Raw genomic sequence first — 110634 nt, 5'->3', positions numbered from 1 at the left:
CCGGCGAACCCGAGCCGGTGAATTCCCCCGCCATCATTCAGGAGCTGACTCACCATGTCTGATATTCAGAACGTTATTAATGTCTCCCGCTCTTTTGAATCCATCCTGCTGGAAAAGGAAGAGCGTTCCCGAAAAACCGCCTGGCGGGTGGCCGCTGCCGGACTGATTCTGGCCGCAATGGCAGTTGCGGCCATTATTATTCTGCTGCCGCTGAAAACTACCGACACTGAATTATGGTCAGTGGATAAACAGACCGGGCGCTATGAATATATGACCCGCGTGAAGGAGCGGGATATTTCGTCTGAAAAGGCACTGGCGCATTCACTGGCAGCACACTATGTCAGACTCCGCGAGGGATATAATTATTTCTCCCTCCAGCGTGATTATGACGACGTGCAGTTATTTAACAGCGACAGCGTGAACCGGGACTATCTGGACGGGTTTAACGGCGACCAGGCACCGGACGTGATTTTTAATAAGGCGGAATATGTTGTTGATATCGCCATTATATCCAATGTGCATGCGCCTGCCACCGGGCCGGATAATCTGGCAACCCTGCGTATCAAGCGCACTATCCGCCGTATTGCTGATAATTCCGTGAAAACGGATGTATGGAATATCCGCCTCACATACCGCTACGTCCCGCACCGGCAACTGACCGACAGCCAGCGCGAAGTAAACCCGCTGGGCTTTATCGTCACCAGCTACCAGCGCGACAAAGAGCTGAGGGGGGAATGATGCTGAAACATACCCTGCTCTTCACGGGTTTACTGGCGTCATGCGTGGCATGGAGCGCGGCGACACCACGCGGCAGCGCGTATGACAGCCGGATGCAGAACGTCACGTACAACAGCCAGAACGCCACGGTCGTCAGTACCCGCCCCGGCTACGTCACCATGCTGGTGTTTGATGACAATGAAACCGTTATCGATGCGCAGGCGGGCTTTCCCAAAGGCTGGACCGTGACGAAAAGCGATAACCGGGTGGGTGTCAGCCCGAATCCCATCGCCCAGCCGGTCACGGATGCCAGCGGCAACACCGTCAGCCAGGTCTTTCTGCCGACGGCAAAAGACTGGAAAACCAACCTGTTCGTGGTGACATCAAAGCGCGATTACAGCCTGGAACTGAACGTGCTGGATAAAGACTCGCCCGCCCAGGCCTTTGTTATCCGCTACCGCTATCCCGACGAACTGCGGAAAAAGTCAGCCGCCGCCAGTGCCACCCGCCAGCAACAACAGCAGGAAGCGCTGGACCGGCAGCGGATAGCGGCGGCATTCTGGCAGGCCACCACGCCGCGCAACTGGCGCTATACAAAACGGGTGGCAGCCGGTTCCGCCGCCATCGCCCCGGACTTTACCTGGGATGATGGTCGTTTTGTATATATCGGTTTTTCCCCCACGAAAACCCTGCCTTCCGTTTTCCGGGTGGTGAACGGCCAGGAGCAGGCAGTCACGCCCGGAACGGTTAAACGGGGCAACTACACCATTATGGCGGTTCCGGCATCGCCGCAACTGGTTCTGCGCTACGGGAGCTCGGTGGTGGGGATCGAAAACGACGGATTCGGGCGCATCCCGCTGACCAACAGTGACACCGTTTCACCCTCCGTTATGCTGGAGGAAAAATGACCGACAAACATTTCCCGGATGAACCGGAAAAAACCACCGCAGAACGGGAAGCGGAAGCCCGTGAACGCGCCCGCGCGGCAATGGCATATCAGGAGCCGGAGCAGAAAACGCCGCCCGGCCAGCCGGAAGTGACCCGTTTCCGTAAGGCTTCCGGTCGCCGCACGCTGATCGTCAGCCTGCTGAGTCTGGTCCTGGTCATCGCGCTGGCATCCGGTGGCGATCGTTTTCTCAGCGCCCTGAAAAGGGGCGATGAGAAGGAAACTGACACAGCACCGCCGCCCTCCATCGGCGCGGTGCGGCAGGAGCGTAAAAATCTGGGTATGGACAGTAACCCGTTTGGCCTGTTCGGGCAGCGCAAACAGCAAAGCGCAGACCCGGCCAGTCAGACCGTCACTACTGGACCAGCCCTGCCAGCGGAACCGCCCGCCCTGAACAAGGCGGCAGCGCTGGCAGGCGGGCAGAACAGCGGCAGTACAACGGCTGGCGGCAATGCCCACACGTCCCGTAGCGAACCGCGCAACAGCGCGGGAACGTCGGACAGCCCGCCAGCCTCCACGGCGTACACATCCTGTCAGTCGGTACTGATCAGAGGGGCGGATGGCCGCCTGCGCTGCCCGGATCCCGCCGCACCGGAAACCGCGTCGGATAAGCCTGACAGCGACTATCCGGGCGTCGCCCGTGTCACCGGTGTCAGACGGCTGGGCCTTGATCCCGATCTCTATATCCCGGTAGACCGCTATATTCCGTGTTCGATGATGCGGCGCTTCGTGTCCGATGTCGGTGGCCATATATCCTGCCTGATTGGGGAGGATGTCTGGAGCGCCAGTAATCATGTGAAGCTGATCCCGACCGGAACAGTCGCCCGTGGCGTCTACCGTACCGGGGCACTGCAACACGGGCGCAGCCGGATGTTTGTGCTGTGGACGGAGCTGCGCACGCCGGAGCCCGGCAGCCTGCAAATCCCGCTCACCGATACGCAGACCACCGGCCCGCTCGGTGAGGCGGGGATCGCAGGCTGGATCGACAGCCATTTCTGGGAGCGTTTCGGCAACGCCCTGATGCTGAGTACCGTGCAGGACGTGGCGGCAGCGGCATCAGATGCCGCGCCGGGTAAAGACCGCAATACCGACTATACCGAAAACACCCGCGCCGCCACGGCGGAAATGGCGAAAACGACGCTGGAAAACAGCATCAGTATCCCGCCCACGATGTACCTGAACCAGGGCGATGTGATCGGCATCATGACCGGCACGGATATTGATTTTTCCTCTGTTTATAAACTAAGGCTGAAAAAGAAATGGTATGAGCGCTGAAAACCTGTCACTGGATTTTATGAAAAGCCGGCTGTTTGGTGATTTTCTTGCTCAGGATGGCCTGACAGAAATTGCTGTTAACCGACCGGGTGAGCTGCATACAAAAATTCGGGGAAAATGGCAAAAACAGGCCTCCCCCATCACGTTGCGTCAGTGTCATGCCTTTGCCAGAGCGCTGGCGTCCTGGCATGACGATAATATTGACGATACATCACCCATCCTTTCTGCAACATTAGGGTCCGGCGAACGTATTCAGGCGATTATTCCCCCGGCCTGTGAACGTAATACGGTGTCCATTACGCTGCGCAAACCCTCGTTTGAGCAGAAAGCACATCAGTCATGGATTGATGCTGGATTTTATCAGCGCGTGGCCGGTCAGGAAAAAACGGAAAGCCAGGATAATGCACTGGTCCGGTTATATCACAGCGGGGATATTCCCCGCTTTATGGAAAAGGCGGTGGAATACGGCAAAACGATTTTTATTGTGGGTGAAACCGGCACAGGTAAAACCACCTATATGAAAACGCTACTGCATTATATTCCGCTGCATCTCCGGCTGGTAACGATTGAGGATAATCCCGAAATCCGTTTTTATCACCACGGCAATTATGTTCATCTTTTTTACCCGGCGGATGCCGGGGATAACGCCATTGTCACGCCAGGCAGGCTGATCCGTGCTAATTATCGTATGAACCCTGACCGGATATTACTGGCGGAAATTCGTGGACGGGAAGCGTGGGACGCGCTGAAAATTATCGGCTCCGGGCATGAGGGGTTAATCACCTCCCTGCATGCGGGCAGCCCGGAAGAATGTATTGAAGGGATTATTGACCGCTGCTATGAAAACCCCGACTGCCGGAACATTCCTTTCGATGTGCTGTTACGCAAGGTACTTAAAAGCATTGATGTCATCATCAGTATTGATATACACGGCGATGTGCGCCGGATGTGTGATATTTACTTTAAGCCAGTTCATTTAAATAGCATGAAAGAGACATTCAGAAAATAACTCCGGCAAATAACGTTATCCAGAATACGTAATCTTTCATTAATCATAACGGTGACTGAAATGAAAAAAGCAATATCCTCCGTATTATTTCTCTGCGTTATGGCGTTATGTTCAACATCTGTACTGGCTGCTGATGCCTGCGAAGTGGTGTTATGTATGTATGGTAAAGCAACCGGAAATGGCGGTGGCAGTGAATGTCAATCCGCTGAACGGGTATTCTTTAATATCGTAAAAAAGAATAAACATGGTTTTCTTCCTGACCATACGGCCAATGCCAGACAATCATTTTTAAGTGAATGTGATTCGGCAGACCCGGCGGCTATCGGTCAAATCATCAGTAAATATGGCCGCGTTCGTGATTAATACTGGCGAGACGGCACAGAGCATGACGGTTTTCAGGTTTTTACGGCTTCTGTTTTTCGCGGATTAAGGAGCGAAGAAACAGGGGCCGTAAAAATGAGGCAGCGGACAGAAATATTTTCGCGGGTTAAGGAGCGAAAATAATTCAGGCACCGCGCCTCACCTGCAAACAGCCGCGCCCACGCGGATTTTGCAGGCCGGGGGGAGCCGGATAAATTTCGCCGCCCCAGCGAGCGAAAAGCTGTCGCCCACGACAGCGGTTTATCTGGGGGGCATAGCCCCGCACACCGTCGCGGCTAAGTCTCCGGCCTGAAGCCGGTAGCGTGGCGCGACCACCCCCTTTAAAGGTCAGCTTCCCTTTTATTCCCGCTGCGAGGAACGAGCAAAGGGAAGAAAAAGGCGAAAGCGACCGTCTTAAAGGGGGTGGTCGCGCGTAGCGGGCGACGGTGTGCCGCCTTTGCCCCTGGGGGTTTTGACGCGGCGTCCAGCCACGACATTACCCCCATGCGACAGGCAATAAGGGCGTCCAGCCCGCATGTACTGGCGCACACCGTTTCGTGCAGGGAAGCATGCTTTCCTGCATATGGCCGCGCAGCGGCCACCTTCTTTGCCCCATACGCTCGCCCCACGTTTTCGCCCGACACCGTGGGGCGAACTGATGGGGCGATGTCATGGGGCGAATCGCTGACGAAGGAGGCATCATGATTTTAAATAAGCTTGCCGCTTCACTGTCGCCGATAGTGAACGGGATGCTGGCACTGCTCGCTTTTGTGCAACAGCAACAACTGATGCTGGCGTTATTAGCGGGGCTGACGATGCCGTTTTTTGTATCAATGAAAAGCGATGAACGGCAGAAAGCTCCACTCTGGAAAAAGCTGATTATTGCTTTTTCCCTGCTGTGTTTTCTCTCCGGTACACTGGCTCCGATAGTTATCGGATCCTTTCAGTGGCTGTATAACATCAGACTCACCAGTGATAATTCAGCACTGGCGTGGTCAGTACGGATTGCTTTCACTGTAACCGGGATTATTTTTCATATTATGCTTCGCCGGGTATTAACGCCGGAGCTGGACAGGATAAAGAAACGCCTTGTTAAAAAGACTACCCTTGAACGGGAATTACGTACTGATGTCCGCACCGTAAAATCCCTTTTGCCGGAAACACTGCATTATGACCCGCTGCATTATATCGACCTGAGTAAAGGGCTATTTATCGGCATGGACAGGGAGAACGAACCAATGTATCTCCCGTTAAAAGACTGGCAGAAACAGCACGCGGATATTATCGGCACCACCGGAGCCGGTAAAGGGGTTGCCACCGGGATATTGCTTTATCAAAGTATTTTGGCCGGTGAAGGTGTGTTTGTTATGGACCCCAAGGATGATGAATGGGCACCCCACCTTTACCGCAAAGCCTGCGAGGATGCAGGCAAACCTTTTGCCCTGATTGACCTGCGTAAAACCCAATACCAGTTAAACCTCATTGAAGAGATCACCGCCGATGAACTGGAAGAGCTTTTTGTTGCCGGTTTCAGCCTGGCAGAGAAAGGTCAGGAGTCGGACTTTTATCGCATTGATGACCGAAAAGCCGCCCGTATGGCCGCACAATTTGTCAGTGATAACACATCTGCAACAATCCGTGATGTTTATAACGGTGACTACGTTCAGAGCATCGCCGAAAAAATCAAAGCCTTTTTCGGTAAGATTGAGGAACTGGCCTTACTCAATGCCATTAATTCACCGGAGGGTTTTTCACTCAAAAAAATATTTGATGAAGGTGGCTGCTGTTATGTTATCGGGTCCATGCGAAACAGCAAAATTATTACCGCCCAGCGCATGCTGCTGGTTCGCCTTTACCAGCTGGCAGAAAGGCGCGATCGAGTAACAGACGTCCCCCGCCCCATTGCTATTTATCTTTCCGAACTGAAATACCATTTATCCAGGCCAGCGCTGGAAGGTTTAGGCGCGGCGCGGGATAAAGGCGTACACATTATTATGGACCACCAGTCCATCGCCGATTTAAAAGACTGCCCGGCAGATTTGAAAGGTGACGCCGTTGTCGGTGCGGTCGTTGAAAATGCCAAATTCAAACTGGTTTACCGGGTTATGGACCCGGATACAGCGGACTGGGTAGCGAGAATGTCAGGCACGATCCTGGTGGATGACGAACTCCGTAAGGCCAAGACGGATAATATGCTGACGGAAACCATCGACAGTGAGCGCACAATCCGCCAGGCCGAACGTTTCTTTATTGACAGCAATATGATCCTGAACCTCCCCGATTTTGTCAGCTTTATCTTTACGACAAAAACGCAACCTTCTGCATCATTAATTTCACCGATAAAGGTCAAAAAGCGCCGGTTAAAAACCTTTTCTGTTTCCCCTGATATTGCCGCAGCGGCGGCACCTGTGAAGATCGCACTGGATTTTGGCGACGATGATAAACCAACCGCGCTGGATGAGATGACATCGCATCCGGCTCTTTTCTTCGACGAAAACGAAGTCAAACCGGCAAAGCCCCAACCTGATGAGGAAGAACACCTGTCCCCGCTGGATTTTTAAGGAGCGCTTATGCTGATTTCGACATATAAAGAGCGCCAGACACGCAACAGAGAAAAAATAAAACAACTGCTGAACTTCCTGAAAGAAGAAACCTACAGCGATTTTAAAACGCTGATGCTGCTATTTGGTTTCCGGGATCATAAGTCGCTTTATTCGCTGCTGGCAAAAACAGAGCGAATGGGGTTAATACAGAAGCATGCGCTTGAATCACGAACAATGAAGATTTCATTATGGGGGATCACCAGCGACGGGCTGGCCATGGTGCTAACCCCGAATGATAAAATCTTTCCTGCTCGATTTGAACCATCAAAAATCACCGGCTGGACGCTGGAGCACCACCTTGATAATCAGGCCGCCAGGATTATTCTGGAGAAAAAAGGCGCTTCGGGATGGATTAACGGCGACCGGGCCACCTTTGTCAGCCAGTATCAGGTAAAACATCGCCCGGACGGGTTACTGACGCTGCCCGACGGTAACGTTATTGCCATTGAAACCGAGCGCAGACTGAAAACCCGAGCCCGCTACCAGTCGATAATTGCCAGCCACTTACTGGCCCGTACCTGCAAGCAGTGGATTTACGTTTTTTATGTTGTGCCCGATCTACATAAGAAGCGTGCGCTTGAACTGCTGTTTGACAGCATCAGGCATGTCATCATCAACCATCAGCACGTCCCACTTGAAGAACGCCACCGTCGGGTGTTTCGCATTTATACCTTTGATGAACTGAAACACCTGTCATTAGGCAGCTATACGTAAGCTTTTACTCAGGCCATCGTGATGGCCTCATCGGCCTGGCGGCTTACCGCCAGGCGGACGATTTTTATTCCACTGCGAGGCGCAGACTGTTCGGTACTCGCTGTGCTGCGTTCCGCCTCAGTCAGCGCCTTGCAGCGTTGCCCGTTAAAACTCATGTAACCGCATTCCATTGCGGTTGCCTAATCCCGGTCTCAGAGTTTATCCATCAGGTAACGATGTGCTTTAGAGGCTGCGCTGGCCGCTTTGAAAATATAGCGCTTGTCGTTTTTCAGCGCTTTCAGCCAGGAAGCAATATAGCTTTCATGTTGTACCTCTCCCTCAATTCCCAAATCCGCCATCAGAAAGGCACTTCCCAGTTCCGCGACAAGTTCTTCCTCTGCATAATCCGCACAGCCAAACTTCCCTTTCATTTTACGGTTCAGATGTTTTTTGCCCCCACTCCAGTGAACCAGCTCATGCAGGCCTGTAGCGTAGAAGTTAGCAGCATCCGAAAACAGATGGCGCTCCGGTAGCCAGACTTCATCAGTTGAAGGGCTGAAAAAGGCGTTTTGTCCTTTCTCGATGATGTTTGCGCCACTCTTCCGTAACAGGTTCTCAGCCTGCGGCACCGGGCCAAAGGTTGCTTCCGGACTGCCCGTTTCAGTTGTCAGAGGCAAACCGTCGATTTGCTGAACGTTAAACACGGTAAAGGTTTTCAGCATCGGGATATGTTCAACGTCTCCGGCATCGTTTTCCTTTTCGAGGGTCGTATAGAAAATGGCTGTAGTGCCATGTTCCCCCTTGCGAACCTGCCCACTTGCAGCCTGTGCCTGTTTGTAAGTCATCCAGCGTGAATCGCTAAAACCCTGTTTTGATGCGCTGCACCACAACAGCATAATATTAATGCCGCTGTAAGCCGTGCCAGTGGCGTAATTAGATGGCAGTCCAGACATGCCGGATACACGCTTCCACGGACAGGACCACGGTTTTACACCGGCTTCAAGTGCTACAATGATGTTCTCAGTAACGGTCTGATAAATGTCGGTTCTGGTTTTAGAAAATTTCGTTTTTGAGGAGCCTGACTGCTCCAGCGGGGATACGCTGGTCGCCGCTGCGGTGTTAGGGGCGCTTGTCCGGGTGGTATGCAGGGATATCGTCATGGTTTTTCTCCGTCAGTGTGTGATTTTCGTCTTCGTATCGCCTGACGGTTCGCTTTCCCGACATCGTTCCGGCACGCAAGGACGCAGCATGCGTGCCATTTATCCTTGCGGGACGGGTTGTGTTGGGAAACGATTAACCGGAAGCCGATAGAGGAACGAAAAGCGCACAGGAGAAAAAACTGCCCCTGCATAGCCGGGCCTAGCGCCCCTTACTCCGCAGTGGTGAAAAGTAGATTTGTGGTGTTGAGTCTGAGACCGGCACTGACAGGAACTTCATGTAGGTGTTAGCATGCTTTTCTGCCGGGCGAGACGATCCTGCTAACCGGGGGCGGTTTGTTCTTAAATTGTCTCGTTCCGGCATTCATCACTACCGGGTCCGGGCAGTCTCCTCATTGAAGGCAGCGTACAGTCTGTCCACCACCGCCCGGATCCGGGGTGAGAGATTTCTTGAAACAGGCCACAGCGCCGTAACCGGGGCATCATACTCGGGGGTCGTAACAGGTATAATCCTCAGTTGCCCTTTAGCGATTTCGTCTCCGGCCAGCCATGTTGACAGGAAGGCAATCCCCATACCACTGACAGCCGCATCCCGCAGAGCTTCACCGTGGCTGACAATGTGGCGAATAGTGGGTTCAATCAGGGTTAGACGGCCATTTTCATCCAGCACTTTCCAGGGTAATACTCTGCCATCCCTGGAAAAGCCCAGGCAGGCATGTAAAAGCAGTTCTTCTGCGCTGCCAGGCAGGCCGTGACGACTAATGTATGCAGGAGAAGCGCAAATGACAGAACGCTGAGTGGCGATTTTTCGCCCGGAAAGACTGGCAGAGTTTCCTGTATCACCGAGCCGTACAGCAAGATCGATATTTTCCTCGATAAGATCTACCCGGCGATCGGTGAAAGTGATATCCAGTCTGAGCTCCGGATACTCAGTACACAGCGTTGCAAGGACAGGCATGACGCAAATCCTGCCATATGATACGGGGAGGCTGATGCGCAGCGTACCTGAAACCACCTTTTTGCGGGACGCCAGAAGAGATTCTGCTTCATCAAGCTCATCCAAAACGTTGAGGCAGCTCCGGTAATACAGTTCTCCCTCTTCGGTCAGGTTGATGCTTCGGGTGGTACGGTTCAGCAGTTTAACACCGAGCCGTTGTTCAAGGCGGGCGACATGTTTGCCGGTAGCCGATTTTGATACGCCCATCCGGACGGCGGCGGCTGTAAAGCTGCCTGTCTCCACGGTATGCACAAAAGCGGCCATGCTGAGTAACTGAGAATGCAGGATAAATGCCATTCAATTGTCTCCATCAGGGAGGAAATGTATTTCCTTTATATCGCGATACACGCCGTATTGTTGTCAATAAGATGATTTTTCCGACTTACAGGAGAAATCACTATGGCTCAAATGATGAAACGCTGGCAGTTGTCGTCTTTCGGCACTGAAAACCTCCACCTGGCAGAAGTACCTTTGCCGGAACCAGGACATAACGAGTTGCTGGTTAAAGTCTCTGCGGTCTCCCTTAACTACAGAGATAAACTGGTGCTGGAGGGGAAACTGCTGCCTGACCTCCCGGAAATGCCTTTCACGCCCGTTTCGGATATGGCGGGTGTTATTGTCGCAACGGGGCCGGGTGTGTCCCGTTTCACTACAGGAAACCGGGTCACTGGAAATTTCTGGACGCAGTGGCTGGATGGCGATGCGCCGGAAGATATGGTCCATCATGGCCGCTCACTGGGCGGTCCGCTGCCCGGAATGCTGGCTGAATATGTCATACTCCACGAAGATGTGGCTGTCGCCTCTCCTGACTCGCTGAGTGACGAGGAGGTTTCCACTCTGCCGGTTGCGGCCCTGACAGCCTGGTTCGCGCTGGTGGAAACAGGAAATCTCAGAAAGGGGCAGCGGGTGCTGGTCCAGGGAACCGGCGGTGTGGCACTGGCAGGGCTCCAGCTGGCGCGGGCTCTGGGCGCGGAAGTGACCGTTCTCTCCCGGAGTGAAGAAAAGCTACAGCGTGCAAAGGCGCTTGGGGCATCAGGTTTAATCAACACCAGTCTGACACCGGAATGGTCATTGCGGGTTGCTGAACTAACCGGGGGATGTGGATTTGACCATATTCTGGAGCTTATCGGCGGGGATAATTTGCGCCAGTCTGCGGATGCCCTTGCGCCGGGAGGCAGGATTGCTCAGATTGGTTTCCTTAAAGGCAATGAGATGATTCTTCCTGCCTTCCCCCTGATGCTTAAAAGAGCAGTTATTCAGGGGATTACCGTGGGCCACCGTCGGGCTCTTGAAGATTTATGTCAGACTGTTGACCGCCATCAGATTAAACCCGTGATTGATAAAATATACAATTTCGCTGACGCGCAGGCAGCCTTCACACATCTGGAAGAAGGACCATTCGGGAAAATCGTCATCCGAATCGGTTAGCATTTGGGGCGTAAACAGAAAAAGTCTACTATCACGTATGGCATGCAGGGGGACATTGTCCTCCTCATTTTCTTATGGTCTTTTTACCCGTTCGCTTTCAATAAGAGACATACTGATGAGCACTTACATTACTCTGTCTTCGATTATCACCGCTGCTGAAAGGATTAAAAAATCGGTCATTCGGACCCCCACGGTTTTGTCTCCGGGATTGTCGGATATGCTGGGAAGAAAGGTGTTTCTCAAACTGGAGAATTTGCAGACGGGTGGCTCTTTTAAAGCCAGGGGAGTACTGAACCTGCTTTCCGCTTTTTCCGGTAATCTGAGAGATTACCGTTTCGCTGCCGTCAGTGGCGGTAACTTTGGTATCGCAGTGGCAGAAGCGGCCAAAGCGTTTGATATAAACGTGACCGTGATTATGCCAGAAAACGCCCCGGCCTCATCCATTGAAAAAATACGCCATTCCGGCAGCACTGTTATTCTTGAAAAAGATGTCAGCTCCGCGTTTGAACAGGCAAGGACGCTTGCAGAGCAGGGATACCACATAATTGATGACTGTATCGATACACTGGTTGCGGAAGGATACGGAACCCTTGCACTCGAACTGATGGAAGATTGCCCTACACTGACCGATTTATTTGTTGCGGTGGGTGGCGGTGCAATGCTGGCAGGCATTGCGACGGTACTCAAATCCCGTAACCCAGACATCCGGATATGGGGAGTGGAAACGGAGGGAGCCAGTTCGATGTACCAGGCATTGAGGGCAGGAAACCCCGTCAACGTGGATATCACTTCTTCCATTTCAACCCTTGGCGTCCCTGTGATTGACCGCCTTATGCTTGAACACGCGCAGCGCTACATTGAAAAGGTCATCACCGTATCGGATAGCGACGCCATACAAGGCATGATTTCATTCGGCGAGCAAGCCAGGCAGTGGGTTGAGCCAGCAGCCGGGACGCTTATTCCCGCAGCTGTCGCTGTAATCCCCAACCTCCCCAAAGATGCGATCATTGGGCTCATAGTATGTGGGGGCAACGTTACGCAACGAGAAATGAATATATGGGCAAATTGTTGAGGTATTTGTTAAGTAGTCTAAGACTATTGCGCATAATGTTACCCAACTCAAGGGTATTTTGAAAAAATTAGATAGCGATAATGGGAGGTGAATCCCTCCCAATACGTTACGTTAAAGAGTGTTGGGGGTTTTTAAGTCCAAAAGTAAGGATACATCCTGTTTAAATTTATCATGAAAGTCTTTGGGTAAACCGGCAGATGAGTATAAATATCCTGACGCTGCTATCATAAATTGAACAATCCTATTTGATCTTCTCAATAAGATGGATAGCTGAAAATCTTTATATCCGTCACTCTCAGACACATATCTTAATGAAAGCTCTCGGCATGGTATTAGTGCCTCTTTTATGTCTACAGGTGCCTCTAACAAGCTTCTGGAAACATCAACAAATCTTTCCCAACCTGGTAACTCAAGCTCCCCTTTTTTTCCTCCAGAAACTTCCTGAACTGCATTTTTAAGGTCTCTGCGCTGAATATAACTATCACGGCCGCCCCAAACATAATAGCGCAAAACTTTCTCATACTCAGACTGATTCATTTGAACATCAAAAACATCAGCTAATTGAGAGGTAATTGGAATCATAACTAATAAAAAACTTAGAACGATAGAGCTGTAAACCGACATGTGTTCATCTTTCTCAGGATTCAGCTCTCCTTTATTTAGCCTAACAATACCCAATAACTCTCTAAGAGATTTTGCAAAATCAACTTCGAGTGGAATGCGAGTATTAACGTACTCTCCTAAACTTTTAAGATGATCATTTTTTTCAAAAATCAAATAATAGGAATGCCAAGATGAAATATGTGTGGAGTAATTTTTCCTATCCAAATAATTTATATTTGCAGATTCAGCATATTTTTCAAAATCACTTTCCTGAAAAAGATGGACATTTAATGTCTTTGCACTAACACGATGCGCTTCAGTTGCTTTCTTTGCTAAAATGACATACGACTCGTTGCAACCAATATATGCCATTACACCAGCGGCCCAGAACGCTCTGTTAATTGCACTCATCTTACCAACGGTTTTACAATCAAACAGGGTTTTTTGGATTCCCCCCCGCCTAGAAACCTCCAATCCTAAAACGTCAAGATCAGTAATTACTGTACGAATGTCTGAAATCTCTCTGACGTTATTAACAACAACCTCAAGATAAGGAAGAATTCCGTTCGATATGCAATAACGTATAGCTTTCTCTTTTTGAGATGTATCTTTATCCAAAGCAGCCATAAATAACCCTTAAATATTCAAATTTAGTAGCAACTGATCCATTTCATGTTTAGCTTCAGCCACTATTTGAACTTGCTTTCTTTTTCTCATGTCTGAAGATGAGATAATAGACTGAATGTAAGATTCATCTCTAGAAAAAGATAGTCTCGCCTCAGCGTTGACTTCCAAATTAGCCAATTCTCCAGTAGACAGTAGCTTAATTGCTATATCTAAAGCATTAAAATTCTCTTCGGTTTTTATCAATACTAATTCGCATCTGTCCCCAGATATGGGTTTGAGATATGCAACCTTCATAAAAACGAGATTTTTATATTGATCGCTTGCCTCAGAATTACTATTAAGATATCCCTTATCCCGAAGAGCCCGTAAAATTGCCAAAGGATATCTTATTCTATACTGAGCGGGCATAAGTTGTCCTTTCCGTACACAAGATACTAAAGCCATTGCACGTTCATATATCTCTCTATTAGCCGAGTTTAAGCGCATAGCCCCAGGATTTGGAGTAAAAACAAATTGCTCTAACACCCCATTACCAAATCGTATGGACGGAGGTTTTAATATACCTTCAGAAGCCATTACCTGTACAAGAGAAAGTTCAACGGGATCCATCTTATTCCCTCCAATTTCCTGGTTATTGACAACCATTGAAAGAGGCCATCCTTGGTTAGCTTTTAGTTTATTCAAAACGCGGCTTATATTCGAAGAGCCGGATTTCGCTGTTAAATCAGCTAATCCATCAAGGTTATCTGCAAAATAGTACGGACTAAGGATAATATCTTTACCTCTTGCTTTGTGAGTTCGTAGCAAGCCCCCTTCCTCACTATACCTCATACACATATCGAATGTATTACTATCGGCGCCCAGCGTATTTATAAGCTTCTGTTTATTCTCAGGTTTATTATAAACCTCACTCAGAATTGCGAGCATTACAGATTCTGTCTCGCTCAGGTCACTTTCCTCTGCATAATTACCAATCACATCATAAACACTTTTAAAATGTGGAATCTTAGGAATTACAGCAGTTGTTTTGGAACGTGTACCTATAAGCTCAATGAACTCAAGATCATCTAGAATTTTTAAAACTTGATCCAAAGCCATTGATGGAATTTTAAAATAATGGTACGAAACCTGCTTTAAAACATCGTATGGTATAGTGCCAAGCCCTCTAATATGAACCGCGAGAGTTGCTGCCATTCCAAGTTTCTTTAGATAATCAAATTCAGGTGTTTCATACTCACCTAAAGCGCTATGTAAATCATAGGAAAACTCTGCAATTTTTGTTATGTTCATTAGCGACCCATTATATAATCCATTGATTTTAAACATCTATTTTTGAAGGGGTAGTATAGTATTATGATAACAAATTTCTATCTTTCTCGAGTAGATTAACATGTAACATACATTATTATAGCATGTTAATAAATGTTGGAACACCTGCATATAAGTTTCAGACAATGGTGTTGTCATCAAGAAGCTCTTTTAATGCTGATTTGGGACCCTACTGTAAGAATATCCATTTTATCTCCATGCCGTTTTTGAGATTTCCATTTTTTACCCTAGCCAAAAATAAGTACACTGTAAAATCAGAGGTCTTCATCTAGCTATTTTATCAGTAGCATAATATTTCTTTTCAGGTCACCTGACAGTCATTTTTCACGGATACGTAGTGTCTCGTAAATGTAAAGAATACGTGTACTTTGCCCTTGCACGGAGAGGTCTTTATGGAAACAAAATTCACGAAAAGACCGACAGAAATCCGGCGGGAGTAAAAAATCCAAATGCCAATATGTAGTCCCTCGCTACTCAGCAGTAGTTTTTGTACTGGATCATTTCCATTATAATTCCTTTGACTACAAACTACATTACGACGTAAAATTAACCTTAAGCTTATAATTAAAAAATTTTCAAATGAAAAATCAAAGCTATCGAATAATTAATATCTAAAACCACCATTACAGAACCATTCACTTTCAGAAAGCGCGGAATAAATAGCCGTCCCTCATGAATTAATGCAATTAAATCTTCTACTTTCAGCCTCCAGAGTTAGATATTCCACAACACTTTCAGTACCACCATTATTATAAAGAATACAATCTAATTAACCATCTCTTCGGATACTATTCCCAGTTTTTTTATTCTTTGAGTACTGGGAAGATTTTTAAAACGACATCCAAACATCATAATTTTTAATTTCCAATATTTAACTTCGCCTCTAGCAACAACATTTCACTCTCTTTATTTTTCACCATTGCTTTCATCATTTCTTTATCGATAGTGACGTCGCCATTTTTAGATATGATTAGATGCCTGTCATATTTATTAACAAGTAGATCAGATAAGCCTCGGCTAAACCCATCATTTATTAATGAAATTATTCTTTTATCTTTAGTGCCATACTTTATCTTGAGATAAAAGGTTTCCTCAATAAGACCAACCTCATTAATCACCTCAATAAATTTAAATATTTGATAATCTAAAAAATCATCTTCTTCTTTAATTCTCACTATAGCTAGATTTATTTTTTCAGCATTTGTTTTTTTATTAATGTTAACCCAGTGTTCACGATATCCATTCCCGAATGTTTCATCACCCCATTTTCCAACAAATACGAATTCTTTCTGCGTATCTTTTGGAATACTATTCCAATAACTTAAAAAGTTTCTAATAATTAATTTGAAAGGTGTGTTTTTTACCTTCCAAGTTAAAAACATCGCGTAAAATTTTTGTGCATCCAAATTTTTCAACCTGGTTAAGTCATTGTATTTTCCATCATCAATTATCTTGTTAATGAATAATGATGAAATCAAAGATATTAATGATTCCTCATCAGATATTAAATCCTGATTCTGACGGTAATGATCAATCTCTTCCTGAATAATATGTTCACAATCATGTATATTTAGTTCAGATATATTATTTTCGTATAATATTTTCCCAATTTCCGTTTCCACATATTTACCTTTATAATCCGGAACTATTCCTTGCTCGAGATTTTCTAAATCATCAATAGATCTGTTAAATTCATCTATATTATATTCATTTATTGTGGTTTCATTTAATAAAACATTATTTACCTGATCAAATCTTTTGCTATCAACTTTAGAAACCTTTTTAATAAAATCAGCTAAATTCGTTTTTTTCCCAGTATATTGTTCAGTTCCGATTATAAATATGGCTGGCAATAGTTTTTTAATTTGGATTGGCTTATCATTATTAAAAATATCACCAAATCGGTTGATTCTGCCCGCAAGATTATTGAATTGGGAATGGTTTAATGAGGTCCGGCCTTTTTTATTTTCTAAAATAAATAACCTTTCTACTGGTAAATTAACGCCTTCAAGAAGAGTTGAGTTAGTTACAAGATATTTAACATGCCGAGATTTTTTAAATATCGTTTCAATATATAGCCGCACATTATCTGTCATTGATCCGTGATGATACACAATCCCCTTTTTCAGACATTTTATAATAAGGTAGTTTTCATCAATGTTTTCTGATAACTCCATACAAGCTTTATCTACAACAGCACAGGTAATATCCTGAAGGGATTGAGAAAGTTCTCTAGAAAAATTTTCTAATTTTTTGGGGCTATTAAAGTATATAATGTTTTTATCTAACGACTTATTTTTAATGAGCTCAATATGATTATTTGAAGTTTTCTTTATGCTGCTCCACTTATCTAAGAATTGATCATATCGTTGAAAATTTTCATGTTGAGTTCTGTAATCATAAAGATAGATAATCTCACTTTTAACATATTCATTTACTTTATAGTCTGCAATTTTTTGGTCTATCTTTTTTAATGCAAGATTATTAGCATCATTCAAAAACGGCGTGAAATATTTAATTTTAAGATTTTTTTTACGAAAAATTGCTCGGCAGATTACATTAGCTAATAATTTACTTCTATTTGTATTTTCCAGAAGATTATGAGCTTCATCTATTAATAGAAGATCGAAGTAAAAATCTTTATTTTTTGATAATAACTTAGAAGCTCGCTCCTGAGTTAAAACAAAAATATTATCCTCTCCTTTTTTGTACATCTCAGGATGAGTTATTACTTTCACTTTTGTATTATATGATTTTATAATGTTATTTTTTGTTTGTGAGATTAATGCTTTAGACGGTACGATAACACATCTATTTCCACCAAGGGTTTTCTTTATTTCTTCAATAATAATATTAGATTTCCCATACGATGTAGGCGCTACAATAGCAACATTATTATCTGGACTTTCTTGAAGGAAAAAGTTCATATCACTTTGCTGTTGAGTCAATGTGATTCCATTCTCAAAAAAGTTATCAGCGAAACTATCAGATAAAGTTTTAATGAATGTATCGTTATCAGATGTTAAATAATCATCACTAAGATGTTTAGCTACAGGAATTAGGCCTTGGTTTATGGCAATCTCATATAACGGAATATAATCCTTTGTCTTATTGGCATAAAGCAAAGCTATCCTATAACCAAACCTTCTTATGTGAATATCCTCCTGATTTACAAAAACAATCGTCAATGACAGTAATGTTTGTATCTCTCTCATAGTTAATTCTTTTCTGAGAAACAACTTGGAATAATAGTTATAAATTTCTGTTTTCTTTAATTGAAGTAAAGTTAGAGGCTGAGGTTTTTTTTTGTTCACTTTTTACTTTCCTCAATCAAGAAATCGACAACCTTATTTAAAGTACTTTTTTGAATAGAAAAACAAAAAACATCTGCAAATTCAGCTTTTTCGACCATACTTTTTTGAAAATCCATAACAGTTTTTTCGATAGTTTTAAATTTTATGTCGTGGAATAAACTAGAAATAAAAAATACATAATTATCAGTGCTAGTTGATTTCTTTTCAGATGTTTTTTCACCTTCAATGGCAAGAAGATCTAGTACTACATCCTTATAATTTCTATGCTGAGAAATAGCAATGCTAGCCGCATTCATCGCATTAGCCCAATGATTGATTTCATTTTCATTTAATCTAGTTTTTAGATCGTTATACGCTGTACTCAAAAGAAGTTGAGAAGTCTCATTAACATCCTTCCCTTTCCGTAACTCACCAGATTTAACTTCAGTAATCCAGACTTTATGATCTGATGTTGAATATAAAAGCAAATCAAATCCTTTCTTAATACTTTTCTCTTCAAGATTAAAAAAAGGCGAAGCGGTTTCGAAATTATCTAAAAGCTCATTGATAATGATATGTGAAAGAAATTCACCAATCATTCCCTTTTGAGTTTTTGCAGGTTTTTTTTCATACCTCTCTAAAAAAGCTTCAACTGTTGGTTTATACCGATACATTGCATATCCGCTCCTAGAGTGAGTTTCTCCATGGCAAATCCGTGTAAGATGATTCTTAAGTGCTTGCTTGAGCTCATCAGAAAAATTCGATATGTGACATAAACCATAGCCACTTTTGAGCAAAATTTGGACGCCATCTAACGTTTTCAAGTTCTACTACTCTTGAGATGATTAAATTTTGTCTAATAATATCACACAATTTTATGTGTCAGAATGTGAATAATCTCATAGACGTGATCTTTTTTTCCTGACTCAGCAATTGACGTCGAAATGCTATGAAACGACTAATAATACATTTTAAATACAATAAAATCCTTCCATATCATATAGTTAACTAATTTTATTATGTTATAACTTGCTCTATCATTGTATACACTACTTTCGCAACCTATTGACGTTCTACTCATACGCTGTGATTTTGCAATGTAAGCACTCAGTTAAGAGCTGCTTTTAGTTAGGCTTGTCATGACCACCGATTTTTCTGAACGGTCATGATGTATCGGTTACAATACCAGCCGTTTTGACTCGCAGTGGGCAAGCCAGGCAACAAATCCTCTACGAGCAAAAAGCGAACAAACCGCTTTTTGCTAACGAGTCATTTGGGCCTTAGTCAGCACTATTTTTATAGCAGCTACGACCGCACAAGTAGGCTTCCCAGCGACACAATTAGGGGATATTGAATGCTTATAACCAGATTTATATAATCCACAACTAATGGTGGTCATTTTGGTGGTCTTGACAGGATGAAGATTCAGGTTTAGCTTACTTATTAGCCAGTTGCTGGCAAAGGCGATCCCAGTCAGAGGAGCCATATTTAAGAAGCCCGCTTAAGGAAACTTAAGCGGGCTTTTTGCTTTTCACGTCTGTGTAAAAGCTGCCTCTATAAGCGCTCAGTCTGCCATAACTCCCCATTCCATGCCGCATCACATCGTTGATTAAAGTTGTGTAAATGTAAATCGTTTAAACTTTGCAATTATTGTAAGTGCTAGTGATTATCATTTATTGTACGCGAGCCAAAAGAACGAGCCCCGACTCGGTTCACTGTATGTTCCAATTACTCTGGGATAAAAACGATGAATGCTCTGACTCGCACCGGATTGCGCCGTATCACGCTTGCCTCTGCCCTCCTCTTCTCTGTCAGCCTGCCGGCTTTCGCTCAGGAAACGTTAACACTTTACACCACCCGTGAACCGGGCCTGATCCAGCCTTTACTTGATAGCTGGACTAAAACCAGCGGTATCAAAGTAAGTACGGTCTATATCAAAGACGGTATGCTTGAGCGTGTTAAGGCGGAAGGCAAAAACTCCCCTGCCGACCTGCTGATGACCGTCGATGCCGGAAATCTCATCGATTTGGTTGAAGCTGGCGTCACCCAGGCGGTAGAGTCAGAAGCGCTGAAAGCCGCCATTCCGGCGAATCTGCGCGGCGCGGATAATCAGTGGTTTGCGCTTTCTATGCGCGCCCGCGTACTGTATGCCGAGAAGTCGCTGCCAATCGATAACTGGCATTACGAACAGCTCGCCAGCCCAGAATACAAAGGTAAAGTTTGTATTCGTTCCGGTCAGCACCCCTACAACACGGCGCTGATCGCCGCGATGATTACCCATCATGGTGAAGCTAAAACTGAAGAATGGCTACGCGGCGTAAAGGCTAACCTGGCGCGTAAAGCCACCGGCGGCGATCGCGATGTTGCCCGCGATATCCTCGGTGGAATTTGTGATATTGGTCTGGCTAACTCCTATTATGTTGGCCATATGAAAAACGCCAAAGAAGGCAGCGATGCTCGTCAGTGGGGCGATGCCATTAAAGTCGTTAAACCAACCTTTGAAAATGGCGGTACGCACGTCAACATCAGCGGCGCTGCCGTTGCCCGCTATGCGCCAAATAAAGCCGATGCCGTTAAGCTGATGGAATATCTGGTTTCCGCGCCTGCCCAGCAGCAGTATGCGAAAGCGAACTTCGAATATCCGGTACTGAAAGGCGTAACGCTTGACCCGGTCATTAGCGCCACAATCGGTGAAATCGACGTCGATAAAACACCGCTCACCGAGATCGTGAAGTATCGTAAACAAGCTAGTTTGCTGGTAGATAAAGTTGGATTCGATCAATAAATCGCTGCAGTTTCCGACGTTACGCGGCCTGGTTTCCGGGCCGCAGTCATTATTAACGCCGTTGCATCTTGGCGCGTTGTGCGTCGCGCTTGGCGTCCTGACCCCCATCGTTGCGCTGATCTGGCAGGCCACTCAGGCTGATTTATCCCACTGGGATAATCTTATGACATATGTACTGCCTTCAGCGCTAAAAAACACCGTGCTGTTGCTAGCGGGTGTCGCGATAATGGTTGGCGTTATTGGCGTAGGCAGCGCATGGGCGGTAACGGCATGGGATTTCCCTGGGCGAAAAATTCTCAGTTGGGCGCTGCTGTTGCCGCTGGCAATGCCGACCTACATCGTTGCCTTCGCATGGCTCGATCTGCTGCATCCGATTGGCCCCCTGCAAACCTTTATCCGTTTCTTACTGGGCTTTGACAGCCCGCGACAGTTCCGCCTGCCCGATTTACGTTCCCTTTCCGGCGCAATAATCCTGCTCGGATTAGTACTTTATCCTTACGTGTACCTGACAACCCGCGCCATGTTTATCAGCCAGCCGGCCCACCTGTTGGAAGCTGCACGTACGCTGGGTTGCAGCGCAACCGGGACCTTTTTTCGTGTTGCACTTCCCATGGCACGCCCGGCACTGGCCGTCGGGATCAGTCTGGCGCTGCTGGAGACGCTTAACGATATTGGCGCGTCGGAATTTCTCGGGGTACAAACGTTAACCGTTACCGTATACACCACGTGGATCTCTCGCTCTGATTTATCTGCCGCAGCGCAAATCGCCTGCATGATGCTGATGTTTATATTCTTTATTCTGACGCTGGAATTTTATGGCCGCAGAAAACAGGGATTCAGCAGTCGTAGCCTGCGGGAAATTCAACCCACCCGCGTGCAAGGCTGGCGTGGCTGGCTACTCGGTGTCGTTATTTCGCTGCCAGTTGTGCTGGGCTTTCTGGCCCCGGTGCTGTTTTTAATCTGGGAAAGCGCCAAACGTATAGGTGACGAGAGCCCTATATCCTCCTCGTTACTGTCTGCATTACAAAATACGTTATCACTGGCCGCGGGAACCACGTTGGTGGTGGTTTGCGTCAGTATGTTGGTAGCCTGGAGCGCGCGGCATAGCGCCGCAGACAACGCGATGCCAGGATTTCGCCGTGGTGTAATGCGTCTGGCTTCTTTAGGCTACGCGGTTCCCGGTACAATTCTGGCGATTGGTTTTTTAACCCCCGCCATGGCAGTCGACCGCTGGCTGGCAGATTTACTGGATGTTCGCGGCCTGCCGCTGATGTCTGCCGGGATCCTGCTGGTAATTTGTTGTGCCATGCGTTTCCAGGCGATTGCTATCGGCGCACTGGATTCCGGCCTGGGCCGCATTCCGCCTTCGCTGGAGCAGGCTTCTCGTCTGTTGGGTGAGAATGGTGCGGGCACATTTGCACGGGTTCATTTCCCATTGCTGCGCCCGGCGTTAGTGAGTAGCGCCCTGCTGGTTTTTGCCGATGCCATGAAAGAACTGCCAACAACGTTGCTGTTGCGCCCGGTAAACTTCGAAACGCTGGCAACGTTGCTGTATGCAGAAGCCGCCCGTGGAACCTATGAAGAAGGTGCTATCGCCGCGCTAATGATTGTTTTAGCTGGCACGCTACCGGTTGTTTTGTTGGTGCGTCACCAGATGACTCGCCGTGGTTAAGAGAGTAACAATGTCAGAAATTGCATTACGACTCCAGGATGTGCACGTTGCCTACGGCAACAGCCAGCAATCGGTGCTGAGCGGGTTTTCAATGTCGGTACGTAAAGGAGAGATCGCCTGTCTACTGGGCGCTTCAGGTTGCGGAAAAACCACAGTGTTACGCGCTGTTGCCGGATTTGAACGGCTGCGAAGCGGAGAGATCTATGTGTCGCAGCGCCGCGTTGCCGGTTCCGGTGTTCATCTGCCGCCGGAAAAACGGCATGTCGGCATGGTCTTTCAGGAATATGCGTTATTCCCTCACCTGACGGCGCAACAAAACGTGGCCTTTGGGTTACGACGTATGCCGCGTGAGCAGCAGCAGGTCCGGGTGGCGGAGCTGTTAAAAATGGTGGAGTTGCACAGTCATGCCAGCCGTTATCCGCATGAACTGTCCGGCGGTCAACAGCAGCGTATCGCTCTTGCGCGCGCGCTGGCGCCGCATCCGGAAATCCTGCTGCTCGATGAGCCTTTCTCCAGCCTTGATAAGCGCACGCGTGAGCGTCTTGGCAACGAGGTGCGGGATATTTTGCGTGCCGCCGGGCAAACGGCACTGCTGGTTACACACAGCGAACACGAGGCGCAGCTAATGGCAGACCATATTGGCGTGGTAAAAATGGGGCAGTATCAAATTAAAAAAGCGACCCACCCAGACTAAAGGTCACAGGGGCGCCTTGAAAATTAGTAATGGGTCTGAATCAGACTGATATTCACCGGCATGCCGGAGCGTCTTTCCAGTGCCTGATTTCCGCGACTCATATCCACGTCATTCCCGCTGATGAAGGTGCGCAGCGCGGGGGTGACTGGCAAGGGAACTTTTCTGTCAGACTCGTATTCCGACCGGTTTCGTGACAGTGGTTCATGCACTTCCACCCAGCGACTACCGTCCGGCTCTACGCTGTATTTCACCGGTCGGTCTATCAGTTGCACACGCGTCCCTACCGGTACGGTATCAAACAGATATTTAATGTCGTCATTACGTAAACGGATGCACCCCTGACTTACCCGCAGACCAATACCGAAATTCGCATTTGTGCCATGAATGGCATAAAGCCTGCCGATATAAATCGCATACAGTCCCATCGGGTTATCAGGCCCGGCAGGAACAAACGCCGGCAGGCTTTCCCCACGTGCTGCGTATTCGCGCCGGGTATTCGGCGTAGGCGTCCAGCTTGGTGCTTCCTGCTTACGTTCTACCGCCGTCACCCAGTTACGCGGCGTTTCTCTGCCCGCCTGGCCAATGCCAATGGGTAAAACCTCAACCGTATTGCTGCCAGCGGGATAATAGTAAAGGCGCATTTCTGCGACGTTGATTACGATCCCCTCGCGTACAGTATCCGGTAATATCAGTTGCTGTGGCACAACCAGCGTAGAGCCAGACTTAGGCAGAAAAACATCCACGCCGGGATTGGCCTCCAGCATATTGCTCAACCCCTGTCCGTACTGCGCGGCAAAAGCTTCCAACGGCTGAGTGTTTCCTGAAGGTACCGTAATGGTCAAAGGGCTCCCCACCAGGCGACTGCCTTCAGGCGGGAGCGGATAACTCACCGCCTGCGCGCTCTGACTCACGAGCAGCATAATGAGTGAACAAAGCAGTTTTACACGACGCATCTTTTTCCTTTCCTTCGCCGCAGCAGATATCCGTTAATTATAGCTTTTATTATCTGTTTTAGTGGGTTACGACTAAAATCCGCATAAAAAAGCCGCCTGAGGCTAATGCAATTCAGTTAACGCCTATGTATCAGAAAGCATCACCTGTGTTGGCAGAAGTTATGAATATGCTATCTCACGGTAAGGGTTCCGTTCACCTCATGTGCATCGTTTATCTGAAACACCGATTCCTGTGAACGTGTAAAGGGCGTTCTCCGCCACGCCCTTTACAATCCCGGCTCCCGGCGGGAAAATTGCCGCTCCGCGGTCCCCTCCGTTTATTCCTCCAGGCTACCGGGCCGGGCGCGAGGTAGCATCCCTGCAAAACGCGCCCTGAACCCGCATCCCTGCGGGTTCTCCCGGCCTTACGGAAACACGTCGGCAATTTTCAGCCGGACCAGCCCACACCTGACCACCTGCGTTTTTTATCTGAACAGCAAAACAGAGTTAACTGGAAGTCAGTGCGTTGCAGCGATGACCCCGTTCCGGCTGAAAATCGATGAGGCGTTGACGGCTGACCGGGTCTGCCCGCAGGGATGCGGGCAGAGGGGACGGCCTGCAGGGACGCAGGCCCGGCCCCGACCCGACAGGCAGACGGCATAAGACGAATGAATCGCGCAGCGACGATTTTCCCGCCGGGAGCCAGGGATGCAAGGGAGGCGGCGGTGAGCCTCCCTTGCGCGTTCACGGGTATAACGATATCAGAGAAGCAACGCACATAAGGTGAACGGAAACTGATTCAGAGCAAAACATTTCCATACAGGCTTAACTGAACGGTATTGCACCATGGGGCGAAGTTCAGCGTGGACGAAAACTATGCTTCCTTACCATCCGGAAGCACAATGTTACTGGCGGCAAGCTGCCCCATGTTGTTGTACATTGCACAGGCGGCTTCAACAATCGGCATCGCCAGCGCGGCCCCGCTGCCTTCGCCCAAACGCATCCCCATATTGAGATACGGCTCCAGTTCAAGATGCGCCAGCGCGGTGCGAGCCCCCTTCTCGGCGGAGAAATGTGACGGGATCAGGTAAGGTTTAATCTGCGGCGCAATCTGGCAGGCCGCCAGCGCAGCGGAATAAGAGAGAAAACCGTCCAGCACGACCGGCAGGCCGCAGGAGGCCGCCCCCAACATCACCCCCGCCATGCCGACCAGATCAAACCCGCCTACCTTAGCCAGCACATCGATACCGTCATTACGATCCGGTTGATTGACGGCAATTGCTCGCCGCACAACATCGACTTTATTGCCTACTCTTGAAAGCGGCAGGTTAGCGCCGATGCCTACTACATCCTCGGCATCGCTGCCGGTCAGCACGCTGACGATTGCCGCCGCTGGTGTCGTATTTGCCATACCAAGTTCACCGACGCCAAACAGCGTTACGCCATCTTTGGCCAGATCATGGGTATAGCGGATAACCTCCAGCAGCAGCTCCTCGGCCTGCGAACGACTCATCGCCGGGCCTTGTGCAATATTGCCGCAGCCGCGCGCCACACGCATATTCACCACGCCAGGGATAAGCTCAGCATCGATGCCGACATCAATCACATGTACCTTTGCCCCCGCCTGAGCGGCCAGCACACAAACGCCTGTCGTGCCACGCGTCATATTAGCAGCCTGAATAGCCGTGACGATTTTAGGCGAAACAGCAACCCCTTCATCCCATACACCGTGATCGGCGCACATCACCAGCATCGCTTTGCCATTCACATGCGGTACGCCCTTCAGACCCGGCATTCCGGCCAGTTGCACGGCGAGCGACTCGAGTCGACCAAGACTTCCTGGCGGTTTAAGCAAGCCATCGACATGCTGCTGTGCACGCAGCATCGCAGCACTATCAGGTGAAGGGATTGCGTGGAGTAAAGAGGTTAAAGTCTGCATAAGGGTTCCAGTATGTTGGCTGACTCAGAGCAGAGCCAGCAGGAAAATCAACTCGCCAAGTTCAATGGCTGCGCCCAGCGTATCGCCGGTCTGCCCACCCAACGTGCGTTTTAATAACTGCCCAAGAATAAAAATCGCCACTATCGTAACAACCAGCGCCGCCACGCCGCGCATGCCAGGAAGAAGCACGGCAGCCAGGATCGCCGCGAATCCCAACGTGACGCAGGTTTGACGCCCGGTGACTTTACCGATAAAGACGTTGCCCAGCCCTTCTTCGCGGGCGTAGCGATGCCGATACATCAGCAAAACAGCGGTACCCCGCCCGGCGACACAAGCGGCAGCAAGCGCCGCCAGCATCGGCGTGCCCCGCAAAGCCAGTTCGCTCACCACCAGCACTTTTGCCAGCAACACGAAAATTAACGCCAGTCCACCGTGAGTCCCCAGGCGGCTGTCACGCATGATTTCCAGCATCCGCTCGCGTCGACGGGCAGAAAAAATACCGTCACAGGTATCCGCCAGACCGTCGAGATGAAATCCCCCGGTCAATAACGCCAGCGTGAGGACTGCAAACAGGGCCGCCAACGGCACCCCACACCAGGGCTGCAGCGCCATAAAGACCAGCCCCGTCAGCCCTCCCAGCACCACGCCAATTAGCGGGAACATCACAATGCCACGTGAATAGTGCTCGAAATCCAGTCCTTGCGACCAGCGAGCAGGAACGGGCAAGCGACTAATAAAAGAGAGCATTGCCCAGAACAACTTACTCATTTAATTTTGACTCCAATTCCTGATACCACCAGCCAGACCTCATCAGCCGCCGCCGCCAGTCGCTGGTTCACACGTCCTGCAATATCGCGAAAATGCCGTGCCAGACGGTTCTCCGGAACAATCCCCATTCCGACTTCGTTAGTGACCAGCACAACCTTCGCCGGACAACGCTGACAGGCCGCAATCAGCGAACGAATTTCATCCTCAATAGATTGCTCCATCGCCGCGTAATCCCAGCTATCCGGGTCGCTATCACCGCCCTGCGCAAACAGCAGGTTAGTCACCATCGTGGTGATGCACTCCAGCAGAATAGCTTCTTGTGGATCGTTTGCTGCCGTAATCAGTTCATCGAGATGTTGCCAGCGTTCGGCTGTACGCCAGTGCGCAGGACGTCCGTCACGATGATGCTGAATTCGCGCAGCCATCTCCTCATCAAAAATCTGCGAAGTCGCGATATACAAAACGTTTGGAGAATCTGCGATCAGCGCTTCCGCATGCCGACTCTTGCCGCTTCGCGCGCCGCCAGTCACCAGAATCATCATACTGGCTCCCGGTGTTGCTGCATGATGGTATAAATTTTCTCAATATCGATGTGTTGCCGCATCGCATCCGCCAGCAGATCAAACTGCTGCGATTTATATTGCGCGTAATGGAAGGTGGAATCCAGCGGAGCTAACCCTTTACGTTCTCGCAGGCCATTAACCAGCGCACGGGTAAATTCATCGCTGTCGAACAGACCGTGAAGATAGGTGCCGAACGCCAGGCCATCGGCAGTGACCGCGCCATCAGCCACGTTACCGCCGTCTTTACGCAGCGTCATCACCGACCGGCATTCTTCAGTTAATGCCGTTTCGCCCATATGAATTTCATAACCGCGAACGAATAATCCCGCGGTACCCGCCAGCCAGTCCGGCAGCGAGGAGGACATTTGTCCTTCAACCAGGGTCGTGGTTTTGTGCTGGGCAAAATGAGTTACGGTATTGAGCAAGCCCAGACCCGGCAACGTACCGAGTCCTGACTCAACTTCATCAATGATGGTTTCGCCGAGCATTTGATAGCCACCGCAAATCCCCACCACGGGTACGTGATTACGATGTAATTGCACCACGCCATGCGCCATCCCGCTTTCACGCAGCCACACCAGATCGCCCAGGGTGTTTTTGCTGCCGGGCAGAATCACCAGATCGGCCCCCGCCAACTCTTCAGGCTGGCGAACATAGCGCACGCGCACATCCGGCTGTGCGGCAAGCGCATTGAAATCAGTAAAGTTAGAAATGTGTGGTATCTGAACAACGGCGATATCGATGTCGCGTTTGTCTGTGCGCAAATATTTGCCCTTTTGCAGCGCAACGCCATCTTCATCTTCCAGGTCAACGTCCAGCCATGGCATGACGCCCAGGACCGGAACGCCGGTCAGCGCTTCAATTTGCTCAATCCCGGAATACAGCAACGCCACATCACCGCGAAACTTATTGATGATCACCCCTTTTACCCTGGCGCGTTCATGGTCGTGCAGTAGCGCCAGCGTGCCGTAAATGGAGGCAAACACCCCGCCGCGGTCGATATCCGCCACCAGAACGACAGGGCACTGCGCCATTTCAGCCATACCCATATTGACGATATCGCGATCGCGCAGGTTAATCTCAGCCGGGCTTCCCGCCCCTTCCAGTACCAGCACATCGAACTCCTGCGCCAGACTGTTATAAACAGACAGGATTTGATCCCGTAGTTTAGGTTTGTACTCGTGGTAGCTCACCGCATCCATATCGGTTGCCACTTTGCCCATCAGCACAACCTGCGCTTTACGATCGCTGGTCGGCTTAAGCAGCACCGGATTCATACGCACATCTGGCGTAATACCGGCGGCCTCAGCCTGAAAAATTTGCGCGCGGCCCATCTCTTTGCCCTCTGGCGTAATGCCAGAGTTCAGCGCCATGTTCTGCGATTTGAACGGTGCGGTACGCAGTCCATCCTGATAAAAAATTCGACACAGACCGGCGACCAACACGCTTTTACCTACATCAGATGCCGTTCCCTGCAACATTATTGCCTGCGTCATGACGCCTCCTTCAGTGCGTTCTCTCGCATACAGCTAAAAAATTCAGCCTCTGTTTTACACAGCGGGAAGCCCAGCTCGGTATGCAGCTTCACCAGCCAGGGCTGAGTTAATCCCGCTTGTTCAATAAGATCCGTCCGGGCAAACACATCACCCGGCGAGCCGTGTGTTAGCACTTCCCCCCGGCGTAAAACGTACACTGCATCGCTGACTTCATAGATAAGATCGATATCATGGCTGGAGATAACCACGTGGTTTCCTTGCGCTACGATGCGTTTGATTATCTCAATCATCTGCGTGCGACCTGATGGGTCAAGGCCCGCAGTAGGTTCATCCAGTAGCAAATACTGCGCCTGCAACACCAACGCCCCGGCAATTGCCACACGTTTTTTCTGCCCGTGACTTAAACACTGAATAGGCTGATGGCGAAAATGCTGTGCATCAACCAGCGTGAGCGCATCATCCACCCGGCGGGAGATTTCAGTCTCATCCACCCCAAGGTTGCGCAGGCTGAAGGCAATATCGCTGTCGATATCGGTATAAAAAATTTGCTGGTCGGGATCCTGAAATACGGTTGCCACCTGCTGACGCAGCGCCAGCAGGCCGCGCTTGCTGTAATCCAGCGGTTTGCCTTGCCACATCACCGCGCCTTCCTGCGGGCGCAGTAAACCACTCAGGTTCATAAACAGCGTGGATTTCCCGCAGCCATTAGCACCTACCAGCCCGGTGACGGCATGCGTTGAAAAGTCCAGCGTTAGCCCTTTGAGGATCGGGTCATCCTGATAGCGAAACCAAAGCGCTGAAGTGGCAAGCATACTTTTCCTTACAGGTGAAAATCACCCTGATACAGTTTGATATCCAGTGTGGTGGTCATTTGCTGGTAGCGGATCAACACGCGGGTAAACAGCAATCCCACCAGCATCGCCAGCGAGCGATAGCCCAACGGCAAGCTACGATAACCAAAACGTAGCGTTTGTGCGCGATGAATAGCCAGCGCCTCGTCTAACAGGATAAAAATAAAGCGCCAGGTTAGCAGGATCTGCTCAGTGAGCAGGCGAGGAACGTGCGCGCGTTTGAGTAAGATAATCAATTGCGGAAACGGCAGATTGAGTACCAGCCAGAACGTCGCCGCCAGCGCAGCCAGGCTGCGCCAGAAGGTTTCATTGGCGGTGACAAGCCCTGGCGCGCTAACGCCTAACCAATAGCTTCCAACGGGGATGCTGGCCAGCAGCGTCTGCGGATCGCGGCTAAAACTAAACAGAATGGTCACGACGCCGACCGTCAGAAAACCAAACGGTAATGCCATCCAGCGACACCAGCGCCAGAAGGAAATGCGCAGCAGCCAGCAGCTCAGCGCGGCAATCAGTAACAGCTCAATACTCTGCCCCAACGGGGGCAGAGTAAACGCCAGAATCATCATCATCAGCCAGAGCAGAAATTTCCGCACGGGTGAGACATGAAACCAGCGGCTTTGATAGCTAAGCCTGTCAAGCCCGGTCATCACGGCGTTGCCTGCCCTTGGTGTAACCCAGAATGTAGAAAATCACGGCTGCGCCCAGCGATCCCTGAAGCGTAAACAGCAGGCTTTCAATCTCACCGCTTGCCGGTTCATACAAGGGCTGGAACCACGGCTCATAATGTGGGGCAATTGCCTGAATCTGACTCTCCGCCTCACCGTCTGAGCCGCCGTACTCTCCACCATGGTTGATAAAGAACGGCAGGATCACCAGCGCCACTACCATCCCTAACAAAATCAGCGTCTTTTTCATCGTTAGTGTCCTTGAGCGGTAATCAACTGCCGTTTGGTTAACTGGTCATAAATCATTACGGTGAGCAGACCTTCCGCTATCGCAATTGGGATCTGCGTCAGGCAGAAAATCCCCATGAACTTGATGATTGAACCCGTAGCACCGGCGGATGGGTCCGGGAACGCCACGCCCAGTTGCACCGAGGTCACGAAATAGGTGACGAGATCCGCCAGCATCGCGCACAGGAAGACGCAAACATCACGACGCAACCCCGCACGGCAGGCCATTTTCCACACCATGTAACCCACCACCGGGCCAATCACCGCCATCGACATGCCGTTAGCGCCAAGCGTTGTCAAACCACCGTGTGCCAGTAACAGCGCCTGGAACAGCAGGACGATTGCCCCGAGGATTGCCACCACGCCCGGTCCAAACAGGATAACCGCCAGGCCTACCCCGGTAGGGTGCGAACAACTTCCGGTAACAGAAGGAATTTTCAGCGCCGACAGCACAAAAATAAACGCGCCGCACAGAGCCAGTAATACTTTTTGGTGACTATCTTCCTGCACGATTTGGCGCAGCCGCACCAGCCCGTACCACAGGCACGGCAAAAACAGCAGCCACCAGGCCAGCGCCCACATCGGCGGCAAGAAACCTTCCATTATGTGCATGGCGAACGCTTGTTCAGGAACAACCATCAGTAATAGCGCCGCAGCCAACCCGCTGAAAGACAGCTGTTTTAGCTGTTGTTCAAGCTTCATTGTGCATACTCCCACTGTTTATTGACCAGAATGGTCGAGAAATAAGGCAGCGGCTGATCGTCGCTCACCTCATCGAGATGACGCCAGCACTGTTCACCCGGCAGCGTGGCTTCAGACATCATCAATGCACAGCCCAACAAACCCTCTTGTTGCAGCAGCGCTTTGATGCGCGCAAAACGACCGTATACCTTCATCAGCACCAGACTGCCATGCTGCTTTAACGCCTGCTGGATTTCCGCTTCCGGCGCGGTACAGGAGACCACGGCCAGTGACTGTTGCTCCATGGCGAGCGGCGTTTTTGAACGCGCGGCAATCGCAGCGAAAGAGGTCACGCCCGGGACGATTTCTAACCAGTCAGGACAGCCAATACGCTGGAGTAAAAAAACCCAGGTGCTGAACAGCATGGCGTCGCCGAGTGTAATAAAGCCCACCTGCTTACCCGCTTCGACTTCCTGAACTAGCGCGGCCGCAACGTCATCCCATACCGCCTCTTTTTCGGCGCTGTCAGCACTCATAGGAAAATGGCAGCAGCGAACTTCGGTCTGCTCGCCGATATATTCACGTACGATCGACAGCGCCAGACTGTCGCCACCTTTACGCCCGGCGGGCGCATAGAGAATATCCAGCGTACCCAGCGTGCGTGCGGCCCGCACGGTGATAAGATCGGAAGCGCCAGGCCCGGTGCTTAATGCGTACAGTTTTCCGCTCATGCCGCTTCCTCCAGCGCCACATTAAGCGCCTGTTGTAAATGCGCCACGAACATAGCGCGAACCGCCGGATTCTCACCCAGACCACTGAGCCACGGCGTAGCCGGTATCCCGGCCGCATTGAACAATGTTTTCCACGAATCCTCTTCGTCAGAGGCCATATCATTGATGGCATGATCGCCAGCAACTAACATCAGCGGCATCAGATGCACCGCCGTCACCCCTTCCTGAGACAAACTTTCAATCAGCACATCGACTTCCGGGTAGCTTTCCACCGCCCCAACCCGCGCCGGGTAGCGCTGTGCCGTCATCATATGGTCGAGGCAGGCATAGGCGGCAAAGGCATGATGGCTGGCACCGTGTCCCATAAACACCACTTTTTCATTTTCGCCAAGCACCGGCATTTGCTGTTGCAGCGCCAGCATCAGCTGGGCGTAATCGTCATGGCTGCTCAGCAGCGGAACACCTAGCGTCAGGCGAGAAAAAAGTGGGCGCATGCTTTGCACTTCGCGGACAATTTTTTCGTATTCATCACCGTTGATAATGTGCAACGACTGAATAGCCACGTCCTGATACCCCTGCTCCGCCAGCTTTTGCAGCGCCTGCAGCGGCGTGTCGATCTCAATGCCGTCGCGCTGCTTGAGCTTGCGGATAATCATCCCGGAGGTAAACGCCCGGAACAGGTCGCGGTCAGGGCAACTGGCTGCGAGATCGCTCTCGCAAGCCACAATATTTTTCTCACAGGTGTCGTGATAGCTGGTGCCAAAGCTGACCACCAGAAGCGCCTTTTTCATCTCTAACTCCTTAAGCAGCGGCCAGCCAGCGCGTTAAACGCGCCCCAAAGGCGGCCTGACTTTCCAGTAACTCTTCTCCCGTCACCAACGGTGCCGGACGTGTAATCACGATGCAGGGGATACCAGCATCCAGACAGGGTTGAACTTTTTCCTGATAACCACCTTCCGCACCGGATGCCTTAGTGATCACCACATCAGCCTGACACTGGCGATAAAACGCAGCGTTGAACTCGGCGCTAAACGGCCCGCACAATGCAAAAATCTCACCGACGCCAAATCCCAGGTCCGCGCATTGCTGAATAACCTCGGGTACAGGCAGGACGCGCGCCAGCAGCGTTTTTTCAGGCAACCCTTCGCGCCAGATAGCCAGATCTTTACTGCCGGTCGTCAGCAGCACGCGGTCACCGAAGCGGCGCGCAACCTCGCAGGCTTGCTGAATACTCTGTACGGTATAAAGCTGCGGATGGGTTAAACCGCTCAACTGCTCAGGACGCTGATAGCGGCTCAGCAGTACCCCCGCCGCTTCGCAGGCGTTCATGATGTTGCGGCTCACCACCTCGGCATAAGGATGCGAGGCGTCTATCACCCAGCGCGTCCGATTTTCCTGTAGCCAGGCAATCATTTGTTCGCGCTCCAGACGCCCGCAGCGCACCTGACCTTTGATATCTCCCGCCAGCTGCTTCCCCGTTGGAGTCGCAACTGACAGGGTGTAGGCCACATTGGCTGCGTCCAGTTGCTGGCACAGCATGCGCGCATCGCTGGTACCGCCCATGACCAACACATCACCGTAATTCACAGCACATAACCTCGTGGCGTGATCATCAGGCCGTCCTGAACATAGGTTGTTTTGTTGCCAACGATCACAAGGCTGGTCATATCAACCGGTTCAAAGTCCATTTCACCCAGGGTGGTCAACCATTTTTCCTGTTTTTTACGTCCGGCTGACTTCACAATACCCACCGGCGTTTGCGCGCTCTTGCTGGCAGAAAGCAGCTCAAATGCGCGCGCCAGATGTCCTTCGCGACCCCGACTGCGCGGGTTGTAGAAACAGATTACAAAGTCTGCTTCGCCGGCAGCCACTATGCGTTTTTCGATAACTGGCCACGGAGTTAACAGATCGCTCAAGCTGATGTGGCAGAAGTCGTGCATCAACGGCGCACCCAGCAAAGAGGCAGCGGCAATGCTGGCCGTCATTCCTGGGATCAGCCTGACCTCAACGTCCAGCTTTTGCTTGCTGACAAGCTCAAGCACCAGCCCGGCCATACCGTAAATCCCTGCATCACCGCTGCTGATCAGCGCCACATTGTGACCTGCCTGCGCCAGTTCGATCGCCGCCTGGCAGCGTTCAATTTCTTTGCACATCCCGGTTTTGATCACCTGCTTGTCGCCAGTGAACGCTTTTACCAGGTGGGTGTAGGTTTTATAGCCAACGATGATTTCCGCTGCCTGCAATGCTTCAACGGCTTCCATGGTCATCATTGCCTGCGAGCCAGGGCCAATTCCAATTACGCTTAACATCAGTGTGAAACTCCCAAAGTGATAGTGACGCCCTGTTCTCGCAGGGTCTCGCCTAACAGTTTTCCGTGGCTCAGCAGCCAGGCTGCAGGACCGGAAACGCTTCCTGTACCCACCGTTTTGCGAACAAACGATGAGGCCGGAAAACGGTGTTCATGCTCACGCAGCGCGTCAGCAGTAAAGGTTTCGAAAGGAACGCGACAGCACGAAGCCAGTTGGATAAGTCCCTGTTCATCTTTTTTCAGCGTGATACTGCCAATCGCTTTAAGCGCCAGCGGATCGAGCTGCTGGGCTTCGAGTTGCCTGGCAAGCAGCGCGGCCAGCAACGGGAACGGCGTGTCACGACGACAACCAATTCCGGCCACAACACGCTGCGGCACCAGCTTCCAATGCGGAACAGGCAGATCGGGCAAATTGGTGCGTAAGGTGATACACACCAGCGCATCCAGTTCAGGAAGCTGATTGAGATCGGTTACCGTGATAAATCCGCGCCGGTCGCAATGACTGACATCCTGCGTCAGTTCATCATCCCACCACAGCCCAACCCGCTTATTACTGACCAGCATCTGATTAACGATCTTCACCGCCGAACGGAAATCACTCATCCGGGCATTCAGTTGAAATGCCAGCGTATCCAGTGCCGCCATATCGTTGACATCCGTCGCCGTGGTGATCACCGGATCGGCGCCCAACATGCCCGCCAGATACCGCGCCAGCGCATTGGCACCGCCCGCGTGACCGGAGAGCAGGCTGATGACATGCTGGGCGCGTTCATCAATGACCACCACCGCCGGATCGCAAAATTTATCGTTGACCAGCGGGGCCAGCACGCGCACCGCAATGCCGGTCGCACCGATAAAAATCAGCGCCGAGTAATTCGCAAACGCTTCGCGGGCGGTATTCGCAAAGCCGTTTTCGAAAGGAATGAATCCCTCCTCCAGCAGCTTTTCACTGGTAAAACAGGTGACCGGCAGCATGGCCGCCAGACGTTTTGCCAGCGTAACGCCTCCCGGGGTCAGGCAAAAAAGCGCAATTGACTCAGGCTTTACGGTATTCATGGCTAAAGTCCGCCGCATAGAGTTTGGAGTAGTGATACTCCGAGCCCAGGAAATTACCGACCAGAATAAGGGCCGTTTTACGGATGCCCGCATCACGAACCTTGTCGCCAATATCCGCCAGGGTACCGCGCACAGTCTGGCTTTCCGGCCAGGTTGCCTTGTAGATCACCGCCACGGGCGTGGTCGCCGGATAACCGCCTTCAATCAAACGCTCGGCCACACGATGAATACGCTGAACGGACAGATAAATCGCCATAGATGTCTGGTGACTGGCAAATGACTCTAGCTGTTCGCGCTCCGGCACCGGCGTGCGTCCTTCCAGGCGGGTAATGATCAGGCTCTGTGAGACCTCAGGCACGGTATACTCAACGCCCAACTCCGCCGCCGCGCCAAGGAATGCGCTGACGCCGGGCACAACCTGCCAGTCAATCCCGCGTTTGGTCAGTTCCTCGCCCTGCTCGCGCACGGAACCGTACAGCGAAACATCGCCGGTTTGCAGACGCACCACGGTCTTACCCGCTTTCACTCCGGCTTCCATCAGATCAAGGATCTGCTCCAGATGCAGTTCAGCGCTGTCGTGGCATTCAGCACCAGCAGGACAATATTCCAGCAGTTCGGTGTTAATCAGCGATCCGGCGTAGATAACAACCTGCGCCTGCTGTAGCAACCGGTAACCTTTGAGGGTAATCAGCTCGCGATCGCCAGGACCTGCGCCAACAAACCACACGCTACGGGGATCAAAAATCTCAGACATGGTTTCCTTCCTTCTGACAGGCGATAACAAATACGGGGTTATTCGGTTTGAAATAGTGACCACTGCCAAGCGTGGTAAGCGAGGAAACCTGTAGCTGCAGGCAATCCACTCCCGGTACGCCAAGATGGTCCAGATGTGCCAGCGCGGTGTTGAGGTTTTCCTGGAGGATGAATGTCATCACCAGCCGCCCTGCGGGATGCAATTGACGCATTGACCAGTCAATCAGTTCAGTCAAATGGCCACCGCTGCCGCCCATGAAAATAGCATCGGCTTTTTCAGCGATGGTCATCGGCGCAACACCGGGAAAAATGTCGATGTTTGCACAGGCAAAATGCTGGCGGTTTTCATCCAATAACCTGAGCGCCGCCGGGTTACGCTCGATTGCCGTCACGCGCAATCCAGGGTATTGCAGCGCGGCTTCTATCGACACGCTGCCGGTTCCCGCGCCAATATCAATCAGGTGACTGGCGCGGTGTAATTCAAGTTTTGAGAGGGCAAGTGCACGTACCGCTTCTTTGGTCATCGGCACTTTCTCTCCACGTAAAAACAGCTCATCTTTCATCAAGGATCACCACTGCATTCATGTCATAGTCGGCGTTAACTTCGTTCACAGGCAGGAAATGGATCCGTTCGTTTTCCATTGCCAGGTTTTCGCCAATCACCATCCAGCGATGTCCCTTGCCTCGTGCAATGAGCTGCTGCGCAATTTCACGCGGGCCGCACTGCGCATCTGTCACCATCGCCACCTTGTTATGTCGCGCCAGTTCATCGAAACAGACGCTGCGACCATGGCTACTGGTCAGCCACATATCGTTCATATCAATACCGGACTGCGCACACAGGTACTGCACCGCGCTAATACCGGGAATAATGCGCACATTTTCAATACCAAAATGCGCCACCATGCGCGTCCCGATGCCGTAAAACAGCGGATCGCCAGATGCCAGCACCACAACGCGTTGCTCCTGGTGCGCGCAAATCCAGTTCAAAAGTTCGAGAATATTGGCGCCGAGAACAAACTGTTCACCGGTAAAATCCGGGAATTGCTGCAAATGCCGCTTTCCACCGACCAGAACATCAGCCGTTGCGACCGCTTCGCGCGCAGCAGGCGTCATCAAATGCAAACCGGCTGGCCCCATCCCTACAACGGTTAACATTGCATCTCCTCAGCAATCTCTGCGACCGGGCGATTACTTCCAAGCACCTGATTATCAAAAGAGAACATGATGGCGTCACAGGTCGGGGGATTTTTGGTAAAGCGCAACGTTTGCAGGACGCGCATACAGATGCGCTTAGCCAGATGGTTGTAAATGTGCTGAAAACCGTATGCTTCTATGTGTTCCATCGCCGCCTCGGTGGTATCGCAGTCGCTGACCAGCGTGAGCAGTTCCAGCGGCGCACCCAGTAACGCGAGGTGGGCCACCAGCGTTTCCATGCGAGCATCGGCAATATGGCTGTGGGTATGAAAGATCCCCGCCGCAATTTTGACGAGCTTACCAGGGTGTCCCACCAGCACAATTTGTCGGAACCCCAGACGTACGGCTTCTTCAATCATGTAGCCGACAAAATTGCTCATAGTGACCACAACCTGGGTGTCGATCCCCATCTGCTCACGCACAAAACGTTCGCCGTGGTTTCCTGGCACCAGTACGACACGCTCCAGCCCCGCCGCTCGCTTAATTTCCAGCTCCAGCGACAGTGAACGTTTCCAGCTTTCTTCTGACATCGGCGTGACGATCCCAGTCGTACCAATGATCGAAATGCCGCCCAGAATGCCAAGGCGGGAGTTGTAGGTTTTTTGCGCCCGCTCTTCGCCTTCCGGCGCGAAAATTTCAATTTGCGCCCCACGATTCGGACCAATCGCCTCACGAACCGCAGACTCAATGGTCTGGCGAGGTGTGCGATTAATCGCCGAACTGCCCACCGGCAGGCCGATCCCTTTGCGGGTTACCGTGCCAACGCCTTCCCCGCCCTGAAGGGTTATCTCTTTGCTATCGTTTAACGTCACGCGGGCAAAAATCAGCATGCCGTGAGTGGCATCCACATCATCGCCACCGTCTTTGCGGATGGCGGCTATCGCCTGCTGTCCTTCGATATGCGGTGACTCTACGTTCAGACACAGCGTCACACCTGATGGCGTCACGATAGAAACCTGATGGATCAGGTGTTGGCGCAATACCATCAGCGCCGCCACTTTTGCCGCCGCCGTCGCGCACGATCCCGTGGTATATCCTTTACGCAGCGCTTTACCGTTGTGCCACACAGGCGTATCGAAGGACTCGCTCATCGCGCCCCCTGCATGTGATAAAGCATGGCGTTGACGATCGCGGCGGCGACGTTACTTCCCCCTTTACGACCTAACGCAGCAATGGCGGGTAGATTGCTTTGGGTCAGTGCATCTTTCGACTCTTCGGCACCGACGAACCCAACCGGTACGCCAACGACACCACTGACGGCCACATCATGCTCAAGCAGGCGGAACAGCGCTGTCGGCGCGTTGCCAAACACAAACAGCTTTTCACCCTCTTCCTTCACCGCAATGTCAACGGCCGCCATTGACCGGGTAATGCCCTGCTCTTTTGCCGTCCGCACGACCCGCGGGTCGCTGATGTAGCAGCGGCATTCGCCACCGAATTTTGCCAGCAGCGTTTTATTAATCCCGGAAAGGGCCATAGTGGTATCGGTATAAATCACGCTCGAACGGCTAAGCGCCGCACAGAACTGCTCCAGCACATCACTGGAAAACCACAGAATGTCCAGCCAGTCGAAATCCGCTGTCGTGTGAATAACCCGCTTGATAATGGCTTCATGTAACGGGCTGGCAAACTGATAGTCCGGGCGGGTTTCACGGATGATCTCGCCAATAATGTCGAAACTTTTGGCCTCAATCGCCTGGGGTTGCTGGATATATTGCATTGTGTTGTCCTCAGGCCACACCGACCAGCAGCCACCGCAGCGCAATAAACAGCGCCAGTGCCAGCATCGATGCCACCCACATCAATCGAATCGTATGGGAAATGTCGTCTACCGAAATGTCGCGTTGTGCATCACCGATCCACGGTTTCTCAACGCGCTCGCCAAAGTAGTCATTAGGACCACCCAGACGAATTCCTAATGCCCCGGCAACGGACGCTTCTGACCACGCACAGTTGGGGCTGCTGTGGTTGTAGCGATCGCGCCAGCCAATCTGCAAAGCACGCGCGCCGTCCTGGCGACATAAAAATGCCGCTGCGCCCAGCAGCAGCCAACTTAGTCTCGCGGGAATATAATTTGCGACATCGTCCAGACGAGCGCTGACCATACCGATAGCGCGGTATTTTTCATGTTTGTAGCCCACCATGGAGTCAAGGGTGTTTACCGCTTTGTAGGCCATCGCCAGAGGCGCACCGCCGAGGAGCAAGAAGAACAGCGGCGCGATGATGCCATCAACGGTGTTCTCAGCCACGGTTTCCACTACGCCGCGATTGATCTGCTGTGGCTGTAATTGCGAGGTATCACGTCCTACAATCCATGACAGCTTTTCCCGACTTGCAGCAAGGTTACCGGCACGTAGCGGACGCTCGACATCCTGCGCGGCGTTTGCCAGGCAGCGCCCGGCCAGCACGGTAAAGATCATCCAGACCTCAACCACCCAACCAAGCCAGGGATGAATAGAGTGCGCCAGCGCCAGTACTCCCCAGGACACAGCCCAGGTCAGCCCAACCACCACAATCCACATCACCGCGCCACCGATGCGTAGCGCACGGTCGCTATGGCAGTAACGCCGAACAACTCGCTGCACTGCAGAAATCAGATTGCCAATCCAGCGCACCGGATGCGGCCAGTTCTGCGGATCGCCGATGATAAAATCAAGCAGCCAGGCAACACACCACGCGAGGATGGTCATAGTGCGCTCCTCGCGGCTGCCAGCCAGTGGTTAAGCATCTGCGGACGTTGAGCAAAATGAACGTGTAGATAGCTGGCAAAGGTATTTCCCACCTGCCAGCCGCCGGACCAGGCTTGCAGCGTTTTGCCATCGCGCACTTTGCGACAGTTCATCACCGCGGAGGTTTCAGGGGTAAAATCGGAGTAGTGGAATTCATGTCCGCGCAGCACTTCGCCTTCTGCAGCTAACAACGTCTGCTGCGCGGCCTGCGCTTCGCAGTAGCCAAATCGGGTCAGACGTTTTCCCATTTTGCTGTGACCGGGAATGATATCCGCCATCAGCCAGGTATCACCCTGGCTGTCTTCCAGCGAACTGCCGAGATACATCAGCCCCCCGCACTCGGCATAAATCGCGACACCCTGCTGGTGCGCCGCCCGCAGTTGGTTAAGCATTGCAACATTACGGGCCAACGCCGCAGCATGTAACTCAGGATATCCACCCCCCAGCCAGATCATCTGACAGTCGGGTAAACAGGTGTCGTGCAACGGGCTAAAACGGACAATCTTAAGCCCCGTGCGCTCCAGTAGCGTAATGTTGTCCGGGTAGTAGAAATTGAACGCTTCGTCATCGGCGATGGCAAGCGTTAGCCCTGCCCCGGCGTCTGCGGCGGGCAGCGCTGGCCATTCACCAGCAGGAAGCGTGTCTAACTGGCTTAATCTCAGCAGCGCGTCGATATCAAGGGTTTGCTCCAGCGTCGCGGCAAACGCCTGCCACGGCTGCTGGTTGATAACCGACTCACGCGCGGTAACTAACCCCAGATGACGCTCAGGGAGCGCAACGCCTTCCATACGGGGAACGTAGCCTAATACGGGTACAGCGCAGTAACGCTCAATCGCCACTTTCAGGAGCTGGTAATGCGTTTCGCTGTTAACCCGGTTAACAATAACGCCGGCAATATTCAGGGTTGGATCAAAATGCTGAAACCCCATTACCGTCGCGGCGATCGAGGTGGAAACGGCTTTGCCATCAACCAGTAGGATAACCGGACAGCCTAACTGTTTGGCCATCGCGGCGGTGCTGCAGTAGTTTGGGTCGGTGCCGTATCCGTCATACAACCCCATAACGCCTTCAATAACGGCGATATCCGCATGTTGCATGTGCTCGCGAAATAAAGCATTCAGGGTGGGGACGGGAAGCATGAAGCTATCAAGATTGCGGGAAGCAGTGCCGCATACCGCGGTATGCCAGCCGGTATCAAGGTAATCGGGGCCTACTTTGCAAGGCTGGACGCGTAAACCGCGTTTTTTCAACAAGCTCAACAAGCCCAGCGTCACCGTGGTTTTACCACAGCCGCTTCCGGTACCTGCAAGAACAAAAGCGTGAAAATTGGCCGCCATACCCTGATCCTGTTCAGGGTGGTAGGGGTGTAAAGATACCCAGTCTCTCGACTGTATGCATCTGAACCACCCCCTTCCCACCGAAGTTGTTGGTAGTCACTGACAGGCAGGTCTTCTGGCTTAGCGTCATCCTCACCCGTCCTTCCCAATCTTGCGATCAGTGGTCAATACGGGGTCGTCAGCATCACAGCAGCGGGGGCTGCGGGGGATTCTCACCCCCTTCCCTACCACAAATGTGGCAAACCTGTCAGTTCAAGAGCCTGATTAATTAAGCTCTCTGTTATGAGGTAAATTCACGACCTCATGACAATAATTCAATTTAATATCTTGCCGGGTTCATTCAACCAATTACCTGGCCTAAAACCACTTATTCATATGCTCGCATTCTGAATGAAAGTGCCAACAAAGAATAAAGAAAGTCATTCACAGAGACACTGTATCTCATCACAAAAATAAAAACTGGTGCAGTTTATCCCTCTAATACTATTATTTTGTTGCGCTATGACAATTTATTGACTGCTGTCGCTACTTTTCATTTTATAATGACTGGCATAGCGCCCTATATCAAAAATCGGCAATAGCAAAATATTGCTATTTAAGCGGACTCGCCACGTGAAATGACATTTATTTGCTGGCGAAATGCCTGCGGCGTGACCTGATACGTTTGACGAAAAACTTTGCAAAAATAACTGGTTTGCGAAAATCCTAAATTACGCGCAATGCTGGCTATGCTCCAGTCACTGTGGCAAAGCAGCTCTTTTGCACTGGCCATTCGCTGCTGGTTTACCCATGCGTTAAAACCGATACCATGATATTTTTTGAACAATTTGCTGAAATAGTAAGGGCTAAGGTAAACATGAGAGGCGACATCCTCCAGACGCAATTCGTCTGATAAATGCGCATCAATATAACGCAGTGCTTTTTTCATTTTGCTGTCATGAGGATTGGTGCTGCGGTTAGCGCGTACCGGCTCTGACTGCTGCGGGTTATCTTTGATAACCACAAAATTAAGTTGTTTCTTAAGGCAATTTTCTACGATGAGCTTCAGCAGATCCGCTGAGGCGATGACTCGCGAATAGTCCATTTCCGGTACATTACGAAACTCGTTGACCAGTTCGGGATCGGCTTGCCAGCGGTCATCTACATTCAGAATATCAACCAAACCAACATCGTTACTTAAGCGTACCTGGCCACAAAGCACAAACCCTACCAGGTGCCCCGCAATGACCAGCGGAATTGAGAAGTCGGTAAGTCCGGCGTGACAGCGATAGATGCAGGGTTGATCGGATTTAGAGGCTTCCAGCCCTCCACAGCGATCGCTCATACGACAACGGGTACTGTGCTGAGGATGCTGACGCATCAACTGGCAAAAAGGGGTGAAATTAAAAAGCTCAGAAATTTCATCACCGTGAATATTGACAACCACAACGGCCAGACTGGTGGCCTGCGCAAAATCCTGTGCGATTTTATTAATGAGTTCTGAGTTCAGGGCACTCGCAGAAATCATGATAAAACCTCTCAGTTAATTTATTGTTATAAATAAAACATATTATTCACATTCATTTTCACCCTGCCATCCTGAGCATTGATGAAAGTCGTAATTGAACATAACAAAAGTCTCCCATTCTTGGGAGACTTTTTGGGCAGTTCAGGATACCGGATCACGAAAACAGTTTTTACTTTTCAAAAATAAACTTCTTCTGTGAAGCTAGGGAAGGTGCGAATAAGCAGGTCATTTCTTCCCAAGCTGACTCGCTGATTAAAATTTCGCGGATCTGGGCCGATTTTTTTCCCGCAAACACATCGAATCAGCCTATTTAGGCTATTTTTTCCACCATTTCTGGCGTTATTTCCGGTTTTTACTGAGATCTCTCCCACTGACGTATCATTTGGTCCACCCGAAACAGGTTGGCCAGGGTGAATAACATCGCCAGTTGGTTATCGTTTTTCAGCAGCCCCTTGTATCTGGCTTTCACGAAGCCGAACTGCCGCTTGATGATGCGAAACGGGTGCTCCACCCTGGCACGGATGCTGGCTTTCATGTATTCGATGTTGATGGCCGTTTTGTTCTTGCGCGGATGCTGCTTCAAGGTTTTTACCCTGCCGGGACGCTCGGCGATCAGCCAGTCCACATCCACCTCGGCCAGCTCCTCGCGCTGTGGCGCTCCTTGGTAGCCGGCATCGGCTGAGACAAATTGCTCCTCTCCATGAAGCAGATTACCCAGCTGATTGAGGTCATGCTCGTTGGCCGCGGTGGTGACTAGGCTGTGGGTCAGGCCACTCTTGGCATCGACACCAATGTGGGCCTTCATGCCAAAGTGCCACTGATTGCCTTTCTTGGTCTGATGCATCTCCGGATCGCGTTGCTGCTCTTTGTTCTTGGTAGAGCTGGGTGCCTCAATGATGGTGGCATCCACCAAAGTGCCTTGGGTCATCATGACGCCTGCTTCGGCCAGCCAGCGATTGATGGTCTTGAACAATTGACGGGCCAGTTGATGCTGCTCGAGCAGGTGGCGGAAATTCATGATGGTGGTGCGATCCGGCAGGGCGCTATCCAGGGATAATCGGGCAAACAGGCGCATGGAGGCGATTTCGTACAGGGCATCTTCCATGGCACCGTCGCTCAGGTTGTACCAATGCTGCATGCAGTGAATACGCAGCATGGTCTCCAGCGGATAGGGCCGTCGGCCATTGCCCGCCTTGGGATAAAACGGCTCGATGACAGCGGTCATATTCTGCCATGGCAGAATCTGCTCCATGCGGGAGAGGAAAATCTCTTTTCGGGTCTGACGGCGCTTAGTGCTGAATTCACTATCGGCGAAGGTGAGTTGATGGCTCATGATGTCCCTCTGGGATGCGCTCCGGATGAATATGATGATCTCATATCAGGAACTTGTTCGCACCTTCCCTAGCTCTCATTTTCGTCCAGCTTACACGTATTACACGGTAAATTTTTGCCAATCAAATAACGATAAATTGCTGCACCCGCGCACGCGCCGATGATAGGGGCCACAATCGGTACAATGAAATAAGGGATATCACGCCCACCGGTCATCGCAACATCTCCCCACCCGGCCATCCAGGTAAACAATTTAGGGCCAAAATCACGCGCCGGATTCATCGCAAATCCGGTGAGCGGACCGGTGGATGCGCCGATAACAGCAACCAGAATACCAATCAGCAATGGTGCCAACGGACCTTTAGGAACGCCGTTACCGTCGTCAGTCAGCGCCATGATCATCCCCATAAGAATGGAGGTAATCACCACTTCGACCAACGCTGCCTGCCAGACGCTGAGCGCCGCCGCAGGATAAGTACTAAAAATACTGGCAAGGTGCAGGCTTTCCAGACTGCCGCGCACCATCTGGTGGGCCGACTCATACTCGGTAAACAGACTGCCGTAGAGCAAATAAGCCAGCAAAGCGCCACCAAAGGCCCCCGCGACCTGCGCCACAGTGTAAGGTAAAACTTTGCGCCCCGGAAAACAGGCAAACAGCCACAGTGCGATGGTGATAGCAGGGTTGAGATGCGCGCCAGAAATCCCGGCCGTCAGGTAGACTGCAAGCGAGATCCCCAGCCCCCAAATGATGCAGATTTCCCACAATCCCAGGCTGGCACCTGCGACTTTCAGAGCGCTCAGGCAGCCAATACCAAAAAACAAAAACAGCCCGGTACCCAAAAACTCAGCAATGCATTGCGCTTTTAGTGAATCGTTCATTGTGACACCTTCTAAGCAGAGTTCGTGTCTTTACCAGCGGACTCCTTACTGGCAAGTAGAATACTTCGAGGCTTACTATAAAAGGCCGTATCAGCAAATTGTTGGCATTCTGCGGATAGCTTGCCCTTTAAAATCGTGGGGCAATAGCAAATTCTTGCTACGCACTTTATTAAAACATTAGAGACAATCGGGATTTCGCGTATTACACGGACATTTTCAAAACAATAAAATATTGCTATTAGCAGAAATCTGTTTTCAAACCACCATCACAATTTCATTTTTTTCGCATAGCAAATGATATTTATAATGTCACCAGAAAAAGTGTAAATGTGGAACTGACATAACTAAATAATCATATCAACGAGATTTAATATAACCATTAAAAACAACAAGTTAAAATAATTAATAGCAATTTTATATCACCTTACCTCTATTATTTTTTCACTCTCAATTTCAAGTCAGCCATTCTTTTTCCTCGCTTCTTTTTATAGTCATGAACATCGGGACAACCCAGGCGAGGTCTTTATGCAACAAGAAGCGTTAGGAATGGTAGAAACCAAAGGCTTGACTGCAGCCATAGAGGCCGCAGATGCAATGGTGAAGTCAGCCAATGTAATGCTGGTCGGCTACGAAAAAATTGGTTCGGGGCTGGTAACAGTCATTGTCCGCGGCGATGTTGGCGCAGTCAAAGCAGCAACAGATGCAGGTGCCGCCGCAGCACGTAATGTGGGAGAAGTGAAAGCCGTACACGTCATCCCACGCCCTCACACCGATGTAGAAAAAATCTTACCGAAGGGAATTAGCTAATGAGCAGCAATGAGCTGGTTGATCAGATCATGGCGCAGGTGATTGCTCGCGTGGCAACGCCGGAACAGCAGGCTATCCCTGAAAATAATCCTCCAACACGAGAAACGGCTATGGCAGAGAAAAGCTGCAGTTTAACGGAGTTTGTCGGTACTGCGATTGGCGACACCGTCGGTCTGGTAATCGCCAACGTGGACAGCGCCCTACTGGACGCAATGAAACTTGAAAAACGGTATCGCTCCATTGGCATCCTTGGCGCGCGTACTGGTGCAGGCCCGCACATCATGGCCGCAGATGAAGCGGTAAAAGCCACCAATACTGAAGTCGTCAGTATTGAGTTGCCACGTGATACCAAAGGCGGCGCGGGTCACGGTTCGCTGATTATTCTCGGCGGCAACGATGTTTCCGACGTGAAACGCGGAATTGAGGTTGCGCTGAAAGAACTGGATCGCACCTTTGGCGATGTTTACGCCAACGAAGCCGGTCACATCGAAATGCAATACACCGCACGCGCCAGCTACGCGCTGGAAAAAGCCTTTGGTGCACCGATTGGCCGTGCCTGTGGCGTGATCGTCGGCGCCCCGGCATCCGTTGGTGTCCTGATGGCTGATACTGCGCTGAAATCCGCCAACGTGGAAGTAGTGGCCTACAGCTCCCCAGCCCATGGCACCAGCTTCAGTAACGAAGCCATTCTGGTCATTTCAGGCGATTCCGGCGCTGTGCGTCAGGCCGTTATCTCCGCCCGCGAAATCGGTAAAACCGTACTCGGGACCCTCGGCTCAGAACCGAAAAACGATCGTCCGTCCTACATCTGATATCAGTGAGGCTGATTCATGAGATCGAAAAGATTTGAAGCACTGGCGAAGCGCCCTGTGAATCAGGATGGCTTCGTTAAGGAGTGGATCGAAGAAGGCTTCATTGCGATGGAAAGCCCGAACGACCCTAAACCGTCGATTAAAATCGTCAACGGTACAGTCACAGAACTGGACGGCAAATCCGCCAGTGAATTTGACTTAATTGACCATTTCATTGCCCGCTATGGCATTAACCTGGCGCGCGCTGAAGAAGTCATGGCGATGGACTCAGTAAAACTTGCCAATATGCTTTGCGACCCTAACGTGAAGCGCAAAGACATTGTGCCGCTGACCACCGCAATGACCCCGGCAAAAATTGTCGAAGTGGTGTCCCATATGAACGTCGTTGAGATGATGATGGCCATGCAGAAAATGCGTGCTCGTCGTACACCGTCTCAGCAGGCGCACGTCACTAACGTTAAAGATAATCCGGTGCAGATTGCCGCTGATGCGGCTGAAGGCGCCTGGCGCGGATTTGACGAACAGGAAACGACGGTTGCCGTTGCGCGTTATGCACCCTTTAACGCCATTGCGCTGTTAGTCGGCTCACAGGTTGGGCGCCCTGGCGTATTAACCCAGTGCTCGCTGGAAGAAGCGACCGAACTTAAACTCGGTATGTTAGGCCACACCTGTTACGCGGAAACCATCTCTGTCTATGGTACTGAACCCGTCTTTACCGACGGCGATGACACGCCATGGTCGAAAGGTTTCCTCGCCTCTTCCTACGCCTCACGCGGTCTGAAAATGCGCTTTACCTCCGGTTCTGGCTCAGAAGTTCAGATGGGTTACGCCGAAGGTAAATCGATGCTTTACCTTGAAGCCCGCTGTATTTACATCACCAAAGCCGCTGGCGTACAGGGTTTACAAAATGGTTCAGTAAGCTGCATCGGCGTGCCTTCCGCTGTGCCGTCAGGCATTCGTGCGGTGTTAGCTGAAAACCTGATCTGTTCCTCCCTGGATCTGGAGTGTGCCTCCAGCAACGACCAAACCTTTACCCACTCGGATATGCGTCGTACTGCCCGCCTGCTGATGCAGTTCCTGCCGGGTACTGACTTCATCTCTTCCGGTTATTCCGCTGTGCCGAACTACGACAACATGTTTGCGGGTTCGAACGAGGATGCCGAAGATTTTGACGACTACAACGTTCTCCAGCGAGACCTCAAGGTAGATGGGGGTCTGCGTCCGGTTCGTGAAGAAGACGTTATCGCCATTCGTAATAAAGCGGCACGTGCACTGCAGGCCGTCTTTGCCGGGATGGGATTACCGCCAATCACTGATGAAGAAGTGGAAGCGGCGACTTACGCCCACGGTTCGAAAGATATGCCGGAGCGAAACATCGTTGAAGATATCAAGTTTGCGCAAGAGATCATCAATAAAAACCGTAACGGTCTGGAAGTGGTGAAAGCCCTTGCTCAGGGCGGGTTTACCGATGTCGCTCAGGACATGCTCAACATCCAGAAAGCCAAGTTAACCGGGGATTATCTGCATACCTCCGCCATTATCGTTGGCGACGGACAGGTGCTATCCGCAGTAAATGACGTCAATGACTATGCCGGTCCGGCAACAGGTTATCGCCTACAAGGCGAACGCTGGGAAGAGATCAAAAACATCCCTGGCGCACTTGATCCCAACGAGCTTGGCTAAGGGGTGAAAAATGGAAATCAATGAAAAGCTGCTGCGCCAGATAATTGAAGACGTACTGTCTGAAATGCAAACCAGCGACAAACCCGTCTCATTCCGCGCATCGACAGCGGCTAGCGCACCACAGGCTGCAGCGGCGCAGGGCGACAGCTTTCTGACCGAGATTGGCGAAGCCAAACAAGGCCAGCAGCAAGACGAAGTGATTATTGCCGTAGGTCCCGCGTTTGGACTGTCGCAAACCGTCAATATCGTAGGGATCCCGCATAAGAACATCTTGCGCGAAGTGATTGCGGGTATTGAAGAAGAAGGCATTAAAGCGCGCGTTATCCGCTGCTTTAAATCCTCCGATGTGGCATTTGTCGCCGTGGAAGGTAACCGTCTGAGCGGTTCCGGGATCTCTATCGGCATCCAGTCAAAAGGCACCACGGTTATCCACCAGCAGGGGTTACCGCCGCTTTCTAACCTGGAGCTGTTCCCTCAGGCACCGCTTCTGACGCTGGAAACCTATCGTCAGATCGGTAAAAACGCCGCGCGTTATGCCAAGCGTGAATCTCCGCAACCGGTCCCTACTCTGAATGACCAGATGGCTCGTCCTAAGTACCAGGCGAAATCGGCCATTCTGCACATTAAAGAGACCAAATACGTCGTGACGGGCAAAAACCCGCAGGAACTGCGCGTGGCGCTTTGATAAAGGATAACTCCATGAATACCGACGCAATTGAATCGATGGTTCGGGATGTGCTGAGCCGGATGAACAGCCTGCAAGGCGAGCCCGCGACGCCGGTCGCGGCGAGTTCATCAGCACATACCGCGAAAGTCACGGATTACCCTCTCGCGAATAAACATCCTGAGTGGGTAAAAACCGCAACCAACAAAACTCTGGATGACTTCACGCTCGAAAATGTTCTGAGCAACAAAGTGACGGCGCAGGACATGCGCATCACCCCTGAAACGCTGCGCCTTCAGGCGGAAATCGCCAAAGATGCCGGACGTGACAGACTGGCGATGAACTTCGAGCGTGCAGCTGAGCTAACCGCTGTACCTGACGATCGCATTCTTGAGATCTACAACGCGCTACGCCCATACCGCTCAACGAAAGATGAGCTGATGGCCATCGCCGACGATCTCGAAAATCGTTATCAGGCAAAGATCTGTGCAGCTTTCGTTCGTGAAGCGGCAGCGCTGTACGTTGAGCGTAAAAAACTCAAAGGCGACGACTAACTCAGGGACAGGATCATGCGATATATAGCTGGCATTGACATAGGCAACTCATCAACGGAAGTCGCTCTGGCTACCCTCGATGAGTCTGGCGCACTTAGCATCACCGGCAGCGCGCTGGCAGAAACCACCGGAATTAAAGGCACATTACGTAATGTGTTTGGTATTCAGGAGGCACTTTCGCTGGCAGCAAAAAACGCTGGTATCAATGTCAGCGATATTTCGCTAATCCGTATTAACGAAGCCACCCCGGTCATTGGCGACGTCGCGATGGAAACGATAACCGAAACCATCATCACTGAATCCACCATGATCGGCCATAACCCTAAAACGCCGGGCGGCGTCGGATTAGGCGTTGGCGTCACTATTACGCCGGAAGACCTGCTCAGCCGTCCGGCGGATACGCCCTATATTCTGGTGGTTTCATCGGCCTTTGATTTCGCCGATGTCGCCACGATGATTAATGCCTCCGTCCGCGCCGGATACCAGTTAACTGGCGTTATTTTGCAGCAGGACGATGGCGTATTGGTCAGTAATCGTCTGACCCACCCCTTGCCTATCGTCGATGAAGTCCTTCATATCGACCGCATCCCGCTAGGTATGCTGGCTGCCATTGAGGTCGCAATTCCAGGAAAAGTCATTGAAACGCTTTCTAACCCTTACGGGATTGCGACCGTTTTTGGCCTCAACGCCGACGAGACTAAAAACATTGTCCCGATGGCGCGGGCGCTTATCGGCAACCGTTCTGCCGTGGTCGTGAAAACGCCATCAGGTGATGTGAAAGCACGAGCCATTCCTGCCGGAAATCTGGAGCTACAGTCACAGGGTCGTACCGTACGGGTCGACGTTGCAGCTGGCGCTGAAGCGATTATGAAAGCGGTTGGCGAATGCCCGAAGCTGGATAACGTCACCGGAGAGGCTGGCACCAATATTGGCGGCATGCTGGAGCATGTGCGCCAGACAATGGCTGAATTAACCAACAAACCCAGCCACGAAATTTTTATTCAGGACCTGCTGGCAGTCGATACCTCGGTTCCCGTCAGCGTGACCGGCGGGCTAGCCGGTGAGTTCTCGCTGGAACAAGCTGTCGGCATTGCTTCCATGGTGAAATCAGACCGCCTGCAAATGGCGATGATTGCTCAGGAAATCACGCAAAAGCTCAACATTGACGTCCAGGTTGGCGGCGCCGAAGCCGAAGCGGCCATTCTGGGGGCCTTAACCACCCCCGGCACGACGCGGCCACTGGCTATTCTGGACCTCGGTGCAGGATCGACCGATGCCTCCATCATCAACCCGAAAGGCGAAATTATTGCCACGCACCTGGCGGGTGCGGGCGATATGGTCACGATGATTATTGCCCGTGAACTGGGGCTGGAAGACCGTTATCTCGCTGAAGAGATCAAAAAGTACCCGCTGGCGAAAGTCGAGAGCTTGTTCCATCTTCGCCACGAAGATGGCAGCGTCCAGTTCTTCCCTACACCTCTCCCGCCAACGGTTTTTGCCCGCGTATGCGTAGTAAAACCCGATGAACTGGTGCCACTGCCAGGCGAACTGGCGCTGGAGAAAGTCCGGGCCATTCGCCGCAGCGCTAAGGAACGCGTTTTCGTCACCAACGCACTCAGAGCGCTACGTCAGGTGAGTCCGACCGGGAACATTCGGGATATTCCCTTTGTGGTGCTGGTTGGCGGCTCATCCCTGGACTTTGAAGTTCCGCAACTGGTCACCGATGCGCTGGCACACTATCGCCTGGTTGCCGGGCGCGGCAACATTCGTGGTACCGAAGGTCCGCGCAACGCGGTCGCGACAGGGCTGATTCTCTCCTGGTACAAGGCATTCGCTCATGGAAAGTAATCTCACCACGCCAGCCATCGTTATCTTCGCCACTGCTGGATGCACTGACGTCTGGAGTGATGTGCTGCTGGGTATTGAAGAAGAAGGGATCCCCTTTGTGATTCAGGAGAGCCCGTCAACTGACGTTATCCACAACGCATGGCTGGCGGCTTGCCACTCGCCGCTGCTGGTTGGCATTGGCTGTAGTCGCGAAAAACTGGTCGTGCACTATAAAAACTTACCCACATCAGCGCCACTATTTACGCTGACGTATCAACAAGATAACCATGCCCGACGCAGCATTGGTAATAACGCTGCGCGGCTGGTTAAAGGCATTCCGTTTCGGGAATGCCACTCATAACCCACAGGAGAAAAGCAGTATGAATAACGCACTGGGACTGGTTGAAACAAAAGGGCTCGTCGGCGCTATTGAAGCCGCTGATGCCATGGTGAAATCCGCAAACGTGCAGTTGGTTGGTTACGAAAAAATCGGCTCAGGCCTTATCACCGTTATGGTTCGCGGCGATGTCGGCGCAGTGAAAGCTGCCGTAGATGCAGGAAGCGCCGCAGCAAGCGCCGTTGGCGAGGTGAAATCCTGCCACGTTATCCCGCGTCCGCACAGCGACGTTGAAGCCATTTTACCTAAATCCGCATAAGTCGTTGCAACCAAGGAGCACAGCGTGAAGCAATCACTGGGATTACTTGAAGTTAGTGGTCTGGCATTAGCCATCAGTTGCGCGGACGTCATGGCGAAAGCCGCCTCCATCACGCTGGTGGGCCTCGAAAAAACCAACGGTTCAGGCTGGATGGTGATCAAGATAATCGGGGATGTGGCCTCCGTCCAGGCGGCCATTTCCACCGGTGTCAGTTTCGCTGACCAGCGAGATGGACTGGTGGCTAACAAAGTCATATCCAGACCAGGGGATGGCATTCTGTCACATAGCGTCACCCCGGAGTCTGAGCCAACGCCCGCCCCGACACCGGTCGTACCACATGAAGAGATGACTGAGGACCATGCAGCGCCCGAAGCGCCGCAAGATGCAGAGTTGATTAGCTGCAATCTGTGTCTTGACCCTGCCTGCCCCCGTCAAAAGGGCGAGCCGCGCTCTCTTTGTCTGCACTCAGGCAAACGAGGTGAAGCGTGATGGATAAACAGCAACTGGAGACAACGGTCACCAAAGTTCTGGATGAAATGCGTGAGCGCCCTATTCCGCTAGGGATCTCTAATCGTCATATTCATCTATGCGCTGAAGATTACGACCGCTTGTTTCCCAATCACCCTATTAGTGAGAAAAAAGAGCTGCTGCAGCCCGGACAATATGCAGCAGACCAGACCGTCACGCTGGTGGGACCAAAAGGTCAGTTAAAAAATGTGCGCTTACTCGGCCCACTGCGTAGCACCAGTCAGGTCGAAATTTCTCGTACCGACGCTCGTACGTTGGGAATTGCTGCTCCACTACGGATGTCAGGCAGTATCGAGGGCACGCCTGGCGTTCGCCTTATCAGTCAATTTGCTGAACTGGACTTAGCATCCGGGGTAATCGTCGCCCAACGCCATATCCATATGTCGCCGCTCGATGCCCTAATCCTGCGCGTTTCCCATGGCGATAAAGTCTCTGTTGCCATTAATGGCGATGAACGTCGACTGATTTTCGATAACGTCGCCGTACGCGTTTCGCCGGATATGCGCCTTGAGATGCATATCGATACCGACGAAGCCAATGCTGCGGGCGCAGATAATCCGCAGGCATTTGCCACACTGGTGAGCCCACGATGAACAACGAACTGCTGCAACGCATTATCGAGGAGGTTGTTTCCCGATTAAAAAAACGCGCGGAAAGCACGCTCTCGCTTAGCGTCGCGCAGTTACGGGAAATCGAACTACGGACATTGTGCTGCCAGTACTCGTCGCTCCACCTCCTGCAGGCGGACCTGCCATTGCTGGAGCAAATTGCCGAGGGCTGCGCAGACAACATATCGGTGGTAACGATCCACGAAGCGCTGGCATGCGGAGTCCGCGTGAAAATTTCACTACAACACCGATTGTTACCCGCAATCCCCGTTAGAAAACTTGCGCGTCTGCCTCTGGAGTTCAGTGACGAGCTGGGGCGAATCATCGTTTTGCATCCTGACAAACTTCTCAGCTATGCCGACGTCGCCCAACTGAAGGGGGGCGTTCTGGTGCTACGTCGTCGATGTGTCGTGACGGCTCTGGCTCAGGACGCCGTCGGTACGCGAAATGTCCAATTAATTAAGCAGGAGTGAGCTATGCATCTGGCACGGGTTACAGGCGTTGTGGTTTCCACGCAAAAATCCCCATCACTGGTGGGGAAGAAACTGTTGCTGGTACGTCGGGTGAGTGTGGACGGAGAGCTTCCCGCGTCCCCTGTGAGTGGAGATGAAGTCGCGGTTGATTCTGTCGGCGCTGGAACTGGAGAACTGGTATTACTCAGCAGTGGCTCCAGCGCCAGACACGTTTTTTCCGGCCCTAATGAGGCCATCGATCTGGCTATCGTCGGCATTGTCGACACGCTTTCTCGTTAGGAGGAACTATGGCGATTTATACCCGCACTGGCGATGCTGGCACAACGGCCCTCTTTACCGGGCAACGCGTGAGCAAAACGCACCCGCGCGTCGAGGCTTACGGTACACTGGACGAACTTAATGCGGCGCTTAGCCTGTGTGTTTGCGCAGCGAAAAACCCGCTGCACCGCCAGTTACTCGAAAACATTCAACTGCAGCTTTTTTGGTTCAGCGCCGAGCTGGCAAGCGAAAGCGAACAGCCAGCGCCAGAGCAGCGCTACATCAGCTCAGAAGAAATTGCCGCGCTGGAAGCCGCCATTGATACCGCGATGGGGAGAGTGCCCCCCCTACGCAGCTTTATTTTACCTGGCCGCAGCGAAGCCGCCAGCCGTCTGCACTTTGCCCGCACGCTGGCCCGCCGCGCAGAGAGGCGACTGGTCGAACTCTCCACCGAGATTTCCGTCAGACACGTGCTGATGCGTTATATCAATCGCCTCTCCGACTGCTTATATGCGCTTGCACGAGCAGAAGATCATGACGCCCATCAAAACAACATTATTCAGAAAGTGGCGGAGCGTTATCTCGCAGCCATCCGTACATCAGCCACCAGGGAGCCGGCTATGTCTCTGTCTTTTCAGGAACTCCACCAACTCACTCGCGCTGCGGTAACGAGAGCAGAAGAACTTCAGGTTCCGGTCGTCATCAGCATTGTTGATGCGAATGGGACCCAAACGGTGACCTGGCGCATGCCTGACGCATTACTCGTCAGTAGCGAACTGGCACCGAAAAAAGCCTGGACCGCCGTGGCAATGAAAACCGCCACGCACGAGCTGACATCGGAAGTGCAGCCAGGCGCCGCGCTTTACGGTCTGGAAAGCCATATGCAGGGAAAAGTCGTCACCTTCGGTGGCGGGTACGCATTATGGCGTGAGGGGTTACTCCTTGGGGGTCTTGGCATCAGCGGGGGAAGCGTTGAGCAGGATATGGACATTGCAGAAACTGCCATTGCGGCAATTAACGTGAGAATACATCAATGAACACTTCAGAACTTGAAACCCTTATTCGTAACATTTTGAGTGAGCAACTTGCCCCGGCAAAAGCAGAAGTTAAGGGTAATGGAATTTTTCCGTCCGTTAGCGAAGCGATCGATGCCGCTCATCAGGCTTTTCTGCGTTATCAGCAATGTCCATTGAAAACCCGCAGCGCCATCATTAACGCCCTGCGAGAAGAGCTGACGCCTCACCTTGCTTCATTGGCTGCTGAAAGCGCTGCCGAAACGGGAATGGGCAACAAAGAGGATAAGTTCCTTAAAAATAAAGCTGCGTTGGACAATACCCCGGGCATCGAAGATCTCACCACCACGGCGCTTACCGGCGACGGCGGCATGGTGTTATTCGAGTATTCACCCTTTGGCGTGATTGGTTCCGTCGCCCCCAGCACCAACCCGACGGAAACCATTATTAACAACAGCATCAGTATGCTGGCTGCGGGAAATAGCGTTTATTTTAGCCCACATCCAGGTGCAAAAGCGGTCTCACTGAAGCTGATTACCATGATTGAAGATATTGCTTTTCGCTGCTGCGGGATTCGGAATCTTGTCGTCACGGTCACAGAACCCACTTTTGAGGCTACCCAGCAGATGATGGCGCACCCTAAAATCGCAGTTCTGGCGATTACCGGTGGTCCAGGCATTGTTGCTATGGGCATGAAAAGCGGGAAAAAAGTCATTGGCGCAGGCGCAGGCAATCCTCCCTGCATTGTTGATGAAACAGCCGACCTGGTTAAGGCGGCGGAAGATATCATCAATGGCGCATCCTTTGATTACAACCTCCCCTGCATTGCTGAGAAGAGCCTCATTGTTGTTGATGCCGTTGCCGAACGACTGGTTCAACAAATGCAGTCTTTTGGCGCGATGCGACTCAATAGCGAAGAGGTAGACAAACTGCGCGCAGTTTGTCTACCAGAAGGAATAGCCAATAAACAACTGGTAGGGAAAAGCCCGGCAACCTTACTGGAAGCCGCGGGAATACCGGTTCCGGCAAAAGCACCTCGATTACTGATAGGTATCGTCAAGGCTGACGACCCATGGGTTACCAGCGAGCAACTGATGCCAATGCTCCCCATCGTAACGGTGAGCGATTTTGACAGCGCGTTAACGTTGGCCCTGAAGGTTGAAGAGGGATTGCATCACACCGCCATTATGCATTCGCAAAATGTGTCACGTCTGAACCTTGCCGCGCGCACGCTTCAGACCTCCATTTTTGTGAAAAATGGCCCCTCTTATGCTGGGATTGGCGTTGGTGGTGAAGGCTTTACCACCTTCACCATCGCAACGCCGACCGGCGAAGGAACGACATCTGCGCGCACTTTCGCACGCTCTCGTCGTTGCGTGCTGACAAACGGTTTTTCTATTCGCTAATGGGGCCGTTATGAAAAGCTTTTCACTGCAAACTCGATTGTACAGCGGCCAGGGAAGCCTGGATGTGCTTAAGCGCTTCACGAATAAGCATATCTGGATTATCTGCGATGGTTTTCTCGCGCGTTCTCCCCTGATTGAAAAGCTGCGCGACGCGCTGCCAGCGGATAACCGCATCAGCATTTTCAGCGATATCACCCCCGATCCCACCATTAACACGGTAGTACAAGGGATTGCGCAAATGCAGTCCCTACGACCGGACGTCGTCATTGGTTTTGGCGGTGGCTCTGCACTGGACGCCGCAAAAGCCATCGTCTGGTTCAGCCGACAGTTCGGTATTGAGATTGAAACCTGCGTTGCAATTCCCACCACCAGCGGCACGGGATCGGAGGTAACCAGCGCCTGCGTGATTAGCGATCCGGATAAAGGCATTAAGTATCCATTATTTAATAATGCGCTTTATCCGGACATGGCCATCCTTGATCCGACGCTGGTCGTCAGCGTTCCACCAGCCATAACAGCGAATACCGGCATGGACGTATTAACGCATGCGCTGGAGGCTTACGTGTCCACGAAAGCCAGCGACTTCACCGATGCGCTGGCTGAAAAAGCGGCACAAATTGTCTTCCAGTACCTGCCTGTCGCCGTCAGCAAAGGCGACTGCCTGGCAACCAGAGGAAAAATGCACAACGCGTCAACACTCGCGGGAATGGCATTCAGTCAGGCTGGTCTGGGTATCAATCATGCGATTGCCCATCAGTTGGGCGGCCAGTTTCATCTGCCCCACGGACTTGCCAATGCGCTGCTGCTGACCCATGTCATTCATTTTAATGCCCGCGATCCTCGGGCTGCGAAGCGCTATGCCCGTTTCGCTAAAGCCTGCCACCTATGCCCGGATAACGCGAACGATACGGCGGCACTGAATGCGCTAATTCGTCATATAGAGCTACTCAAAAAACAGTGTGCGTTACCTTCTTTTGCTGACGCGCTTAAAGACGGAAAGCAAGCCTGGTCACAACGTATACCGTCGATGGTTCAGGCCGCGCTGGCTGATGTCACGCTGCAAACCAATCCTCGTGTTGCCGACGCCAGCGCCATGCAGGAACTGCTTGAGGAATTATTATGAAGACAGCCATGACGGCAGAGTCCACGCTTTATGATGCGCAGACAATTCGCGAACGCGTTCGCGCAGCGGGTGTTGTCGGGGCCGGAGGCGCAGGCTTTCCTGCTCACGTAAAATTACAGGCGCAGGTCGATACGTTTCTGGTCAATGCGGCTGAATGTGAACCGATGCTGAAAGTTGACCAGCAATTGATGGCCGTTCAGGCTGAGCGACTTATCCGTGGCGTTCAATATGCCATGACGGCTACCGGGGCCAGGGCCGGTATTATTGCGCTCAAAGAGAAATATCAAAAGGCTATCAATGCGTTAACGCCCCTTCTGCCTGCCGGGATCCGCTTACATATTTTGCCTGATGTCTACCCGGCTGGTGACGAGGTTTTGACCATCTGGATGGCAACGGGCCGGAGAGTTCCGCCTGCCGCGCTGCCGGTCAGCGTCGGCGTGGTGGTCAATAACGTCCAGACTGTACTCAACATCGCCAGAGCCGTTGAGCAGCAATACCCGGTTACGCGTCGTACCCTGACCGTTAACGGCGCGGTCGCCAGACCAATCACTATGACCGTCCCTATCGGAATGTCTTTACGTGAGGTTCTGGCGTTGGCAGGTGGTGCTACCGTTGACGATCCCGGTTTTATTAACGGTGGTCCGATGATGGGCGGCCTGATTACCTCACTGGATACCCCAGTCAGCAAGACCACCGGGGGACTGCTGGTTTTACCAAAGTCTCATGCGTTGATTCAGCGGCGGATGCAGGATGAACGCACCGTGCTTTCCGTCGCAAAAACCGTTTGCGAGCAGTGTCGTCTGTGTACGGATTTGTGCCCAAGACATTTGATCGGCCATGAATTATCGCCGCACCTGCTGGTTCGCGCGGTTAATTATCAGCAGACGGCCACACCGCAGTTACTGCTCACAGCCCTGACCTGTTCAGAATGCAATGTATGTGAAAGCGTAGCCTGTCCGGTTGGGATTTCACCGATGCGAATCAACCGCATGCTTAAACGCGAGCTACGGGCGCTCAACCATCGTTATGAAGGGCCGTTAAATCCTGAGGATGAAATGGCGAAGTATCGGCTTATTCCGGTGAAGCGCCTTATTACCAAACTGGGCCTTAGCGACTGGTATCACGATGCGCCACTGACTGAGACTGATTATCCCACGGATAAAACGACGCTGTTGCTACGCCAGCATATTGGTGCCAGCGCCATCCCATGTGTACAGCAGGGCGAACACGTTGTTCGCGGTCAATGCGTTGCCGATGTGCCGTCCGGTGCATTAGGCGCACCTGTCCACGCCAGTATTGACGGTATTGTCAGCGAAATTACTGAGCAATCCATCACGGTAATAAGAGGTTAATCATGTCTCAGGCTATAGGGATTTTAGAACTCACCAGCATTGCCAAAGGAATGGAAGCTGGCGATGCCATGTTAAAAAGCGCGAATGTGAATTTACTGGTCAGCAAGACCATCTGCCCGGGCAAATTTCTGCTCATGCTCGGTGGTGACGTAGGCGCAATACAACAGGCGATCGCCACCGGAACTTCTCTTGCTGGCGATATGCTCGTTGATAGTCTGGTACTACCCAACATTCACGCCAGCGTACTTCCTGCGATCAGCGGACTAAATAGCGTGGATAAGCGTCAGGCCGTGGGCATTGTTGAAACATGGAGCGTTGCGGCCTGCATCTGCGCCGCCGACCGTGCGGTTAAAGCCTCCAATGTCACGCTGGTACGCGTCCATATGGCATTTGGTATTGGCGGCAAGTGCTACATGGTTGTCGCTGGCGATGTGTCTGATGTGAATAACGCAGTGACAGTTGCCAGTGAAAGTGCGGGTGAAAAAGGTCTGTTGGTTTACCGTTCGGTCATCCCTCGTCCGCATGAAAGCATGTGGCGACAGATGGTGGAGGGATAATGGAAAGACAACCCACCACGGATCGTATGATTCAGGAATATGTTCCTGGCAAGCAGGTTACGTTGGCGCATCTTATCGCTAATCCGGGTAAAGATTTGTTCAAGAAACTGGGATTACCAGAGTCGGTTTCCGCAATCGGTATTCTGACGATTACCCCCAGCGAAGCCTCAATCATCGCCTGTGATATCGCCACGAAATCCGGGGCGGTAGAGATTGGTTTTCTCGACCGTTTTACCGGCGCTGTGGTACTGACGGGCGATGTTTCCGCCGTTGAGTACGCGCTGAAACAGGTAACCCGGACGCTGGGCGAAATGATGCGTTTTACCGCCTGTCCCATCACCCGGACATAATCTCATGAAACGCATAATGCTAATTGGCCCCAGCCAGTGCGGTAAAACGTCACTCACGCAGTGCATGCGGGGAGAGGCGCTTCACTATCAGAAGACCCAGGCCATTGTCTGGTCTCCCACAACGATAGACACACCGGGTGAATATCTCGAAAACCGCTGCCTGTACAGCGCGCTGCTGGCCAGCGCCTGTGAAGCAGACATCATCGCGCTGGTTCTCAATGCTGACGCGCCGTGGTCACCTTTTTCTCCAGGTTTTACTGGCCCGATGAACCGACCCGTTATCGGCCTCGTCACCAAAGCCGATTTAGCCAGCCCGCAGCGTATTTCTCTCGTGGAGAGTTGGTTAGTTCAGGCTGGCGCGCAAAAAGTATTTTTCACCAGCGCGCTGGAGAATACCGGGGTCGATGAGATGTTCATTTTTCTGAATGCAAAGGAACCTTCATGTCTCACAAAATAATGGCCATTAATGCAGGTAGTTCCTCGCTTAAGTTTCAGCTTCTGGCGATGCCGCAGGGTGAAATGATTTGCCAGGGACTGATCGAGCGTATCGGTATGTCTGATGCGCAGGTCACCCTAAAAGCACCAGCGCAAAAATGGCAGGAGACTTTGCCCGTAGCCGATCACCGTGAAGCAGTAACGCTGCTACTGGAAAAACTGCTCAGCCACAATATTATCAGCAGTCTGGAAGAGATCGACGGCGTTGGCCATCGCGTCGCACACGGTGGAGAATCCTTCAAAGATTCCGCGCGGGTAACTGATGAAACACTGGCGGAAATCGAACGCCTTGCGGAACTGGCACCGCTTCATAACCCGGTTAATGCGTTGGGGATTGCGATATTTCGCCAGCTACTGCCGAAAACGCCAGCCGTTGCGGTTTTTGACACGGCTTTTCATCAGACCCTTGATGAGCCTTCTTTCATCTATCCCCTGCCCTGGCGCTACTACTCAGAGCTCGGTATTCGTCGTTATGGTTTTCATGGTACCAGCCACAAGTATGTCAGCGCTCAGCTTGCTGAAAAGCTGGGCGTGCCGCTCAGCGCCCTGCGGGTTGTTTGTTGTCATCTGGGCAACGGCAGCAGCATCTGCGCTATCAAAGGCGGACACTCGGTGAATACCTCCATGGGTTTTACGCCGCAGTCTGGCGTAATGATGGGCACGCGAAGTGGCGATATTGATCCATCCATTCTGCCGTGGATTGCCCTGCGTGAAGGCAAAACCCCGCAGCAGCTCAACCAATTGCTCAACAATGAGTCCGGATTACTCGGAGTCTCTGGTGTTTCACCCGACTACCGGGATGTTGAACATGCCGCAGATATGGGCAATCACCAGGCAGCACTGGCATTGACGCTTTTTGCCGAGCGGATTCGCGCCACTATTGGCAGCTATATTATGCAGATGGGCGGTCTGGATGCGCTGGTGTTTACCGGGGGAATTGGTGAAAATTCAGCGCGTGCTCGCGCCGCGATTTGCCACAACCTGAATTTCTTAGGTCTGGCCGTTGATGAAGAAAAAAATCAGCGTAACGCCACCTTTATTCAGACGGAAAATGCGGTAGTTAAAGTGGCGGTGATTAATACCAATGAAGAGCTGATGATAGCCCAGGACGTTATGCGTTTAGCGATATCAGAAACTGTGACATTGGGCATTCCCGCCTGATATTGCCGAACCGCAAATTGCGGCAAATCATGGTAATAGCGCGATCGCCATGACACTATGCGCCGAGGATTACTGAACACAAAGGTGAAGACGTGGCTGTTGCGCAATGTCCCGCATCGTGCGGAGAACTTATCCAGGGCTGGATTCTGGGCAGTGAGAAACTGGTCTCCTGCCCGGTCGAATGGTATAGCACCGTTGAGGTTACTTCAGGCTCACCGCTGACAGATGAGCGTCCACTTTCTCGGGCAATGGTTGACAGGTTATTACAGCACTGGCAGTACCCGGCGCATCTCAGTCAGGATATCCGGATAGATATTCAGTCAACCATTCCCATCGCGAAAGGAATGGCCAGCAGCACTGCGGATATTGCCGCCACGGCCATCGCCGCGGCGCATTTTCTGGGCCATCAACTGGACGAGCCAACACTGGCGCAGCTTTGCGTTTCTCTGGAGCCAACCGACAGCACCGTTTTTCGTAAGCTAACCCTTTTCGATCATAACAACGCTTCCACGCAAATTGGTTGTGAAGCTCAGCCTCAACTCGATCTGCTGGTTCTCGAAAGCCCTGAAACATTGCGTACCGCGGATTATCACCGTATTCCACGTCATTCCGGCTTGCAGGCGGGAGCTGCGGCCCTCAAACGGGCATGGGAAAAAGTACAGGAAGCCTGTATTAGCCAAAATCCTTACCGGTTGGGAGAAGCGGCTACGCTTAGCGCAATCGCCAGCCAACTGCTGTTACCAAAGCCGGATTTTGATTCACTATTAGCACTGGTGGAAGAATGTGATTTATACGGCGTCAACGTCGCGCACAGCGGCAGCGTAGTCGGACTGATGCTGGACAGAAATCGTCATGATGTGGATTACATTAAATGGATGCTGACGCAGAAAAAACTTACGATTCACTGGCCAGAACAGCATTTGTTACGCATGGTAACAGGCGGGGTCGAACTGCAATAAGGGTCGCCGCACGGCAGCGACCCGGACAAGCATAAAATCGTTACTCGGCTTTCGCTTCGCCGTTTTTCACTTCGCCCATGGCTTTCAGCTTTTTAGAGATATCGCGGCGTTCTTTAGAGATCTCGGCGTTTTTGATGATGTAGTCATCAACACGATCTTCATAATCGCTTTTCATGCTGGCAATGATGCCCTGAATCGCTTCCACGCTCATACCAGGCTTGATGTAGTCGCTCAGGTTGTCCAACAGCAGAACGCGTTTCTGGTTGTCACGGATCTTTTTCTCAACGTCCTGGATTTCACGTTGCAGTTTGTTTTTACGACGGAACAGACGAACAAATTCCAGCACGTCCTGGAAAGAAGGCTTGGTAGTTTCCATTTTTACACCCCTGATAATGTGAGATTCGGATTCGTTAAAACAACGGCTAAAGTGGGTCAACATTACTTTCATGCCCGCCATACTTCAAGTTGCATCTGCATCGACAATGCATGGTTGAAACCTGAGTTATCGAGGGTAAAACCATTGCAGTTACCAATGGTTTTAGCCTTTTTCAGTATCATACCTCTAATCTTTGCTGAATCGAAGCAGCAGTAGAACCAATCCCCTCATCTGCTCTTTATTTGCGCAGTGCGCGACAGATTAAATGTGAAAGTAACTCCAGTTGTCGAGCCATCTCCATGTTCAACCAAACGTAGCCGTGAATGGGCGTTTCTGCGACATTATCGCCTTTATGCTCAGCAATAAGCTGACGCAGCTCTGCCACGGTGTCATTGAGCTTTTCCGTATTGGCAAGCACCGGCTGCGGATTACCTTCATACAAGGCGTGGGTTATTGTCAGTAGTGCCTGCTGGGTCCTGAGCTGAGTTTCACGCAGCGTATGCGCATTCAACATGACAAAGTGGCTGGTACGGCTGGCCCACAGCGCATTAATTTGCAGCTCGAGCATGCAGACCAGATTGCGATTCACCGTCTGAATAGCCTCAAAGATCGACTTTTGAATGCGGGTTTCCTTGCTGGCAGGAGCGATGAGCCCACGCATTTTGACAACGTCGCTCAACAGTTGTTGTAAATGCTTCTCCAGCCGCGGTTGCTCGAGCAGATTGGGGGATAGCGCGGCCTGATACACCCGATTGTACCCCGTGACGCAATGCGCCAGTTGGATACGCCAGTGTATAAATGCTCGCTGCGGCCAGATGCCGGTAAACAGCATCGCCAGTAACGACCCCAGAATAACATCACCACCGCGCCATAACGCGGTATTCATATCTCCGGCAGGCGCACCCACGACCACGGCAAGCGTTATGCCAATCAGCAGCGCCTGATACGGCCTTTTACCCAGCGCCAACCAGCCGCAGAGAAACATCGCTACCGCGCACCATATCAGCATTAACGGCAGCGAGAAGAGTTCCAGACGCAGGGCAACCAGTCCCAGGACCGAGCCCAGGATCGTGCCACCTATACGTTCAAAGGCCCTGGGAACAACGTTACCCCAAAAAGATATTGGCCCCATAATCACCACCAGCGTGATCAGAGGCCATGTACCTTCGGGAATGTTTAACAGGCGTACCAACAGAAAAGTAAGGAGAAACGCCAGCGCAATGCGAATACCATGCACCACACGATAATGACGATACAAACGAATTTCAAAAGGACTCAGCGATTTGTCTGCACGCACTCATGCACTCCGTCAGGGAATAGCAAAGAAGCGAATTGTACCTGTTTTTAGCGTGAAAAGATCATCCTGATTTACACCCCAAACAGTTACTTCGTCTGCACTGGCACGTACATTTCAATGTCCCAGTAACCGTCCTCCATGCCATTGTTCATATAAACTTCAAAGCAGGGTTTAGCGGCTATCGCATAAGTCGTATCCTGCAACAGGCGCTCGAAGAACTGATACCAAGGCGTCGCAAAATCGTGATTCTCAACGCGCGCAACGGCGACAGCATAGTCGCCACCCGCCAGTTCGGTGAGGATCACCCCTTCGCTGTTTTCCGGAATTTCAAAACCTTCAGGCACAGAAACCACGGTATCACAGCGCAGTTTTTCCGCAGGAACAACATCAGGGTTGTCGTAATAAACAGCAATCCATTCCAACGGCACAATCTGTTTACCGTCGACCCACTTCATTAATTGCTCAAACCCCTGCTTCACCGTTTGTTCCCACGGTCCAACCATATGGAAACCGGCAATCATGCGTTTTTCGACCAGCTTTATCTCGTACTCCATACAACCTCCACTGTTACACTGTATTTATATACAGTGTAATTTCTGGCTATGTCGGCCACAAGGAAATAGTGATTATTATGTGAGCAGATTCGCACTCTTGCCAGTCAGACGCATCAGGAAAAACTACGCCTTGTGGTGGAAATAATCGCTCAGGCGCGAGAAAACGCCGCCTTCGCCGACGGATTCCAGCGTAACCAGAGGCCAATGCGCCACCAGCTTATCCCGATCGTAGAGTTCAATTTCCCCCACACGTTGATGTGCAGCGATGGGAGCAACCAGCTCTTTCTTATCAAGGACATATTTTGCTTTGATGTTAGGGACTTCTGCTTTAGGCAGGGCCATCCAGAAATCCTGCTCGGTTCCGAGGCTGATTTTTTCTTTATCGCCATACCAGATCCGTTCAGTGCCAACCTGCTTACCGCTACGCAAAACCTGTACTGTATCGAAGTTGTGTTGCCCCCATTGCAGCAGTTTACGCGCCTGATCTTCGCGCCCCTTCGCACTCTCCGCGCCCATCACCACCGCAATCAGGCGGCGCTGACCATCGACGGCGGAAGCAATCAGGTTAAATCCGGCACCGGACGTATGCCCTGTCTTCAGGCCATCTACGTTCATGGTTTTATCCCACAACAAACCGTTACGGTTTTGCTGTGTGATGCCGTTCCAGGTAAGGCTTTTCTCACTGTACATATGGTAGAAATCCGGTTCTCCGTGGATGATAGCGCGGGACAGCACGGCCAGGTCGTACGCCGAGCTATGCTGACCCGGCGCATCCAGACCATGTACCGTTTCAAAATGGGTGTCCTGCAGGTTCAGTTTTTGCGCATAGTTGTTCATCATCGCGACAAACTGCGGCTGCCCTCCGGCGATGTAATCCGCCAGTGCCACGCAGGCATCATTACCGGAATCAACAATTAACCCACGGCTGAGGTCACGTACCGAAACGCGATCCCCTTCTTTCAGGAACATCAAGGATGAACCGACAAATACCGGATTATCTTTTGCCCATGCATCGCGCCCGACGGTCACAATATCTGTCGGACTAATACGCTTGCTGTCAATTGCGCGATCGACAACATAGCCAGTCATCAGTTTCGTCAGGCTGGCAGGATTGCGCTGCTGGTGTTCATTACCGGCTGTCAGGATTTGGCCCGTGGTGTAATCCATTAACACCCATGCCCCGGCAGTAATCGCAGGAGGTTGTGGGGCGAAGCTCACGGCATCGCTCGCCCAGGCGGGCGAAAAACTCATCGTTAATAGTGAAGCGGCAATAAACAAACGGCGTTTCAACAGCATGTCCTCAGGAAAGGGAGAAATAGCCGTTCTTTTTACGGAAGTTCTGTCGAACAAACATGGATAAATTGCAAGAAAATGTGACATAAGGCACATTTTCTTGCTATCAGGAAAGGGTTTCAGAGACAAATCTCGCCGGAACTACCCTTTACGCGGCGCGGTCTCTGCGTGATGACTGCGATGGCGGTGATAACCATCGATCATACTGCGAAAAATTTGCCCTGGCGTGTCACCCAGCGTGCACAGGTAAATATGCGCGCAGATGAACAGTAAGCCCACAATCGCTAACGCCATATGCAGCACCAGCATCACCGGCCCCGCCCCTACCACCTGCGGGTAGAGACATACCAACCCGGTGATGATCAGTAGTGGAACCAGTGCGTACATGATGGCCAGGTAGGCCAGCTGTTGCAGCGGGTTAAATTTGTCCTCTGCTGTTGCGGCAAACGGGTGCGGCTCACCTTTCATAATGCCATACAGATAAAAGCGTGTTTGCAGCAGGCAGCGTGATATCAACCCGCTAAATTTCACGCGATAATGGCAGCCGTTGCCGCTGGTTGCGTTTATTAACACAAAGCCAATCCAGAAGGCCAGCAATGCGAAGCCACACCAGGTATGTACCTGCACCATTAAGGCCACCGGTCCGACAGAAAAGTGGCCAAACAGGCCGCTCAGCAGAAGCAGGATAAAGAGCAGCGCATTACCCCAGTGCCAGCGGCGGACCGCCAGCGAATAGAGGTAGTCCCGATGCTCTTCCCCGGTTGCCGTTTTGGGCGCCAGCATCCGACGTAACAGCGCGTGCGTTACCAGGCCCGCAATCATCAGCACAATAATAACGCCTGCATAAATGAGCCACAGCGGCCAGTAGTCCGGCGCATAGTGAAGCTCTGCTCCCCAGATAGAATTCATACATTACCCTCCTGATGGATCTCTTTACGCCGATAGACACTTACCGGGCCGCTACGCGTATCCTGCTGGCGATAAACCTCTTTTTGATTAATCCAGTGCTGAATTTCCGGGTCATCGCGACGACCAAATTTCAGCGCATCCGTCGGACAAACGGAAACGCAGGCTGGCGATTGTCCGACCTCCAGGCGAGTATCGGCGCAGAAGTTACATTTGTCGGCAATCCCCGTTTGTGGGTTGAGGTAGCGGACATGGAACGGGCAAGCGGCGACGCAGTAGTCACAACCAATACAGCGAGACTTATCCACTTGCACAATGCCATTTTCGTCACGAAATGAAGCGCCAGTAGGACAGACGCTGACGCACGGCGCATCTTCACAATGCTGACAGGAAACGCGAACAAACTGGAAGTGGGACAGCACTTCGGGTTCATGTTCGGGTGAACGGATCTGCACTTGTAGGCGACTAAATCCCTCCGGCACGTCATTCAGTACCTTGCAGGCAACCGTACACGCCTGACAGCCAATACAGCGTTTCTCGTCATGCAGCATGACATAAGGGTTTGTTGATTGATTCATGATGTTCTCCTTTCTCATGCCCGACGAAGCGTGACGCCAGCGGTGTGCACCACCGTACCGGAAACCGGACTGGTAACATGCGGAAGCAAATTACCGCAGTGAATACCGTGCGTCGTCGCCGCGGTTTTAGCTCCCGCCTTGGCGCCAAATCCCATATAAACGAACAGCGTATCGGGTCGTATTCCGGCAGTAACCAGCGCTTTGCCTTTTTCCTTACCGGTCGCATTTTCCAGCCAAATCTCATCGCCGTTTTTGATGCCTTTTTCACGGGCCGTTTGCGGGTGGATCCACACCGCGTTATCCCACATCAGCTCACTCAGCAGTGGTACATATTGCGTCGCGCCGTTGGTATGCACCGCAACTTTTCCCTGAATAAAATAGAGTTCATTGTCGCCTTTGAGGGCAAAATTGCGGGCGCGCGGAATACCGTAGCCAGGCAAAAGTGCTTCCAGCTCTTCAGAGTAGAGTTCAATTTTTCCAGACGGGGATTTAAAGCGCAGTTGCTCGCCATAGGTACCGTCGCCGTCAACCGCCACTGCGCTCGGATAACGCGCAACAAACTGACGCACTACTTCAGGTTCCCGTAGCAGCAGCGGAATCCCCCACTCCCGATATCCTTTCTGACGCAGTTCAGCGGAAAGTGCATGATCGCCATTAAGCTGGTACAACTGCCGCGTCTGCATATCCTGCCAGGGGTAGAACTGCCCAAGGCCTAACTGCACGGCCAGCTCTTTCCAGATTTGCCAGCTCGGACGCGCATCCCCAATTGGCTCTACAACCTGCTGGCGCAGGGCATAGGCCGGATTCAGGCCCGACATGTCAGAGACTTCTTCATCACGTTCAAGGTAGGTGCATTCGGGTAACAGATAATCGGCATATGCCGCGCTTTCGCTTAAATAGACATCGCAACTGACCACCAGATCGAGTTGTTCGACGGTTTTGACCAGATCAGGCCGACAGGTCACGGTTTGGAAAGGATTGTGGCGGGACATAATCCATCCCTTCACCGGATACGGCGTCTGGTTTAACACGGCATCGATGATGCTTTGCACCACGCCGCCGCCCGCCGCGATGTATTTGAATTGTGGGGCAATCAAATCGATGCGCTGCGCCATTGGCTTGGGCAATTTGGCATCAGGTTTTGCCAGCACCGGAGCGACCTTCTCTCCGGCCAGCTTATTGTAGGTTGCCGCGGCTTTTTTCTGGTACAAGCCCCCTCCACGCTCAATATTTCCCAGCAGCGCATTGAGGGTGAAAATCATACGCCGCATATCAATTTCTTCTTGCGAAAACGTCGCGCGATGGCCAGGGCTGACGATAGCATGAGGCGCACAGGCGGCCATTTCGCGGGTGACCCGAACAATAACATCAGCAGGCACGTCAGCTTGATTTTGCGCCCATTCCGGCGTGGTCTCTTGTACCGCTTCGGCCAGTTGGTCAAACCCTGTGGTGTAGCGCGCTACGAAGTCCGCGTCATACAGATGTTCATTAATCATGACGTGACACATGGCCATTAACACCGGCAAGTCGCCGCCCGGCTTGAGCGCATGCCATTCATCCGCCTTGCTGGAGAAGACTGACAAACGGGGATCGAAGCTGACCATTTTTGCGCCCTTTTCCTGCGCGGTCATCAGTTCATGCGTTTCGGCAACCTCAATACCTTCATAGAGATTGTGGCCAAAAGAGACCATATAACGGGTATTGGCGATATCCATAGCCAAATCGCCGCCCATCATCACTTTGGCGGCAATCGATTTTCCGGCAGGGCATGTCGACGCATGCGTAAAGGTGTTTGGCGATCCAAACGCCGTTGCCAGCTGAAATAAATGACCCGAAAGCGAACCGGATTTGGAAGAGAATACGACCCCCTGAGGACCATGCTGCGCTTTTATTGCCGTCATTTTTTCGGCAATTTCTTTGTAAGCCTGTTCCCAACTAATAACCTGCCATTCTCCGCTGCCGCGAGGCCCTATGCGTTTCATGGGTTTAACAATACGGTGCGGGTCGTTGACCAGGCTAACACCACTGCCTCCGCGTGCGCAGACACGCGTGCCCTGTTGAGTCGCATTAGGGTTCCCCTGAATAAAAACCGTCTTGTTATTAATTACCTGTGCCTGTATTGGGCAACGATAAGAACACATTTCGCACAAGCTTGGCGTCAGGGATGTTTTCCCCTTAATGCTCTCTGGAGAATTTCGCGCCAGTGCGCCAGGCGGAAAACTGCCTATCGCGCAGGCCGAGCAACCGATACCCACTCCTCGCAAAAAATTACGCCGACTAATGCTCATATAACCTCCTGTTATTAGATATATCCAATTATTATATGGTGTTTAAATTATTAATTTTTAACCTCACTCACATTTCATTAGAATATAGAGCAGCTAACCGCCAAAATAAAAACCCATTGTTTATAAAAGAATTTTAAAATTTCCAGAACACAACAAATCAGCACCAAATAACAATAATGGTTCTCATTTATATTATTTATCAGCTCATAGATTTCAGACAATTTATTCCAGTAATTTCCCTTAACAGTGCAAAATTTATTAATCAATTCTATTAAAGCCTGTTCATCTCAATTTTATTGCGTACATCATTCAGCATTGATAATCGCTTTGCTGATTACCTCGCTATTTTTTGGTATTCTTGGACGAGCGCTAAATTGATCCCGGACATAACTGAACAATGAATGACGGCAAGCAGCAACCTGGTTTTCTCTTTCACGATTACGGGAATAACTCTTCAATTAATTGATTTCAATTGGATTTTACGCCATTGAATTCAAAGTATGTACTAAAAACTGTACTCAAAACTCTGTACTTTTAATTTGACTGGCTGCCACCTCCTGCATAATACTGTATACAATTACAGTAAGTGGGAGATTCAGTTATGTTTGTTGAACTGATATACGACAAGAGAAATGTTGAAGGTTTAACTGGCGCCAGAGAGATCATCCTGGCTGAGCTGACAAAGCGAGTGCACCAGATTTTCCCTGATGCCGAAGTGAAGGTGAAGCCGATGCAGGCAAACGGCTTGAATAGCGATGCCAGTAAAAGCGATCGGGAAAAGCTGAACCGCATGCTGGAGGATATGTTTGAAGAGGCCGATATGTGGCTGGTGTCTGAGTTCCCGACAGTTCGCCAGGTTGGGCTGTAAAGTTGTGCAGGTTGCCAGCATCGATCTTTACCGGCGGCCTGCATCATGTCTACCTCCTGCCTGCAGGAAATTTTCGGTATAGTGTTGACACTCCTACATCGTAAATTATTGCCACGCGCTGACGCGTTTCCCCCGCAGCAATTAATCTGCCTGCCTGCGCCCACTGTTCATCCGTTAGTTTTGGCCTACGGCCACCAATGCGACCTTCCGCGCGCGCAGCTTCTAAACCTGCACGGGTGCGTTCGACAATAAGCTCCCTTTCCATTTCGGCCAGTGCGCCCATTACATGAAAGAAGAATCGCCCCATAGGCGTACTCGTATCGATGCTATCCGTCAGGCTCCGGAAGTTAACCCCTTTCTCCCGCAGTTCCTCCACTAACACAACAAGATGTCGCATGCTGCGACCGAGCCGATCCAGTTTCCATACCACCAGCGTATCGCCTTCGGATAGCGTCCGGAGCACCTTTTTTAATCCTGGTCTCTCGGACACCTTACCGCTGATCTTGTCTTCGAAAATCAGCTCACATCCTGCACACTCCAGCGCGTTTCGCTGGAGTGCAGTGTTCTGGTCATTTGTTGACACCCTCACGTAGCCAATAAGCATGAGTTTCCTTTATCCAAAAGGCCGGAATCATGCCACCTGAGCGATAAATGATCATTATTAAAAACGTTGGTTTGAGAGAAACGATAAATAAATCCTCCGGAGCTATGCAGAAATCGGCTAATGGTTCTGATATTCCTGATGTATCAGCCTTCCGAAATGCGCTCCAGTTAGGGACCGCTGCAACACGAGATGTTGGAGCAGATAATGCATCGAAGTTACTGGATTTAGACAGCTTCAGGTCAATGATGTCAGGTAATGGCTACATCTACATTCCATGCATTGCGACGACAGGAAACCCAGTAAAACTTATGTTGCAGTGGGGAACGGTGGCTACACAAAAGGGAGCTGATGCTGGATATGCCTTACCATTTGCTTTTCCCTATGCAGGCTTATTTGCGACCGGAAACCGTGGAACATCTGGCTACAATGCCGCGATGAATGTGCGTATTGCGAGCAGAACGCACATCAGCGTTCAGAACTGGGCGCCATCCGGTGAGGGTACGGAAGATTGTTGTTTTATCGCGCTGGGGTATTAAGAATGAATAAATTTTATAAAGGATCTTTCTATCCGGAAGCTCTGAAAGAGGTATATATCAGCGCTGGCTCATGGCCTGAAAACGGCGTTGATGTTGATGATGAAACAATGACAATTTTCACGTCTGCAGCGCCGAAAGGAAAAACTCTTGGTGTTGATAAGAAGGGCAATCCTGCATGGATTGATATTCCGCCACTCTCAGCAGAACAACAGATTGTCCAGGCTGAACAGAAAAGAACAACATTGCGTTCAATTGCTGATAAGGAAATAACCTGGCTGCAGGATGCTTATGATGCGGAGATCGCGACGGCAGAAGAAACCGCCGCGTTGTCTGAATGGAAAAAATACCGGGTACTTTTAATGCGCGTTGATACAGCGAAACCCGTCTGGCCTACCCCTCCGGGGGAACAGGCCAGTTAATGTCTGGTGCGGTGCTGGTATCTATTGCTGTCACCGCATCGATATAGTCAATCCAGGCGTTAAGGCTTGCGGATTCAGCATCCGTAAGTTTGCGCCCCATCAGTAGCTTTGTCTGCCAGACAGTAATTGTCGTTTGAGCAACGGCTAAACAGTGGTTTTTCTCCGCTTCAGCTGTTGCTATGAGCTGCTCTTGGGTTGGTGCTGGCGGATCAACTAGAGTTGGTGCGCCATTTTCATCCGGGACGATACACTTCCCCTGCGCTTGACCAGCAAATAAATACTCATATTTTTCATTTGAAACTTCCAGAGCATCATCAGGCCAACCGCTTGGTGAATGTTCAAATTGCTCTCTATTAGATTCGGCGTAGAAACCGCCTGTTGTAGCGCTGTAGTAATAGGTTTCGGTCATAATTAGTATCCAAATGCGATGAATTTACCAGTTCGCGGTGAAGCGTCTCCGTTTCCTTTTGAAATTGTTACTGATGTTGGTGTCATGCCCAAAGTCCCGATTTGATCACTAGCGCTAATATCAGGAATAGGGACAGCAATAAGGCATTTATGCGTAAATGCCTGAACAAAAGCAACCTGCGTGCTCGTCCCTGCTTCTGCAGGGAGTGACCACGTGCCTATGCGGACTTGCAACATATCTTTTACGTTGAACCAAAGTCCCACTCCATCAGACGAAAACGTCGCGCCGGGGTTAGCATCGCTGTAAACGCGATTACTTCCATCATACAGCGAGCCGGCCGTGGTTCTTATGCTACCACCGGTAATATTAACGTTGTCGGCATTCTGTTTTGCCAAACCTCCTAAACCAAGGTATGTGAGAATGTCAGCAATAGTATTTTTCCCGATAATGTCACGTCCAACAGAAGTTAAATCAGTCTGCGCTGCTGTATCATTTCCAGTGAAATACGGGAGTTTATTTGCACCGGTTGCGAGCCCAGCCAATGCCGTCAGCGTGGCATCAAGTGCCTGGAAATCCTTCCCAAAAGCGGTCCCCATTTTGGAGATAAACCCGTTCAGGTCACCATCATCAAGCACGTCCAGCCCACTTTTGTTGGCTGTGTACTGTGCAAGCGCTGCCGCAATAAAGCTGGCCTGTCGAATGGCTTTGTTTACCTGCGCTGATTTTGCTGGCCCGCTAATAAAGCCGGACAAAAGCGCCGGTAGTGCTTCCCAGTCAGTCTGAGACATCACGTTAGCATTCGCTGCTGTCGCGAATGGTTTAAAGTTATTTGTTGCCATTACAGTAATTTCCCCCATGCGCCATCATCAAATCCAGCGATATATTCGTTATCCATATCAAACCCAAAGAATTTAGAACCCTCGGATGGTGCTTCTACCGAAGGCGTTTCAACATCACCGGCCCATACGCCAGCAGCTTTAACGGTGAGATAGCCCTGTTTGATAGCAGCTATCAGTTCGAGTGACACATCAGAAATATCAGTCTCGGGGAATACCCAGACCGATATCGTCATGTCCTGGTTGTCGACAATTTGCATCTTCAGGCCTGAGCCTGCAGTCGCAGCGTCAAGGATGGGAGGCAGAGAATCGTTCCGGCCGTCCCAGTTGTTGATAGCGATTTTCGCTTTCAGAATGATGCGGTACGTCTCATCACTCAGCGTCGTATAGCCAGAATCAGGATCATATGGCCCCTGCCAGATGCCCTGATCATATCCAAGACCGTCAGTGTCCCAGCTGAAATAAACGCCGCTAATTGGCTGGCTGACGATTCGACTGCGCCCAATCCACAGACCGAGGATATCGAGCTGGACGCCGACAGCGGTATCAATATCGAAAGCGCTCACCAGTCCCCTGGTGGCCGCAGTGATATCAATCAGTGGCCGTGTACTCAGATCAACGTGATCAAAGAATCTGGGCTTAGTGCCGTGATAGTTGGTGATTAAGTCTGTGTACTTGCTCATGACGTCACCGTTAGAACAATGTTTTCAGGCTTACAGGATGCTGACTCGTTATATGCAATGTTGATATTTTCCGCCGCTACAGTTCCGGCTGATTTGCCAATTAGCAGCTCCTGAATATCGTAATAACGAGCACTACCACCACTGACCACGCCCAGGTTAGCCGGGGAGTAAATGCGGCTCAGCAGAACAGAATCACCGATCGTCAGCCCGTTGATGTAATCCGCGACGGCCTGCTGAATCTGTACGCCAATTTGCGACGTGTAGCCCGTAAAGGCTTTCAGTGTGATATGCCCGAAAATCGGGACATCAGTCGAGCGCGAAAAACTGATCACGTGTGGATTGCCGTAAGTGTCCGGTACCGTGACAGAGGTCGTCCCGTAAGTCGCAGTTCCCTGCCCCTTATTCCCCCGGATTGTCTGGGCAATTTCTGTCACATCGCCACCGTCAACAATCGCGGAAATAGAGTGCGGGGGCAGCCCGTTACTATCAGTTGCACCAGTATCGTTCTCGTAGAGCTTGTGACGTGTCACACCAGCGACGTTGGCGATCGCGCCGTCGACGCCTTCAAACGGTGTGATGGACGGCAGCGCGACGCTCTGCCCCTGCCTGATGCGCAGCTCTGCGTCGGTTTCTGCCGGTGCGCCTACAGTGGCCGCTGTTGGGTTTGTTACCGATGTCCAGCCACGGGTCGGCGTGTTGATGGTGGTGATGGTCCCGGTCAGCGCGGCAACCGCTCCACTGTTTGAACAGGTTGCAGTTACCGTCACTGTGCCACCAACACCAATCGTCATCGAGCCAGGAAGACGCCAGATCACATTATTAGTGTCCTTCACAGTGCCATTAGTGATGGTTGTCCCTGCGGTACCGGTCAGCACCAGATCCACAGTAGAGTTCGTCGCCCCTTTACGCGCGATACCATTAATTTTCACGTTACTGGTCAGCGCTGCGCCGTACCCGGTAGCAGGTGAAAAGCAGTTATAGACGGAAATGGCCGTGTTATTGGCATCGTGAATAGCCAGCGCCACCAGCGCCACCATCTGACCGTCTTTGCTGTCCGGCTCCAGATAAGCGTCACTGCCATAAATCTGCTGGAAATAGCTCGTCAGGGTATCGAGTATCGTCTGGTAATCAGGCGCACTGATCCCCTCAGCGGTTACCGTTGCCGATAAGCCAAGTGTGTCCAAATTGAGGGCCATTTATGCCTCGCTGGTTACTGTCGTTGTTCCGTAGAGAGTGTCGATTTCAGCGAAGAACTGGACGCGGCGCGTCGTCGTGTTCACTGTCGTATTGAAAGAGAGAATGGATTTAACGCCCCGCGTTTCGAGGATGCGCTTACGGATCGCCAAGTTGTAGGTTTCGGGTTTCTGTTTACCGAGCACAGACTGAATCCACGGCGTTCCCTCTGTGGTATCGAGAAACCACTGCCCATACCATAATTCGAACCGCGTTTTCACAGCCTGCGCCACGGCTTCAGGCGAGTTAATCAGCCAGGTGTCATCGCCACTGCCAAAGGTGTAATCACCATCGGCATCTTCGCGTCGGTATCGCATCAGTTCACCTCATCCGTATCATCGTTGCCGTGCTGTACACCACCGTGAGTGTGTTTATCGTCGATAGATTTACCGTTTGCTTTGACGGTACCGATAAACTCGACCGCGCCAGTAATTTTGGATGCAACGCCTGAGACAACAGAACCCACCATGCCGCCCAACCAGGACAGGAGCCCGTGAATAGTGACTTTCTCCGAGAAGTCAGCCAGCGGGGTAACCACCTCCACGCCCCCCGGCGCCACAATTTTAATTTTCTGCGTATCCGGATTAAGGTCGATATACGTACTTCCATCAACACTTCGAAGCTGCGCCGACGTGGTGCTGACATTCTTAATTTTGTTGGGCTGAGATATTTGGCCCACAGAGCAGGTGGCATCGGACAGGTCATGTATGCGGTCGTCGACAGGTTCCTGAACTCCGCCGTTTTGCCAGAAGAAATCAATACAGCGGTCCTGAAACTTAAGTTCGCACTCATCGCCGGCTTTTACCGGCAGCGTTAAAGTGACACCACCAGCTGTAGGGAAAACCACAGGAACATCCACCAGCAACGGATAAGGTCTGGTAACTCGGCTCCCGTCGTTATCAATTTCAACGTAACGGATAGCAGGCTGCACAACCGCCGTCACCGCGTCAGGGTCGAAAGACTGAATAATGCCAGGCAAGGCGACGCGGATCTGGTTCTTTGTGGTTTCCCGCTCGGATTTGAATGTTTCGGCAAGGTCGCCGCTTCGGGTCTGGTCAGATACTGCCATTTGGTAGTCTCCAGAAAGCAAAAAACCCGCCGAGAGGCGGGTTCAATAAATTGTTTAGCGAATCTAACTTGCAGACTTTCTGGTATCAATCATACCAGCGATGAGAGTCTGCAAATCTTCAGCATCTTTGATAGTGCTGCATGCGTCTATTCGGTTAACTTTCTTATCAAGATTGTAATCAGCTATAACTCTACGATGGTGAGCAGTTTTGAGCTTAAGCCCAACTTTTTTTGCCGCGTTTCTATCAAGACGATGACTAGTAGCAGCTTGTTCGCCGCATAAGTATTCAGAGAGTCTCGCATGCACTCCCCCTTGGAGCTTTTGTCCATGCTCATCTTGCGTTGGGATATAGCCATCTGTGAGCAATAACGCTGAATGATACATTGTATAATAAGCTCTACTTATAGCGTTACGAGTCCACTGCTCACCGTTATTCTCAATAGAGCATCTCGCCATATCCAGAAAACAATTGATAGCTACTGGCATATCAATTTACCGCCTCGAAATAAGCTACGCTGCATCCAGTTTCAAGGCCTCTGTCGATCATCACATCAACGACCTTATCATTAAGGTACGACAGATACTCAGCATCATCTGTCTCAATGCCTATAGAGAAAGAAACATAACCTTCACCATCGGTAAGAAGATTGGAATTCTTAGCGCGAAGAGATTCGCTCTCCACTATATACATAAGAACGTCAGCCACTTTTTTTAAGCCGTCAGTCATTGAGTCACCTAAGTTACTCAAAATCTTTGCTGTTTGTAGTGGCAATACGTTTGTCTCTTTATCTAATTGACCAAATTTCTCAAGCTTTGCAATAGCCATATCGAGCATCTCCCCATCAGCCCAGAAGGCTGCAAAGTGTAAAGCATGGTCTGCCATGCAGGGGAAGTCGTAATCAAGAACACGAACAAGCAGTTCTCGCTGTTTAGAGTAAAGACCAGTATTGCTTAGTGCGCTGGAATAGTTAACCCAAGTTACAGGATCTGTCGGGTATATAGCTAATGACTTCTCAATAGCCTCAATACCACGCTCAACTTTCCCATCAAGCAATAGGATAAGCCCTTCAATTGCTAAAGATTGATACCTCACCGGCAAAGCACGCGCTTCTCTCAACAACTTCTGCTTCTCGATGTCCAGAAACAAGATTCTACCCGCTTCTAAGGATGGACCAAGCTTAGCTATGACTTCTCCAGTTTTGGGCTGCGCTACTGGCATAAGGTGCTTTTACTCTTTTTAGTCATTTTGTAGTCGACGTAGTTTAAACAAGTATTAGCTGTAAGCAACCAATTTGTAAAACCACACACACAGATTAGATGCAAATCACCGCCAAAATCCAAGCGATAAGGAAGGTATCATCCAAGCACTTTCTTACAAGGAAAAGATCCGATTATTTTCGGCGCATCCATGTTGTTCTGCAACAGTTGGACGTTCAGGAAGCGCGTTTCGGTACCCGGTCGGCGAATATATTCAAAGCCGTAGTTGTTACCGTCTTTGGCAGGCATAAGCCCCATGTCTGCCTTCATACCGTTTCCATTACCGAGAGTTTTGATTTTCTGGGAGGTAACAGTCTCACCATTAATCCTGAACAATGAGTCAGGAACCAACTCCAATTTGTAACCACCACATTGCAATGTGATGCCGCCGGGATTTGCAGCAAAAGCTAACCCAGGCAGGAAACAGAGTCCGATAACAATCAACTTTTTCATTCTTATCCTTCCCGCTGTAAAGACGACGACGAACGGAGGTCCGCCGCGCCACGCGCTTCGCACATCATATCCATGTACCACGCCTGGCCCCTTGTGTCGCCAGTGTACATAATCCCGCGCACAATATAAACGCCATCCGTTGCGATGCTGGCAGGCTGCGCCGTGGTGCCGCTGAGCGTGATATTTCCGTCCGTGTTCTGGTCGGTGATCTGCCCACCAGCCATAGCGATATCATTATTCGACAGCGCGGTGCGGTACACGGAAGCCTGATCCAGTTGAATCAGCCCGTTAACCCGGATATTCGGGTTAATCAGCGCACGGACGTTTACGCCGTTGCCGATAGTCTGCTGCGGCATGCCAATAAGCCCGGTGGCGCTGTTCAGCACAATCGCGTCGTGAACATACTCGTTATTCGCCACCATCTGGCGCTGGCCGTCCACAAACTGCCATGTTGCGCCGCATTGTCCGGCCACGTTATCCATAAGATGCCGTGTCATGCCGAACAACACCCGGCCCCGGGGGAATACGGTAGCAGGCATTTCAGGCGTCAGGCCTTCGGTCGCGCCTTTTGCCTCGAAGTCTTTCATCAGCGCGCGGTTCACGTCTGCGACCGTGTAACCGGCAGCCAGCGTCTGCGATGTTATGCTGGTGGCAAAAGCCAGATCCGTATCGGCTGCCTGAATCAGTACGTAGGAATCAATAGGACTGTCTTTACCGGTGACCGAGTAGCGAATTTCACCGCTGAAAATCAGTCCGTAGTTCCGGCCATCACTCTGGCCCACGCCCGCCGCATCGACTTCGCGCACGGTCCCGACATCGCTTGCCGACACCTCCGGCGCGATACCGTCGTAACCGGCAATCAGCCGCACTTTCGAAAACTCCTGCCCGGTGATGCGGTTCACCGTATCAGCAGACAGGTTGTAGATTTTGAACGTACCCACCCGCGACGCGCTGCTGATGTTGAACCAGTCGATCGTAAAGGTCACTTTAAAATCGCTGAGCTCAATACCCTGCCCGTTCTCGTCCACGAGCTGCAGCTCGAAATGTCTCATCCAGTTCTGTGACATGCTTACTCCGTTGATACCAGTAAATGACTGCGGCCGCCCAGGTCGGTTTTCGTCGGATAATCCTGTGTGCTGTCGTCACAGACTACCACCAGCTTAAAGCCGAGCCCCATATAGCCGTACTGCGCCAGCAGGTCAGCGCCCGTGACGAGAGGAATACCGGAGATTACCGGCACCCCTCTGTCGTTCTGCAGGTCCATAATCCAGTACAGATCGCGCCATATGATGCTAATCCGCCAGGTGACACCGCCCAAGACGATGCTGAACTGCTGGTTGTCCGCTGTAAGTGGTATTTCCTGAATTGCCATTAGCCGAGCCCCAGTAATGCCGCACCACTTTGCAATAAAGAGGTATTTGGCGGCTTTGTGGTTTTGTTGCCGGTATTCAGCACCGCCGACGTGCTGGCGCCGTCTTTCATGTTGGTTTTATCCGCGACAGAGATCTGCTGCGTCTGTGAAATAAGAACCTCCCTCAGAGTGAGAACGGCAGACAGGACATTTTCCGTCGTTTTGTCGGTTGTCACTTCCAGCGCGCGGATCAGCATGTTGCTGTACAGCCGCTTACCAGTAACTACATCGAAAGGAATACGGCTTGCCTGCAGGTCGAGTATCTCCTGATACGTCTGCTGGGGACTCAGCCCGAGCAGACTGGTTGCCGTCAGGTTACTGGCAAAATCCAGCAACGCCCCACCACCAGCGAAACCAACCTCCATTACCACTTCAGACGGCTTTTTGTAAGCATGGTCTGCGATGGCGGCCCCTACCTCGACCGGGTGCTCTGTTATCTCCAGCGTGTCGCTGTGCTTCTCAGAAACAACGACACTGGGGACAATCACCCCTATTTTCCGGCTCTGCTGCTGAAAGAGCGTAGAGAGAATATCCATTAGCCCACCTTCGTTTGATTACCACGCATAACCTGAGCGTTCGCAGACTGCTGCCGGCGCTCGACCTCAGTACCGACAGAACGCGGATCACCTCCACCATAGATGTGATAAGTGTTTTTCTGGCTAACCTGAGTACCGCCAATACCTGCTACTGCAGCTTTTCCAATCAATTCACGAGAATAGATATTTCTCCCGTTCTCATGATGAATAATGCTGCTCATTAATGCAGACATGGTTTGTGGATCTTTCATATTCAGGGCAACACGAGGATCTACCCCCAGCCGCTGAGAAACAGCCTGAATATAAGCAGCGGTATTGTTGTTATCTGATGCGGGAGCCCATGTAGAGATAATTTTCTCCACACTGTTAATTCCTCGTCCGGCATATAACATCAACTGACGCGAAAGCGCCCGTAAACCGTCAAAGGAGGTTTCGAATCTGGCAAACCGTCCGCCAGGACTTTCCAGTGAAGCTCCCGCCTGACCTGCAAAATTCAGATTTCCGGGATTATTATTCCGTTCACCACGTTTAACGGCCTGTGCATGTTGTTCTGGTTCATCATCTCCAAACCAGCCGCGCACCGTTCGTCCCACGCTGCGAGGATCGAACCCCCAGTGCTCTTTAATCCAGTCGGCGGTACCGTTAGCGCTGTCGGTCACCATTGGCATTGCTGACGGCTTATCACTTCCCTGATTAAGCAACTGTTTACCGATACTGGCGGCATCAGCCCAGCGACCATCTTTGATGGCGTTAAGCAGGTCGGCGATCATGTTCAACATCTTGCTGAACTCGCCCATCTGGTCGATGAAGTTGCTGAAATCCCACTTCAGGGACCATGCTTTCGGGTCGATATTGAGCAGCTTTGCCAGTGCTTTCGCCAGGTCGTTAACGGTCGCTTTCAGGTCACGAACCATCTTCAGCGCGGCGTCGACCTCCGGTTTCCATTTCCCCCAGTCAATCAGGCTCTGGCCGCCTTCCTTCCAAGTCTTGTAATCCTCCCACAGGAGAGCAATACCCGCCGCCATCGCGGTTATCAGGCCAATCGGTGACATCCAGAACGTACTGTTCAGAATGCGCAGTGCTATCGTCAGTGCGCCGAACAGCGAGATCAGCTCCCGCGTCTGCTTGTCCAGCGATTGCCACCAGGTGATAAGGTCTGATGTTCCTTCGATAAGCCGGAAGAACAGCCGCCCAATGATGTCCCCGAGCGCCAGAATGCCTTTTATGGCTTTCGTCAGAGTCTGCTCGATACGCGGGAAGTTATCCAGGATATGACGGCGCAGCGTATCCAGCGATCCCGCCAGACCACCAGCAAGGTTAGAGCCTATTTTGTCACGGGCCATACCAGCCATCGCGCCGAATTCGCGCAGGGAGGTCATGAATTTGTTGGAGCTTCTGGCCGCCTCATCAGCATTGAAACCGATAGCCTTAGCCATCGCGCTATATTGTCCGGAGAAACCGCCCACTCCACGGCGCATAGCCATGAGGGTATTTTCATCAATGCCCAGCATCTGCGCATACTGGTTAGCCCGGTAATACGGCATGCTGCTGAGCTTCTGCCCGACGCCCGTAAAAATGGCAGCCATGTCTCGCATGTTACCGCTGGCGTCTCTCGTCTGTACGCCCAGACGGTTCAGAAAACCTTCCGCACCGGGATTGTTACGTATGAACCGGGAGAGGCTTTCCAGTGAACCGCGTGCTGCGTCCACGCTGCCGCCCATCTGAGAAACAGCGTAACCAATCGACTGAATACCCTGGACGGTCGCACCAGTACGTTGTGACGCCCAGTAGAGGTTATCCAGACCGGAGGCAATTTTCGCCGTGTAGGCCACCACAGAAAGCGCGGCCCCCCCGACGGCCAGTCCCATTTTGATGGCGTTTGCGGTCGTACCAGCAAGGACTGAATCAAATTTAGCCGCGCCTGCCTCGTCGATATCGAAGCCGAGCGAGACGAGGAAATCTTTAATAGTCTCAGCGTTCATTATCCTCTCTCCATTTCTCAATACGGCGCTGGTTGTCAGCCTTAACGGCCAAATGGTCATTCATCAGCGCGATATCGCACAGATCGACTGATCCATCCTTCAGCGCGTAATAAGGGATTAACCCGGCATCAACCGGGTCAAGGAGATAAGACAGCCCGTCAGGCAGGCTGTTGAGGGTTAGCCCTGAGACTGGTCCGGCGTCGCGCTGGTAGGGCTCACGGGCAAAAAATTTCCCAGCGAATCGGCGACCACCCGCGCCACCAGCTGGAGCATGGTCAACAGGTCGATATCGTCGAACATCAACTGCCCGCTGTTAAATACTGGCGTCCATCCGTCCATATGCTTACGTGAAACCACAGACAGACACGGATGAATAATCGCGTTGGTATCTTCTTCGCTCAGGGAAGACAGTACATCAGCGATGCGCGGTAGCAGGGTTTCAAACACCGGCTTAAGCGCATCAAACTTAGCGCTATCGATTTTACCGTCAGCAGGCAGAAGGGAGCGAATGCTCCCGAAATCTGACATCATGCCCGCCAGTACCGGCAGCAGTTTGCGCGTCACTTTCAACTGATCAAACACGCTGAGTTTTGCCACGCGGTAATCATGGTCTTTGATTGTGCATTCCATCTGTTAAAACTCCCCGAGAACCTGGTCGATTTTGCCGCAGTCAAACACCCAGGGCATCGTATTACCGGCTTTAGCGTTGGCGTTATCCGGCTGTTTCTGGAACGCCACGCTGCGCGCCGTGATGATGTCTCCGCTCACCTTGTTTCGGATCACAATGACGTTGTTCCCCCAGGTGCCTGAAGACTGACTCTGCGCGTTGTACGCCAGCGACAGCTTTTTGTTAGTCGGCGAGGTCTTCAACAGGTTGACGGTTACCGTGCCGCTTTTGTCTGCGTGCAGGCTATGCATCACTTCGCCGTCAGCACCAATTGTCATGGTGTTTTTAGGACCACCCATTGCAACGGTGATCCCCTCCTCTGAACTGGCGGAACCGTAGCCCAGATCAATCTCGCCGGTCGGGCCGGAGAGTGACGCCGTGACGTCCATAAAAGAATAGGTAGACATTCATGTTCTCCTTAGCGAACGACGTTGATCTGCACATCAGCGAAATGAACCGCACCCGCCAGCTTACAGGCCACCTGAATAACCGGTGCCTTACGTGCTTCACGGTCTGCCTGCGCCTGCTCGGAAATCGGCTGCGCGTAGACGTAATAGCCTTTTGTCAGCGTGTCGCCGGAATCCAGTTGCCCAATCGGGCCACCGTTCCATACGCCAGCAGCCACCAGCCCGTTCGTGACGGACTGATCCATCGACTGTTCAACATTAGAAAGCAGGCGCGTAACGCCAGCATCAGTCTGTGGGACTTTGGTTATGCTGGTGTAGAGCAGGTTATACAGGTTGGTCTGAACGTAGTTCTGCAGCCAGTCGAGCCCGTGGCGCTCATCGAAGAAATCGCCGCTGGACATGACGCCCTGCTGCAGGATGGCCGTATCGTTCTGGTAGTACACAAATACGTTGCAGTTTTTGGCATCCAGCGCCGCCGCCTGATTGGTGGTCAGGGTTTCATAGGTGATCCCCGGCTCCTGCTTGAATTTCAGGGTGATGGTGGTGTTGCTGCCGTTGAAATTCACCGTGAACGCGCGACCAAATGCAGACAGTGCGGCGTACTTGCTGCTGGTGGAATACTGCACAAACGTGCGAGCGTATTTTGCCGCCTTCAGCTTATAAGCCAGATCGGTAGTGGAGGTCGCGTTTACCGTCTCAGGCTCTGCAGTGGTAATCGCCAGAATTCGGCTGAGACTGGAGGCCTCGATCGCAGCGGCCACGCTCAGCCAGTCGGCATCGTCGATATCTTCATCGTCAGCCACGGCCAGACCGTACCAGTTCGTGTAATTCAGAACGGCGTTCACCGCCTGCAGCAGCGTTTCCGCCGAACCGCTTTCAGCCGATACCAGCGTTTTAGCCCAGCGACCGACATATACCTGCTGAGGTTTCGGTGACTGCGAGAAATACACCGTAGCGGCTTCATATTCTGGACTATCCACTCCGAAATCTGTGCCGATATCTTCCGGGGATGAGTAGAGGCGAATGCGTTCAGAAACCGGGATAACCGTTGAGCTCCCGAGAATGAGCAGCGAACCAAAGTTTCGACCAGTAGCCGCACGCGGCCCAATGATCACGTCGACATTAACGACGTTAGATACAGGTAATCCCTGCGGCATAATTTAGTCTCCGAAAAATGAGACGGGCGCATCTTGCAGCGTCCGGACGTTGTAGGTACGAATGTTTTTGCGGGACAGCGTAATGGTGAGGTCGTAGCGCCTTACCCACTGGTTGTTAATGAGCTCTGGCAGGTTGTAAATAGTCCCGGCCTCCACCAGCGAAAGCCCCGAACGGTTCAGCTCGGCGTTGTTCTGCTCGACGAATATCCCCGCGCGGAAAGTTGATGCAGTGCTGGCTCCCTGAGGCCCATAAAAGCAGCAAATCACTGTGACCTGCTCCCATATCCATTGCTCGGACTGTTCTTCCGATACCTGAACATCGGACTGGCTTAACGGCTGCGGAACGGTAGTGATACCGAAACCGCACCACGTCACCCCGTTGTTGGGGATCTGCGGCTGCGGGTCTGTCCATCGGGGGAAAACCAGAGAGGCCGGCAGGCCAGAAACACCACGAATCCACCGGCTAATTTCACGCTCCAACGCCTCGTCATACTGGGGACCATCCCCGACAGGCGTCAGATACCCGCGCACTGTGCTGTCGTTACTCAACTGGCGTCCCTCCGTTAAAATCCACCAGCTCACAATGTGCCTGGACGAATCCGGCGCCGTAACTGGTGTACGGGTCGACGAACGTCACGCGATAGTCGCGTCCGTTATAGGTCACGATATCGGCATCAAGTCGCGGGGTGCTGTCTGTACCGGGCTGGCCCTGAGTTAATCTGAACTGCGTCACGATGAGGATCGCACCGCTGATGTTCTGGCCTGCCTCCATTCGCCTGGCTTCCAGAGAACGGTCAACCGTCACCACGCCAGAGAATGGGATATCCTGAACTGTGTTTTTCGCGAAATTGTCCTCATCCACCGTCTGAACCTGCCGATGACACACCAGACTGGTGTCCATGAAGTCGGGATCGAGAAGAACATCGCTCACATCGAGAAGAGGCATTATTTTTTCCTCACGACGTAGTTAATTGAGCGCAACAGGTAACCGTGGGCATACAGCGGCTTGTCGCCGGGAATGCCCTCAGCACGTCTGCGCTCGAGGGTTTTCTCAGAAAGAGGGTGCAGTCGGTCGCCAGCACCGATAACAGCTTTTGCAGCATCACGGGCAATCTGTCCGGCGCTCTCCAGCTCACGCATTGCGGCTTCGGTCTGTCCCTCCAGCGCTGCAGTTGCCGCTGCTTTGAGGTGCGCAGTTGTTCGGGGTTTTGAGTCCTCGATCCCCATTTCCAGAAAAGGACGCGGGGGAAGCGTGACTGTCGTACCGTCGATTTCCACTGTTGCGCCCGTTGAGTGGAGGTAACCCAGTTCCGCGTTATTAATCGGTGAGCCATCCTCACGCCCTGCCTTATCCTCAGGTATTCCCACCAGCACATCCATTCCGGATAACTGTCTGAGGGATTCCAGAACAGACACGGCATTATCAGCACGAACAGTTAACCCGCTTTTCATAGCAGTTGCCTGCCACCAGCGCCGAACGCAGACCACCACCAGTAGAACTCGCGCCCGTAGGCGGTGCTATTCCAGAAACCGGCATCCGGATTGATTACCCCGGACACGTCATAGCTCACTGAAACCTTATCTACTGATTTAGAGGACACGACACCTGCCGCGCCGTTGCTGTTCACTCCACCTGCGGCAGCGGCGGCCAGCGTACGGCCGCGCAGCTCCGTATAGTGAGCGGTGAATAGTTCGGCCAGGTAAACGAACTGATCGCCCTGTACGTCCTGATTCAGGAGTGAATCAGCCTGCCCCAGATAGAAATTCACTGAGGGGTCAGGGTAGCGAGTGGTATCGGCGAACTCGGGAAAGTCGGTGCGGAACTGCTCGTTAGTTGGAAGCCTGCTGTTTTTTGGCATTTTTCGCGTCCCCACCGGTGGTATCGGCTTTGTCCGTGGCATCAGCATTACCGGCAGATGCCGCCTGAGCGGCCGCCAGTTGCGCTTTCAGATCCGTAATTTCATTACCCTGATCGGTGATGGTCTTTTCATGCGCCGCCAGTTGCGCTTTTAGGGTGTTATTTTCTTCTGCCAGGAGAACAAGGCTCGCGGTCAGGTCTTCAGTGCTCTGCTCGTTCGCCAGGTCGGACTCATCAATCGGGCGCGCATAGGCTTTAAAGGCCCAGTGGTCTTTGACTTCTTTCGGGAAAGATGAACTGTCGTGGATGCCCTGAGACAGCTCGAATTTAGAACCGTCAGCAAAGCTGAGAGTAGCGCCACCGGAAACAACGTATTTCATGTTTATGCTCCACAAAAAAAGGCGGGTTTCCCCGCCTGTTTCAGGTTAAGACGCCGGAACGTCCAGGTAAGAGATCGTATTGGAATACGGGGTTTCCACCTGGCCCAGCTTGCCGTAGTAAGTGGTCAACTGCTGCAGGCCGCGATACTCCAGCGGCGTGTTCAGCAGAGGAACCATAGGGAAGCGAACGTATTTTTCGTCCTGGGTGTAAGCAACGATACGATGCGCGCCACCAGCGCCACGCTTGGAGGCCCACTTCATGGAGACGATTTCCAGTGGTGTCCCATTTTCCTGGAACGCGATGGTGTTAATCTTCACGTATTCCAGTACAGAGATATTCCCCGCAGAGGAAACCTTTTTGCTCGCCAGCAAGCCGAACAACTCCGGCGCCAGACCGATTTTCGCCGGGCAGACCGCATAACCAGAACGAACCCAGCCATCAGACAGCACAAGGTTGATATCCTGAACAATGACATCAGGATCGGTGGTGGCGGTCCACGCTGCAGCTGCAGCAACCGGGGTAACATCCGACAGGTTCAGCAGGCCACGAACGCCCAGTTCGGTATCACCGATGTAAACCTGTTCGTCGGTATCCATTGCCCACTTCAGCTTCATGCCTTCGTATTTCTGGACATCAACAGGACGGCCCAGTTTTTGCGCGGAGGCCAGCTCCAGCACCGTCCATCCGATTTCCTGTCCCCACGGGGTGAGGTTGTTACGGGTCGGCTGAATATCGAGTTCAATACCAGGAACGGCGGTGGATTTCTTACCAATCCAGTTTTTACCGTTAGGGTTAGGACCACCAACGCCGACGAAATCGGTGTTCGTGAAAGATGACACTTCATCAGCGATAGAAATATCGCTACGCAGTGGCATGTCGCGGGACCACTTAACGGAGGTCAGCGGCATGTTCAGCGTCTGATCCATGCGCTCCAGCTCTCCGACGAGAAACGCGCCGGTGGAGTCGATGGTCGCTCTGTCAACTGTAAACATTAATTATTCCCTCAGATGTTATAAGCGATTTCAATACGGCCGTCGGCTTCACCCGGCCCCATGACCTCTGCATTTGTCAGCTGAGGTGTATTTGATGCGGTGGAGTCCGGAGACAAAACAAAAGAGCCAACCGGGCTTTGAGTGGTGCCACCAGCTACACGAACGTATACCGGATCACCTTTCTTCGCGGTCGTCGCGTTGCCTGCAGTAGCAGTTACGCAGATGTAACCGCGTTTAAGGTTGTCGCCCACCTGATTAGCGGTCACGCCGATGTAGGCAAGGTCAAGAGCAGAAGTAATCGGGAACGGACGGACCAGAATCCCTTTCACTTTGCTGATAGTGTCGCCGGACTCCAGGGGAACGAATTTATCGTTCACGTATTTACCTGCCAGTCCGTAGGACGCGAACTGCTTCGAGTGGTCCAGGGTGACCGGCTCAATGGTGAGATCACGAGGACGAGTAACACCCCCGGCAATGCCCAGGGGCATCCGCGTTAAATATGCAGTACCTGCCATGATGATTTACCTTATTTATTTTTTGCCCAGAAATCGGCGTTGAGCTTGTTCAGTTCTGCCGGGGAAAGGTGCTTTGTGCTGGTTGCCCGGTCGGTGGTGTGAGTACCACTATTTAGCGGTGCAAGGTGGTTCTTCGCCTTATGCAGCGCTACAGCGGCAGTAAATACAGCGTCGACCGTTGCCTTTGGCGCTTTGTAGAAATCATCCACTCCGAACGATTTCAGGCTGTCACCGGTGCGCATTGCGTGATTCAGCACCTGACGTTTCAGGCTCTTATCGCCAGCAGGCTGGAAGCCAGGGCAGATAATTTCCGCATCGGCGATCAGGTTGCGCTTAAAGGCTGCGTCGCCCGTCACTTTGCGGTTTTCTTCTTCGTCTTCGTCGGTGGTCATGCTGCCCGGGTCCGGATCGCCATCGGTGGTTTTACCCTCCAGCTTTTCCAGACGAACCAGCAACGCTTTCGCCCAGTCCGGAATTTCTTCATCGCCTGTTTTCTCTTTATTCGGATCGCCTTCGTCCGTAGTGGAGCGATTCGCCTCAGGAAGTGCGGTAGACTGCGCTGGAGCATTCATGTTGATAGTTACACCGGGGATTGAAGCCATGCCATCAGACGGCATATCCGGCGCTTCATCGATGAGTTTTGCCAGTGCATCCTCATCTTTCGTCTTAATGGCCTGAGCCAGTTTTTTAAGCCATGACATTACAGGCTTCTCCTTTGTTGTTGATGGGATGGAATCCCCGATTGCACAGCGGCCACCAGCACGCCCCCGGTCAATACCGACAGCGAGGTGGTTACCTGTGATTTGGTATTGCTTGCCCTTGCCGGGTGCCAGTTGCTTGTACTGCGCGTCATAGCCGCAGCTCACATCGGTCAGGCCAGAATTCACCGCGTCGATTGCTTCCTGGCGTTTAATCAGCACGTCAGCAATGAGCAGATCCGATTTATCGCCGGTGCCGCGCCGGACGTTCTGAATGTGTCCGTGCGCCAGCTCGGCAAAGTTAGATGGGTTCACGAATACGATGTTGCCCAGACTATCCTCTGGATGCCCCAGCGTGACGGCCACGCCCTCAAAGCTCGCCATCGTCTCCGGGGAAAACACCTCATCTTCCGTTCGCCAGACCGTCACTGTGCCGCTGGCGTCAGGTTCTAGGTCGATTTCCTCGGGTAAGTAGACCTGCGTCCCTGTACGTGCGATCGGTACGTCTTTACACAGTAGTGAGCCGTCCGCCTGCAGATAACGCGTTTCTCCCAGGCGTGTAGTGAAGAAATATTTCATGGGTTACCTGCTCGATTACGGGCAACAAAAAGGTCGCTCAGTGGCGACCTTGTGAGATGGGAAAAATATTCAAAATAACGGGCTATTTAACATAAGAGTTCTTACCCGCACCGACGAAAATGGACTCAATTAAAATGTCCTCTTAAAGCCGTAAAAGTAGCGATTAACTGGGCTGAAAATCGGTCTTTTCGAATACAACATTTTCATAACATTTCGCAGGTATTGCAGTTCGCATGAAATGAATGCTCAAAGCCGTATTTTTCATTTTCTCGGTGCTGGGATCTGTACTTCAGGCCAGCATTTGCAGTTCGGCAAACATCCGGCGTGTCCGGTCATACCGTCAAGCGTCGGCGGGTTATCCCAGCGCACAAATTTATCTTTCATCTTGCGGTGAGAATCCCGCGTTCCGGCCCCCTCGATACGCCACCAGTAGCCCTCTGATCCAACCGAAAGGGCTCTGGCCTGCGTCAGCGCGCCGGTAGCTCGTCCAATCTCTGTACGGGCAATCAGTTGCGCCCTGCTGGCGGCCACGTCACCGGAGGCCATGATCATCTCGTAGAGCTCGTCCGGACGTTCGCCAGTGATAACCGCCTGCATTGCGCGCTGTTGTATGTCCATCACGCGATCGGCTGCTTCCAGCGGCAGGGACTTCATCAGCTGAATCTGGCGGTACACGATATCCTGCGCCACCTGCCCGACGGGGGTATTACCCACCACATCGCGCAGACCAGCACCGATTTCCTCAGATACCGATTTCCACTGATTCCATTCCTCCTGCTCGACCTGGGCAAACATCCTTCGCCCGACCAGCTCTGCCCAGTCGCTGATTACCTCGGAATAGTCCACCAGCGTTTTCGAAATGTTGTCAGCGCTAACCTGTGAACCATCGTAGGTACCATCGACGATCTGCCCTATCTGGTTTGCTATCGCCAACAGGCTTTTTCGATACTGGATCTCCGAACGACGGCGGAGGGATGGTTTCAGGTTCATCCTCCTGCCACTGGGCCTTCGCATCTTCTATATCCTCGTCAGTGATAGAACCACCGATGCCAATCACATCAGAAATGTTCCTGAGGTCGTTAAGCGCTGCTGCAGGTGGCATTCCGAGGTCACGAACGGCGGTACCAAGTGCAGTAACCACATTGTTCGCCATCGTTGCGCGGTCCACGTCTGACATCTCCCAGAGCTTGTTAAACTCGAAAGTAAAATCGTCAGGTAGGGGTTCACCGAACAGAGAGCGCCAGGAGATATCGAGCAGCCAACGGATATGGCGGCGTAAGCGTCTCTCCTGCAGCGAGTTAACCCGGCTGTAGTAGTTTTCCAGATCGCCGTCGCCGGTGTTGAAACCTGCAGGTGACTGTCCGAACAGGCGGACGAGAGGAATTCCCGTCGCGCCGGAAACCTGCTCAGCAAAGCGCAGAAGGACATCAGCGATACCCGCAAACGTATAGCTGTGGGTTTCGAACTTATCCTTACCATCCATGATGGTCATGCCTTCGATGGTCTGGAACTGACGTATCATGTCCAGGTGCTTCATCAGCGCCTTTTCAAGGTCGCCTCCGGTAGCAAGAATCTTGCGCAGGTCTTCAATGCTGTAAGTCCGCAGATGCGCTTTGTGGATCAGTTGGGTAGTGCCGACCGTCGCAGTATCAAACGCCTCGATACGCTCGAAAATACGCTCCACAACAGACATCCCCCAGCCGTTTTCCGTCTGGGCCTGCTGGAAAGGAAGCGTATCACCCTCCATGCGAATAACGCGGCTATGGTGGATCTTCCAGGGGGGAATCCCCTGCTGGTTCGTGATTACCTTGTAATATTTCGGTTTCCCAAAATCGGGACCGTAATCGGTAACGAGATCGTAATAACTCGGGTTAACCATCCAGCGGTCAAGGCTCATCACGCCCTTAAACTGCCCCTCTTTGATGCGATCCAGTTTCAACGGGGAAGACATATCCTGCCCTTCAAGCAGGACCACCAGCACCGCGCCACCGTACAATCGTGACCATTTGAGGTTATCGTTAAGACCATCCCATATAGCGAGCTCATCCCAGAAGGTTTCGAGCTTGCCCTTTTGTCCGGGTTTCAGCTTTGAGCTGATGTTAATCCCCTTGCGGGTCATATCATCTGCCATCGCGTCCACACCGGCACCAACGAGGAACGATGAACGATACGCAAACTCCAGCATCACCCTGTTACGGCTGATGTACCCGGGCATGTACATTCCGCCCGTCTGTATGTTTCTGGTGTCGCTGCCAAGTTTGGCCGTGAAATTGTTGTACCCGTCAGCTGTCGCAACGGGCTTTTGTGCGCCGTTCTGGCGTTTCTTACGGGACATGTCACGCTCCGGCCAGTTTGGCCCAATTATCAAGAGAGGAATCCATCGGCGCGTAGTTAATCATCACGGCGTCGGCAAGGTTCGGCGATTTTGTACCTTCCGGCTGTTTATCCACGAGGATTTTACCGACGGCGTTTTTCGACCACGTAGGCTGTGAAAGCTCCATCAGCAGGCGGTCAATATTTTCTATCTCGCTGCTTATAGAAATGATTTCGTCGGGGTTGTAGTCCATCCCGTTCAGCGCGCGGAAGGTGTTCCGAAACAGCTTGCGAAGATGCCACCAGCTCTGTGCTTTCGCGTTCGCGAAGAAGTCTTTATTCAGGCGCGCCGCTTTACCGTTATCACCAGGAACGGCTTCATCTTCCGGATCGAATACGCTACCGCTACCACGGAAAGGCGTAGCTGTGATTGTTCCCCGGCCTTCAGCCTGCCTGAGCTCGTTTATCACGCGAGCATCACCACGCGCACCGGCACCCAGACCGTCCTCATCGAAGCGGAACTCATCCAGCCCATAATCGTCACAATACCCAAACGATTTAACGACAGAGGCGTAGATGTCGCTGCCAATGCCAGACCATTCGTGAACGTTCTGCAGAAGGAAGCCATAGCGGCAAGAAAAGCCGTTTTTGTCTTTCCCCTCGTCGGCGATATCCATTGCGCCGAGGCGCTGTCCACTGGGCTGAATTCCCAGTTTGATATGCGCGTCGACGGCTGCCTGCACCCATTCAGAAGGAATGAGAATCCCCTCAGTGGATGCGCTGTAGTTCAGGTCCAGTTCCTGAGCAACGATAATCGGATCATCGATTTTCAGACATTCGTTGCGGTACCACTCATCATCTTTGCGCGGGTCACTGCGCCAGTGGAACGTAAACACCGGGATATTTCCGCTGTGCCGCTTACGGGCAAACGGGTTATTCATGCCGTTGACGGATGAGAGGTCAATACGGCAGCGGGTTGTCTGAGAAAGCGCAGCATCGATGAGTAATGGCCGTTTCAGGAATGCCGACTCATCCACGAAATAAAGCGTGGTACGGTCACCGCGGCCAATGTTATCGCCAGCCTCTCCCTTAATGACCGCGCCCGTTTCCGGGAACTCCACCCGCATGTAAGGAGCATGTTTTTTGTCACTCCATGAACCGCGAAACTCTACCGGCAGCAGCTCGACAAACTTACGTGCTTTCCAGAACAGTGCTTTCGGGTCGCCGGTACTGTCGACATATTCCTCTTTACGGGAACCGAACCCGATCACCATTTCTTTGTTGAACAGGCAAAGCGAACAGGCCAGACCGATAGAGGTCCAGCTCAGCCCCATTTCGCGGCTTTTTTCTGTCAGCCCATGCTCAAGACTGGCGCGCCTGTCCATGATCCAGTTAATCCATTCCTCCTGGCGGGGGAACAGCAAAAACGGGATGGTGGCAGGCAAACCATAATCGAGGTTACGCGGGTCCGTCGTCATGCCCCAGTCGATGATGAACTGGGCCGGGTTAGTGCGGTAAAACTCACGGAGTGCCGGAAGCATTTCAGGCGCTTTCCTGATCCGCTCCAGCCTCTCCATTCTCCACTCAAACACGGCGGTATAGTCCGGTTTGCGGAAGTCAAAGGGGAACGGGATCGGCACAGAAAAATTCCTCAAAAACGCCCCGATTTAACATAATGGTCGTTACCCGCACTGGCGCAACAGCACCCATCACGCAAACGGCGTGAAGCCTCTGTTTTGAACAGAAAAGTGGTCAAATCGGGATGAATAAAACGTGCATAAAACGGGGCAAAAAGTGCATAGCGTTTTTTTAGTTCGAAACGCCTGTTTTTGCATTTTTCAGCCCATGTATTTTTTGTAGATATCTGCCGCTTCCTGCGGGGTCAGGTTCGCCGCTTCGGCTTTGGCTGCCACGTCCATATTGGTGAACGGGTCGAAAATTTTCGGTGCTCCCAGCTCCATAAGCAGAGTGGGCGGAACCTTAATCCCCTCAGCCTCAAGTAGCTGCGCCGCCTCCAGCGCGGAGTATTTCCCGGCCACCTTGTGTTTCATCACATCGCGAAGCACATCACGCTGACGGTCTTCTTCCCCATAAACGCTGCGACCGAGGCCAAGGGCTTTGGCAAACACCGCAACATCATTGTGTGTTGGCAAGACATCCTCGACCGTTGTTTTCAGGCCATCGGGGGATTTAGTGACAGTCTTCCGCTTACGAACGTCCAGGTTTTTACCTGCAACATTGTTAATCCTTTCCATCAGAACTTCGCGAGCCTCGGTAAAGGCACGGTTAAAGTCGGCATGTTCCTTACGCCAATTGCGGATAGTCGCCTCGTCAATTTCCAGCCGCTGGGCAACCATGCGGTTTGAGATCTTGTTACGGGCTAAGGCCATGTCAAGAACGATACCGACGTAGGCCTTCTTAAAGCTATTTTTTCGGGCCATACGCTTACCTGAAATCGGGTGCTGTTTATATTTTGTTCAAAATCATTTTTCCGCATTTTGCGTGCGGAATAATTCTGAGAAAAAATCCACTCCGGGGCTGCAAGCCTGCTGGGTTTGAGTGCGGAATTAAAATGTCGAAAAAATGCGGAGTTATCTATTTTTCGCCAAAACTGCGATTTAATGCCCGGAGGCCGCGCAGAATGGGGAGATAGTGGATCGCCCTAATATTTCCACTATGTGGATAACTCAGTCTAAATCCATCTCCACTACTTCCCCGAACAGGTGTCCGTAAACGTCCATCGTAGTTTTGATGTTCGAATGTCCAATAAGTCGGGAAACCTTCAGAATATCGACGCCTTTATTTGCCAGGCGAGATACAGCAAAGTGTCGAAGATGATGGAATCGCTTAATGCCATAGTCGTTCAGGGTTCTGACGAGAACACCCTGAGTGCCATAGCTGGTAGCGAGGCATGCGCCGGTAAACTGATTGCAGATAAGAGGCTCAGAGGAACCAAGCTTACTTTTATCCAGCAATGCGAAAAGCTCACGCGGCATCCGTACCCGGCGCTCCACACCTCTTTTCAGCCCCTCATGTATCACGCCGTCAACTACATGCCCTCGGATGTCGATCCAGTCGGCTGACACGTCGTTATAAGTAACCGCCAGAACCTCACCGATGCGCAGGCCACAAATCCCGAGCCAGCACGCGATACGCTCACGAACTGGAGCGCTATTCAGTAGCTCCCTGACCGATGATGATGGCGGTATGGTGATGGGTCGACGCTTCCGGCGCGCGGGACGGTCAACAGGGTTAAAAGTGATGAGCCGCTTTTCCACTAGCAGGAAGAAAGCCGAACGAATCCAGCGATGGCAGCCGGTGCGAACCGAATCAACGATATCGCGATGGCTGATATGGAGAATGTTTTTTTCCAGTATCGGCCCGTCTACAGCGAGAAGATCGTGACGGCATTTCGTATAAGACGATAGTCGTATGATATTTTTTTCCAACTTTCCAGCCTGATAGCCAAGATAAAACAGAATTAACTTTCGGAAAGTCCAGGAATGGTCTATTCCGGTCCAGCTGGCAGTTCGACAATCCAGCTCGATATTCTGTTTTTGCCAGAAAAGATGTGCGGCATCATCAATATTCTTAAAGATGCGGCGGCGTCCATGACCGGATTTTTCATCCTTCCAGTGGACGTAATATTTTGATTGTCCATTGGCATCAGTGGATTCTTTTATCGAAGCCATACTGAACAATCCTCTGATTTAAGCTATGTCATTACGATGGGACTGCCCATTGTAATGACGATAAAAAACCGCCCGTAGGCGGTTAGTTAGAAACTTGAAACTATCAGCCTTTTAATGCAGCTTGAATCGCATCTGCTAGGCCAGAGATACCTTCTTTGGCGGAAGTTAAATCGTTATACATTGACCCGCCCTGCCCAGCAGCTGAGGAAGCTGATGCTTTAACAATTTCTAAGGCCGCTTGAACAGCTAAAAGACGTTGAGTTTTTTCATCAGTGGCAATCGCGCCATTTTTAAAATAGTTCTCTAACATGACAATCCCCTTAATTCCCTACCAACTCGGAGGGTTTCAAAATGTAAATGGGGATTGCATTACAGATTTCAATGCCATAATCAAGCCCACCCGCGATGAGCTTTGTAATGGCTACTTATCTGTTTCGGTCGCCATCTCTACTAAGTCAATGAAGTCCTGGCACATATCCAGTCGATGACCATGATCGTCGACAAAGTTATACCCTTTGAATAGCTCTACGATTTCCTCGGGACTTTTCCCATTCAAACGAGGAAACTGCTTTGATTCGTCAACCTGTTTCATCTTCAAATCTCCAATCAGTAGGTTATGACCAGGCCACTTCAACGCTGGAAATTGCATTCCATAGCAGTGGCATTTATCAATACTCTCGGGTTCCTTCTGCCGTGCACACGGCGCTAATGAATGCACCGTCAAAAGGTCAGTATTTTGATGCCCACATCAAAAAAGCTGGCTACCCTTATCGCAAAGTTGGCTAACAGCTAGCGGGGATTCGTCCCCGCTTTTTGCCACTTCCCGTTATTCGACTGTCTCACCGAGTCGTAAATACGTTGACACGTCATCCCGGCGGCATAGCGTTCGTCAGCGATTCCAGCATAACGTTTAGCTTCTTCTGCAATATCTCCGAGCATGTTGGCGAGCACTGCGGCGTCGGCGTCGGTTGTTTTGCTTCTGACGGCAGCGGCAAGATCTGCGGTGTGCTTTGCGGCGTCCAGACGGGTGGCAAGTTTTGTTGCTTCGGTACGCAGCTGGCTAACAGTGGCAGACAGACCAGCAGCAGTGGCGGCATATTTAGTGGCTTGTGCTTGTGCATCTTTTACAGCCTCATCACGGGAAATAATTCGCCCTTGTTCAATCATGCGGGCAGCGGTCTGCGCGTTCGCTGTTTGCGAGGATTCCGCGCTATCACGTTCCGCCCACTTTTTTTCCCAACCCCGATCGCTCCAGACATCACCAGCGATAAACGAACAGACCACCAGCAAGAGAACTGCAGCAGGTTTCCACCAAGTCTTTATCGCGGCAAGGATCGTAGCTGGATTCACTGGTTTATCCCCCAGCAAGCCAGAGCGCTTTCCTGGTCTCGCCTTTCTACCTGCCCATAGCAGCCATTTTTCTGGCCTTTGGTCAGACGACAATCGCGGCCACCGTCTTTAATCCACCAGCGAATGGCTTCACAGGCTCCTTTACGGTCGCCAGCATTGATGCGCTTATAGAACGTAGACGGGAAGCATTTTCCGGGGCCGATGTTATACGGACAAAAAGATGCGATCCCGGCTTTCTGTGGCTCGGTCAGTGGCACCTTGATATTTCGCTCAACCCACGCCAGCGCCTTGTCGCGTTCAATGGTGTTTACCTGGTCGCATTTCTCAGCTGACAGCTTCATGCCCTTCACTACCTGCTTGCCATCAACCATTGTGGCTCCACGACAAATCGTCCAGAGCCCGCCGCCGTCGCGATACGCCGTCAGGCTGTTACCCTCTTTCTCATCCAGAAACTGATCGAGAATAACGGGCGCGGAAGCCCCGGCAAGAATTAAACCAACGACCGCTGCGCTCAATCTATTCTTCAGCTTTGGTGACATTGCCATTAAGCCGGTCCTCCCTTTCCTTTTTCCTGTAATACCAGTTCACTGCACAGGTAATAACGGTGCATGCAATACCGACAATAATTGCCCAGTCACTCAGGTTTAACCCTGCAATTCTGTCGGCCAACATCCAGGACACCTCTTTTGCGGTTTTAGCTGTTTCGGCATATGCCTTCGCTGATACACCGCAGCCGGTCAGCGTGGTGCCTGTTCCATATGAAAGTCTGCTGTAAATGGTGCTCATTCTGGTCATAGCCTCACCTCCGATTCTTCGGATGGCGCAGTGTGTGATGAAAGGGTCAGGCTTCACGGGCTGGATTTATCAACAAAGCACGTAGCGGATGATTCCCGTGAGCCTGAAATGAAAAAGGCCGCCATATGGCAGCCTTTATAACGAGAGTTTTATTGTTCAGAGGCACTCCATCCAACAAACCACCCACGGTTATCAGGATTATAACGGAGTGCTTTTGGATGAGCGCTGAACCAAAAGGTCAGTATTTTTACACAGCAATTTTGCAAAAAGCAGCGCCCATTCAAAACTGGGTCGCTTTTCAGTCACTCCGGGAAACCCATCATCGCAGACTGGAAAACTTTTACTGGAGCGGGCAGCGGGAATCGAACCCGCATCATCAGCTTGGAAGGCTGAGGTAATAGCCATTATACGATGCCCGCATTATGGTGCCGACTACCGGAATCGAACTGGTGACCTACTGATTACAAGTCAGTTGCTCTACCTACTGAGCTAAGTCGGCATTGGTCCGCCACCGGGGCCTCGAACCTCGTACTACAACATTTAGTTGCCGCTCTTCCCGATGAGCTAGTGGCGGTCTGGTGGCCCTTGCTGGACTTGAACCAGCGACCGGGCGATTATGAGTCGCACGCTCTAACCACTGAGCTAAAGGGCCGGGGGCGAAATGATACATAAGGCAAACTAGCCACGCAATATCAATAGTTATCATGGCTGCTACCGCCCCCGTCTGATATCGTTATATCGCCAAAAGTAACTACTCAGATAAGGATGGATATGTCTCAACAAAACAAGCCCCAGGGCGAAAGCAAACCTCAGCAACCTGCGACTCCAAAGCCAGTACCATCTCAAAGTACTACTGACTTTGCGACACAACGTGTATTCGTCGGAGATTCTGCTGATTCAGTCAAAGAATACTTAAAAAAACAGCAGAAATAAGCATTGCAACTACCGGGGCGAGAATAGTAAACATTCTCGCCTTATCTAAACAATTGCGAATTTTTTCATTCTCTAAAAGCAACTCACTGGCTGTATCATTAAGATTAACAAGCCGATATCTCCGAATCAGAGGTAAGGGATTTTCTACCCCCTGATATCCAGCATCATAGAACATTTGATAAGTGACTTTCTCAATTGCCTTATAACTCTGAGTATACAGAGCGTGTGGGGGGGCATATATTAACCCTCTCATTTTTACAGATAATCCTGAATGAACTAAGTAAATAGCGCACCAGGTCCATAGAACTGTAAAAGCGGCTATACCCGCAGTTAGAAAATCAAAATTCGTTTTTTGTGTGAGAAGTAGAAAAGAAGATCCAATACCAACAATCTGAATGCTCAGAAGCTTGTAACCATTTTCGACGTTAGTTTTGTTAGAAGTTTGAATCTCACGAATTACCTCTTCTCCCTGCTTTTCCAGAAAGTCTACGAGATTATCGTCAGCACTCAAAAAGTAATCTGAAGGTAATTTTTCCACTTCCTCGTCCTTACATCGCTCAATGAGAATGATCTTACCCGAATATTCTTTCCAAGCGAACAGCCCTTGCTAGAAACGACAAAGCCCCACCATTGCTGGCAGGGCTTAATTTGCTTGGTCTAGTGCAGACGCAATAACCTATGATTAGGAGCATACACGACAACTTCGGACAAAATCAAGCTTAAAGTAGCTAATATGCTAAATTTTGTTCACATCATCACGAAAGCTCGTTGCATCCTGAAACACCGAGTCTGCTTTTTGTTCTTCCCTGTGGCAGACGTCGACAAGCACCTCCAGAAACGGTTTCCAGTTGCGAGTCCATGTTCTGACGTGTAGCTCCGGAACACGCTTCAGTATTGCTTTATAGGCTGCAGTAGACGGCACCCCAGAAAATCCATTTCCGCTGCAGCGCTCGCAGGTTTTAAACACCGGCGCGCCACGCTCGCCTGTGGCTTTGCGGTCGAGCACCTCACCTTTGCCGCCGCAACGGCATCGGGCCAGCAGCTCCCCCTTACCGTTACATGCCGCGCATCTACGCTTGACCAGTTCATGCCTGATTTTCGGAGGTACGATTTCCATACCGTCAGAGTTGAAGACTCCAGGGTGTTTGATCACATCCTCATAATGAGAGGTTAATCCGCTGCCACTGCAGCTGTGACACGTCACGGTGGTTTCCGCTGAACGGGAGTATTCGGCAAAGGCGAATTGTGCGAGCACCAGCATACACCAGCCAAACTCCCCAGCAGCGGCTTTACGTACATTCCTGGGCGCCGACTCCATCGCATGACGCGCCAGCGCCTGAACTGCGAGCTGCTCATCGCTTTTGCTGATCCCGGTCTTACCAAAGAAGGCAGCCAGACCAAACCGCGCGCGGCTGCTGGTGGTACCAATGGCCGCCATAACATCAGTGCCGGTGATACGATCCGGAGAGGTTCCTTTCACGTCGTCGCTGATATGCATTCCCTGAGGGCTGAAGTGTTTTAGCGATGCCTCAAGCTTCATTGTTCGCACTCCCCAACCAGATTAAGAATGACCGCAGCGCCGTTGTCTTCCATGTATTCGTCCTTTCCACTTGCCAGAAACCAGCTGCAAACCTCTACAGCTTCAGCACGTGTCACAGGTTTGATGGTCGCCAGCAATTTTTCCAGGTATCGCTCACGGTCGTACACAGATTCATGGTGCTCGGAATAACCAAATTCGTAACCGAGTTCCTGACCTGAAGTGTGGCGAACGCTATAGAGCCAGTCCCAGTAAACAAACTCACGAACAACATCTGACAGTGTATGAGGCTCTGGCAGAACGTCACGATAGCCATCAACATATGCGCGACGCTGATCATCAATTTCATTCATACGACTGCCGTCAATGCTTCCATCTCTCTTTTCGTCTACTGTCCATCCCCACTGGTAATCATCAGTAAATTTTGGGGAAGACCTGATCACTCGCTCGGCCTCTACGTCCTCCATCGCTGCTTCATAGCTGCCGAACGTAGCGCGCACATCAGCAGCTTTCTTGATGTTTTCCCGTGCATTCTGAATAGCACGCACCGGGTTATCCATGCCGATGGTACCGAAAGCTACCTGGAAAGGATCACCGCCATTCGCCAGAAGATAACGGGAATACCGTTCCTCGGCCTCTTTTGGAGAGATTTTAATTTTCTCCAGCGCGGCTTCTGCTGCGTCCAGATGTGCCGGTTCATTCAGGCGGATAACCTCCAGTACCCACAGATAGGCATCAGTCTGTTTATGCCCGGTGATTCTCCGTTGCTCAGGTAGAGGTTTGATGTTTGCCAGGGCTGAGCTGTGCGCTGCCGTCGGGATGGTGAATAGTGCTTTATGTTCGTTGTTATCTGTACGCATTACGCAGCCGCCTTTTTCTTGTGGAAAACCAGCTCACGAACCTGATCGCCGTTCATGAGCATATTGTTGAAATCATCGTGATCGGGCCAGTACACGCTCACTCGCTGTAGGTCATTCTTTGCCAGCAGATTGGCATGAGCGCATTCATAGGCCGCAGCCAACCCGGTAGCGCTGTTCTCGTCACGGTCAGCAAAAATAATGAGGTGCTTAACGCCAGCCGGAACGCGGAATTTCTTCATGAAGTTGGCCGTCATGGTTGCCCAAGTATTTACGTTATAAATCTGGTGCGCAGACAGAGCCGTTTCGATGCCTTCGGCGATACCAAGTGTGCTGGCCACCGGGAACATCCTGATCGCCACTGAACGGGCGTGATCAAGATAGTTATCTTCCTGCAGGGATTTTTGTCGCTTTGCACTGGTGCCGATATCTGCCTTTTTTGCGCCATCGAGTAATGTCTGGTGCAGATAGCACAGTTCTCCTTTATCGTCGGTGGCGAGGGAATAAAGCGACTGATACACCCTCCCTGCATGGCGCTGCTTATCGTTGAAGCGGATCGCTTCAAGCGGCAGACTGAAAATGCCGCGCGCGTTGAGATACGCAGCACCAGAAGTGCCACGCAACGGCTGCAGCTTCGCGAACTTATTCAGAACCTTTGTACGCAGGCTGGTAGCACTGCTGCTGACCGGGATTTTTACACGCTGAAAATCATTACCGATCAGGTGGTCTATTTCCCTGCAAACCTCATTAAATGGCTTCCCCTGTGTCAGTGTGACAAGCTTCATACCGTCACCGCTGCCGCAGGTACAAATCCACGTCCCCCGACCGTCGCGGTCGTCAATACGTAGCTTGCCGCGCGCTCCACATACCGGACATTCGCCTTTAAAGTGGTTTTTACCAGTGATCGGCGGAAGGCCGAAGTGCTCAAAGATGGTAGGCCAATGCCCAATTGCTGCTTCTGCCGTCTTCATGCTCGTTTTCCTAACTGCTGTTTGATATCGCTAATCACTTTCTGTGCTTGCCGAATGGAGGATGGCGCAGGTGCACCAGATGCCGCCTGCATACGTTTGGCCTTCTCCTGACCTTTCGCATAAGCGATCAATTTGTGCCGGATGAAATTCGAAACGGTCGGTGTGATCTCCATCGGGAAATCGCTCAGCCCGTTAGGCCACTCGTCAAAACGATCGCGAAAAGTGTTTGCGCACCAGCCATCACTAACGGGCTTTTTCCCCTGCGATACTCGCTGGCGCTGATAGAATTTGATCTGACTCCACCAGGCCTGTTTCTCTGCCTTCGTGGGCAGATGCTGGTCTTTACCCAGCTTTTTGAGTTTGCGGCCGGTATCAGTATCGACGTCCTCACCGCCCAGCGGCTTATGTCCGCATTTCGGGCATACGTACACACCAGCGGGTTTCATGTAGTGGCATTGAGAACATTCATGGGGGAGTTTTTCGGCCCGTTCCTCAGCTGCACGGCGCGCGCTTTCATCCATGCCGTCAGACTTACCGGGGAGATCGTCATACTCAATAGAATCCGGATAACCGAGGCGGTGCACGGTGCCACTGTGATCAAAGATGAGGCAAGATTCTTTACCCGGTGCGGTGCGCAGGCCACGCCCGAGTGCCTGCAGCCAGCGAATTTCGCTTTTTGTTGGCCTGGCGTAGATGATGCAGCGAACATCACTATCGAAGCCGGCCACCAGAACGCCCACACTAACGATGATTTTCGTTGCGCCAGTTTCAAAGCGGTGAATGATGGTCTGGCGCTCATCCACTGGAGTGTCGGCGGTCATGACCTCAGCGTTAACACCAGCCTGGTTAAACTGGATTGTCAGGAAATTGGCGTGAGCTACGTTGACGCAGAAAGCAATGGTAGGCAGATCCCGGCCATTCTCCAGCCAGTTCTGTACGATGTCGCCCACCAGCGTAGAGCCACACATAATTTCAGCCAGCTGCGTTTCGTTGTAATCGTTGCCGTATTCAAGCGAAGACTTGGTTTTTACGCCTTTCAGATCCGGCTTTGTTGGCGCGTAAAATTCGTATTTACTCAGATCGCCACGCTGGATTAACTCGCCGATGGTGGTCGGCTTAATCAGTCGGTCATAGTATTTACCAAGGAACGGGGAAAAAGGCGTACCCGACAGACCAATCACCTTTACGCCTTTGCCGCGCAGCCGTTCGATATCCTTCAGGATGCGTTTTTTACGCAGGTGTGCTTCGTCGATAATCAGCAGATCAATATTTTCAGGAAAAACACGACGAATAAGCGTGTCGGCGCTGGCAATCTGAATTTTACGGGCTGGATCGTAGTTCGGGTGATCCGCCCAGATATAACCGATTTCATCCCCCGGTAACCCGTACTCCACAAAGCGATTGGCCGTCTGACCAATCAGGATAGTGTACGGTGCACAAAACAGAACGCGCATACCACGGCTGACGAACCCGGCAACGATGAAAGCGGCAAGACCAGTTTTACCGCTGCCAGTTGGCGAGTACACCATGAAGGTGTCGTTTGCCTTCCAGTCACGGCGCAACATGTTTAACGCTCTTTCCTGTGCAAAATTCGGCGTAATCGTCAGCTCCATTGTGCTGCCCCCGTGCTGATGAGATAATAATTTTGTGATGTGGTTTTCATGGATTCCCCCTCACATGGCTGGCGGCCTCCCCAAAGGCTGCCAGCCTCCCTTCTGATTCAGCTCCTCTGAAAAATCACTCTTCCAGGAAGAACCCTTTTCGTTTCTCAGCGCCTGAGCGCTTTGTACTACCTTGCTGATACAGGCGTTTTTTTAAATTGCGCCCTTAAGACAGTGATCTACTTAACCAATGGATCTCTCCTGTTGGAAAAGACCCTATTCCTACCCCTGCACCCAATCCCCCCTTACCCCCCTTTCCCTCTTCCCCATAAAAACGTACTACCTCCCTAGTACACATGAGGAGTTGGGTCAGTTGGTTGCCAACCTGAACAGGCACCTTTAAGCCTGCTTCTGTTCAGGTACCTTTAAACCCGAAACAATCAGGAGCGCTGTCGCGTTCCAGCCAGGGGAGGTTCGGCGGTATACCCCTGTAAAGCTCTGCCCTGATTTCTCACAAACAGGCGAAGCCTTGTGTTTGCTTCATGCCTTGCCCGGTTCTCCTTGCGGTACGAAACGGGTTCGGCCTCGAACGTCTCCTGATACACAGTTGCATAACGCTGGAGCGCTTTTTGTCGTGCAGTGGGTGTCAGGCTGAATAACTGCTGCTTAATCCACTCGGCATCCGCTTGTGAGTAGGTTTCCGGCAGGATTGAGTTATCGAAGTTGCTCTCCGGTATGTTCATCGGAAAAAACCTCATCCAGACTGGTTTCATATCCGAGCCGCTTAAAAGCGCTCACGATTCGTTTCCCCACCTCAATGTCAGGGATTCGACGACCAGTTTCGTAATGGCTAACTGCCCCCTGAGAACTGGCAATCAATGCGGCCAATTCTCCCTGCGTAACCTTTGCTTTCAGCCTTAGGCTCTTGATTCCGCTCATTCGGATAGTTCCTATCTAAATAATACATAACGTACTATACACACTTTAAACAATAATACAAAATGGAACTTGTTCAAAAAATACGGATTGTAATAATCATGAACATGAAACAGAGATGGCAGGACCTGGCTAAATCCAGGATGAAAGAAGTCGGAATGACTCAAGAACAGCTAGCTGAAGCTCTAGGAATAACCCAGGGTGGGCTAGGTCATTGGTTGAACGGTAGACGTGAACCCAACCTGGAGGTCATAGCAAAGATTTTTAACATACTTAAAATGCCAGGTTTCGTGGTGAATGCTGATGGAACGGTCAGTGACTCCAGAGCCGATCACAATGTGACATTCATCGGAATTAACGAGTCGAAAGGAAGCTACCCTGTAATTAGCTGGGTAAGTGCAGGGGATTGGATGGAAGCTGTAGAGCCATATCATAAGCGGGCTATAGACCGTTGGTACGATACAACTGTGGAATGTTCAGAGGATTCATTTTGGCTGGACGTGCGAGGTGATTCAATGACATCACCAGTCGGCCTAAGCATTCCGGAAGGTATGGTTATACTGGTTGATCCTCAAGTGGAGCCTATCAACGGGAAATTAGTTGTAGCAAAGCTTGATGGAGACAATGAAGCCACTTTCAAAAAACTGGTTGTCGATGCTGGTCAACGGTTCCTCAAGCCGTTGAACCCTCAATATCCGATCATTCCTATAAACGGTAATTGCCGTATTATCGGCGTCGTGGTAGACGCAAAAATAACCAACCTACCATAGTGTACAAGCCGCGAAAGCGGCTTTTTTTGTGCTCCCCGCCACGAAATCAATCAAAAAAACCTTTATAAACATTAAGATAAAAAATAATACATCAGATTAATCCGTTTTGTATTGACGTTATTTAATACGTTATGTATTGTTATGTCATCAACAAGCAAACGGAGCAAGCAGATGAGCACTCAAGAATTGGTGTCGGAAAATGGTCCTATCCATAATCTAGTTATGGATATTGATCGGGTGGTTAACGCGCTTGAATATGCCGAATCTGATCCAGATACTGGCTATAAGCCAGCTGCCCTTATCCAGATTTGCATTAACCAATTAAAGAGAAACCTTTCAGTTATAAATAAAGAGATTGGGAATGGCTGGCAGGAGAATAAATAATGAATAATGAAACCGTCACTTTAGATAAAGAAGAAACAAGCAGCACAATTCTAAAATGGTCACATGATGTGCGCTGCTGTGAATGTTCGTTATGGCTTCTTTTAGAACAAATGACGAGCATTGAAGAAGAACGAGAACACGCTTTAATTACTTTGGTAGTCCAGACATTGAATGATTTAAACAAGAGCATAGCTGACTTCGATACTTATAAACTTTAAATAAAAAAAATAAATTTACAAACACTTATTTGGGTAGATGCAAACTCACCTTGAGGAAATGAAATGCAAACTTCAATTTCTTTTAACAAGCCAATTAAAGCGCCTCAAATGTTATTTGGCTCTGACAATATTAATGATTTTGGAAACAGAGTTAAGAACTGCAGGATGGAAGGTGATTCAATGCAGCCGACTATCGAACCCTGTGAGGTAGTGGCTTTTGTGGATTGTGGAGGCCGCGTTCTTACACCCGGTATATATGTTTTTACGGGCGATGTTTTCGGTCGTAGCTGCCTGTTCATTAAGCGAATAGAGCCATTGCCGAACGGCGCATTAAAGATTATTTCTGACAATCTCCATTACCAAACTTTCACGCTTAATGCTGGTGAGCAAAAAGACATGCGTATCCACGGAAGGGTTGTCGCTTCTTTGGCTGTGAGGCACTTCATATGACTTTCATTATAGATAAATCGGCATATAGAACAGCATGCCTTTATGCGTCCTGCGGTTACGAGGTAATCGCGCGGCTTTACCTAAAAAAAGCATATGGGAGATAGAAAATGTGGAACCCAAAGACGGCTGGGATAGATGAAATACTTTTAGAGGCAGAGAACCTAAACACCATTCTGGAAATAGTAATAAGCAATAGTGAGTTAAACACAAATCAAAAGAATTCTTTGCTAGGTATGGCTCTTAATGCTTCGGCGAATTTATTGTACTGGTGTGAAGCAGAGGAAAAGCGACGTGAATAATTTAATCAATACGTATCGCCACAGAATTCTTAAATCTGCGCTATTACGCCATCAGCGAAAAACAGGAAGCACCTGCATCATCATTAATATGCCTAAGGGTGGAATTAACACTATCGAATTAACAGAAATACTAATTGACGGCCTGTTGAGGCGATTCGAAAAAATGATCCTCAGTGAGTACGGAAATATTGAAGGTGTAAAAGCCATCCGAGGAATTTACAGCAACGCCGTAGATGTGAATGGCAGCGGTGAGTTCCTGACAGAAAGCGGAAAGGCATTAATCGACGAGCTCATTTCTGAGCTGGTTGAGTTTGCCAAGAAAAAATCAGTCACAGCGGAAACAAGCCATGAGTGATCAGACACCAATTATCACGCACGAACCAGTAAATATCGTGCTGACGATCGAGAACGGAAAGGTTATCCACGCGCGTCCGGTTCAGAACGGCGAGGTTACAGCATCGCTTGAGACATTTCTATGGATGGCAGAACGAGCCGGTTACACGGTAACCCCACCAGCAGGAGGCAAGGACAATGGCCCTGACAGCGATACGAATTCCTGAGTGGGTGCACCTGCAGGCGGTCAATATACTCCGCCAGTTCAGAGCCAGGCGAATTCATCCCTGCCGTATGCACGGCTCCGGAAACTTGAGCCTGAGGGTTAATCGCCGCTGGCGGTTACTGTCCCGTGACGGCGGCCAGAACTGGGAAGTAATGAGCCATGAACGATACAGCAAACTGAAGGACAGAAAATGAAAATCCAATACCAGGACTATGGCGCCGTAGCGAACATCGTTATCACCAGTACGGTGTTTGAGTTCCGTAAACATAACCGGGTTGTCAATGCCACGCAGCTCTGCACACCAGGCATCATTGCAACCCGTAGTGGGATGTTCTTCATGAAGACGGCTTTATCAGGTAAATCTCGCGACATGCTACGTGCATATAAAACTGTTCAGCGGGAGGCTTCACGATGAAGTCATTCCTCCTATCTATGCTGTTTGGCCTGTTATTGGTGGCCGCTATTTTCGGGGCGTTGATTGAGTACAAATTTATGACGAGTTTCGGAGGTTAACAGTGGAAAAATCGCATATCAATACTGAAAACATGAACACAATTCACGACTGCCTGTCCCAGCTCGTGATAGCTGAAGAGACTCAGATCAGCATTGAAGATCAGTTGGCTAAGTCAAATAGCAGCAGTGAGTGGAGTGTTTGGCGTAAAAAGGCAGAGAACGCTTTACGGGTTGTAAAAGCAAAGCGTCGCATCATTACGGCTCGCCTTGCTGTTCTCCGCCAGATTGAAAAAGAGAACAACATGCAACTCCACCAGCAACATAACGATTACCTGGTTGCTGAGTTGAAAAAGATTGTTACCCCATCCTCTTTTGAATGCTGTGTTCGTCGGGCTACTGAAAAGCTGGGGGGGGTTTAATTGAATAAGGCATTTGAAATATGGGTGCGCCAACGGTACGGGAACCGTTACGACCTTACTCGAGACATTGAAGGGTTTTACTGTCGGGAAGTAACGAGAAGAATGTTTGATGTGTGGTGCCACTGTCGTGGCCTGAGCGTGGTGTGAGGTGGGTATGAGTGATATTGAAATGATAGACGAAAAAGAAGTGATGAAGATGATCCGGGTTTCGTCTCGTATGACCATCTGGAAATACACCAAGCATCATAATTTTCCGAAACCGATCCGCACCCACCCCAAACAGTACTTACAATCTGAGGTGGAAGCGTGGATTTTAAACGGCGGAATTAACCCGAAATCTTCCTGATATGCCAGAATATCTTTTCAGCATACAGCTCATAGGCGGCTTTCTGTTCAGCAATCCATTCATGCTTGTTATAAACAGAAAGTACGCCGCCCAGTTCATGCCCCAGCATTTTTTCAATTACGTGCGGGGCTACCCCTTCCTCTGATAATCTGGTCGCCAGGGTCCTTCTGAAATCATGTGCGGTAAACTCCCCTATCCCCAGTGACGCCTCAATCCTTCTAAGAAATCGATTTGCGCCGGAAATAGTCATAGATTTTTTTAAATCTGGCCCCGGAAAAAGAATATCCCCGTACGTCATTTCTGCTTTTTTCAGTAAACCATCTGCAGCGTCAAAAATTGGACGCCGGATGATCCTGTTCGTTTTACTTTTCTCTGCCGGTACCGTCCATACACCTTCATCACGATCAAACTCCCCCTTTACAGCCAGGCGAAGTTCACTGTTCCTAGCACCGTAGAGCATCAGTAACTGATGAAATAATCTGTTTGATGTTGATGCCCTGCTTCGTTCTATAGCCAACCATATCTTAGCCAACTGGTTATAACTGAGAGTCACTTCACCGACCGAAGATTTGACGCCAACATCCTTTGGTTGCAGCAACATCAATTCGGTTGTACTTATAAATTGTCGCCGCGTACACCAGCCAATCGCAGATCTAAGTTGTACCAGCAACTGACGAGCACGGCGAGGGTTTATTCTTTCTTCTTCAGTGAAACGCTCAACCCATAAACGAACCGGAATTTCTTCAATGGGCATGCCAGCAAAGGCATTACTCATGTGCTTTATAACAGTAGACTTATAGAGAGCTTTTGTTTTTTCCCTCAGCGCCGTATCAACATAGTTTTCTTCCCAGTAATCCAGACAGTCTTTTACCGTTGGTTTTTTCTTTGACTTATTGATACCGGCCATTAATCGCGGATCGATACCTTTGTCGACTGACTCTCTTAAATCTGCGACCATGTTACGTGCATCACGTAGAGTAATTGCTGGATACCGCCCCAAGCCAAGACGGTGCTGCTTTCCATCCCATCGAAAACGAAACTGGAAGCTAATCACCCCCCTTGGTGTGATGCGGATGCCCAGGCCATCAGAATCAGTAATTTCAGATGGACCAGAATATGGTTTACCATAGATAGAACGTAGCTTAGTGTCGCTGATAGCCATTTTAGTATTTTGTACTCAATGATTTTGATGTTTATGTACTTACTATGTACTCAATATCGCATGTACCAATCTTAACAACAATATCTATTCGTGTACAAAAACAGACAATCAACGACAAATTCAAAGCATAAAACCAATTATTTCATATACATATTACATCAGGCGTGTACATCAGGTGACAGTTAAAAACGACAACATACAGAGCACATTCCTCTTTCACGATTACGAGACCTTTGGTACCCATCCGGCGCTGGACAGACCCGCGCAATTTGCGGCTATCCGCACAGATAGCGATTTCAACATTATCGGTGAACCTGAAGTCTTTTATTGCAAACCCGCAGACGACTATCTGCCGCAGCCTGAGGCGGTGCTGATAACCGGTATCACACCGCAGGAAGCGCGTGAAAAAGGAGAAAATGAAGCCGCCTTTGCTGCGCGCATCCACGCCCTGTTCACCGTGCCGAAAACCTGTATCCTGGGCTATAACAACGTGCGCTTCGATGATGAAGTGACGCGCAACATCCTGTATCGCAATTTCTACGATCCCTACGCCTGGAGCTGGCAGAACGATAATTCACGCTGGGATCTGCTGGATGTGATGCGCGCCTGCTATGCCTTGCGTCCTGAAGGAATTAACTGGCCGGAAAACGACGACGGCTTACCCAGCTTTCGCCTGGAGCATTTGACCAAAGCCAACGGTATTGAACATGCCAATGCCCACGATGCGATGGCCGACGTATACGCCACAATTGCGATGGCGCAATTAGTGAAGTCGCGCCAGCCGCGCCTGTTTGATTATCTCTACAGCCATCGCAATAAGCACAAGCTGGCCGCACTGATTGATGTCCCGCAAATGAAGCCGCTGGTCCATGTTTCGGGGATGTTCGGCGCATGGCGCGGCAACACCAGTTGGGTGGCGCCTTTAGCCTGGCATCCTGAGAATCGCAACGCGGTGATTATGGTCGACTTAGCCGGTGATATTTCACCGCTGCTGGAACTGGACAGCGACGCGCTGCGTGAGCGGCTCTACACTGCTAAAGCTGATCTGGGAGATAACCCAGCCGTGCCAGTTAAACTGGTGCACATCAACAAATGCCCGGTACTGGCACAGGCGAATACCTTGCGCCCGGAAGATGCCGATCGCCTTGGCATTAACCGCCAGCATTGTCTGGATAATCTCAAAGTACTG

Annotated in this window: 130 protein-coding genes, 3 tRNA genes, 1 pseudogene and 1 riboswitch (2 of these 135 cut by a window edge); of the genes and pseudogenes, 49 read left to right on the top strand and 85 right to left on the bottom strand. The window is 51.2% G+C overall.

The genetic code is table 11. The features are described from left to right. The 8 genes from HVZ39_RS10210 to mobC form a co-directional block, all read left to right on the top strand. Window positions 1–62 carry the 3' end of a hypothetical protein gene (locus HVZ39_RS10210; RefSeq protein ID WP_032936799.1) on the top strand. 79 nt of this gene lie to the left of the window's left edge, so 62 of the gene's 141 nt are visible here — the last part of the coding sequence; the start codon falls outside the window, past its left edge; it ends in the stop codon at window positions 60–62. After that, window positions 55–738 (top strand): type IV secretion system protein, encoded by a 684-nt coding sequence (locus tag HVZ39_RS10205; RefSeq protein WP_045418688.1) that lies wholly within the window; start codon window positions 55–57, stop codon window positions 736–738. The genes HVZ39_RS10210 and HVZ39_RS10205 overlap by 8 nt, the downstream gene beginning before the upstream one ends. Next, entirely contained in the window at window positions 738–1625 is an 888-nt protein-coding gene (gene virB9 / locus HVZ39_RS10200; RefSeq protein ID WP_045418685.1) for a P-type conjugative transfer protein VirB9, read from the top strand. The genes HVZ39_RS10205 and virB9 overlap by 1 nt, the downstream gene beginning before the upstream one ends. Continuing rightward, entirely contained in the window at window positions 1622–2938 is a 1317-nt protein-coding gene (virB10, locus tag HVZ39_RS10195) for a VirB10/TraB/TrbI family type IV secretion system protein (RefSeq protein WP_100280147.1), read from the top strand. The genes virB9 and virB10 overlap by 4 nt, the downstream gene beginning before the upstream one ends. Continuing rightward, window positions 2928–3947: a P-type DNA transfer ATPase VirB11 gene (gene virB11 / locus HVZ39_RS10190; protein WP_045418681.1), complete on the top strand. Its 1020-nt coding sequence runs from the start codon at window positions 2928–2930 to the stop codon at window positions 3945–3947. Before virB10 ends, virB11 begins: the two co-directional genes overlap by 11 nt. A 60-nt stretch (window positions 3948–4007) precedes the next feature. Further along, window positions 4008–4310, top strand: a complete 303-nt coding sequence (locus HVZ39_RS10185) for a TrbM/KikA/MpfK family conjugal transfer protein (RefSeq protein WP_100280148.1) — start codon at window positions 4008–4010, stop codon at window positions 4308–4310. 698 nt (window positions 4311–5008) lie between these two features. Then, complete coding sequence (locus HVZ39_RS10180; RefSeq protein ID WP_014229968.1) at window positions 5009–6868, top strand: type IV secretion system DNA-binding domain-containing protein; 1860 nt, start codon at window positions 5009–5011, stop codon at window positions 6866–6868. Between the two features lie 9 nt (window positions 6869–6877). Beyond that, window positions 6878–7624: a MobC family replication-relaxation protein gene (mobC, locus tag HVZ39_RS10175; protein ID WP_014229969.1), complete on the top strand. Its 747-nt coding sequence runs from the start codon at window positions 6878–6880 to the stop codon at window positions 7622–7624. A gap of 8 nt (window positions 7625–7632) precedes the next feature. Here the strand turns inward: mobC and HVZ39_RS10170 are convergent, their stop codons facing one another. The 3 genes from HVZ39_RS10170 to HVZ39_RS10160 form a co-directional block, all read right to left on the bottom strand. Further along, the gene (locus HVZ39_RS10170; protein WP_175295288.1) at window positions 7633–7779 is read right to left on the bottom strand and encodes a hypothetical protein; all 147 of its coding nucleotides are present in this window, start codon (window positions 7777–7779) and stop codon (window positions 7633–7635) included. Window positions 7780–7815: 36 nt separating this feature from the next. Next, a complete protein-coding gene (locus HVZ39_RS10165) occupies window positions 7816–8763 on the bottom strand; it encodes a zincin-like metallopeptidase domain-containing protein (RefSeq protein ID WP_100280149.1) in 948 nt (315 codons plus the stop codon). Between the two features lie 367 nt (window positions 8764–9130). Next, window positions 9131–10054, bottom strand: a complete 924-nt coding sequence (locus tag HVZ39_RS10160) for a LysR family transcriptional regulator (protein WP_014229972.1) — start codon at window positions 10052–10054, stop codon at window positions 9131–9133. Between the two features lie 102 nt (window positions 10055–10156). Between HVZ39_RS10160 and HVZ39_RS10155 the strand changes: the two genes are divergently transcribed. Together HVZ39_RS10155 and HVZ39_RS10150 are read left to right on the top strand one after the other, a co-directional pair. Next, the gene (locus HVZ39_RS10155; RefSeq protein WP_014229973.1) at window positions 10157–11185 is read left to right on the top strand and encodes an NAD(P)-dependent alcohol dehydrogenase; all 1029 of its coding nucleotides are present in this window, start codon (window positions 10157–10159) and stop codon (window positions 11183–11185) included. A 115-nt stretch (window positions 11186–11300) separates the two neighbouring features. Next, a complete protein-coding gene (locus tag HVZ39_RS10150; RefSeq protein ID WP_041165287.1) occupies window positions 11301–12257 on the top strand; it encodes a pyridoxal-phosphate dependent enzyme in 957 nt (318 codons plus the stop codon). A 111-nt stretch (window positions 12258–12368) separates the two neighbouring features. Here the strand turns inward: HVZ39_RS10150 and HVZ39_RS10145 are convergent, their stop codons facing one another. The 4 genes from HVZ39_RS10145 to HVZ39_RS10130 all read right to left on the bottom strand — a co-directional run bounded on the left by HVZ39_RS10145 (window position 12369) and on the right by HVZ39_RS10130 (window position 18933). Continuing rightward, on the bottom strand, window positions 12369–13487 hold the full coding sequence (locus HVZ39_RS10145) for a hypothetical protein (RefSeq protein WP_014229975.1): 1119 nt from the start codon (window positions 13485–13487) through the stop codon (window positions 12369–12371). A 9-nt stretch (window positions 13488–13496) separates the two neighbouring features. Continuing rightward, window positions 13497–14777 (bottom strand): hypothetical protein, encoded by a 1281-nt coding sequence (locus HVZ39_RS10140; protein WP_014229976.1) that lies wholly within the window; start codon window positions 14775–14777, stop codon window positions 13497–13499. An 896-nt stretch (window positions 14778–15673) separates the two neighbouring features. Next, complete coding sequence (locus tag HVZ39_RS10135) at window positions 15674–18130, bottom strand: DEAD/DEAH box helicase (RefSeq protein ID WP_014229977.1); 2457 nt, start codon at window positions 18128–18130, stop codon at window positions 15674–15676. Next, window positions 18127–18933, bottom strand: coding sequence for a hypothetical protein (locus HVZ39_RS10130; protein ID WP_064387424.1), 807 nt, complete (start codon window positions 18931–18933; stop codon window positions 18127–18129). Before HVZ39_RS10130 ends, HVZ39_RS10135 begins: the two co-directional genes overlap by 4 nt. Before the next feature lie 474 nt (window positions 18934–19407). Here HVZ39_RS10130 and HVZ39_RS26830 point away from each other — a divergent pair. The 4 genes and pseudogenes from HVZ39_RS26830 (at window position 19408) to HVZ39_RS10115 (ending at window position 23260) form a co-directional block, all read left to right on the top strand. Next, window positions 19408–19614, top strand: a pseudogene (locus tag HVZ39_RS26830) (hypothetical protein). A gap of 242 nt (window positions 19615–19856) precedes the next feature. Further along, window positions 19857–20894, top strand: coding sequence for an extracellular solute-binding protein (locus tag HVZ39_RS10125; RefSeq protein WP_181633564.1), 1038 nt, complete (start codon window positions 19857–19859; stop codon window positions 20892–20894). Next, window positions 20878–22566: an iron ABC transporter permease gene (locus tag HVZ39_RS10120; protein ID WP_181633563.1), complete on the top strand. Its 1689-nt coding sequence runs from the start codon at window positions 20878–20880 to the stop codon at window positions 22564–22566. Before HVZ39_RS10125 ends, HVZ39_RS10120 begins: the two co-directional genes overlap by 17 nt. Window positions 22567–22576: 10 nt before the next feature. Then, window positions 22577–23260 (top strand): ABC transporter ATP-binding protein, encoded by a 684-nt coding sequence (locus tag HVZ39_RS10115; protein WP_131346268.1) that lies wholly within the window; start codon window positions 22577–22579, stop codon window positions 23258–23260. A gap of 23 nt (window positions 23261–23283) precedes the next feature. On the opposite strand, the gene ldtA is transcribed toward HVZ39_RS10115, so the two are convergent. The 25 genes from ldtA to pduF all read right to left on the bottom strand — a co-directional run bounded on the left by ldtA (window position 23284) and on the right by pduF (window position 45272). Further along, entirely contained in the window at window positions 23284–24213 is a 930-nt protein-coding gene (gene ldtA, locus HVZ39_RS10110) for a L,D-transpeptidase (RefSeq protein WP_016153509.1), read from the bottom strand. Window positions 24214–25066: 853 nt separating this feature from the next. Further along, entirely contained in the window at window positions 25067–26131 is a 1065-nt protein-coding gene (gene cobT, locus HVZ39_RS10105; protein ID WP_047415508.1) for a nicotinate-nucleotide--dimethylbenzimidazole phosphoribosyltransferase, read from the bottom strand. Between the two features lie 24 nt (window positions 26132–26155). Further along, window positions 26156–26899, bottom strand: a complete 744-nt coding sequence (gene cobS / locus HVZ39_RS10100; protein WP_019077089.1) for an adenosylcobinamide-GDP ribazoletransferase — start codon at window positions 26897–26899, stop codon at window positions 26156–26158. Further along, window positions 26896–27441: a bifunctional adenosylcobinamide kinase/adenosylcobinamide-phosphate guanylyltransferase gene (gene cobU / locus HVZ39_RS10095; protein ID WP_181633562.1), complete on the bottom strand. Its 546-nt coding sequence runs from the start codon at window positions 27439–27441 to the stop codon at window positions 26896–26898. The genes cobS and cobU overlap by 4 nt, the downstream gene beginning before the upstream one ends. Continuing rightward, window positions 27438–28958 (bottom strand): cobyric acid synthase, encoded by a 1521-nt coding sequence (locus HVZ39_RS10090; protein ID WP_181633561.1) that lies wholly within the window; start codon window positions 28956–28958, stop codon window positions 27438–27440. The genes cobU and HVZ39_RS10090 overlap by 4 nt, the downstream gene beginning before the upstream one ends. Further along, the gene (locus HVZ39_RS10085) at window positions 28955–29770 is read right to left on the bottom strand and encodes an energy-coupling factor ABC transporter ATP-binding protein (protein WP_016153514.1); all 816 of its coding nucleotides are present in this window, start codon (window positions 29768–29770) and stop codon (window positions 28955–28957) included. Before HVZ39_RS10085 ends, HVZ39_RS10090 begins: the two co-directional genes overlap by 4 nt. Before the next feature lie 8 nt (window positions 29771–29778). Next, the gene (locus HVZ39_RS10080) at window positions 29779–30456 is read right to left on the bottom strand and encodes an energy-coupling factor ABC transporter transmembrane protein (protein WP_049040276.1); all 678 of its coding nucleotides are present in this window, start codon (window positions 30454–30456) and stop codon (window positions 29779–29781) included. Next, window positions 30443–30724, bottom strand: coding sequence for an energy-coupling factor ABC transporter substrate-binding protein (locus HVZ39_RS10075; RefSeq protein WP_006683999.1), 282 nt, complete (start codon window positions 30722–30724; stop codon window positions 30443–30445). The genes HVZ39_RS10080 and HVZ39_RS10075 overlap by 14 nt, the downstream gene beginning before the upstream one ends. Window positions 30725–30726: 2 nt before the next feature. Further along, a complete protein-coding gene (gene cbiM, locus HVZ39_RS10070) occupies window positions 30727–31464 on the bottom strand; it encodes a cobalt ECF transporter S component CbiM (RefSeq protein WP_016153516.1) in 738 nt (245 codons plus the stop codon). Beyond that, window positions 31461–32174, bottom strand: a complete 714-nt coding sequence (locus HVZ39_RS10065) for a cobalt-factor II C(20)-methyltransferase (RefSeq protein WP_181633560.1) — start codon at window positions 32172–32174, stop codon at window positions 31461–31463. The genes cbiM and HVZ39_RS10065 overlap by 4 nt, the downstream gene beginning before the upstream one ends. Then, a complete protein-coding gene (locus HVZ39_RS10060; RefSeq protein WP_019077091.1) occupies window positions 32171–32965 on the bottom strand; it encodes a sirohydrochlorin cobaltochelatase in 795 nt (264 codons plus the stop codon). The genes HVZ39_RS10065 and HVZ39_RS10060 overlap by 4 nt, the downstream gene beginning before the upstream one ends. 10 nt (window positions 32966–32975) lie before the next feature. Continuing rightward, window positions 32976–33761, bottom strand: a complete 786-nt coding sequence (locus tag HVZ39_RS10055; protein ID WP_016156865.1) for a cobalt-precorrin-6A reductase — start codon at window positions 33759–33761, stop codon at window positions 32976–32978. After that, entirely contained in the window at window positions 33758–34483 is a 726-nt protein-coding gene (locus tag HVZ39_RS10050) for a precorrin-3B C(17)-methyltransferase (RefSeq protein WP_003030278.1), read from the bottom strand. Before HVZ39_RS10050 ends, HVZ39_RS10055 begins: the two co-directional genes overlap by 4 nt. Then, on the bottom strand, window positions 34483–35538 hold the full coding sequence (gene cbiG / locus HVZ39_RS10045) for a cobalt-precorrin 5A hydrolase (protein WP_016153520.1): 1056 nt from the start codon (window positions 35536–35538) through the stop codon (window positions 34483–34485). The genes HVZ39_RS10050 and cbiG overlap by 1 nt, the downstream gene beginning before the upstream one ends. Continuing rightward, window positions 35519–36292 carry a cobalt-precorrin-4 methyltransferase gene (locus tag HVZ39_RS10040; protein ID WP_003030275.1) on the bottom strand — a complete coding sequence of 258 codons (774 nt, stop codon included), beginning with the start codon at window positions 36290–36292 and terminating at the stop codon, window positions 35519–35521. The genes cbiG and HVZ39_RS10040 overlap by 20 nt, the downstream gene beginning before the upstream one ends. After that, entirely contained in the window at window positions 36285–36854 is a 570-nt protein-coding gene (locus tag HVZ39_RS10035; RefSeq protein ID WP_016153521.1) for a decarboxylating cobalt-precorrin-6B (C(15))-methyltransferase, read from the bottom strand. The genes HVZ39_RS10040 and HVZ39_RS10035 overlap by 8 nt, the downstream gene beginning before the upstream one ends. Next, on the bottom strand, window positions 36844–37449 hold the full coding sequence (locus HVZ39_RS10030; RefSeq protein ID WP_019077093.1) for a cobalt-precorrin-7 (C(5))-methyltransferase: 606 nt from the start codon (window positions 37447–37449) through the stop codon (window positions 36844–36846). Before HVZ39_RS10030 ends, HVZ39_RS10035 begins: the two co-directional genes overlap by 11 nt. Next, window positions 37443–38579, bottom strand: a complete 1137-nt coding sequence (gene cbiD / locus HVZ39_RS10025) for a cobalt-precorrin-5B (C(1))-methyltransferase CbiD (protein ID WP_016153523.1) — start codon at window positions 38577–38579, stop codon at window positions 37443–37445. Before cbiD ends, HVZ39_RS10030 begins: the two co-directional genes overlap by 7 nt. Continuing rightward, window positions 38576–39208, bottom strand: coding sequence for a cobalt-precorrin-8 methylmutase (locus HVZ39_RS10020; protein WP_008785140.1), 633 nt, complete (start codon window positions 39206–39208; stop codon window positions 38576–38578). The genes cbiD and HVZ39_RS10020 overlap by 4 nt, the downstream gene beginning before the upstream one ends. A gap of 10 nt (window positions 39209–39218) precedes the next feature. Further along, window positions 39219–40178 (bottom strand): adenosylcobinamide-phosphate synthase CbiB, encoded by a 960-nt coding sequence (cbiB, locus tag HVZ39_RS10015; protein WP_047357938.1) that lies wholly within the window; start codon window positions 40176–40178, stop codon window positions 39219–39221. After that, the gene (locus HVZ39_RS10010) at window positions 40175–41554 is read right to left on the bottom strand and encodes a cobyrinate a,c-diamide synthase (protein WP_181633559.1); all 1380 of its coding nucleotides are present in this window, start codon (window positions 41552–41554) and stop codon (window positions 40175–40177) included. Before HVZ39_RS10010 ends, cbiB begins: the two co-directional genes overlap by 4 nt. 87 nt (window positions 41555–41641) lie before the next feature. Next, a riboswitch (cobalamin riboswitch) is annotated at window positions 41642–41817 on the bottom strand. Between the two features lie 332 nt (window positions 41818–42149). After that, on the bottom strand, window positions 42150–43061 hold the full coding sequence (gene pocR / locus HVZ39_RS10005) for a regulatory protein PocR (RefSeq protein WP_016153526.1): 912 nt from the start codon (window positions 43059–43061) through the stop codon (window positions 42150–42152). Window positions 43062–43237: 176 nt separating this feature from the next. Then, window positions 43238–43432 carry a hypothetical protein gene (locus HVZ39_RS26825; protein WP_346011483.1) on the bottom strand — a complete coding sequence of 65 codons (195 nt, stop codon included), beginning with the start codon at window positions 43430–43432 and terminating at the stop codon, window positions 43238–43240. Then, entirely contained in the window at window positions 43414–44394 is a 981-nt protein-coding gene (locus tag HVZ39_RS10000; RefSeq protein WP_000019450.1) for an IS5-like element ISKpn26 family transposase, read from the bottom strand. The genes HVZ39_RS26825 and HVZ39_RS10000 overlap by 19 nt, the downstream gene beginning before the upstream one ends. Window positions 44395–44462: 68 nt before the next feature. Continuing rightward, window positions 44463–45272 (bottom strand): propanediol diffusion facilitator PduF, encoded by an 810-nt coding sequence (pduF, locus tag HVZ39_RS09995; protein WP_046275692.1) that lies wholly within the window; start codon window positions 45270–45272, stop codon window positions 44463–44465. 525 nt (window positions 45273–45797) lie between these two features. On the opposite strand from pduF, the gene pduA reads away from it, so the two are divergent. From pduA to HVZ39_RS09890, 21 genes are all read left to right on the top strand, one after another. Further along, window positions 45798–46079, top strand: a complete 282-nt coding sequence (pduA, locus tag HVZ39_RS09990; protein WP_003030255.1) for a propanediol utilization microcompartment protein PduA — start codon at window positions 45798–45800, stop codon at window positions 46077–46079. Next, window positions 46079–46891: a propanediol utilization microcompartment protein PduB gene (gene pduB, locus HVZ39_RS09985; RefSeq protein ID WP_016153528.1), complete on the top strand. Its 813-nt coding sequence runs from the start codon at window positions 46079–46081 to the stop codon at window positions 46889–46891. The genes pduA and pduB overlap by 1 nt, the downstream gene beginning before the upstream one ends. Before the next feature lie 18 nt (window positions 46892–46909). Then, entirely contained in the window at window positions 46910–48574 is a 1665-nt protein-coding gene (pduC, locus tag HVZ39_RS09980; protein WP_003030249.1) for a propanediol dehydratase large subunit PduC, read from the top strand. A gap of 10 nt (window positions 48575–48584) precedes the next feature. Then, window positions 48585–49259, top strand: a complete 675-nt coding sequence (gene pduD / locus HVZ39_RS09975) for a propanediol dehydratase medium subunit PduD (RefSeq protein ID WP_003844241.1) — start codon at window positions 48585–48587, stop codon at window positions 49257–49259. Between the two features lie 14 nt (window positions 49260–49273). After that, complete coding sequence (gene pduE, locus HVZ39_RS09970; protein WP_049040279.1) at window positions 49274–49792, top strand: propanediol dehydratase small subunit PduE; 519 nt, start codon at window positions 49274–49276, stop codon at window positions 49790–49792. A 15-nt stretch (window positions 49793–49807) separates the two neighbouring features. After that, window positions 49808–51640 carry a diol dehydratase reactivase subunit alpha gene (locus HVZ39_RS09965; RefSeq protein ID WP_019077098.1) on the top strand — a complete coding sequence of 611 codons (1833 nt, stop codon included), beginning with the start codon at window positions 49808–49810 and terminating at the stop codon, window positions 51638–51640. Further along, window positions 51630–51980: a glycerol dehydratase reactivase beta/small subunit family protein gene (locus tag HVZ39_RS09960; protein WP_046275690.1), complete on the top strand. Its 351-nt coding sequence runs from the start codon at window positions 51630–51632 to the stop codon at window positions 51978–51980. Before HVZ39_RS09965 ends, HVZ39_RS09960 begins: the two co-directional genes overlap by 11 nt. A 19-nt stretch (window positions 51981–51999) precedes the next feature. Next, a complete protein-coding gene (gene pduJ / locus HVZ39_RS09955; protein ID WP_001057752.1) occupies window positions 52000–52275 on the top strand; it encodes a propanediol utilization microcompartment protein PduJ in 276 nt (91 codons plus the stop codon). A gap of 24 nt (window positions 52276–52299) precedes the next feature. After that, the gene (locus HVZ39_RS09950) at window positions 52300–52764 is read left to right on the top strand and encodes a BMC domain-containing protein (RefSeq protein WP_181633558.1); all 465 of its coding nucleotides are present in this window, start codon (window positions 52300–52302) and stop codon (window positions 52762–52764) included. After that, a complete protein-coding gene (locus HVZ39_RS09945) occupies window positions 52764–53396 on the top strand; it encodes a phosphate propanoyltransferase (RefSeq protein WP_181633557.1) in 633 nt (210 codons plus the stop codon). Before HVZ39_RS09950 ends, HVZ39_RS09945 begins: the two co-directional genes overlap by 1 nt. Continuing rightward, complete coding sequence (gene pduM, locus HVZ39_RS09940; RefSeq protein ID WP_181633556.1) at window positions 53393–53884, top strand: microcompartment protein PduM; 492 nt, start codon at window positions 53393–53395, stop codon at window positions 53882–53884. The genes HVZ39_RS09945 and pduM overlap by 4 nt, the downstream gene beginning before the upstream one ends. 3 nt (window positions 53885–53887) lie before the next feature. Beyond that, entirely contained in the window at window positions 53888–54163 is a 276-nt protein-coding gene (locus HVZ39_RS09935) for a EutN/CcmL family microcompartment protein (protein ID WP_046275687.1), read from the top strand. Between the two features lie 8 nt (window positions 54164–54171). After that, complete coding sequence (gene pduO / locus HVZ39_RS09930; protein WP_181633555.1) at window positions 54172–55179, top strand: two-domain cob(I)yrinic acid a,c-diamide adenosyltransferase PduO; 1008 nt, start codon at window positions 54172–54174, stop codon at window positions 55177–55179. Further along, on the top strand, window positions 55176–56561 hold the full coding sequence (gene pduP, locus HVZ39_RS09925; protein ID WP_047357934.1) for a CoA-acylating propionaldehyde dehydrogenase PduP: 1386 nt from the start codon (window positions 55176–55178) through the stop codon (window positions 56559–56561). Before pduO ends, pduP begins: the two co-directional genes overlap by 4 nt. A 10-nt stretch (window positions 56562–56571) precedes the next feature. Beyond that, complete coding sequence (locus HVZ39_RS09920; RefSeq protein WP_053389619.1) at window positions 56572–57684, top strand: 1-propanol dehydrogenase PduQ; 1113 nt, start codon at window positions 56572–56574, stop codon at window positions 57682–57684. Beyond that, entirely contained in the window at window positions 57681–59036 is a 1356-nt protein-coding gene (gene pduS, locus HVZ39_RS09915; RefSeq protein ID WP_181633554.1) for a cobalamin reductase PduS, read from the top strand. Before HVZ39_RS09920 ends, pduS begins: the two co-directional genes overlap by 4 nt. A 2-nt stretch (window positions 59037–59038) precedes the next feature. After that, a complete protein-coding gene (pduT, locus tag HVZ39_RS09910) occupies window positions 59039–59593 on the top strand; it encodes a propanediol utilization microcompartment protein PduT (RefSeq protein WP_046275683.1) in 555 nt (184 codons plus the stop codon). Further along, window positions 59593–59943, top strand: a complete 351-nt coding sequence (gene pduU, locus HVZ39_RS09905) for a propanediol utilization microcompartment protein PduU (protein WP_016156881.1) — start codon at window positions 59593–59595, stop codon at window positions 59941–59943. The genes pduT and pduU overlap by 1 nt, the downstream gene beginning before the upstream one ends. Window positions 59944–59947: 4 nt before the next feature. Next, a complete protein-coding gene (pduV, locus tag HVZ39_RS09900; protein WP_181633553.1) occupies window positions 59948–60400 on the top strand; it encodes a propanediol utilization protein PduV in 453 nt (150 codons plus the stop codon). Then, window positions 60385–61599 carry an acetate/propionate family kinase gene (locus HVZ39_RS09895; RefSeq protein ID WP_181633552.1) on the top strand — a complete coding sequence of 405 codons (1215 nt, stop codon included), beginning with the start codon at window positions 60385–60387 and terminating at the stop codon, window positions 61597–61599. Before pduV ends, HVZ39_RS09895 begins: the two co-directional genes overlap by 16 nt. 92 nt (window positions 61600–61691) lie before the next feature. Continuing rightward, complete coding sequence (locus tag HVZ39_RS09890; RefSeq protein WP_181633551.1) at window positions 61692–62558, top strand: L-threonine kinase; 867 nt, start codon at window positions 61692–61694, stop codon at window positions 62556–62558. A 40-nt stretch (window positions 62559–62598) separates the two neighbouring features. On the opposite strand, the gene HVZ39_RS09885 is transcribed toward HVZ39_RS09890, so the two are convergent. From HVZ39_RS09885 to phsA, 7 genes are all read right to left on the bottom strand, one after another. Then, complete coding sequence (locus HVZ39_RS09885; RefSeq protein WP_003834176.1) at window positions 62599–62934, bottom strand: DUF496 family protein; 336 nt, start codon at window positions 62932–62934, stop codon at window positions 62599–62601. Window positions 62935–63172: 238 nt separating this feature from the next. Continuing rightward, the gene (locus HVZ39_RS09880) at window positions 63173–64231 is read right to left on the bottom strand and encodes an FUSC family protein (RefSeq protein WP_016156885.1); all 1059 of its coding nucleotides are present in this window, start codon (window positions 64229–64231) and stop codon (window positions 63173–63175) included. A gap of 86 nt (window positions 64232–64317) precedes the next feature. Then, window positions 64318–64785, bottom strand: a complete 468-nt coding sequence (gene sbmC / locus HVZ39_RS09875; RefSeq protein WP_016153545.1) for a DNA gyrase inhibitor SbmC — start codon at window positions 64783–64785, stop codon at window positions 64318–64320. A gap of 123 nt (window positions 64786–64908) precedes the next feature. Next, on the bottom strand, window positions 64909–66081 hold the full coding sequence (dacD, locus tag HVZ39_RS09870; protein WP_032931656.1) for a serine-type D-Ala-D-Ala carboxypeptidase DacD: 1173 nt from the start codon (window positions 66079–66081) through the stop codon (window positions 64909–64911). 138 nt (window positions 66082–66219) lie between these two features. Then, window positions 66220–66987 (bottom strand): thiosulfate reductase cytochrome B subunit, encoded by a 768-nt coding sequence (gene phsC / locus HVZ39_RS09865; protein WP_181633550.1) that lies wholly within the window; start codon window positions 66985–66987, stop codon window positions 66220–66222. Then, window positions 66984–67562 carry a thiosulfate reductase electron transport protein PhsB gene (gene phsB / locus HVZ39_RS09860; RefSeq protein ID WP_016153548.1) on the bottom strand — a complete coding sequence of 193 codons (579 nt, stop codon included), beginning with the start codon at window positions 67560–67562 and terminating at the stop codon, window positions 66984–66986. Before phsB ends, phsC begins: the two co-directional genes overlap by 4 nt. 14 nt (window positions 67563–67576) lie before the next feature. Continuing rightward, window positions 67577–69850 (bottom strand): thiosulfate reductase PhsA, encoded by a 2274-nt coding sequence (gene phsA, locus HVZ39_RS09855; protein WP_181633549.1) that lies wholly within the window; start codon window positions 69848–69850, stop codon window positions 67577–67579. Window positions 69851–70451: 601 nt separating this feature from the next. Here phsA and HVZ39_RS09850 point away from each other — a divergent pair. Then, on the top strand, window positions 70452–70718 hold the full coding sequence (locus tag HVZ39_RS09850; protein WP_109017589.1) for a DinI family protein: 267 nt from the start codon (window positions 70452–70454) through the stop codon (window positions 70716–70718). Window positions 70719–70767: 49 nt separating this feature from the next. On the opposite strand, the gene HVZ39_RS09845 is transcribed toward HVZ39_RS09850, so the two are convergent. Further along, window positions 70768–71322 carry a recombinase family protein gene (locus HVZ39_RS09845; RefSeq protein ID WP_181633548.1) on the bottom strand — a complete coding sequence of 185 codons (555 nt, stop codon included), beginning with the start codon at window positions 71320–71322 and terminating at the stop codon, window positions 70768–70770. Between the two features lie 47 nt (window positions 71323–71369). Between HVZ39_RS09845 and HVZ39_RS09840 the strand changes: the two genes are divergently transcribed. Both HVZ39_RS09840 and HVZ39_RS09835 read left to right on the top strand, forming a co-directional pair. Next, the gene (locus tag HVZ39_RS09840) at window positions 71370–71858 is read left to right on the top strand and encodes a hypothetical protein (protein ID WP_181633547.1); all 489 of its coding nucleotides are present in this window, start codon (window positions 71370–71372) and stop codon (window positions 71856–71858) included. A gap of 2 nt (window positions 71859–71860) precedes the next feature. After that, window positions 71861–72277, top strand: coding sequence for a tail fiber assembly protein (locus HVZ39_RS09835; RefSeq protein ID WP_181633546.1), 417 nt, complete (start codon window positions 71861–71863; stop codon window positions 72275–72277). On the opposite strand, the gene HVZ39_RS09830 is transcribed toward HVZ39_RS09835, so the two are convergent. The 31 genes from HVZ39_RS09830 to HVZ39_RS09685 form a co-directional block, all read right to left on the bottom strand. Then, complete coding sequence (locus tag HVZ39_RS09830) at window positions 72249–72686, bottom strand: tail fiber assembly protein (protein WP_181633545.1); 438 nt, start codon at window positions 72684–72686, stop codon at window positions 72249–72251. The two genes, HVZ39_RS09835 and HVZ39_RS09830, sit on opposite strands and share 29 nt — an antisense overlap. 2 nt (window positions 72687–72688) lie before the next feature. After that, window positions 72689–73525: a phage tail protein gene (locus HVZ39_RS26600; protein WP_249419329.1), complete on the bottom strand. Its 837-nt coding sequence runs from the start codon at window positions 73523–73525 to the stop codon at window positions 72689–72691. After that, entirely contained in the window at window positions 73525–74205 is a 681-nt protein-coding gene (locus tag HVZ39_RS09820) for a DUF2612 domain-containing protein (RefSeq protein ID WP_181633544.1), read from the bottom strand. Before HVZ39_RS09820 ends, HVZ39_RS26600 begins: the two co-directional genes overlap by 1 nt. After that, window positions 74202–75401 (bottom strand): baseplate J/gp47 family protein, encoded by a 1200-nt coding sequence (locus tag HVZ39_RS09815; protein WP_181633543.1) that lies wholly within the window; start codon window positions 75399–75401, stop codon window positions 74202–74204. The genes HVZ39_RS09820 and HVZ39_RS09815 overlap by 4 nt, the downstream gene beginning before the upstream one ends. Beyond that, window positions 75402–75755, bottom strand: a complete 354-nt coding sequence (locus HVZ39_RS09810) for a hypothetical protein (RefSeq protein WP_003826334.1) — start codon at window positions 75753–75755, stop codon at window positions 75402–75404. Next, on the bottom strand, window positions 75755–76507 hold the full coding sequence (locus tag HVZ39_RS09805; protein WP_181633542.1) for a Gp138 family membrane-puncturing spike protein: 753 nt from the start codon (window positions 76505–76507) through the stop codon (window positions 75755–75757). Before HVZ39_RS09805 ends, HVZ39_RS09810 begins: the two co-directional genes overlap by 1 nt. Window positions 76508–76570: 63 nt before the next feature. After that, window positions 76571–76993, bottom strand: a complete 423-nt coding sequence (locus HVZ39_RS09800) for a hypothetical protein (protein WP_181633541.1) — start codon at window positions 76991–76993, stop codon at window positions 76571–76573. Window position 76994: 1 nt separating this feature from the next. Further along, the gene (locus HVZ39_RS09795; RefSeq protein WP_181633540.1) at window positions 76995–77726 is read right to left on the bottom strand and encodes a hypothetical protein; all 732 of its coding nucleotides are present in this window, start codon (window positions 77724–77726) and stop codon (window positions 76995–76997) included. Window positions 77727–77863: 137 nt separating this feature from the next. Then, window positions 77864–78217: a hypothetical protein gene (locus tag HVZ39_RS09790; RefSeq protein ID WP_181633539.1), complete on the bottom strand. Its 354-nt coding sequence runs from the start codon at window positions 78215–78217 to the stop codon at window positions 77864–77866. 2 nt (window positions 78218–78219) lie between these two features. Beyond that, window positions 78220–79284, bottom strand: coding sequence for a hypothetical protein (locus HVZ39_RS09785; protein WP_181633538.1), 1065 nt, complete (start codon window positions 79282–79284; stop codon window positions 78220–78222). Between the two features lie 2 nt (window positions 79285–79286). Further along, window positions 79287–79589 carry a hypothetical protein gene (locus tag HVZ39_RS09780; RefSeq protein ID WP_061549001.1) on the bottom strand — a complete coding sequence of 101 codons (303 nt, stop codon included), beginning with the start codon at window positions 79587–79589 and terminating at the stop codon, window positions 79287–79289. Further along, window positions 79589–80164 (bottom strand): phage baseplate protein, encoded by a 576-nt coding sequence (locus tag HVZ39_RS09775; RefSeq protein WP_061549002.1) that lies wholly within the window; start codon window positions 80162–80164, stop codon window positions 79589–79591. Before HVZ39_RS09775 ends, HVZ39_RS09780 begins: the two co-directional genes overlap by 1 nt. Next, window positions 80164–82146 carry a lytic transglycosylase gene (locus HVZ39_RS09770; RefSeq protein ID WP_181633537.1) on the bottom strand — a complete coding sequence of 661 codons (1983 nt, stop codon included), beginning with the start codon at window positions 82144–82146 and terminating at the stop codon, window positions 80164–80166. Before HVZ39_RS09770 ends, HVZ39_RS09775 begins: the two co-directional genes overlap by 1 nt. Further along, window positions 82136–82312 (bottom strand): hypothetical protein, encoded by a 177-nt coding sequence (locus HVZ39_RS26595; protein WP_024131618.1) that lies wholly within the window; start codon window positions 82310–82312, stop codon window positions 82136–82138. The genes HVZ39_RS09770 and HVZ39_RS26595 overlap by 11 nt, the downstream gene beginning before the upstream one ends. 11 nt (window positions 82313–82323) lie before the next feature. Further along, on the bottom strand, window positions 82324–82776 hold the full coding sequence (locus tag HVZ39_RS09765) for a phage tail assembly chaperone (RefSeq protein WP_181633536.1): 453 nt from the start codon (window positions 82774–82776) through the stop codon (window positions 82324–82326). A 3-nt stretch (window positions 82777–82779) separates the two neighbouring features. After that, window positions 82780–83220: a DUF3277 family protein gene (locus HVZ39_RS09760; protein WP_003826314.1), complete on the bottom strand. Its 441-nt coding sequence runs from the start codon at window positions 83218–83220 to the stop codon at window positions 82780–82782. Window positions 83221–83231: 11 nt separating this feature from the next. After that, window positions 83232–84377 carry a DUF3383 family protein gene (locus HVZ39_RS09755; protein ID WP_003826312.1) on the bottom strand — a complete coding sequence of 382 codons (1146 nt, stop codon included), beginning with the start codon at window positions 84375–84377 and terminating at the stop codon, window positions 83232–83234. A 3-nt stretch (window positions 84378–84380) separates the two neighbouring features. Continuing rightward, a complete protein-coding gene (locus HVZ39_RS09750; protein ID WP_181633689.1) occupies window positions 84381–84926 on the bottom strand; it encodes a hypothetical protein in 546 nt (181 codons plus the stop codon). Further along, window positions 84919–85323, bottom strand: coding sequence for a head-tail adaptor (locus tag HVZ39_RS09745; protein WP_181633535.1), 405 nt, complete (start codon window positions 85321–85323; stop codon window positions 84919–84921). Before HVZ39_RS09745 ends, HVZ39_RS09750 begins: the two co-directional genes overlap by 8 nt. Beyond that, a complete protein-coding gene (locus HVZ39_RS09740; RefSeq protein ID WP_061549007.1) occupies window positions 85323–85829 on the bottom strand; it encodes a hypothetical protein in 507 nt (168 codons plus the stop codon). Before HVZ39_RS09740 ends, HVZ39_RS09745 begins: the two co-directional genes overlap by 1 nt. After that, a complete protein-coding gene (locus HVZ39_RS09735) occupies window positions 85826–86236 on the bottom strand; it encodes a DUF4054 domain-containing protein (protein ID WP_044702729.1) in 411 nt (136 codons plus the stop codon). The genes HVZ39_RS09740 and HVZ39_RS09735 overlap by 4 nt, the downstream gene beginning before the upstream one ends. Then, a complete protein-coding gene (locus HVZ39_RS09730) occupies window positions 86208–86615 on the bottom strand; it encodes a hypothetical protein (RefSeq protein ID WP_044702727.1) in 408 nt (135 codons plus the stop codon). The genes HVZ39_RS09735 and HVZ39_RS09730 overlap by 29 nt, the downstream gene beginning before the upstream one ends. Before the next feature lie 45 nt (window positions 86616–86660). Then, entirely contained in the window at window positions 86661–87608 is a 948-nt protein-coding gene (locus HVZ39_RS09725; protein ID WP_181633534.1) for a DUF2184 domain-containing protein, read from the bottom strand. Window positions 87609–87619: 11 nt separating this feature from the next. Beyond that, entirely contained in the window at window positions 87620–88123 is a 504-nt protein-coding gene (locus HVZ39_RS09720; RefSeq protein ID WP_128298958.1) for a hypothetical protein, read from the bottom strand. Window positions 88124–88134: 11 nt separating this feature from the next. Beyond that, window positions 88135–89400: a DUF2213 domain-containing protein gene (locus HVZ39_RS09715; RefSeq protein ID WP_181633533.1), complete on the bottom strand. Its 1266-nt coding sequence runs from the start codon at window positions 89398–89400 to the stop codon at window positions 88135–88137. Between the two features lie 261 nt (window positions 89401–89661). After that, window positions 89662–90195 carry a phage minor head protein gene (locus tag HVZ39_RS09710; RefSeq protein ID WP_032629703.1) on the bottom strand — a complete coding sequence of 178 codons (534 nt, stop codon included), beginning with the start codon at window positions 90193–90195 and terminating at the stop codon, window positions 89662–89664. Between the two features lie 76 nt (window positions 90196–90271). Next, entirely contained in the window at window positions 90272–91735 is a 1464-nt protein-coding gene (locus tag HVZ39_RS09705; RefSeq protein ID WP_131341826.1) for a DUF1073 domain-containing protein, read from the bottom strand. A 1-nt stretch (window position 91736) separates the two neighbouring features. Further along, the gene (locus HVZ39_RS09700; RefSeq protein WP_023150218.1) at window positions 91737–93353 is read right to left on the bottom strand and encodes a hypothetical protein; all 1617 of its coding nucleotides are present in this window, start codon (window positions 93351–93353) and stop codon (window positions 91737–91739) included. 198 nt (window positions 93354–93551) lie between these two features. Next, entirely contained in the window at window positions 93552–94154 is a 603-nt protein-coding gene (locus HVZ39_RS09695; protein WP_181633532.1) for a hypothetical protein, read from the bottom strand. A gap of 246 nt (window positions 94155–94400) precedes the next feature. After that, window positions 94401–95405 carry a tyrosine-type recombinase/integrase gene (locus HVZ39_RS09690; protein WP_181633531.1) on the bottom strand — a complete coding sequence of 335 codons (1005 nt, stop codon included), beginning with the start codon at window positions 95403–95405 and terminating at the stop codon, window positions 94401–94403. A gap of 103 nt (window positions 95406–95508) precedes the next feature. Continuing rightward, window positions 95509–95715, bottom strand: coding sequence for a hypothetical protein (locus HVZ39_RS09685; RefSeq protein ID WP_048236545.1), 207 nt, complete (start codon window positions 95713–95715; stop codon window positions 95509–95511). 260 nt (window positions 95716–95975) lie between these two features. Here HVZ39_RS09685 and HVZ39_RS09680 point away from each other — a divergent pair, with 260 nt between their 5' ends. Continuing rightward, window positions 95976–96191, top strand: a complete 216-nt coding sequence (locus HVZ39_RS09680) for a KTSC domain-containing protein (RefSeq protein WP_071891841.1) — start codon at window positions 95976–95978, stop codon at window positions 96189–96191. A 3-nt stretch (window positions 96192–96194) separates the two neighbouring features. Here HVZ39_RS09680 and HVZ39_RS09675 read toward each other — a convergent pair whose 3' ends face one another. The 13 genes from HVZ39_RS09675 to HVZ39_RS09615 all read right to left on the bottom strand — a co-directional run bounded on the left by HVZ39_RS09675 (window position 96195) and on the right by HVZ39_RS09615 (window position 104388). After that, window positions 96195–96740, bottom strand: a complete 546-nt coding sequence (locus tag HVZ39_RS09675) for a DUF2514 domain-containing protein (protein WP_109017995.1) — start codon at window positions 96738–96740, stop codon at window positions 96195–96197. An 11-nt stretch (window positions 96741–96751) separates the two neighbouring features. Continuing rightward, window positions 96752–97300, bottom strand: a complete 549-nt coding sequence (locus HVZ39_RS09670; RefSeq protein ID WP_088732005.1) for a lysozyme — start codon at window positions 97298–97300, stop codon at window positions 96752–96754. After that, a complete protein-coding gene (locus tag HVZ39_RS09665) occupies window positions 97272–97550 on the bottom strand; it encodes an HP1 family phage holin (RefSeq protein WP_048236547.1) in 279 nt (92 codons plus the stop codon). The genes HVZ39_RS09670 and HVZ39_RS09665 overlap by 29 nt, the downstream gene beginning before the upstream one ends. 344 nt (window positions 97551–97894) lie before the next feature. Further along, window positions 97895–97969: transfer RNA gene (locus HVZ39_RS09660), tRNA-Gly, on the bottom strand. A 4-nt stretch (window positions 97970–97973) separates the two neighbouring features. Continuing rightward, window positions 97974–98049 (bottom strand) — tRNA-Thr (locus HVZ39_RS09655). A 77-nt stretch (window positions 98050–98126) separates the two neighbouring features. Beyond that, window positions 98127–98202, bottom strand: a tRNA-Ile gene (locus HVZ39_RS09650). Between the two features lie 249 nt (window positions 98203–98451). Then, window positions 98452–99021 carry a hypothetical protein gene (locus tag HVZ39_RS09645; RefSeq protein ID WP_109017990.1) on the bottom strand — a complete coding sequence of 190 codons (570 nt, stop codon included), beginning with the start codon at window positions 99019–99021 and terminating at the stop codon, window positions 98452–98454. Between the two features lie 198 nt (window positions 99022–99219). Further along, entirely contained in the window at window positions 99220–100023 is an 804-nt protein-coding gene (locus HVZ39_RS09640) for an antitermination protein (protein ID WP_109017991.1), read from the bottom strand. Then, window positions 100020–100880 carry a hypothetical protein gene (locus HVZ39_RS09635; protein ID WP_048214548.1) on the bottom strand — a complete coding sequence of 287 codons (861 nt, stop codon included), beginning with the start codon at window positions 100878–100880 and terminating at the stop codon, window positions 100020–100022. The genes HVZ39_RS09640 and HVZ39_RS09635 overlap by 4 nt, the downstream gene beginning before the upstream one ends. Further along, a complete protein-coding gene (locus HVZ39_RS09630; protein WP_048214549.1) occupies window positions 100880–101848 on the bottom strand; it encodes a toprim domain-containing protein in 969 nt (322 codons plus the stop codon). Before HVZ39_RS09630 ends, HVZ39_RS09635 begins: the two co-directional genes overlap by 1 nt. Further along, entirely contained in the window at window positions 101845–103461 is a 1617-nt protein-coding gene (locus HVZ39_RS09625) for a DEAD/DEAH box helicase (protein ID WP_181633530.1), read from the bottom strand. Before HVZ39_RS09625 ends, HVZ39_RS09630 begins: the two co-directional genes overlap by 4 nt. Window positions 103462–103889: 428 nt before the next feature. After that, entirely contained in the window at window positions 103890–104192 is a 303-nt protein-coding gene (locus tag HVZ39_RS09620) for a hypothetical protein (RefSeq protein ID WP_044702867.1), read from the bottom strand. Next, entirely contained in the window at window positions 104164–104388 is a 225-nt protein-coding gene (locus HVZ39_RS09615; RefSeq protein ID WP_044702869.1) for a helix-turn-helix transcriptional regulator, read from the bottom strand. The genes HVZ39_RS09620 and HVZ39_RS09615 overlap by 29 nt, the downstream gene beginning before the upstream one ends. A 98-nt stretch (window positions 104389–104486) precedes the next feature. Here HVZ39_RS09615 and HVZ39_RS09610 point away from each other — a divergent pair, with 98 nt between their 5' ends. The 9 genes from HVZ39_RS09610 (at window position 104487) to HVZ39_RS09570 (ending at window position 108283) form a co-directional block, all read left to right on the top strand. Beyond that, window positions 104487–105155, top strand: a complete 669-nt coding sequence (locus HVZ39_RS09610; RefSeq protein ID WP_044702870.1) for a LexA family transcriptional regulator — start codon at window positions 104487–104489, stop codon at window positions 105153–105155. 171 nt (window positions 105156–105326) lie between these two features. Beyond that, window positions 105327–105539 (top strand): hypothetical protein, encoded by a 213-nt coding sequence (locus HVZ39_RS09605; protein ID WP_061549021.1) that lies wholly within the window; start codon window positions 105327–105329, stop codon window positions 105537–105539. Beyond that, a complete protein-coding gene (locus HVZ39_RS09600) occupies window positions 105539–105757 on the top strand; it encodes a hypothetical protein (RefSeq protein ID WP_044702873.1) in 219 nt (72 codons plus the stop codon). Before HVZ39_RS09605 ends, HVZ39_RS09600 begins: the two co-directional genes overlap by 1 nt. A 63-nt stretch (window positions 105758–105820) precedes the next feature. Next, the gene (locus tag HVZ39_RS09595; RefSeq protein WP_181633529.1) at window positions 105821–106207 is read left to right on the top strand and encodes a S24 family peptidase; all 387 of its coding nucleotides are present in this window, start codon (window positions 105821–105823) and stop codon (window positions 106205–106207) included. Window positions 106208–106498: 291 nt separating this feature from the next. After that, entirely contained in the window at window positions 106499–106861 is a 363-nt protein-coding gene (locus HVZ39_RS09590; RefSeq protein ID WP_003826258.1) for a hypothetical protein, read from the top strand. After that, complete coding sequence (locus tag HVZ39_RS09585; protein WP_003826255.1) at window positions 106854–107066, top strand: hypothetical protein; 213 nt, start codon at window positions 106854–106856, stop codon at window positions 107064–107066. Before HVZ39_RS09590 ends, HVZ39_RS09585 begins: the two co-directional genes overlap by 8 nt. 189 nt (window positions 107067–107255) lie before the next feature. After that, window positions 107256–107480, top strand: a complete 225-nt coding sequence (locus tag HVZ39_RS09580; protein WP_181633528.1) for a hypothetical protein — start codon at window positions 107256–107258, stop codon at window positions 107478–107480. A gap of 100 nt (window positions 107481–107580) precedes the next feature. Beyond that, window positions 107581–107937 carry a hypothetical protein gene (locus tag HVZ39_RS09575; RefSeq protein ID WP_249419327.1) on the top strand — a complete coding sequence of 119 codons (357 nt, stop codon included), beginning with the start codon at window positions 107581–107583 and terminating at the stop codon, window positions 107935–107937. Window positions 107938–108091: 154 nt separating this feature from the next. After that, a complete protein-coding gene (locus HVZ39_RS09570) occupies window positions 108092–108283 on the top strand; it encodes an AlpA family transcriptional regulator (protein ID WP_061549023.1) in 192 nt (63 codons plus the stop codon). Here the strand turns inward: HVZ39_RS09570 and HVZ39_RS09565 are convergent. Beyond that, window positions 108264–109445, bottom strand: a complete 1182-nt coding sequence (locus HVZ39_RS09565) for a site-specific integrase (protein ID WP_181633527.1) — start codon at window positions 109443–109445, stop codon at window positions 108264–108266. The genes HVZ39_RS09570 and HVZ39_RS09565 overlap by 20 nt on opposite strands. A gap of 175 nt (window positions 109446–109620) precedes the next feature. On the opposite strand from HVZ39_RS09565, the gene sbcB reads away from it, so the two are divergent. Beyond that, window positions 109621–110634, top strand: partial view of an exodeoxyribonuclease I gene (gene sbcB, locus HVZ39_RS09560; RefSeq protein WP_181633526.1) — the 5' portion only. The gene runs 417 nt beyond the window's last position; 1014 of the gene's 1431 nt are visible here — the first part of the coding sequence; its start codon is at window positions 109621–109623; its stop codon lies off the right edge, out of view.

Source organism: Citrobacter sp. RHB35-C21 (assembly GCF_013816515.1).
Classification (GTDB): Bacteria; Pseudomonadota; Gammaproteobacteria; order Enterobacterales; family Enterobacteriaceae; genus Citrobacter; species Citrobacter braakii.
The sequence above is the reverse complement of the archived record's forward strand: the minus strand, read 5'-3'. Positions and strand labels throughout refer to the sequence as shown.

Bases quoted from the DNA above. Each gene is read 5' to 3' on its own strand.
- HVZ39_RS09820 (WP_181633544.1), bottom strand. From the start codon at position 74,205: ATGAGCAAGTACACAGACTTAATCACCAACTATCACGGCACTAAGCCC.
- HVZ39_RS09845 (WP_181633548.1), bottom strand. From the start codon at position 71,322: ATGCTTATTGGCTACGTGAGGGTGTCAACAAATGACCAGAACACTGCA.
- HVZ39_RS09760 (WP_003826314.1), bottom strand. From the start codon at position 83,220: ATGTCTACCTATTCTTTTATGGACGTCACGGCGTCACTCTCCGGCCCG.
- pduM (WP_181633556.1), top strand. From the start codon at position 53,393: ATGAACAACGAACTGCTGCAACGCATTATCGAGGAGGTTGTTTCCCGA.
- HVZ39_RS09730 (WP_044702727.1), bottom strand. From the start codon at position 86,615: ATGAAATACGTTGTTTCCGGTGGCGCTACTCTCAGCTTTGCTGACGGT.
- HVZ39_RS09630 (WP_048214549.1), bottom strand. From the start codon at position 101,848: ATGAAGACGGCAGAAGCAGCAATTGGGCATTGGCCTACCATCTTTGAG.
- HVZ39_RS09720 (WP_128298958.1), bottom strand. From the start codon at position 88,123: ATGGCAGGTACTGCATATTTAACGCGGATGCCCCTGGGCATTGCCGGG.
- HVZ39_RS09945 (WP_181633557.1), top strand. From the start codon at position 52,764: ATGGATAAACAGCAACTGGAGACAACGGTCACCAAAGTTCTGGATGAA.
- HVZ39_RS10155 (WP_014229973.1), top strand. From the start codon at position 10,157: ATGGCTCAAATGATGAAACGCTGGCAGTTGTCGTCTTTCGGCACTGAA.
- cbiB (WP_047357938.1), bottom strand. From the start codon at position 40,178: ATGACCATCCTCGCGTGGTGTGTTGCCTGGCTGCTTGATTTTATCATC.
- HVZ39_RS09615 (WP_044702869.1), bottom strand. From the start codon at position 104,388: ATGAGCGGAATCAAGAGCCTAAGGCTGAAAGCAAAGGTTACGCAGGGA.
- HVZ39_RS10160 (WP_014229972.1), bottom strand. From the start codon at position 10,054: ATGGCATTTATCCTGCATTCTCAGTTACTCAGCATGGCCGCTTTTGTG.
- cbiD (WP_016153523.1), bottom strand. From the start codon at position 38,579: ATGAGCGAGTCCTTCGATACGCCTGTGTGGCACAACGGTAAAGCGCTG.
- HVZ39_RS09635 (WP_048214548.1), bottom strand. From the start codon at position 100,880: ATGCGTACAGATAACAACGAACATAAAGCACTATTCACCATCCCGACG.
- HVZ39_RS09620 (WP_044702867.1), bottom strand. From the start codon at position 104,192: ATGAACATACCGGAGAGCAACTTCGATAACTCAATCCTGCCGGAAACC.
- HVZ39_RS09795 (WP_181633540.1), bottom strand. From the start codon at position 77,726: ATGCCAGTAGCGCAGCCCAAAACTGGAGAAGTCATAGCTAAGCTTGGT.
- HVZ39_RS10170 (WP_175295288.1), bottom strand. From the start codon at position 7,779: ATGAGTTTTAACGGGCAACGCTGCAAGGCGCTGACTGAGGCGGAACGC.
- HVZ39_RS09610 (WP_044702870.1), top strand. From the start codon at position 104,487: ATGAACATGAAACAGAGATGGCAGGACCTGGCTAAATCCAGGATGAAA.
- sbmC (WP_016153545.1), bottom strand. From the start codon at position 64,785: ATGGAGTACGAGATAAAGCTGGTCGAAAAACGCATGATTGCCGGTTTC.
- HVZ39_RS09600 (WP_044702873.1), top strand. From the start codon at position 105,539: ATGAATAATGAAACCGTCACTTTAGATAAAGAAGAAACAAGCAGCACA.
- HVZ39_RS09830 (WP_181633545.1), bottom strand. From the start codon at position 72,686: ATGACCGAAACCTATTACTACAGCGCTACAACAGGCGGTTTCTACGCC.
- pocR (WP_016153526.1), bottom strand. From the start codon at position 43,061: ATGATTTCTGCGAGTGCCCTGAACTCAGAACTCATTAATAAAATCGCA.
- HVZ39_RS09565 (WP_181633527.1), bottom strand. From the start codon at position 109,445: ATGGCTATCAGCGACACTAAGCTACGTTCTATCTATGGTAAACCATAT.
- virB9 (WP_045418685.1), top strand. From the start codon at position 738: ATGCTGAAACATACCCTGCTCTTCACGGGTTTACTGGCGTCATGCGTG.
- phsC (WP_181633550.1), bottom strand. From the start codon at position 66,987: ATGAATTCTATCTGGGGAGCAGAGCTTCACTATGCGCCGGACTACTGG.
- HVZ39_RS09960 (WP_046275690.1), top strand. From the start codon at position 51,630: ATGGAAAGTAATCTCACCACGCCAGCCATCGTTATCTTCGCCACTGCT.
- HVZ39_RS09695 (WP_181633532.1), bottom strand. From the start codon at position 94,154: ATGGCCCGAAAAAATAGCTTTAAGAAGGCCTACGTCGGTATCGTTCTT.
- pduV (WP_181633553.1), top strand. From the start codon at position 59,948: ATGAAACGCATAATGCTAATTGGCCCCAGCCAGTGCGGTAAAACGTCA.
- pduS (WP_181633554.1), top strand. From the start codon at position 57,681: ATGAAGACAGCCATGACGGCAGAGTCCACGCTTTATGATGCGCAGACA.
- HVZ39_RS10050 (WP_003030278.1), bottom strand. From the start codon at position 34,483: ATGTTAAGCGTAATTGGAATTGGCCCTGGCTCGCAGGCAATGATGACC.
- HVZ39_RS09715 (WP_181633533.1), bottom strand. From the start codon at position 89,400: ATGAAATATTTCTTCACTACACGCCTGGGAGAAACGCGTTATCTGCAG.
- HVZ39_RS09935 (WP_046275687.1), top strand. From the start codon at position 53,888: ATGCATCTGGCACGGGTTACAGGCGTTGTGGTTTCCACGCAAAAATCC.
- virB11 (WP_045418681.1), top strand. From the start codon at position 2,928: ATGAGCGCTGAAAACCTGTCACTGGATTTTATGAAAAGCCGGCTGTTT.
- HVZ39_RS10115 (WP_131346268.1), top strand. From the start codon at position 22,577: ATGTCAGAAATTGCATTACGACTCCAGGATGTGCACGTTGCCTACGGC.
- HVZ39_RS09815 (WP_181633543.1), bottom strand. From the start codon at position 75,401: ATGGCCCTCAATTTGGACACACTTGGCTTATCGGCAACGGTAACCGCT.
- HVZ39_RS10085 (WP_016153514.1), bottom strand. From the start codon at position 29,770: ATGCTTGCCACTTCAGCGCTTTGGTTTCGCTATCAGGATGACCCGATC.
- pduA (WP_003030255.1), top strand. From the start codon at position 45,798: ATGCAACAAGAAGCGTTAGGAATGGTAGAAACCAAAGGCTTGACTGCA.
- phsB (WP_016153548.1), bottom strand. From the start codon at position 67,562: ATGAATCAATCAACAAACCCTTATGTCATGCTGCATGACGAGAAACGC.
- HVZ39_RS09670 (WP_088732005.1), bottom strand. From the start codon at position 97,300: ATGGCAATGTCACCAAAGCTGAAGAATAGATTGAGCGCAGCGGTCGTT.
- HVZ39_RS10165 (WP_100280149.1), bottom strand. From the start codon at position 8,763: ATGACGATATCCCTGCATACCACCCGGACAAGCGCCCCTAACACCGCA.
- HVZ39_RS09780 (WP_061549001.1), bottom strand. From the start codon at position 79,589: ATGGCAATTCAGGAAATACCACTTACAGCGGACAACCAGCAGTTCAGC.
- pduO (WP_181633555.1), top strand. From the start codon at position 54,172: ATGGCGATTTATACCCGCACTGGCGATGCTGGCACAACGGCCCTCTTT.
- HVZ39_RS09840 (WP_181633547.1), top strand. From the start codon at position 71,370: ATGATCATTATTAAAAACGTTGGTTTGAGAGAAACGATAAATAAATCC.
- HVZ39_RS09665 (WP_048236547.1), bottom strand. From the start codon at position 97,550: ATGACCAGAATGAGCACCATTTACAGCAGACTTTCATATGGAACAGGC.
- HVZ39_RS10040 (WP_003030275.1), bottom strand. From the start codon at position 36,292: ATGTCTGAGATTTTTGATCCCCGTAGCGTGTGGTTTGTTGGCGCAGGT.
- HVZ39_RS09570 (WP_061549023.1), top strand. From the start codon at position 108,092: ATGAGTGATATTGAAATGATAGACGAAAAAGAAGTGATGAAGATGATC.
- HVZ39_RS09885 (WP_003834176.1), bottom strand. From the start codon at position 62,934: ATGGAAACTACCAAGCCTTCTTTCCAGGACGTGCTGGAATTTGTTCGT.
- HVZ39_RS10035 (WP_016153521.1), bottom strand. From the start codon at position 36,854: ATGAAAGATGAGCTGTTTTTACGTGGAGAGAAAGTGCCGATGACCAAA.
- pduU (WP_016156881.1), top strand. From the start codon at position 59,593: ATGGAAAGACAACCCACCACGGATCGTATGATTCAGGAATATGTTCCT.
- HVZ39_RS09580 (WP_181633528.1), top strand. From the start codon at position 107,256: ATGAAAATCCAATACCAGGACTATGGCGCCGTAGCGAACATCGTTATC.
- pduF (WP_046275692.1), bottom strand. From the start codon at position 45,272: ATGAACGATTCACTAAAAGCGCAATGCATTGCTGAGTTTTTGGGTACC.
- HVZ39_RS09745 (WP_181633535.1), bottom strand. From the start codon at position 85,323: ATGCCTCTTCTCGATGTGAGCGATGTTCTTCTCGATCCCGACTTCATG.
- HVZ39_RS09770 (WP_181633537.1), bottom strand. From the start codon at position 82,146: ATGAACGCTGAGACTATTAAAGATTTCCTCGTCTCGCTCGGCTTCGAT.
- pduP (WP_047357934.1), top strand. From the start codon at position 55,176: ATGAACACTTCAGAACTTGAAACCCTTATTCGTAACATTTTGAGTGAG.
- HVZ39_RS10080 (WP_049040276.1), bottom strand. From the start codon at position 30,456: ATGACCGGGCTTGACAGGCTTAGCTATCAAAGCCGCTGGTTTCATGTC.
- HVZ39_RS09725 (WP_181633534.1), bottom strand. From the start codon at position 87,608: ATGTTTACAGTTGACAGAGCGACCATCGACTCCACCGGCGCGTTTCTC.
- HVZ39_RS10090 (WP_181633561.1), bottom strand. From the start codon at position 28,958: ATGACGCAGGCAATAATGTTGCAGGGAACGGCATCTGATGTAGGTAAA.
- phsA (WP_181633549.1), bottom strand. From the start codon at position 69,850: ATGAGCATTAGTCGGCGTAATTTTTTGCGAGGAGTGGGTATCGGTTGC.
- HVZ39_RS10020 (WP_008785140.1), bottom strand. From the start codon at position 39,208: ATGCAATATATCCAGCAACCCCAGGCGATTGAGGCCAAAAGTTTCGAC.
- HVZ39_RS09625 (WP_181633530.1), bottom strand. From the start codon at position 103,461: ATGGAGCTGACGATTACGCCGAATTTTGCACAGGAAAGAGCGTTAAAC.
- HVZ39_RS10075 (WP_006683999.1), bottom strand. From the start codon at position 30,724: ATGAAAAAGACGCTGATTTTGTTAGGGATGGTAGTGGCGCTGGTGATC.
- HVZ39_RS10145 (WP_014229975.1), bottom strand. From the start codon at position 13,487: ATGGCTGCTTTGGATAAAGATACATCTCAAAAAGAGAAAGCTATACGT.
- HVZ39_RS09585 (WP_003826255.1), top strand. From the start codon at position 106,854: ATGAGTGATCAGACACCAATTATCACGCACGAACCAGTAAATATCGTG.
- cbiM (WP_016153516.1), bottom strand. From the start codon at position 31,464: ATGAAGCTTGAACAACAGCTAAAACAGCTGTCTTTCAGCGGGTTGGCT.
- HVZ39_RS09800 (WP_181633541.1), bottom strand. From the start codon at position 76,993: ATGCCAGTAGCTATCAATTGTTTTCTGGATATGGCGAGATGCTCTATT.
- pduJ (WP_001057752.1), top strand. From the start codon at position 52,000: ATGAATAACGCACTGGGACTGGTTGAAACAAAAGGGCTCGTCGGCGCT.
- HVZ39_RS10205 (WP_045418688.1), top strand. From the start codon at position 55: ATGTCTGATATTCAGAACGTTATTAATGTCTCCCGCTCTTTTGAATCC.
- HVZ39_RS10140 (WP_014229976.1), bottom strand. From the start codon at position 14,777: ATGAACATAACAAAAATTGCAGAGTTTTCCTATGATTTACATAGCGCT.
- pduB (WP_016153528.1), top strand. From the start codon at position 46,079: ATGAGCAGCAATGAGCTGGTTGATCAGATCATGGCGCAGGTGATTGCT.
- HVZ39_RS09735 (WP_044702729.1), bottom strand. From the start codon at position 86,236: ATGCCAAAAAACAGCAGGCTTCCAACTAACGAGCAGTTCCGCACCGAC.
- HVZ39_RS10010 (WP_181633559.1), bottom strand. From the start codon at position 41,554: ATGGCGGCCAATTTTCACGCTTTTGTTCTTGCAGGTACCGGAAGCGGC.
- HVZ39_RS10000 (WP_000019450.1), bottom strand. From the start codon at position 44,394: ATGAGCCATCAACTCACCTTCGCCGATAGTGAATTCAGCACTAAGCGC.
- HVZ39_RS10125 (WP_181633564.1), top strand. From the start codon at position 19,857: ATGAATGCTCTGACTCGCACCGGATTGCGCCGTATCACGCTTGCCTCT.
- HVZ39_RS09785 (WP_181633538.1), bottom strand. From the start codon at position 79,284: ATGTCACAGAACTGGATGAGACATTTCGAGCTGCAGCTCGTGGACGAG.
- HVZ39_RS09640 (WP_109017991.1), bottom strand. From the start codon at position 100,023: ATGAAGCTTGAGGCATCGCTAAAACACTTCAGCCCTCAGGGAATGCAT.
- cobT (WP_047415508.1), bottom strand. From the start codon at position 26,131: ATGCAGACTTTAACCTCTTTACTCCACGCAATCCCTTCACCTGATAGT.
- cobU (WP_181633562.1), bottom strand. From the start codon at position 27,441: ATGATGATTCTGGTGACTGGCGGCGCGCGAAGCGGCAAGAGTCGGCAT.
- cbiG (WP_016153520.1), bottom strand. From the start codon at position 35,538: ATGAATACCGTAAAGCCTGAGTCAATTGCGCTTTTTTGCCTGACCCCG.
- HVZ39_RS10065 (WP_181633560.1), bottom strand. From the start codon at position 32,174: ATGAGCGGAAAACTGTACGCATTAAGCACCGGGCCTGGCGCTTCCGAT.
- HVZ39_RS10150 (WP_041165287.1), top strand. From the start codon at position 11,301: ATGAGCACTTACATTACTCTGTCTTCGATTATCACCGCTGCTGAAAGG.
- HVZ39_RS09605 (WP_061549021.1), top strand. From the start codon at position 105,327: ATGAGCACTCAAGAATTGGTGTCGGAAAATGGTCCTATCCATAATCTA.
- HVZ39_RS09850 (WP_109017589.1), top strand. From the start codon at position 70,452: ATGTTTGTTGAACTGATATACGACAAGAGAAATGTTGAAGGTTTAACT.
- HVZ39_RS09920 (WP_053389619.1), top strand. From the start codon at position 56,572: ATGAAAAGCTTTTCACTGCAAACTCGATTGTACAGCGGCCAGGGAAGC.
- HVZ39_RS09790 (WP_181633539.1), bottom strand. From the start codon at position 78,217: ATGAAAAAGTTGATTGTTATCGGACTCTGTTTCCTGCCTGGGTTAGCT.
- HVZ39_RS09710 (WP_032629703.1), bottom strand. From the start codon at position 90,195: ATGTTTGCCCAGGTCGAGCAGGAGGAATGGAATCAGTGGAAATCGGTA.
- HVZ39_RS10060 (WP_019077091.1), bottom strand. From the start codon at position 32,965: ATGAAAAAGGCGCTTCTGGTGGTCAGCTTTGGCACCAGCTATCACGAC.
- pduD (WP_003844241.1), top strand. From the start codon at position 48,585: ATGGAAATCAATGAAAAGCTGCTGCGCCAGATAATTGAAGACGTACTG.
- dacD (WP_032931656.1), bottom strand. From the start codon at position 66,081: ATGCTGTTGAAACGCCGTTTGTTTATTGCCGCTTCACTATTAACGATG.
- HVZ39_RS09705 (WP_131341826.1), bottom strand. From the start codon at position 91,735: ATGTCCCGTAAGAAACGCCAGAACGGCGCACAAAAGCCCGTTGCGACA.
- virB10 (WP_100280147.1), top strand. From the start codon at position 1,622: ATGACCGACAAACATTTCCCGGATGAACCGGAAAAAACCACCGCAGAA.
- HVZ39_RS09685 (WP_048236545.1), bottom strand. From the start codon at position 95,715: ATGTTAGAGAACTATTTTAAAAATGGCGCGATTGCCACTGATGAAAAA.
- HVZ39_RS10185 (WP_100280148.1), top strand. From the start codon at position 4,008: ATGAAAAAAGCAATATCCTCCGTATTATTTCTCTGCGTTATGGCGTTA.
- ldtA (WP_016153509.1), bottom strand. From the start codon at position 24,213: ATGCGTCGTGTAAAACTGCTTTGTTCACTCATTATGCTGCTCGTGAGT.
- HVZ39_RS09810 (WP_003826334.1), bottom strand. From the start codon at position 75,755: ATGCGATACCGACGCGAAGATGCCGATGGTGATTACACCTTTGGCAGT.
- HVZ39_RS09835 (WP_181633546.1), top strand. From the start codon at position 71,861: ATGAATAAATTTTATAAAGGATCTTTCTATCCGGAAGCTCTGAAAGAG.
- HVZ39_RS09895 (WP_181633552.1), top strand. From the start codon at position 60,385: ATGTCTCACAAAATAATGGCCATTAATGCAGGTAGTTCCTCGCTTAAG.
- HVZ39_RS10180 (WP_014229968.1), top strand. From the start codon at position 5,009: ATGATTTTAAATAAGCTTGCCGCTTCACTGTCGCCGATAGTGAACGGG.
- HVZ39_RS26600 (WP_249419329.1), bottom strand. From the start codon at position 73,525: ATGGCAACAAATAACTTTAAACCATTCGCGACAGCAGCGAATGCTAAC.
- pduE (WP_049040279.1), top strand. From the start codon at position 49,274: ATGAATACCGACGCAATTGAATCGATGGTTCGGGATGTGCTGAGCCGG.
- HVZ39_RS09690 (WP_181633531.1), bottom strand. From the start codon at position 95,405: ATGGCTTCGATAAAAGAATCCACTGATGCCAATGGACAATCAAAATAT.
- HVZ39_RS09965 (WP_019077098.1), top strand. From the start codon at position 49,808: ATGCGATATATAGCTGGCATTGACATAGGCAACTCATCAACGGAAGTC.
- mobC (WP_014229969.1), top strand. From the start codon at position 6,878: ATGCTGATTTCGACATATAAAGAGCGCCAGACACGCAACAGAGAAAAA.
- HVZ39_RS09765 (WP_181633536.1), bottom strand. From the start codon at position 82,776: ATGGAATGCACAATCAAAGACCATGATTACCGCGTGGCAAAACTCAGC.
- HVZ39_RS09740 (WP_061549007.1), bottom strand. From the start codon at position 85,829: ATGAAAAGCGGGTTAACTGTTCGTGCTGATAATGCCGTGTCTGTTCTG.
- HVZ39_RS09595 (WP_181633529.1), top strand. From the start codon at position 105,821: ATGCAAACTTCAATTTCTTTTAACAAGCCAATTAAAGCGCCTCAAATG.
- HVZ39_RS09755 (WP_003826312.1), bottom strand. From the start codon at position 84,377: ATGCCGCAGGGATTACCTGTATCTAACGTCGTTAATGTCGACGTGATC.
- HVZ39_RS09775 (WP_061549002.1), bottom strand. From the start codon at position 80,164: ATGGATATTCTCTCTACGCTCTTTCAGCAGCAGAGCCGGAAAATAGGG.
- pduC (WP_003030249.1), top strand. From the start codon at position 46,910: ATGAGATCGAAAAGATTTGAAGCACTGGCGAAGCGCCCTGTGAATCAG.
- pduT (WP_046275683.1), top strand. From the start codon at position 59,039: ATGTCTCAGGCTATAGGGATTTTAGAACTCACCAGCATTGCCAAAGGA.
- HVZ39_RS10030 (WP_019077093.1), bottom strand. From the start codon at position 37,449: ATGTTAACCGTTGTAGGGATGGGGCCAGCCGGTTTGCATTTGATGACG.
- cobS (WP_019077089.1), bottom strand. From the start codon at position 26,899: ATGAGTAAGTTGTTCTGGGCAATGCTCTCTTTTATTAGTCGCTTGCCC.
- HVZ39_RS09805 (WP_181633542.1), bottom strand. From the start codon at position 76,507: ATGGCAGTATCTGACCAGACCCGAAGCGGCGACCTTGCCGAAACATTC.